Annotated in this window: 99 protein-coding genes (2 of these 99 only partly in view); 70 read left to right on the top strand and 29 right to left on the bottom strand. The window is 68.9% G+C overall.

Annotated features, from left to right (window positions below):
• Positions 1-188, bottom strand: partial view of a glycoside hydrolase family 20 zincin-like fold domain-containing protein gene (locus ACZ6ZD_RS20140; protein WP_465674223.1) — the start only. 2245 nt of this gene lie to the left of the window's left edge; 188 of the gene's 2433 nt are visible here — the first part of the coding sequence; the start codon lies at positions 186-188; the stop codon falls past the left edge of the window.
• A 160-nt stretch (positions 189-348) separates the two neighbouring features.
• On the opposite strand from ACZ6ZD_RS20140, the gene ACZ6ZD_RS20135 reads away from it, so the two are divergent.
• From ACZ6ZD_RS20135 to ACZ6ZD_RS20125, 3 genes are read left to right on the top strand one after another with little or no spacing between them, the layout of a single operon-like run.
• Positions 349-1245, top strand: a complete 897-nt coding sequence (locus ACZ6ZD_RS20135) for an LLM class flavin-dependent oxidoreductase (protein ID WP_465674221.1) — start codon at positions 349-351, stop codon at positions 1243-1245.
• Positions 1242-2219 carry an NADPH:quinone reductase gene (locus ACZ6ZD_RS20130; protein WP_465674219.1) on the top strand — a complete coding sequence of 326 codons (978 nt, stop codon included), beginning with the start codon at positions 1242-1244 and terminating at the stop codon, positions 2217-2219. The genes ACZ6ZD_RS20135 and ACZ6ZD_RS20130 overlap by 4 nt, the downstream gene beginning before the upstream one ends.
• 10 nt (positions 2220-2229) lie before the next feature.
• The gene (locus ACZ6ZD_RS20125) at positions 2230-3138 is read left to right on the top strand and encodes an SLAC1 family transporter (protein WP_465674217.1); all 909 of its coding nucleotides are present in this window, start codon (positions 2230-2232) and stop codon (positions 3136-3138) included.
• Here the strand turns inward: ACZ6ZD_RS20125 and ACZ6ZD_RS20120 are convergent.
• The gene (locus ACZ6ZD_RS20120) at positions 3131-3577 is read right to left on the bottom strand and encodes a MarR family winged helix-turn-helix transcriptional regulator (protein ID WP_465674215.1); all 447 of its coding nucleotides are present in this window, start codon (positions 3575-3577) and stop codon (positions 3131-3133) included. The genes ACZ6ZD_RS20125 and ACZ6ZD_RS20120 overlap by 8 nt on opposite strands.
• 36 nt (positions 3578-3613) lie before the next feature.
• On the bottom strand, positions 3614-4240 hold the full coding sequence (locus ACZ6ZD_RS20115; protein WP_465674213.1) for a hypothetical protein: 627 nt from the start codon (positions 4238-4240) through the stop codon (positions 3614-3616).
• A 267-nt stretch (positions 4241-4507) separates the two neighbouring features.
• Between ACZ6ZD_RS20115 and ACZ6ZD_RS20110 the strand changes: the two genes are divergently transcribed.
• From ACZ6ZD_RS20110 to ACZ6ZD_RS20085, 6 genes are all read left to right on the top strand, one after another.
• A complete protein-coding gene (locus tag ACZ6ZD_RS20110; protein WP_465674211.1) occupies positions 4508-5488 on the top strand; it encodes a TerC/Alx family metal homeostasis membrane protein in 981 nt (326 codons plus the stop codon).
• Between the two features lie 562 nt (positions 5489-6050).
• Entirely contained in the window at positions 6051-7049 is a 999-nt protein-coding gene (locus tag ACZ6ZD_RS20105; RefSeq protein WP_465674209.1) for an ABC transporter permease, read from the top strand.
• A complete protein-coding gene (locus tag ACZ6ZD_RS20100; protein ID WP_465674207.1) occupies positions 7046-7990 on the top strand; it encodes a carbohydrate ABC transporter permease in 945 nt (314 codons plus the stop codon). Before ACZ6ZD_RS20105 ends, ACZ6ZD_RS20100 begins: the two co-directional genes overlap by 4 nt.
• A gap of 31 nt (positions 7991-8021) precedes the next feature.
• Positions 8022-9683: a type 2 periplasmic-binding domain-containing protein gene (locus tag ACZ6ZD_RS20095; protein WP_465674205.1), complete on the top strand. Its 1662-nt coding sequence runs from the start codon at positions 8022-8024 to the stop codon at positions 9681-9683.
• Between the two features lie 6 nt (positions 9684-9689).
• On the top strand, positions 9690-11972 hold the full coding sequence (locus ACZ6ZD_RS20090) for a glycoside hydrolase family 95 protein (RefSeq protein WP_465674203.1): 2283 nt from the start codon (positions 9690-9692) through the stop codon (positions 11970-11972).
• Between the two features lie 32 nt (positions 11973-12004).
• Positions 12005-13012, top strand: coding sequence for an ABC transporter substrate-binding protein (locus tag ACZ6ZD_RS20085; RefSeq protein WP_465674201.1), 1008 nt, complete (start codon positions 12005-12007; stop codon positions 13010-13012).
• A 62-nt stretch (positions 13013-13074) separates the two neighbouring features.
• On the opposite strand, the gene ACZ6ZD_RS20080 is transcribed toward ACZ6ZD_RS20085, so the two are convergent.
• Positions 13075-13686: a hypothetical protein gene (locus ACZ6ZD_RS20080; RefSeq protein ID WP_465674199.1), complete on the bottom strand. Its 612-nt coding sequence runs from the start codon at positions 13684-13686 to the stop codon at positions 13075-13077.
• 153 nt (positions 13687-13839) lie between these two features.
• Between ACZ6ZD_RS20080 and ACZ6ZD_RS20075 the strand changes: the two genes are divergently transcribed.
• The 14 genes from ACZ6ZD_RS20075 to ACZ6ZD_RS20010 all read left to right on the top strand — a co-directional run bounded on the left by ACZ6ZD_RS20075 (position 13840) and on the right by ACZ6ZD_RS20010 (position 32550).
• On the top strand, positions 13840-14835 hold the full coding sequence (locus tag ACZ6ZD_RS20075) for an endonuclease/exonuclease/phosphatase family protein (RefSeq protein ID WP_465674197.1): 996 nt from the start codon (positions 13840-13842) through the stop codon (positions 14833-14835).
• A gap of 538 nt (positions 14836-15373) precedes the next feature.
• Positions 15374-17059 carry a sodium:solute symporter family protein gene (locus ACZ6ZD_RS20070; protein WP_465676069.1) on the top strand — a complete coding sequence of 562 codons (1686 nt, stop codon included), beginning with the start codon at positions 15374-15376 and terminating at the stop codon, positions 17057-17059.
• A 10-nt stretch (positions 17060-17069) separates the two neighbouring features.
• On the top strand, positions 17070-17312 hold the full coding sequence (locus tag ACZ6ZD_RS20065; RefSeq protein ID WP_465674195.1) for a hypothetical protein: 243 nt from the start codon (positions 17070-17072) through the stop codon (positions 17310-17312).
• A gap of 83 nt (positions 17313-17395) precedes the next feature.
• On the top strand, positions 17396-18271 hold the full coding sequence (locus tag ACZ6ZD_RS20060; RefSeq protein ID WP_465674193.1) for a hypothetical protein: 876 nt from the start codon (positions 17396-17398) through the stop codon (positions 18269-18271).
• A complete protein-coding gene (locus ACZ6ZD_RS20055) occupies positions 18271-20046 on the top strand; it encodes a GMC family oxidoreductase N-terminal domain-containing protein (protein ID WP_465674191.1) in 1776 nt (591 codons plus the stop codon). Before ACZ6ZD_RS20060 ends, ACZ6ZD_RS20055 begins: the two co-directional genes overlap by 1 nt.
• Positions 20047-20143: 97 nt before the next feature.
• A complete protein-coding gene (locus ACZ6ZD_RS20050; RefSeq protein ID WP_465674189.1) occupies positions 20144-20911 on the top strand; it encodes a phytanoyl-CoA dioxygenase family protein in 768 nt (255 codons plus the stop codon).
• On the top strand, positions 20908-21888 hold the full coding sequence (locus tag ACZ6ZD_RS20045; RefSeq protein WP_465674187.1) for a helix-turn-helix domain-containing protein: 981 nt from the start codon (positions 20908-20910) through the stop codon (positions 21886-21888). The genes ACZ6ZD_RS20050 and ACZ6ZD_RS20045 overlap by 4 nt, the downstream gene beginning before the upstream one ends.
• A gap of 153 nt (positions 21889-22041) precedes the next feature.
• A complete protein-coding gene (leuS, locus tag ACZ6ZD_RS20040) occupies positions 22042-24522 on the top strand; it encodes a leucine--tRNA ligase (RefSeq protein ID WP_465674185.1) in 2481 nt (826 codons plus the stop codon).
• Positions 24523-24526: 4 nt separating this feature from the next.
• On the top strand, positions 24527-24931 hold the full coding sequence (locus ACZ6ZD_RS20035) for a YjbQ family protein (RefSeq protein WP_465674183.1): 405 nt from the start codon (positions 24527-24529) through the stop codon (positions 24929-24931).
• Between the two features lie 72 nt (positions 24932-25003).
• Positions 25004-25192 (top strand): hypothetical protein, encoded by a 189-nt coding sequence (locus ACZ6ZD_RS20030; protein WP_465674181.1) that lies wholly within the window; start codon positions 25004-25006, stop codon positions 25190-25192.
• Between the two features lie 127 nt (positions 25193-25319).
• Complete coding sequence (locus ACZ6ZD_RS20025; RefSeq protein ID WP_465674179.1) at positions 25320-27878, top strand: ATP-binding protein; 2559 nt, start codon at positions 25320-25322, stop codon at positions 27876-27878.
• Between the two features lie 674 nt (positions 27879-28552).
• A complete protein-coding gene (locus ACZ6ZD_RS20020) occupies positions 28553-29395 on the top strand; it encodes a DegV family protein (RefSeq protein ID WP_465674177.1) in 843 nt (280 codons plus the stop codon).
• Between the two features lie 97 nt (positions 29396-29492).
• Positions 29493-30134 (top strand): ComEA family DNA-binding protein, encoded by a 642-nt coding sequence (locus ACZ6ZD_RS20015; protein WP_465674175.1) that lies wholly within the window; start codon positions 29493-29495, stop codon positions 30132-30134.
• Entirely contained in the window at positions 30121-32550 is a 2430-nt protein-coding gene (locus tag ACZ6ZD_RS20010) for a ComEC/Rec2 family competence protein (protein ID WP_465674173.1), read from the top strand. The genes ACZ6ZD_RS20015 and ACZ6ZD_RS20010 overlap by 14 nt, the downstream gene beginning before the upstream one ends.
• Here ACZ6ZD_RS20010 and ACZ6ZD_RS20005 read toward each other — a convergent pair.
• Positions 32547-32909 carry a UvrB/UvrC motif-containing protein gene (locus ACZ6ZD_RS20005; RefSeq protein ID WP_465674171.1) on the bottom strand — a complete coding sequence of 121 codons (363 nt, stop codon included), beginning with the start codon at positions 32907-32909 and terminating at the stop codon, positions 32547-32549. The two genes, ACZ6ZD_RS20010 and ACZ6ZD_RS20005, sit on opposite strands and share 4 nt — an antisense overlap.
• A gap of 411 nt (positions 32910-33320) precedes the next feature.
• On the bottom strand, positions 33321-33896 hold the full coding sequence (locus tag ACZ6ZD_RS20000; RefSeq protein WP_465674169.1) for an isochorismatase family protein: 576 nt from the start codon (positions 33894-33896) through the stop codon (positions 33321-33323).
• A 73-nt stretch (positions 33897-33969) separates the two neighbouring features.
• Here ACZ6ZD_RS20000 and holA point away from each other — a divergent pair, with 73 nt between their 5' ends.
• Positions 33970-34953 (top strand): DNA polymerase III subunit delta, encoded by a 984-nt coding sequence (gene holA / locus ACZ6ZD_RS19995; protein ID WP_465674167.1) that lies wholly within the window; start codon positions 33970-33972, stop codon positions 34951-34953.
• Between the two features lie 296 nt (positions 34954-35249).
• On the opposite strand, the gene rpsT is transcribed toward holA, so the two are convergent.
• Both rpsT and ACZ6ZD_RS19985 read right to left on the bottom strand, forming a co-directional pair.
• Positions 35250-35510 carry a 30S ribosomal protein S20 gene (gene rpsT / locus ACZ6ZD_RS19990; protein WP_465674165.1) on the bottom strand — a complete coding sequence of 87 codons (261 nt, stop codon included), beginning with the start codon at positions 35508-35510 and terminating at the stop codon, positions 35250-35252.
• 134 nt (positions 35511-35644) lie between these two features.
• Positions 35645-36109 carry an SRPBCC family protein gene (locus ACZ6ZD_RS19985; RefSeq protein ID WP_465674163.1) on the bottom strand — a complete coding sequence of 155 codons (465 nt, stop codon included), beginning with the start codon at positions 36107-36109 and terminating at the stop codon, positions 35645-35647.
• Positions 36110-36258: 149 nt separating this feature from the next.
• On the opposite strand from ACZ6ZD_RS19985, the gene ACZ6ZD_RS19980 reads away from it, so the two are divergent.
• The gene (locus tag ACZ6ZD_RS19980; RefSeq protein ID WP_465674161.1) at positions 36259-39240 is read left to right on the top strand and encodes a S8 family serine peptidase; all 2982 of its coding nucleotides are present in this window, start codon (positions 36259-36261) and stop codon (positions 39238-39240) included.
• A gap of 55 nt (positions 39241-39295) precedes the next feature.
• Here ACZ6ZD_RS19980 and ACZ6ZD_RS19975 read toward each other — a convergent pair whose 3' ends face one another.
• From ACZ6ZD_RS19975 to ACZ6ZD_RS19965, 3 genes are read right to left on the bottom strand one after another with little or no spacing between them, the layout of a single operon-like run.
• The gene (locus ACZ6ZD_RS19975; RefSeq protein ID WP_465674159.1) at positions 39296-40447 is read right to left on the bottom strand and encodes a PQQ-binding-like beta-propeller repeat protein; all 1152 of its coding nucleotides are present in this window, start codon (positions 40445-40447) and stop codon (positions 39296-39298) included.
• On the bottom strand, positions 40444-40971 hold the full coding sequence (locus ACZ6ZD_RS19970; RefSeq protein ID WP_465674157.1) for an RNA polymerase sigma factor: 528 nt from the start codon (positions 40969-40971) through the stop codon (positions 40444-40446). The genes ACZ6ZD_RS19975 and ACZ6ZD_RS19970 overlap by 4 nt, the downstream gene beginning before the upstream one ends.
• A gap of 45 nt (positions 40972-41016) precedes the next feature.
• Positions 41017-41919 (bottom strand): phosphotransferase family protein, encoded by a 903-nt coding sequence (locus ACZ6ZD_RS19965; protein ID WP_465674155.1) that lies wholly within the window; start codon positions 41917-41919, stop codon positions 41017-41019.
• A gap of 68 nt (positions 41920-41987) precedes the next feature.
• Between ACZ6ZD_RS19965 and lepA the strand changes: the two genes are divergently transcribed.
• Genes lepA through ACZ6ZD_RS19950 form a run of 3 tightly spaced genes read left to right on the top strand, consistent with a single transcriptional unit; the run spans position 41988 to position 45476 of the window.
• Entirely contained in the window at positions 41988-43925 is a 1938-nt protein-coding gene (gene lepA, locus ACZ6ZD_RS19960; RefSeq protein WP_465674153.1) for a translation elongation factor 4, read from the top strand.
• A complete protein-coding gene (locus tag ACZ6ZD_RS19955; protein WP_465674151.1) occupies positions 43925-44818 on the top strand; it encodes an aminoglycoside phosphotransferase family protein in 894 nt (297 codons plus the stop codon). Before lepA ends, ACZ6ZD_RS19955 begins: the two co-directional genes overlap by 1 nt.
• A 31-nt stretch (positions 44819-44849) precedes the next feature.
• Positions 44850-45476: an MOSC domain-containing protein gene (locus ACZ6ZD_RS19950; protein WP_465674149.1), complete on the top strand. Its 627-nt coding sequence runs from the start codon at positions 44850-44852 to the stop codon at positions 45474-45476.
• A gap of 36 nt (positions 45477-45512) precedes the next feature.
• Here ACZ6ZD_RS19950 and ACZ6ZD_RS19945 read toward each other — a convergent pair whose 3' ends face one another.
• Genes ACZ6ZD_RS19945 through kduI form a run of 4 tightly spaced genes read right to left on the bottom strand, consistent with a single transcriptional unit; the run spans position 45513 to position 50948 of the window.
• Complete coding sequence (locus ACZ6ZD_RS19945; RefSeq protein WP_465674147.1) at positions 45513-48530, bottom strand: glycosyl hydrolase 2 galactose-binding domain-containing protein; 3018 nt, start codon at positions 48528-48530, stop codon at positions 45513-45515.
• Between the two features lie 53 nt (positions 48531-48583).
• Entirely contained in the window at positions 48584-49333 is a 750-nt protein-coding gene (locus ACZ6ZD_RS19940) for an IclR family transcriptional regulator (RefSeq protein ID WP_465674145.1), read from the bottom strand.
• Positions 49334-49353: 20 nt separating this feature from the next.
• On the bottom strand, positions 49354-50115 hold the full coding sequence (locus tag ACZ6ZD_RS19935; protein ID WP_465674143.1) for an SDR family oxidoreductase: 762 nt from the start codon (positions 50113-50115) through the stop codon (positions 49354-49356).
• Positions 50112-50948, bottom strand: a complete 837-nt coding sequence (gene kduI / locus ACZ6ZD_RS19930) for a 5-dehydro-4-deoxy-D-glucuronate isomerase (protein WP_465674141.1) — start codon at positions 50946-50948, stop codon at positions 50112-50114. The genes ACZ6ZD_RS19935 and kduI overlap by 4 nt, the downstream gene beginning before the upstream one ends.
• 162 nt (positions 50949-51110) lie before the next feature.
• Here kduI and ACZ6ZD_RS19925 point away from each other — a divergent pair, with 162 nt between their 5' ends.
• The 4 genes from ACZ6ZD_RS19925 to ACZ6ZD_RS19910 all read left to right on the top strand — a co-directional run bounded on the left by ACZ6ZD_RS19925 (position 51111) and on the right by ACZ6ZD_RS19910 (position 55995).
• Entirely contained in the window at positions 51111-52622 is a 1512-nt protein-coding gene (locus ACZ6ZD_RS19925; protein ID WP_465674139.1) for a sodium:solute symporter family protein, read from the top strand.
• Positions 52623-52644: 22 nt separating this feature from the next.
• Positions 52645-52833 (top strand): tautomerase family protein, encoded by a 189-nt coding sequence (locus ACZ6ZD_RS19920; RefSeq protein WP_465674137.1) that lies wholly within the window; start codon positions 52645-52647, stop codon positions 52831-52833.
• Positions 52834-52975: 142 nt separating this feature from the next.
• The gene (locus ACZ6ZD_RS19915; RefSeq protein WP_465674120.1) at positions 52976-54001 is read left to right on the top strand and encodes an aspartate-semialdehyde dehydrogenase; all 1026 of its coding nucleotides are present in this window, start codon (positions 52976-52978) and stop codon (positions 53999-54001) included.
• Positions 54002-54174: 173 nt separating this feature from the next.
• The gene (locus ACZ6ZD_RS19910; RefSeq protein ID WP_465674118.1) at positions 54175-55995 is read left to right on the top strand and encodes an AMP-dependent synthetase/ligase; all 1821 of its coding nucleotides are present in this window, start codon (positions 54175-54177) and stop codon (positions 55993-55995) included.
• Between the two features lie 65 nt (positions 55996-56060).
• On the opposite strand, the gene ACZ6ZD_RS19905 is transcribed toward ACZ6ZD_RS19910, so the two are convergent.
• From ACZ6ZD_RS19905 to ACZ6ZD_RS19895, 3 genes are read right to left on the bottom strand one after another with little or no spacing between them, the layout of a single operon-like run.
• Positions 56061-56771 (bottom strand): hypothetical protein, encoded by a 711-nt coding sequence (locus ACZ6ZD_RS19905; RefSeq protein ID WP_465674117.1) that lies wholly within the window; start codon positions 56769-56771, stop codon positions 56061-56063.
• Positions 56772-56831: 60 nt separating this feature from the next.
• Positions 56832-57281, bottom strand: a complete 450-nt coding sequence (locus tag ACZ6ZD_RS19900) for a vitamin K epoxide reductase family protein (RefSeq protein WP_465674115.1) — start codon at positions 57279-57281, stop codon at positions 56832-56834.
• Positions 57281-58183: a DUF929 family protein gene (locus ACZ6ZD_RS19895; RefSeq protein ID WP_465674113.1), complete on the bottom strand. Its 903-nt coding sequence runs from the start codon at positions 58181-58183 to the stop codon at positions 57281-57283. The genes ACZ6ZD_RS19900 and ACZ6ZD_RS19895 overlap by 1 nt, the downstream gene beginning before the upstream one ends.
• 143 nt (positions 58184-58326) lie before the next feature.
• Between ACZ6ZD_RS19895 and ACZ6ZD_RS19890 the strand changes: the two genes are divergently transcribed.
• From ACZ6ZD_RS19890 to ACZ6ZD_RS19880, 3 genes are all read left to right on the top strand, one after another.
• Positions 58327-59556 (top strand): MFS transporter, encoded by a 1230-nt coding sequence (locus tag ACZ6ZD_RS19890; RefSeq protein ID WP_465674111.1) that lies wholly within the window; start codon positions 58327-58329, stop codon positions 59554-59556.
• A 115-nt stretch (positions 59557-59671) separates the two neighbouring features.
• A complete protein-coding gene (locus ACZ6ZD_RS19885) occupies positions 59672-66268 on the top strand; it encodes an RHS repeat-associated core domain-containing protein (RefSeq protein ID WP_465674109.1) in 6597 nt (2198 codons plus the stop codon).
• A 9-nt stretch (positions 66269-66277) separates the two neighbouring features.
• Positions 66278-66553, top strand: a complete 276-nt coding sequence (locus ACZ6ZD_RS19880) for a hypothetical protein (protein ID WP_465674107.1) — start codon at positions 66278-66280, stop codon at positions 66551-66553.
• Between the two features lie 81 nt (positions 66554-66634).
• Here ACZ6ZD_RS19880 and ACZ6ZD_RS19875 read toward each other — a convergent pair whose 3' ends face one another.
• Positions 66635-68647 carry an MDR family MFS transporter gene (locus ACZ6ZD_RS19875; protein ID WP_465674105.1) on the bottom strand — a complete coding sequence of 671 codons (2013 nt, stop codon included), beginning with the start codon at positions 68645-68647 and terminating at the stop codon, positions 66635-66637.
• 172 nt (positions 68648-68819) lie between these two features.
• Here ACZ6ZD_RS19875 and hemW point away from each other — a divergent pair, with 172 nt between their 5' ends.
• From hemW to ACZ6ZD_RS19850, 5 genes are all read left to right on the top strand, one after another.
• Positions 68820-70031 carry a radical SAM family heme chaperone HemW gene (gene hemW, locus ACZ6ZD_RS19870; RefSeq protein WP_465674103.1) on the top strand — a complete coding sequence of 404 codons (1212 nt, stop codon included), beginning with the start codon at positions 68820-68822 and terminating at the stop codon, positions 70029-70031.
• A gap of 94 nt (positions 70032-70125) precedes the next feature.
• On the top strand, positions 70126-72459 hold the full coding sequence (locus ACZ6ZD_RS19865) for a polysaccharide lyase 8 family protein (protein ID WP_465674101.1): 2334 nt from the start codon (positions 70126-70128) through the stop codon (positions 72457-72459).
• A gap of 212 nt (positions 72460-72671) precedes the next feature.
• Complete coding sequence (locus ACZ6ZD_RS19860) at positions 72672-73979, top strand: ABC transporter substrate-binding protein (protein WP_465674100.1); 1308 nt, start codon at positions 72672-72674, stop codon at positions 73977-73979.
• A gap of 99 nt (positions 73980-74078) precedes the next feature.
• Complete coding sequence (locus ACZ6ZD_RS19855) at positions 74079-75086, top strand: LacI family DNA-binding transcriptional regulator (protein ID WP_465674098.1); 1008 nt, start codon at positions 74079-74081, stop codon at positions 75084-75086.
• Positions 75087-75150: 64 nt separating this feature from the next.
• Positions 75151-77715 carry a DUF3376 domain-containing protein gene (locus ACZ6ZD_RS19850; protein ID WP_465674093.1) on the top strand — a complete coding sequence of 855 codons (2565 nt, stop codon included), beginning with the start codon at positions 75151-75153 and terminating at the stop codon, positions 77713-77715.
• On the opposite strand, the gene ACZ6ZD_RS19845 is transcribed toward ACZ6ZD_RS19850, so the two are convergent.
• The 4 genes from ACZ6ZD_RS19845 to ACZ6ZD_RS19830 form a co-directional block, all read right to left on the bottom strand.
• Positions 77690-78514: a DUF3097 domain-containing protein gene (locus ACZ6ZD_RS19845; RefSeq protein WP_465674091.1), complete on the bottom strand. Its 825-nt coding sequence runs from the start codon at positions 78512-78514 to the stop codon at positions 77690-77692. The two genes, ACZ6ZD_RS19850 and ACZ6ZD_RS19845, sit on opposite strands and share 26 nt — an antisense overlap.
• Positions 78507-80015 carry an NCS1 family nucleobase:cation symporter-1 gene (locus tag ACZ6ZD_RS19840; protein WP_465674089.1) on the bottom strand — a complete coding sequence of 503 codons (1509 nt, stop codon included), beginning with the start codon at positions 80013-80015 and terminating at the stop codon, positions 78507-78509. Before ACZ6ZD_RS19840 ends, ACZ6ZD_RS19845 begins: the two co-directional genes overlap by 8 nt.
• 45 nt (positions 80016-80060) lie before the next feature.
• Positions 80061-80432, bottom strand: coding sequence for a DUF4870 domain-containing protein (locus ACZ6ZD_RS19835; protein WP_465674087.1), 372 nt, complete (start codon positions 80430-80432; stop codon positions 80061-80063).
• 73 nt (positions 80433-80505) lie between these two features.
• Positions 80506-81279: an MBL fold metallo-hydrolase gene (locus tag ACZ6ZD_RS19830; RefSeq protein ID WP_465674085.1), complete on the bottom strand. Its 774-nt coding sequence runs from the start codon at positions 81277-81279 to the stop codon at positions 80506-80508.
• Between the two features lie 85 nt (positions 81280-81364).
• Here ACZ6ZD_RS19830 and ACZ6ZD_RS19825 point away from each other — a divergent pair, with 85 nt between their 5' ends.
• From ACZ6ZD_RS19825 to ACZ6ZD_RS19805, 5 genes are read left to right on the top strand one after another with little or no spacing between them, the layout of a single operon-like run.
• Complete coding sequence (locus ACZ6ZD_RS19825; RefSeq protein WP_465674083.1) at positions 81365-82006, top strand: ThuA domain-containing protein; 642 nt, start codon at positions 81365-81367, stop codon at positions 82004-82006.
• Positions 81991-83088, top strand: coding sequence for a Gfo/Idh/MocA family protein (locus ACZ6ZD_RS19820; protein ID WP_465674081.1), 1098 nt, complete (start codon positions 81991-81993; stop codon positions 83086-83088). The genes ACZ6ZD_RS19825 and ACZ6ZD_RS19820 overlap by 16 nt, the downstream gene beginning before the upstream one ends.
• Positions 83089-83138: 50 nt before the next feature.
• Positions 83139-84161: a heat-inducible transcriptional repressor HrcA gene (gene hrcA, locus ACZ6ZD_RS19815; protein WP_465674079.1), complete on the top strand. Its 1023-nt coding sequence runs from the start codon at positions 83139-83141 to the stop codon at positions 84159-84161.
• Positions 84162-84189: 28 nt separating this feature from the next.
• On the top strand, positions 84190-85332 hold the full coding sequence (gene dnaJ, locus ACZ6ZD_RS19810; RefSeq protein WP_465674077.1) for a molecular chaperone DnaJ: 1143 nt from the start codon (positions 84190-84192) through the stop codon (positions 85330-85332).
• 17 nt (positions 85333-85349) lie between these two features.
• The gene (locus ACZ6ZD_RS19805) at positions 85350-86066 is read left to right on the top strand and encodes a 16S rRNA (uracil(1498)-N(3))-methyltransferase (protein ID WP_465674075.1); all 717 of its coding nucleotides are present in this window, start codon (positions 85350-85352) and stop codon (positions 86064-86066) included.
• On the opposite strand, the gene ACZ6ZD_RS19800 is transcribed toward ACZ6ZD_RS19805, so the two are convergent.
• Both ACZ6ZD_RS19800 and ACZ6ZD_RS19795 read right to left on the bottom strand, forming a co-directional pair.
• Positions 86063-87205 carry a Gmad2 immunoglobulin-like domain-containing protein gene (locus ACZ6ZD_RS19800; protein ID WP_465674073.1) on the bottom strand — a complete coding sequence of 381 codons (1143 nt, stop codon included), beginning with the start codon at positions 87203-87205 and terminating at the stop codon, positions 86063-86065. The two genes, ACZ6ZD_RS19805 and ACZ6ZD_RS19800, sit on opposite strands and share 4 nt — an antisense overlap.
• Positions 87202-87711 carry a SigE family RNA polymerase sigma factor gene (locus tag ACZ6ZD_RS19795; protein WP_465674071.1) on the bottom strand — a complete coding sequence of 170 codons (510 nt, stop codon included), beginning with the start codon at positions 87709-87711 and terminating at the stop codon, positions 87202-87204. Before ACZ6ZD_RS19795 ends, ACZ6ZD_RS19800 begins: the two co-directional genes overlap by 4 nt.
• Positions 87712-87819: 108 nt before the next feature.
• Between ACZ6ZD_RS19795 and ACZ6ZD_RS19790 the strand changes: the two genes are divergently transcribed.
• The 7 genes from ACZ6ZD_RS19790 to ACZ6ZD_RS19760 all read left to right on the top strand — a co-directional run bounded on the left by ACZ6ZD_RS19790 (position 87820) and on the right by ACZ6ZD_RS19760 (position 93638).
• A complete protein-coding gene (locus ACZ6ZD_RS19790; RefSeq protein WP_465674069.1) occupies positions 87820-88785 on the top strand; it encodes a hypothetical protein in 966 nt (321 codons plus the stop codon).
• A 138-nt stretch (positions 88786-88923) separates the two neighbouring features.
• On the top strand, positions 88924-89853 hold the full coding sequence (locus ACZ6ZD_RS19785; protein WP_465676067.1) for a PhoH family protein: 930 nt from the start codon (positions 88924-88926) through the stop codon (positions 89851-89853).
• On the top strand, positions 89850-90326 hold the full coding sequence (ybeY, locus tag ACZ6ZD_RS19780; protein WP_465674067.1) for an rRNA maturation RNase YbeY: 477 nt from the start codon (positions 89850-89852) through the stop codon (positions 90324-90326). Before ACZ6ZD_RS19785 ends, ybeY begins: the two co-directional genes overlap by 4 nt.
• Before the next feature lie 7 nt (positions 90327-90333).
• Positions 90334-91638: a hemolysin family protein gene (locus tag ACZ6ZD_RS19775; RefSeq protein WP_465674065.1), complete on the top strand. Its 1305-nt coding sequence runs from the start codon at positions 90334-90336 to the stop codon at positions 91636-91638.
• 11 nt (positions 91639-91649) lie between these two features.
• On the top strand, positions 91650-91982 hold the full coding sequence (locus ACZ6ZD_RS19770; RefSeq protein WP_465674064.1) for a cytidine deaminase: 333 nt from the start codon (positions 91650-91652) through the stop codon (positions 91980-91982).
• Complete coding sequence (gene era, locus ACZ6ZD_RS19765; RefSeq protein WP_465674062.1) at positions 91966-92970, top strand: GTPase Era; 1005 nt, start codon at positions 91966-91968, stop codon at positions 92968-92970. The genes ACZ6ZD_RS19770 and era overlap by 17 nt, the downstream gene beginning before the upstream one ends.
• Positions 92970-93638 carry a GNAT family N-acetyltransferase gene (locus tag ACZ6ZD_RS19760; RefSeq protein ID WP_465674060.1) on the top strand — a complete coding sequence of 223 codons (669 nt, stop codon included), beginning with the start codon at positions 92970-92972 and terminating at the stop codon, positions 93636-93638. Before era ends, ACZ6ZD_RS19760 begins: the two co-directional genes overlap by 1 nt.
• Here ACZ6ZD_RS19760 and ACZ6ZD_RS19755 read toward each other — a convergent pair.
• Complete coding sequence (locus ACZ6ZD_RS19755) at positions 93635-94624, bottom strand: GNAT family N-acetyltransferase (RefSeq protein ID WP_465674058.1); 990 nt, start codon at positions 94622-94624, stop codon at positions 93635-93637. The two genes, ACZ6ZD_RS19760 and ACZ6ZD_RS19755, sit on opposite strands and share 4 nt — an antisense overlap.
• Before the next feature lie 41 nt (positions 94625-94665).
• Complete coding sequence (locus ACZ6ZD_RS19750) at positions 94666-95085, bottom strand: PPOX class F420-dependent oxidoreductase (protein WP_465674056.1); 420 nt, start codon at positions 95083-95085, stop codon at positions 94666-94668.
• An 85-nt stretch (positions 95086-95170) separates the two neighbouring features.
• Between ACZ6ZD_RS19750 and ACZ6ZD_RS19745 the strand changes: the two genes are divergently transcribed.
• From ACZ6ZD_RS19745 to recO, 16 genes are all read left to right on the top strand, one after another.
• Entirely contained in the window at positions 95171-96439 is a 1269-nt protein-coding gene (locus ACZ6ZD_RS19745; RefSeq protein ID WP_465674054.1) for a DUF1800 domain-containing protein, read from the top strand.
• Positions 96440-96450: 11 nt separating this feature from the next.
• A complete protein-coding gene (locus ACZ6ZD_RS19740) occupies positions 96451-97698 on the top strand; it encodes a DUF1501 domain-containing protein (protein WP_465674052.1) in 1248 nt (415 codons plus the stop codon).
• 10 nt (positions 97699-97708) lie between these two features.
• Complete coding sequence (locus tag ACZ6ZD_RS19735; protein WP_465674050.1) at positions 97709-98371, top strand: response regulator transcription factor; 663 nt, start codon at positions 97709-97711, stop codon at positions 98369-98371.
• Positions 98368-99690 carry a sensor histidine kinase gene (locus ACZ6ZD_RS19730; protein WP_465674048.1) on the top strand — a complete coding sequence of 441 codons (1323 nt, stop codon included), beginning with the start codon at positions 98368-98370 and terminating at the stop codon, positions 99688-99690. The genes ACZ6ZD_RS19735 and ACZ6ZD_RS19730 overlap by 4 nt, the downstream gene beginning before the upstream one ends.
• Positions 99691-99877: 187 nt before the next feature.
• On the top strand, positions 99878-101551 hold the full coding sequence (gene leuA, locus ACZ6ZD_RS19725; protein ID WP_465674047.1) for a 2-isopropylmalate synthase: 1674 nt from the start codon (positions 99878-99880) through the stop codon (positions 101549-101551).
• A gap of 270 nt (positions 101552-101821) precedes the next feature.
• Positions 101822-102922 (top strand): ABC transporter permease, encoded by a 1101-nt coding sequence (locus ACZ6ZD_RS19720; protein ID WP_465674045.1) that lies wholly within the window; start codon positions 101822-101824, stop codon positions 102920-102922.
• Between the two features lie 4 nt (positions 102923-102926).
• Positions 102927-103832, top strand: coding sequence for an ABC transporter permease (locus ACZ6ZD_RS19715; RefSeq protein WP_465674043.1), 906 nt, complete (start codon positions 102927-102929; stop codon positions 103830-103832).
• Between the two features lie 5 nt (positions 103833-103837).
• Complete coding sequence (locus ACZ6ZD_RS19710; RefSeq protein WP_465674041.1) at positions 103838-104899, top strand: ABC transporter ATP-binding protein; 1062 nt, start codon at positions 103838-103840, stop codon at positions 104897-104899.
• The gene (locus ACZ6ZD_RS19705) at positions 104896-105924 is read left to right on the top strand and encodes an ABC transporter ATP-binding protein (protein WP_465674039.1); all 1029 of its coding nucleotides are present in this window, start codon (positions 104896-104898) and stop codon (positions 105922-105924) included. Before ACZ6ZD_RS19710 ends, ACZ6ZD_RS19705 begins: the two co-directional genes overlap by 4 nt.
• Positions 105924-106130 carry a hypothetical protein gene (locus ACZ6ZD_RS19700; RefSeq protein WP_465674037.1) on the top strand — a complete coding sequence of 69 codons (207 nt, stop codon included), beginning with the start codon at positions 105924-105926 and terminating at the stop codon, positions 106128-106130. Before ACZ6ZD_RS19705 ends, ACZ6ZD_RS19700 begins: the two co-directional genes overlap by 1 nt.
• 57 nt (positions 106131-106187) lie before the next feature.
• The gene (locus ACZ6ZD_RS19695) at positions 106188-108026 is read left to right on the top strand and encodes an ABC transporter substrate-binding protein (RefSeq protein WP_465674035.1); all 1839 of its coding nucleotides are present in this window, start codon (positions 106188-106190) and stop codon (positions 108024-108026) included.
• Between the two features lie 64 nt (positions 108027-108090).
• A complete protein-coding gene (locus tag ACZ6ZD_RS19690) occupies positions 108091-109548 on the top strand; it encodes a GNAT family N-acetyltransferase (protein WP_465674033.1) in 1458 nt (485 codons plus the stop codon).
• Positions 109549-109601: 53 nt separating this feature from the next.
• On the top strand, positions 109602-109850 hold the full coding sequence (locus tag ACZ6ZD_RS19685; protein ID WP_465674031.1) for an SAV_915 family protein: 249 nt from the start codon (positions 109602-109604) through the stop codon (positions 109848-109850).
• 38 nt (positions 109851-109888) lie between these two features.
• Complete coding sequence (locus ACZ6ZD_RS19680) at positions 109889-110881, top strand: aldo/keto reductase (RefSeq protein WP_465674029.1); 993 nt, start codon at positions 109889-109891, stop codon at positions 110879-110881.
• Positions 110878-111729, top strand: coding sequence for an NmrA family NAD(P)-binding protein (locus ACZ6ZD_RS19675; protein ID WP_465674027.1), 852 nt, complete (start codon positions 110878-110880; stop codon positions 111727-111729). Before ACZ6ZD_RS19680 ends, ACZ6ZD_RS19675 begins: the two co-directional genes overlap by 4 nt.
• A gap of 12 nt (positions 111730-111741) precedes the next feature.
• Entirely contained in the window at positions 111742-112476 is a 735-nt protein-coding gene (recO, locus tag ACZ6ZD_RS19670) for a DNA repair protein RecO (RefSeq protein WP_465674025.1), read from the top strand.
• A gap of 29 nt (positions 112477-112505) precedes the next feature.
• Here the strand turns inward: recO and ACZ6ZD_RS19665 are convergent, their stop codons facing one another.
• Both ACZ6ZD_RS19665 and ACZ6ZD_RS19660 read right to left on the bottom strand, forming a co-directional pair.
• The gene (locus tag ACZ6ZD_RS19665) at positions 112506-113243 is read right to left on the bottom strand and encodes a PKD domain-containing protein (protein ID WP_465674024.1); all 738 of its coding nucleotides are present in this window, start codon (positions 113241-113243) and stop codon (positions 112506-112508) included.
• 173 nt (positions 113244-113416) lie between these two features.
• Positions 113417-113998, bottom strand: coding sequence for a DUF6318 family protein (locus ACZ6ZD_RS19660; RefSeq protein ID WP_465674022.1), 582 nt, complete (start codon positions 113996-113998; stop codon positions 113417-113419).
• Positions 113999-114257: 259 nt separating this feature from the next.
• Between ACZ6ZD_RS19660 and ACZ6ZD_RS19655 the strand changes: the two genes are divergently transcribed.
• Positions 114258-114818 (top strand): hypothetical protein, encoded by a 561-nt coding sequence (locus ACZ6ZD_RS19655; RefSeq protein ID WP_465674020.1) that lies wholly within the window; start codon positions 114258-114260, stop codon positions 114816-114818.
• A protein-coding gene (locus tag ACZ6ZD_RS19650; RefSeq protein WP_465674019.1) for a hypothetical protein crosses the window boundary here: on the top strand, positions 114812-115343 show its 5' portion. It continues 464 nt past the right edge of the window; only the first 532 of its 996 coding nucleotides appear in the window; it begins with the start codon at positions 114812-114814; the stop codon falls past the right edge of the window. Before ACZ6ZD_RS19655 ends, ACZ6ZD_RS19650 begins: the two co-directional genes overlap by 7 nt.

The following is a 115343-nucleotide window of genomic DNA, read 5'->3' as shown; positions in this document are numbered from 1 at the left end:
GCCGAGTCGGTCACCAGCCGGGTGTTCGCGGCGTACTGGTAGGCGCCATTACCTCCCACCCACTCCCGGACCTGCGGGATCGTCACCGGTGGACCGGTGACCGCGGCCGCGGCCGCGCTGTTCGGCCAGAGGTGAAACGCTGCCCCGGCTCCGACGACTCCACCCAGCACCGCACGGCGAGAAATCATGGATTCAGCGTCGGCGGCACGCGCGACCCGAACCAACCGTTCAGGCCTGGTCGAAACCCGCTTCGACGGTAGTGGAAGAGCCTGACAACTGACGATCCGGACCCCTCGATTGAATTAGTCACAGTCGATGACTATCATCATCGGTGACTAAAGGAGTGTCATGACCGTTCTCGGTGTCTCGATCGCGCCGACGCTGGATATCGAGCAGGACCGCGCGCTCGCGCTGACCGCCGAGCGGGCGGGCCTCGACCTGATCGGCGTCCAGGATCATCCGTACGTTGCCGGCTACCTCGACGCGTTCACGCTGATCGCCGACCTGCTCGCGCGGACCGAACGCATCCACGTCTTCCCGGACGTCGCCAACCTCCCGCTGCGACCCGCGCCCGGCCTGGCCCGGGTGGCCGGTTCGCTGAGCCGCCTCTCCGGCGGCCGGTTCCAGCTCGGCCTCGGCGCCGGCGGCTACTGGGACGCGATCACCTCGATGGGCGTCGAGCGGCTGAGTCCGCGGCAGGCGCTCGCGGCCCAGGAAGAGGCGATCACCTTGATCCGCCGGCTCTGGCAGCCGAATACCAAGGTCACCTCGGCGGGGGAGTGGTACGCCGTCACCGGCCTCGCCGGTCAAGCGCCCGACCCGGCCGGCGTGGAGATCTGGCTGGGCTCGCAAGGCCCGCGCAGCCTCGCGCTGACCGGGCGCGTCGCCGACGGCTGGGCCGCGCCGATCCCGTCGTACCTCCCGTACGAGCGGTGGGGTGAGAGCAACCGGATCATCGACCGCGCGGCCGTTGAGGCGGGTCGCGAGCCGACCGCGATCCGTCGCCTTGCGCAGCTCGTCGGCACCATCACCACGGCGCCCGGCAGCACCGAGCTGCGGGGCGCCGAACCCATCCGCACCGACGCGAAGGGCTGGATCGAGATCCTCACCCGGCTCGCCGAGCGGGACGGCTTCACCGGCTTCGTGCTCTGGCCCGAGCACGCGGACGACGACCAGATTCGCCGCTTCGGCGAACAGATCGCCCCAGCGATTCGGGGGCTCAACTCAGAAGGAGAACGGCGATGAGAGCCGCCTGGTACGACCAGCAGGGTGCCGCCCGGGATGTGTTGCAGACCGGCGAGCTGCCGGCGCCGGAGCCGGCGTCCGGTGAGGTGCGGGTCCGGATCGAGCTGTCCGGTATTCACGTCGGCGACATCGGCAAACGCCAGGGCTACTGGGGTTCGGTGATGACGTATCCGCGGGTGATCCCGCACGGGGACGGCGTCGGCGTCATCGATGCCGTGGGCAACGGAGTCGGCAAGGAGCGGATCGGCGAGCGGGTCTGGGTGTACCTCGCGCAGTCCTACCGCCCGGGTGGGACGGCGGCGGAGTACACGGTCGTCCCGGCCGATCGCGCCGTCGTCCTGCCGGGGCAGGTCGATGCCGCCCAGGCAGCCGGTCTCGGGATCCCGGGGATCACCGGGCATCGCGCGATCATGGCCGGCGGCAGCGTTGCCGGTAGCAACGTCCTGGTCACCGGCGCCACCGGCGCGGTCGGGCGCGCGGCGCTGGCGACCGCGAGGCGCGGCGGTGCGACCGTCCTGGCCACGGTACGCCGCGCGGCCGAGCGCGACGCGGCCCTGAAACTCGGCGCCCAGCACGCATTCATCGCCGGGCCGGACCTGCGCGACCAGATCGTCGACGCGATCGGCGCGGAGTCGATCGACCTGGTCGCCGATCTCGCCTTCGACAAGAACGTCGGGCTCGCGACCGATCTGCTCCGGTACGGCGGCTCGATCGCGACTTACGCGACCGGCGAAACCGAACCCGCCGTTCCGTTCTGGCAGCTCGCGTTCAAGAATGTCACCGTGCGTTTCCTCAGCAACGACGACTTCCCCGAGGCCGCGAACCAGGAGGCGGCCCGCGACCTGACCGCCGCGCTCGCGGCCGGTGACCTGCACTACGACATCCGTGCGACCTACCCGCTCGAGCAGATCGCGGCGGCGCACGAGGATGTCGAGCAGGGCTCCGGTACGTCGCGCGTCCTCGTCGAGATCTGAGGCGGATCCGATGCCCAAGATCCCGCCCAACACGTTCGGCGCGGCGTTCGGTCTGAGTGGTCTGGCCGGTGTCTGGACGACGGCCGCGAACGACGGCCTCGTGCCGGGCGGGATCGGCCGGGCCCTGCTCGTCGTTGCCGCGGTCACCTGGCTGGCGACGGTCGTCGCCTATCTGGCCGGCGGCTCCGTCCGCACCGACTTCACGCATCCGGTCTTCGCGCCGTTCGTCTCGCTCGCGGTGATCACGCCGATGATCCTGTCCGCCGGGCTGCATCCCTACGCGCCGTCGCTCAGCGCCGTCCTGACCGACGTCTTCATCGGGCTCAGCGCTCTGCATGGAGCCTGGTTCACCGGCCAGCTGATCTACGCCGAGTTCGCGATTGATCAACTGCACCCGGGGTACTTCCTGCCGACGGTCGCCGGGGGACTGGTCGCCGCGACCAGCGCCGCGCAGATCGGTCAGCACGCTCTCGGCCGGGTGATGTTCGGCTACGGCATGATCTGCTGGCTCGTTCTCGGCTCGATCATCCTGGCCCGGCTCATCTTCCGGCCCGCGCTGCCGACCCCGCTGATCCCGACCCTCGCGATCGAGGTCGCGCCGGCCGCGGTCGCGAGCCTGGCCTGGTTCGCGCTGAACGGCGGCTTGATCGACACGATGGCGCAGATCCTGGCCGGGTACGGCGTCCTGATGGCGCTGGCCCAGCTGCGGCTGCTGCCGATGTTCGCCCGGCTGAACTTCTCCCTCGGCTTCTGGGCCTTCACCTTCGCCTGGGCCGCGGTCGCGTCGGCGCTGCTGCACTGGATCACGAACGACGTCCTCGCGTGGGCCGTGCTGGTCGCGATCACCGGCCTGATCGGGACGATCGCCGTCCGCTCGCTGATCGGGATCGCGAAAGGGACGCTCTTCCCGGCTAAGTAGTACTGCGCTGGGCCTCGACGACGAAGCGGAAGTCGGCGATGAACCGGTCGTAGGCGGCCGGGCCGAGGGACTCCCGGTGCCGTTCGCCGATCTCGGCCATGATTGCGTCGGCGGCCTGCATCTCGGCCTGCCCGCGCTCGGTCGGTACGACGAGCTTCGCGCGCCGATCGGCCGGGTCGGGACGGCGTTCGACGTACCCGAGGGCTTCGAGCTCGTCGAGGTTCTTGCCGACCACCTGCTTGTGCTGACCGGACAGCCGGGCCAGCTCGGTGGCCCGGATCCCGTCGGCGCGCAGGTAGGCGAGCACCGCGCCGTGCCGCGGCGAGATGTCGTCGAAACCCGCGCGATGCAGGCGCCGGAAGAGCTCGCCCTGGACCGAGAAGAGCAGCCGGCCGGCCAGCACGCCCAAGTCGGACGACGCGTCCCTGCGCTCGGTCATGGCTGCCTCCTCGCGTCTGCCGGATGGGGTGAAACCCTACAAGACCGGTCGTCTGACAACCTGCAACCCGAGCACCTCGCGCAGGTGGACCTCGACGAACACCCGCAGGTACGGGTCCTTGGCCAGTCCCTCGAACGCGGCCGCGAGGGCGGCGTCGTACTCCTCGGTCAGCAGCACGATGCGCCACAGGTTCAGCGGGTCGTCCTCGTCACCCGCGACCGAGTGCTCGACGTGGAAGAGCGGCTGCCCGGCGCCGGCTGTCACGACGCGGCCGTCCGGGGTCTCGAAGCGCTCGGCGCCGAGGAAGAAGGCCCGCCGGTGCTCGTGGTCGAGCCGGACGTGCTCGATGATCGTCGCGTACTTGTCCGGGTCGGCCCACAGTCGCTGATCGGAGATCCGGGTGAAGTCCTCGACCTGGTTGGTCAGCACACTCGGGAACTTCTCCGCGCTGCCTGCCTTCACCACGGTCGGGATGTAGACGTCCGGCGCCGCGGCTTTGCGCGCCTCCATGTCCCACAGCCGGACGCCGGTGTAGCGGAACGGCGGCGTCACGTCGTACCGGTCCCGCAGGACGTCGTTCACCCGGACCGGCGGCAGGTCGACCGACGTCGTCCCCGGCGCGTTCCAGGCCTGCTCGAAGACTGCTTCATGGTCAATGTTCATGACAGTCATTATAGGTGACTAATTCCATTGGCGGTTGATCTAGTCAGGAAGGTTGTATGCGGTATACGATCCCGGAAGGCGTGGCAGATGTATCGGAGTCGGATACACTTGCGGCGTTTGTGGAGGGGAGTATTCCCTGACGGCAGTGTCGTCATCACGGGAGGCCTGGGCGGCCGAACCGGTGCTGCCGGCCCGGAGCGATCCGGGTGGAAGAGACCTCCGGACCAGGCTTTTCAACGCGTCCGGAGGTTCGTCATGGTCTCTGTCATGTCCCCGCTCGTCTGGGTGCTCACGATCGCCGGCCTGCTCGCGATCGTCGCGTTCGACCTGATCGTGATCGCGCGCCGCAAACACACCGTGACGATCAAGGACGCGACCCGGTGGGTGTTGTTCTACGTCGGGCTGGCGGCGCTGTTCGCGGTCGGGTTGTTCCTGTTCAGCCCGAGCCGGACCGGTGGCGAGTTCGTCGCGGGCTACATCACCGAGTACAGCCTGAGCGTCGACAACCTGTTCGTCTTCGTGATCATCATGGCCCGCTTCGGCGTCCCGGCGCTGGCGCAGGACAAGGTGCTCTACATCGGCATCGTGGTCTCGATGCTGCTCCGCGCGGTCTTCATCCTGGCCGGCGCGGCCGCGATCTCGGCGGCCAGCTGGGTCTTCTACATCTTCGGCGCCTTCCTGGTCTACACCGCCGTCCGGCTGGCGATCGAGGGTGAGAACGACGACGAAGATTTCCAGGAGAACGCCGTCCTGCGCGGGATGCGCCGGGTGCTGCCGCTGGCGCACGACTACGACGGCGCCAAGCTGACGACCCGGGTCGACGGCAAGCGGCTGCTGACGCCGCTGGTGATCGTGATCTCCGCGATCGGGATGGCGAACGTGATCTTCGCGCTGGACTCGATCCCCGCGATCTTCGGCCTCACCCAGGACGCCTACGTCGTGCTCACCGCGAACGCGTTCGCGCTGATGGGCCTGCGCCAGCTCTACTTCCTGATCGGCGGCCTGCTCGAGCGGATCGTCTACCTGAACGTCGGCCTCTCGGTCATCCTCGCCTTCATCGGGGTCAAGCTGATCGTCGAGGCCCTGCACGGTTCGCACATCGACGACATCGGCTCGATCCATCTCCCGCACATCGGCATCGTCACCTCGCTGGCCTTCATCGCCGGCACCCTCTTCGTCACCACGATCGCCAGCCTGATCAAGACCTCGTACGACCGCCGCCGCGTCCCCGTCGAGCTCGACGACTAGGCGCCGCACGGGTCCGCGAAACTCCGCGCGTCCGGCGCCGATTTACCCGCCCGCGCACTCCGAACCGGAGTAGTATCGAAACAGCCTGGCCCGGCCGTTCCCCCGTGATGGTCGGGTCAGGTCCTGTCTCGAACGCTTCCGTTCGACGACCCCGCGGACGTCGTCCGCGCCGCTCCCCATCCTGCCGATCGGCAGCTCGCGTGGTTCAAGTCTTGACATAGTCCGGCGGGGGCGGTTGACTGCGACATAGTTCACAGAATGAATAAATTGTGGTGTGGTCCGGTGTCGGTGGCTCAGAGCGACCTCGGACTGCCCTGTGGTGTGGTGTCCAGGTCCGCCGGTGCAGCCGTCGGGCCATTCGGCGTTTTCGCCGTTAGTTGCTGAGGGCAACGCAGGATTTCCCTTGTGGGCCAGGGAAATCGATGACTGGGTCAAGGTCGGGTATCGACACCGCCGGGGACTCTTCCGCTGTCTCGCGTTCTGTGTCATCCTCCCGGTGAGTGAGGTCCGAGATCCTATCGGATATCGGTTTCGCTCCGATCGGTGACGGAAAGGATGCGGAGTGAGTGCAACGTACGAGGTGAAACCGGCGCCGCCCGCGCCGGCCGCGGCGAAGGCGGTGACCCGGGCGCCGGTGCCCCGGCCCAGCCGCTGGACCCAGGCGCGACGCAGCCTGCGCAGGCACTGGCAGCTCTACCTGCTGGTGATCGTGCCGCTCGCGTACTTCGTGATCTTCAAGTACATCCCGATCAGCAACGCCGTCATCGCGTTCAAGAACTACTCGCCGATCAAGGGCCCGTGGGGCAGCGACTGGGTCGGTTTCAAGAACTTCGAGCTGTTCTTCGCCAACCCGGTCTTCTGGACCCTGGTCAAGAACACCTTCATCCTCGCCGCCTACACCGTCCTGGCCAGCTTCCCGATCCCGATCATCCTGGCCATCGCCCTGAACGAGATCCGCAACGGCCGGTTCAAGAAGCTCGTCCAGCTGGTGACGTACGCGCCGTACTTCATCTCCACGGTCGTGGTCGTCTCGATGACGATCCTGGTGCTGTCGCCGCGGCTCGGGTTCGTGAACGACGCGATCGGGTTGTTCGGCGTCCCGGCGGTCGACTTCCTCGGTAATCCGGACTACTTCCGGCACATCTACGTCTGGTCCGACGTCTGGCAGACCACGGGCTACTCGGCCGTCATCTACCTGGCCGCGCTGGCCGGCATCGACCCCGCGCTGCACGAGTCGGCCCGGATCGACGGCGCCAGCCGCTTGCAGCGGATCTGGAACGTCGACCTGCCCGGCATCATGCCGACCGCGGTGATCATCCTGGTCCTCGGCGTCGGCAACATCATGTCGATCGGGTTCGAGAAGGCCTTCCTGCTGCAGAACCCGCTGAACCAGGCGCAGTCCGAGATCATCGCGACCTACGTCTACAAGACCGGCCTGCTGAACGCCGACTTCAGCATGGCGACCGCAGTCGGGCTGTTCAACTCCGTCATCAATCTCGTCCTGCTGGTCGTCGTGAACTTCGTCGCCAAGCGGATCACCGGAAACGGACTCTGGTCATGACGATTACCCTGCCCACCCTCCGCCGGACGCCGAAACCGGACAGCTCGCGGCGGCTGGCGATCGAGGAGACCCGGACCGACAAGATCTTCCTGGTCGGCGTCCGGATCATGCTCTGGATCGCGCTGATCGTGGTCGCCGTCCCGATCATCTACATCGTCGCGAACTCGTTCAGCAGCGCGTCGGCGGTCAGCGCCGGCCGGGTGCTGCTGTGGCCGGTCGAGCCCAGTCTGAAGGCGTACCAGTCGGCGTTCGCCGATCCGCAGATCATGCAGGGCTACCTGAACTCGTTCATCTACGCGATCGGCGGCACGCTGATCAGCGTCACGCTGACGATCGCGATCGCCTACCCGCTGTCCCGGAAGACCTTCTTCGGCCGCAACGTGATCATGAGCCTGCTGGTCTTCACGATGCTGTTCTCCGGCGGCCTGATCCCGACCTACCTGGTGGTCCAGGACATGGGCCTGCTGAACACCCGGTGGGCGATGGTGATCCCGAGCGCGATCGGGGTGTGGCAGGTGATCATCGCGCGCACGTTCTTCCGCTCGACCATCCCGGACGAGCTCTACGAGGCGGCCACCATCGACGGCGCGAGCGACCTGCGCTTCCTCTGGTCGATCGTGCTCCCGCTGTCCAAACCGGTGATCGCGGTGATCGCACTGATGTACGCGATCTTCCAGTGGAACACCTACTTCGACGCCCTGATCTACCTCAAGGACCCCAGTCTCTACCCGCTGCAGATCGTGCTCCGGAACATCCTGATCCTGAACCAGGGCAGCGCCACGACCACCCAGAACCTGGCCCAGCAGCTCGACCAGCAGCAGATGGCCAGTGTCCTCAAGTACGCGCTCATCGTCATCTCGAGCCTGCCCGTACTGATCATCTACCCCTTCGTCGCCCGCCACTTCACCAAGGGCGTGATGGTCGGCGCGGTCAAGGGCTGAGAAAACAGCCCACCTCAGAAAGGAACCAGCAATGCGCTCATCCGTGCGCAAGGTCGTCGCGCTCAGCGCGGCCGGCCTGCTCGCCTCCGTGGCTGCCTGCAGCTCGGACAAGTCCGACGGGGCGGCGAACGAGACGTCGGCCGACGGCAAGGTCATCATCGACACGTTCACCCCGGCCGACCAGAACACCAACATGGAGACCAACGCGGTCACCAAGGTCATGAGCGACAAGTTCAAGATCCAGTTCCGCTGGCAGACCACCACCATGGACGCCGGGCCGGCCAAGGAGAAGCGGCAGATCTCGCTGGCCAGCGGCGACTACCCGGACCTGTTCTTCCTGATCCCGTGGGTGGACGGCTTCACCCAGGCCGAGGTGCTCAAACTCGGCCAGCAGGGCGTCGCGCTGCCGCTGGAGAACCTGATCAAGGAGAACGCGCCGAACATCCAGAAGTTCCTGGACGAGAACAAGGACTACAAGCAGGAGTCGACCGCGCCGGACGGGCACATCTACGCGCTGCCGCAGTGGGCCGACTGCTTCCACTGCAAGTACCCGGACAAACTGTGGATCAACTCGGCCTGGCTGAAGAAGCTCAACCTGCCGATGCCGAAGACCACCGAGGACCTGCGCAAGGTGCTGACGGCCTTCAAGACCCAGGACCCGAACGGGAACGGCAAGGCCGACGAGGTCCCGATGACCGCGGACATCCAGAACACCGCGCTGATCCCGTACTTGATGAACGCGTTCGCCTACAACCCGGTCGGCGCCAACAACGGCGTCCGCTCGCTGCTCACGCTGAACGGCGACAAGGTCGTCACACCGGTGAACACGCCGGAGTGGAAGGAGGGCCTGAAGTACATCGCGTCGCTGTACAAGGAGGGCCTGATCGACCAGGCCGCGTTCACCCAGAACGCGCAGGCGCTGCAGGCCCTGGGCAACGACCCGAAGGCCGTCCGGATCGGCTCCGGCCCGATGCTGCACCCGTACATCTTCGTCCAGTCCGACTCCAAGGACGGCCGGGACAAGCAGTACGACGCCGCGCCGCCGCTGACCGGCCCGGCTGGGAAGAGCTACACCGGCGAGCAGTACCTGACCTCGGTCAACTACACGTTCCTGCTGACCAACAAGGCCAGCAAGGAGGCGCAGGTCGCGGCGATCAAGATGCTCGACTACATCTTCAGCGACGAGGGTCAGATGATCGGCGGCATGGGGCCGGAGGGTGTCGGCTGGACCAAGCCCGGTGCTGGTGACATCGCGCTGGACAAGGACACCAAGCCGCTCTACAAGCCGAAGCCGGACAGCCCGAAGAACAGCAGCTGGGGCGCGCTGACGCAGTACCACAATGTCCTGGCGTACCGGAACGCGCAGGTCGTCCCGCTGGACATCTACTCCGGCGCGGGCTACGAGCGGCGGCTGTTCCAGGCGACCAAGCTGTACGAAGGCCACGAGGACCGGGGGCAGCTGTACCCGCAGGCCATCGTCTGGCCGGACCCGAACCTGGGTGGCGAGACCGCGACGCTGCAGACGAACCTGAACAACTACGTGAACCAGAACCAGCTGGCGTTCATCACCGGGTCGAAGAACATCGACGCCGAGTGGGATGCGTATGTGAAGGGGCTCGACAGCACGGGGATGACCCGATACCTGGAGATCAACCAGCAGGCGTACGACAAGTACAAGTCGGGGAGCAAGTAACACCTCATGTCCCATGAACTGTGGTTTCGCACTCCCGCGCCGGACTGGTTCGAGGCGTTGCCGGTGGGTAACGGGCATCTCGGAGCGAAGGTGTTCGGGTGGGTCGGTGCGGAGCGGATCGCGCTGAATCTCGACGACGTGTGGTCCGGTGACGGGCCGCGCGAGTTGGGGGTCGCGGATGGTCCGGCGACGTTGGCCGACGTACGGCGGTTGTTGCTGGACGACGGCGATCAGCTGGCGGCGACCGAGCGGACGCGAGCCCTGCAAGGGCCGTTGGTCGAGTCGTATCAGCCGCTGGCCGATCTGCTGATCCGCACGGACGGGGAGGCCGGCGACTACCGTCGGCGCCTCGACCTGCGGACCGGGATCGTCAGCGTCGATCACACAGTGGACGGGACGCGGTTCCGGCGCGAGACGTATGTCTCCGCGCCGGACCAGGTGCTGGTGTGGACCCTCACGGCCGACCGGCCGGGTGCGGTGAATCTCTCGGTGTCGTTGGATTCTCAGCACCCGGTTCGGCCGGTGGTGGACGGCGGGACGTACGGCGTGGTCGGACACGCGCCGTCCGACCTGACGATCGAGTACCGGGAGAGCCCGGACCCGATCCGGTACGTCGATGGGCGCGGGATCGGCTTCGGGATCGCGCTGCGCGTGCTGAACCACGGGGGCACCGCAGACGTCTCGACGGACGGTGTCGTCGTCCGGGGCGCCGACAGTGTGACGGTGGTGCTGGCCGCGGCGAGCACGTTCGCCGGGTGGTCGGTGCCACCCGGCCGGGATCCGCTGATCGCACTGCGGGACGCCGTCGCGATCTTGGACGCCGTTGCCGTGGACAAGCTTCGCGACCGCCATCTCGAGGACCATCGGCGGCTCTACGACCGTGCGGAGCTGCGGCTCGGGACGTCGTCCGAGCTGCCGACCGATGAACGGATCAAGGCGGTCGGTGCCGGTGGCAACGATCCCGACCTGGTCGCGCTCACCTTCAACTTCGGCCGTTACCTGCTGATCGCGTCGTCGCGGCCGGGGACGCAGGCGGCCAATCTGCAGGGCATCTGGAACGAGGACCGCCGGCCGATGTGGGCCAGCGACTGGACCAACAACATCAACACCCAGATGAACTACTGGCCCGCGGATCTCACCGGGCTGGGCGAATGCTTCGAACCGCTGACCGATCTGCTCGAGAACCTGGCGGCGTCCGGCGCGAACACCGCGCGAGCCCTGTACGACGCGCCGGGCTGGGTTTCGCACCACAACTCCGATCTCTGGGCGGCGACCTGGCCGGTCGGGGCGGGTGGGGACGATCCCGTCTGGGCGATGTGCGCGACCTGCGGCGTCTGGCTCACTGCGCATCTGATGGAGCACTACCGGTTCGAGCTGGATCTCGACTTCCTGCGCGACCGCGCGTACCCCGTGATCGCAGGGGCGGCCGAGTTCGTGCTGGCGATGCTGGTCGCGGACGACGCTGGGCGGTTGCAGTTCATCCCGTCGACCGCCCCGGAGCACCACTTCGTGCTGCCGTCGGGGGAGAAGGCTTCGGTCGACCTGACCTCGACGTACGACATCTGGCTGATCCGGGAGCTGTTCGCGAACCTGGGCGAGGCGGAGGCCGCGCTGGGCCTGTCGTCGGAGCTCGCCGAGCGGGCCCGGACGGCGCGCGAGCGCCTGCCCGAGATCGGGATCACCGCGGACGGCCGGTTGCAGGAGTGGCCGCACGACTGGACGCCGTCCGAGATCAACCATCGGCATCAGTCACATCTGTACGGCCTGCATCCAGGTGCGGAGATCGATCCGGTGCGGACGCCGGAATGGGCGGAGGCGGCGCGGACGTCGTTGCTCGTGCGGACCGATGGCGCCACGAACGGCGGGTGGACTGCGGCCTGGCTGGTCGCGCTGTGGGCGCGGTTGTTCGAGGGGGAGCGGGCGGCGGCGGTGATCCAGGACTACCTGGCGCGGCTGGTGTCCGACAACCTGTTGCATCGCGACGGGGACATCTTCCAGATCGACGCGAACCTCGGGATGACGGGGTGCGTTCCGGAGTTGCTGCTCCAGAGCCACACGGACGTCGTCCGGTTGCTGCCCGCGTTGCCGGCGTCCTGGCCGGACGGCGCGTTCCGCGGCCTGCGGGCGCGTGGCGGGCTGGTCTTCGACGTCGCGTGGGCGGACGGGAAGCTGACGGCGGCGTCCGTCGTTGCCTCGCGCACCGGAGTGCGGCGAATCGCTTTGCCGGGTAGGGAGGTCGTGGTGGAGCTGATCGAGGGGCAGCCGGTCGACTTGGTTAGGTATGCCTAGCCAAAGTTGTTGTAAAGTCAGTCTCCGTGAAGATGCGTAGCTCAATCGCTGTCGTGGCCGCCCTGCTGGTGCTTGCCGCGTGTGGTGGGAAGGACACCGGCAGTGCCGATACCGGCGTCGGTGACAAAGAGGTCGCGACCGGCGGGCGGTTGTTCAAGACCGCGGACGCCGAGACCGCCAAACTCGGGTCGGACGCGCAGCCGGGGGTGTTCCCGCGGACGGTGAAACACGCGCTCGGCGAGGCGAAGCTGGACAAGAAGCCCGAGAAGATCGTGGTGCTGGACAGCGGTGAGCTGGACGACGTGCTCGCGCTCGGCATCACCCCGGTCGGGATGGCGACCAACACCGGCCAGAACGGCGTCCCGTCGTACCTGGCGGACAAGGCGCAGGGGATCAAGACCGTCGGCGGGGTCAGCGACCTGAACCTGGAGGCGATCGCGAACCTCAAGCCGGATCTGATCCTGGGCAGCAAGCTGCGCGCGAACGACCTGTTCGACAAGCTGAACGAGATCGCACCGACGGTGATGAGCATCCGGCCCGGGTTCCCCTGGAAGGAGAACTTCCTGCTGGTCGCGGACGCGGTCGGCGAGGAGGACAAGGCCACCCAGATCCTGAACGACTACCAGAAGCGCGCCGACGAGGTGAAGGGCAAGGTCGAGGGCTCCCCGACCATCTCGCTGGTCCGCTTCCGCCCGGCCGAGATCCGTCTCTACGGCAACCTCTCGTTCATCGGCGTCATCCTCGAGGACGTCGGCCTGCCCCGGCCGAAGATCCAGGACGTCCAGGAACTCGCCGTCGAGGTCTCCGAGGAGAACATCGGCCAGGCCGACGGCGACTGGATCTTCTACTCCAGCTTCGGCCCCCTCACCGGCACCGCCGAGTCCAAAGTTGTCAACGGCAACCTCTGGAAAGCCCTCCCCGCCGTCAAAGCCGGCCAGGCCGAACGCGTCAACGACGAGGTCTGGTTCCTCGGCCTCGGCCCCCTAGGCGCCATGGACACCCTCACCGACCTGGAAAAACTCCTCAGCAAGAAGAACTAGTAAGAGCTGTTCTGCGGCGGCGCTTCCCAGGTCCGGGAAGCGCCGCTTTGTCTTGGCCGGGGTCAGTCGGGGACGTGGCCTCGGTCGGTGACGGGGATGTGGGGGGCGTAGCGGGCTACGGCGGTGACTAGGTCTTGGTAGGGGAGGGGGCGGGTGAGGATCTGGTGGGCGCCGGGCCAGGGGCGGGAGGGGCCCCAGGCTTTGGAGCTGTGGGGGAGGGCGTCGTCGTCGTGGAGGAGGACGACCAGGTAGGGCTCCCACCATTCGCTGTCGCCGGTTGGGCCGTGTCGTTCGACGCGGCAGATGCCGCGGACGTCGGACCAGGGGACGGTGCGGGCGTGGTCGCCGCCGAGGTGGATCCCGCGGGCGTCGATGGACAGGAGGACGTCGTCCAGGTCGGTCTCTTGCCGTTCTTCCAGCGCGGTGATCGCGCCGATCAGCAGCAGGAACGGCATGCCGAGCGCGAAGATCAGCGGACTGCCGCCCCAGGACAGCCAGATCGTCTCGAGCGGCTCGCGGATCGGCACGCCCCGGCTGAGCGCGACGGCGACGCCGATCAGCGTGACGAGCACTTCCGCCGCGACCAGCAGCGCGCACACGTACAGCAAGGTCCTGGTGCTGCCGAGCCCGCGGCGCCTCACGACGAACGGCTCGGCCTGGGGTTCAGGCGGCATACCCCGCATTGTCAGCGCTATCCGCCGAACGCACCAGGGCCTCTCGCGAACATCTAATCCGTTCGGCCGGATCGCTCGTCCCATCGGATGAAATCGCCGCCAAGACCCCCTTGCGGGCTTTGGCGCGACACGCATCTCCGCAACAATCGGGACATGTCCAGCCATACCGCCGTACGCACTCCGCCGAGGCCGCCGCAACGGTCCGGGGCCCGTCGCGCCCGTTCGGGCGGCAGATGGCGGCGCGGCCGGTTCATCGCGGTGCTGGCGATTCTCGCGGCCTGCTTGATGGTTTTCCACCGCTGGGTGCCGAACGAGTTCGGCAACATGGGCAGCCTGCTGGACACGTTCCTCCCGTGGGTGGGCCTCGCCGTACCGGTGCTGGGTCTGTTCGCGCTGCTGCGGCGGTCGGCGGTGGCCGGGGTCGCGCTGCTGGCGCCCGCGCTGGTGTGGAGCTTGATGTTCGCCGACCAGATCATCCCGAGCCGCAGCGGCGGCGCGCACGATCTCCGGGTCCTCTCGCAGAACGTGAACGCCGGCAACACGGACCCCGCGGGCACCGCGCGGCGGCTGCTGACGATGAAGGCCGACGTGATGGCGCTCGAGGAGATCACCGCGGCGGACCTGAAGATCTACAAGGCGGCGTTCGCCGACGAGTACCCGTACCAGGTCACCCGCGACACCGTGGCGCTCTGGTCGAAGTTCCCCGTCGAGGAGAGCAAATCGATCGACGTCGGATTCGCCTGGACCCGCGCGCTGCGCGCCGAGGTGGACACCCCCGAGGGCAAGGTCGCGGTGTACGTCGCGCACCTGGCCTCGGTCCGGATCGACACCAGCGGCTTCACCTCCGACCAGCGGAACCGGACGATCAAGTCACTCGGCCGCCAGATCGCCGACGAGAAGCTGCTCGGCGTGATCGTGATGGGCGACTTCAACGGGACGGCGAACGATCGCAGCCTGGCCCCGCTGACCGTCGGCCTGCGCTCGGCACAAGGTGCCTCCGGCAACGGATTCGGCTTCACCTGGCCGGCCGCCTTCCCGATGGCCCGGATCGACCACATCCTGGTGCGAGGCGTCACGCCGACCAAGGCCTGGGTCGGCGAGTCGACCGGCAGCGACCACCTCCCGGTCGTGGCCGAGCTACGCATCTGACGCCGCGATCCCGTGCCGGTAGGCGCACCGGACCGCCTCCGCGCGGTGCCGGGCGCCGATGAACAACCGCGCCGCGATCTCCGGGTTGCTGAGCCCTGCGCGATCAGCCGCAGGACTTCGGTCTCGCGCACGGTGAGACCGCCGGACGCCGGCGCCTCGGCAACCAGCCCGGCGACCAGCCGCCGCGTCACCTCCGGATCGAACGCCGACTGCCCGGCCACCGTCGACCGCAGGGCCGCGCCGATCTCGGCCCGGCCGGCGTCCTCGGTCAGGTAGCCGCGCTCCTCCAGCCGCGCTGCCCGATCCTGCTCGCGCTGCGCATCAGTACGGGTGACGGTCGACTGGGTCAGCAGGTTCGCGCCCAGGGCTCCGAAGGACATGGGTTTGACGCTAGGTGGGCACTGCCCTTTCGCGGGACCGCCTCAGGGTGGAGATCCGGGTGGAGAACGCGGGTCGCTCTTCTGGGTGGTTGAAACCAGGAGTAACGTTCCAGAGCGGTACCACCACGCTGCGTCATACCGAAACCGGAGGGCCGATGCTGCCACAAGACTCCGTCCTGAGACTCGACGCCCAGGCGATCGACTACATCATCATCGCGACGTACTTCGTCTTCGTGCTCGGAATCGGGTACCTGGCCAAACGCGCCGTCTCCAACAGCCTGGACTTCTTCCTGTCCGGCCGCTCACTGCCCGCCTGGGTGACCGGGCTGGCGTTCATCTCGGCCAACCTCGGCGCGATCGAGATCATGGGGATGTCCGCGAACGGCGCCCAGTACGGGATGCCGACCGTGCACTACTTCTGGATCGGCGCCGTCCCCGCGATGCTGTTCCTCGGCGTCGTGATGATGCCGTTCTACTACGGCTCCAAGGTCCGCAGCGTGCCGGAGTTCATGTTGCGCCGGTTCGGTAAACCCGCGCACCTGGTGAACGCGATCAGCTTCGCCGTCGCGCAGGTGCTGATCGCGGGCGTGAACCTGTTCCTGCTCGCGACGATCGTGAACGTGCTGCTCGGCTGGCCGATCTGGGTCTCGGTGATCGTCGCGGCCGTGATCGTGCTCAGCTACATCACGCTCGGCGGCCTGTCCGCGGCGATCTACAACGAGGTGCTGCAGTTCTTCGTGATCGTCGCCGCGCTGCTGCCGCTGACGCTGGTCGGCCTGCACAAGGTCGGCGGCTGGCAGGGCCTGGTCGACAAGATCAGCGCCGGCACCGGCGGTCCCGAGCAGCTGAGCGCCTGGCCGGGGCAGGAGCTGAGCGGCTTCACGAGCAGCAGTTTCCTGTCGGTGATCGGGCTCGTCTTCGGCCTCGGTTTCGTGCTCTCGTTCGGCTACTGGACGACGAACTTCGTCGAGGTCCAGCGCGCGATGGCGTCGAAGAACATGTCGGCGGCCCGGCGGACGCCGATCATCGGCTCGTTCCCGAAGATGTTCATCCCGTTCATCGTGATCATCCCGGGCATGATCGCGGCGGTCGCCGTCCCGGAGCTGCAGCAGTTCAAGGCCAACGGCGGCAGCGGCGGCGAGGTGACCTACAACGACGCGTTGCTGCTGCTGATGCGCGACCTGCTGCCGAACGGCATGCTCGGCCTGGCGATCACCGGTCTGCTGGCCTCGTTCATGGCCGGTATGGCGGCGAACCTGAGCTCGTTCAACACGGTGATGACCTACGACCTGCTCGAGCGGTACGTGATCAAGGACCGCAGCGACGACTTCTACCTGCGGACCGGTCGCTGGGTGACCGTCGGCGGCACGATCATCGCGATCGGCACAGCCGCGATCGCCTCCGGCTACAGCAACCTGATGGACTACCTGCAGCAGCTGTTCTCGTTCTTCAACGCGCCGCTGTTCGCGACGTTCATCCTCGGTATGTTCTGGAAGCGGATGACGGCCGCGGCCGGCTGGATCGGTCTCGTCAGCGGTACGGCGACCGCCGTCCTCGTGTTCGTCCTCTCGGAGACCGGCGTGATCGACCTGCCGGGGCAGGGCGCGAGCTTCGTCGGCGCGGGCGCGGCGTTCGTCGTGGACATCCTGGTCAGCGTGCTGGTGAGTTCGATGACGCGGGCGAAACAGGAGTCCGAGCTGGTCGGGCTGGTGTACTCGCTGACGCCGAAGGAGCAGCGCACCGAGGCAGCCGGCGAAGGCGACCACGGCTGGTACCGCAAGCCGGTGCTGCTGGCCGGGATCTCGCTCGGGCTGGTCGTCGTCCTGAACATCGTCTTCGGCTGAGGGGATCGTCATGGCAGAGAAGAAGTCCGGAGCCTTCGACATCCGGGTCGTGATCGCGGCGCTGATCGGGATCTACGGCGTGATCCTGACCGTCCTCGGGCTGGTCGAGAAGCAGGCCGAGATCGACAAGGCGGCCGGGATCAACATCAATCTGTACGGCGGGATCGGGATGCTCGTGTTCGCGGCGCTGTTCGTGCTGTGGGCGCGGTTGCGGCCGATCGCCGTCCCGGCTGATTCGGCGTCCGGGGAGTAACGCGGGTCACATCCGTCTCGTTGTGGGACCAGTAGCTCCACTGGTCCCACAACGGAGGGTGTTTCGTGGCCGAACCCCGAAATTTGTCCAGACGGGTGTTCCTTGCCCGGATCGGCGTACTAGGCGCGGCGCTGGGCGGGGGTGGGCTGCTGGCGCGCGGCCTGCTGAACCCGGCCGCGGGTGCGACCAATCCGCTCCTGCCGCCGGCCGTCGACGTCGTCCGGCCGGTCCTCGCGGCGCTCGCCCGCGACACCCTCAACGGGCTGACGACGTTCGCGCTGCCGGGGCCCGATCAGTACTCGCGGACGCAGCGCGCGACCAGCCGGACGCCGGGTGCGCTCGAGGCCGGCGCGACCGACTTCATGATCAGCGCGCTGGACAACTTCGTCCCGTTCCCGGATGCGCTCGCGCAGCCGATCAGCGCCGCGCTGGTGACCGGCCTGGCCGACTCCGGCGTCGCGCTGCCGGGTCTGGAGGTGCTGCCGGCCGAGCTGCGCGGTCTGGACCAGGCGTTCACGGCCCTGCTGCAGAGCGATGAGGCGATTCCGCTGTCGTTCCCGATCGCGGGCCTGCTGAACCTGATGGCGACCCAGGTGAACCCGGCCGCCGTGAACGGTCTGCATCTGTCGCCGTTCGCGCGGCTGACGTACGCCGAGAAGGCGCGGGCGTTCGAGCTGATCGAGAAGACCGACTCGGATCTGGTCGCGCTGCTCGACGTCCAGTTCCCGGAGCCGTTGAAGGCCTCGGTGTCCGGGCTGCTGAAGTTCGTCGGCGGCGCGTTGATCGAGTTCGCGACCTTCGGGGCGTACAGCGAGTACGACGTCCTCGATCGGGAGACGAAGACATTGCGCCGGCGGCCGGTCGGCTGGACGCTGACCGGCTATCAGCCCGACGGCCCGGTGGAGGGCTGGGACGACTTCATCGGCTACTACCAAGGGCGCCAGGAGGTGCGCGACTGATGCGCGACGTGATCGTGATCGGAGCCGGCGGCGGTGGGCCGGTGGTCGCCAAGGAGCTGGCGGCGAAGGGGCTCGACGTCCTGCTGCTCGAGGCGGGGCCGCGGCACGCGAAGCCGCGCGAGGAGTGGTCGACCTTCGAGGAGGACGCGAACAACCCGCTGACCGGGTACTTCCGGCTCGGGCCAACGGATCGCTCGAAACCCGCCTGGTACCGGGAGTGGCCGCAGAACTCGTTCGTCTGGCAGCTGTCCGGCGTCGGCGGGACGACGCAGCACTTCTACGGCAACTACCCGCGCGCGTACCCGGGCGTCTTCAAGGGGTACGACGGCGCCGACCGCAACGAGTACGACGTGAACCACCGGTTCCCGTTCACCTACTCGGAGATGGTCCCGTACTTCGAATGGGTCGAGGCGCTGATGCCCGTCCAGACGGCCGCGATGGGGCACAAGGAGCAGCTGTTCTTCCAGGGCGCCGAGACGATGGGGCTCCCGGTGCAGACGACCAAGACGACGTACGGGCCGTCGTACCGGCCGCAGGAGAACGCGATCCTGCAGCCGGGCGGGACGGCGGGGAAGACGTCGTCGTCCGAGCTGCTCGTCTATCCGAAGGCGACCGGGTGCACCTTCTGCGGGTACTGCTTCCAGGGTTGCATGCGGCCGAAAGGGGCCCCGCGCAACCAGTATGCGAAGCGCTCGACGGACAACAGTTATGTGCCGATGGCGTTGACGGCCGAGGTCTGGTCGCGTGGCGGCAAGCCGGCGGAGCTGATCGCGGACGCGTATGTGACGCGGGTGCACACCGAGAACCGGCGCGGCGTCCTGACAGCGTCCGGGGTGACGTGGCGGGACAACGTGACCGGTGACGAGCATCGCGAGGAGGCGCGGGTCGTCGTCATGTCGGGTGGGTGTACGGAGAACCCGCGGCTGTGGTTCAACAGCGGCCTGCCGAACCCGAACGGCTGGGTCGGGCGCGGGTACACCGACCACTTCTTCGACTGGATGATCGGGTCGTTCGACGACTACACCGGGAACCCGAAGGGGGTCGGGTCGAGTGCGCGGCTCGACTACCCGCCGTACGGCGGCCTGGAGAACGTCGGCCTGCCGCCGGCGCTGAATGCCTTCGCCGGGACGCTATCGGACAGCGGGATCCGGGGTCAGTACAAGAACGGCCGCGGTATGACCGGGCCGTGGGACGGGCCGGCCGGGCGGGTGATGGGTCCGGAGCTGAAGGAGCTGGTTGCCGGCGGCATCGACAAGCTGCTGACCCTGCTGGTGATCACCGACGACGACGTCGAGGCGCAGAACCGGGTGACGCCGTCCGCGCTGCCGGCCGACGAGAACGGGCCGATCCCGAAGGTCACCTTCAACCAGCGGAAGCGGACCAAGCGGACGCTGCGGAACCGTGAGTTCATGGCGCGGAAGGCGGCCGAGCTGCTGCGCGGCGCGGGGGCCCGCAAGGTCTACCGGATCGACTGGGCGCCGCTGATCCTGCATGTCCAGTCGTCGATGCGGATGGGGTCGTCGGAGACGAACTCGGTCCTCGACGGCACCGGCGAGACCCGCGCGGTGAAGCGGCTGTTCGTCGCGGACAACTCGGCGCTGTCGAACGGGCTGGGCGGGCCGAACCCGACGCTCACCGCGCAGGCGCTGGCGACGCGGACGGCCGAGAACATCTTCCAGACCTACTTCGGCGGCGATCCGTGGGTGCGTTCGGAGGCTCCGGTGATCTCCACCGACCCGCGGATCAGCGTGCGGCTGGGGGAGCTCGGGTTGTGATCGTGTCCGTTTGAGAAACATCGGCGTCCGGCCGGATCCTGCTGCCGGACGCCGATGTTTCCTACGCTCGAAGGACCCGAACAGGAGGAGCTTCGAGATGACGATCACCTCGGCCAGGCCCGAGCTGTCGAGCTATGCGCAGCAGTACGCGGACGAGGGCTTCGTGCTGGTGAAAGGCCTGCTCAGCAAGGAGGAGGCGGCGTACTACCGCGGTCGCAGCCACGACCTGCTGGCGCAGCTGAACCGTAAGGACGACCCGACCTGGCAGTCCGCGATGGGGCTGGCCGACGGGGCGACCCGGCTGCAGCACCTGCACGACGCGCAGTTCTACGACGCGGAGTTCGCGAAGCTGCTGGTGGACCCGCGATTCACCGACGTGGCCGCTGCGGTGATGGGCGTGGAGAACGTCCAGCTGCATCACACGAAGCTGTTCGTGAAGCCGCCGGAGAACGGGTCGCCGTTCCCGGTGCACCAGGACCACCCGTTCTTCCCGCACCAGTACCACCGGGTCGGCGCGGCGATCTTCCACTTCGACGACGCTCCGGTCGAGAAGGGCTGTGTCCGGGTCATCCCGGGCAGCCACCTCGGCGGGCCGCGGGAACACGACCCGGAGGGGTCGTTCCACCTGACCGACGTCCCGTTCGACGCGGCGACGCCGCAGCCGGCCGAGGCGGGCGACGTCCTGTTCTTCACCTACCTGACCGTGCACGGCTCCGGTGTGAACACCAGCGACGAGGCGCGGACCACCTGGCTGATCCAGTACCGCGACCCGGCCGACCCGCCCACGGTCAAGACGCACGAGTGGTCGCTCGGCCAGGGCATGATGTTGCGTGGAGTCGACCCCACGGGCAGGAGCGCTGTTTGACCCTCGCGGACGTCGCTGACGCGGACCGCTTCGTCGACCTCGCCGGGCTCCTGGAGTCCTGCGAGGTCGACGGTTTCCGCGCGGACTTCCTCTCCTGGGGGCACTACCGCCCGGAGTACTGGCGCAACTACTGGCACACGCACTCCTTCCACGAGGTCTGCCTCGCCTACAGCGGCAGCGGCCGCTTCAACAACGGCACAGCGGAGTACGACGTCCGCCCCGGCTCTGTTTTCCTGGCCCGGCCCGGCGACGTCCACGAAATCGAATCCAGCCGCGGCGAACCGCTGGGGATCGCCTTCTGGGGCTTTACCTTCAGACCTGTCGGCCTCGCCTCCGGCATCGGCCGTGAGGAAGAGCGGGGAAGGATGCCGGGCGTTGCCCACGGTGGTGTAGCTGGACGGCCTGCGGCCGGGTCCGATGAGCCCGGCTGGTGGTCCGGGCTCACCCGGCGAGACGGGCCAGTTGTCTCGGGGCGGAGCGGCACGCTGCCTGCTCTGATCACCGCTCTCGCAGCTGAGGCCGCCGCGCCTGTCTCCGGCTACGCGACCACCCTGCGCGCCCTTGGCGCGACGCTAGTGGTTGAGACGGCTCGGGCGTTTGCGCTGGATGACGATCTCGCTGTGGAGCCGGTGCGACGCGACCGTGGGTTGCTGGTCGTGGAGGCGATGCAACGGCACCTGCGGGACAACTTGTCGCGGCCGATCACAGTGCGGGACGTGGCGGCCGTCGTACACCTGTCCGAGCGCCATGCGGAGCGGCTGTTCACACAGCAGACCGGTGCATCGATCATGTCGACGCTGCGGCGGCTGCGGTTGGAGCTGGCCGCGCAGCTGCTGCTGGACCACGGCGTGACGATCACCGAGGTCGCGCGCCACTGCGGCTACTCCGACGTCCGCCCGTTCTCCACCGCCTTCAAACGCCACTACGGCCGCACACCGGGCGACCACCGCCGCTCGGGCGGAACAGAGTTCGTCTAGTGCTATCGTGGGCCCATGCGAGTGAGCCTGCTCCTTAGTTAGCCGTACTGGCATTCAGGCGCTTCGAGCGCCGGCCCGTACGGCGTCCCCTCCTGAGCGAGGGGCTTTTTCATTTCAGGGCTCATCTACAGACACGAGCGGGAGAGTAGGACCGTGAGCGAGCAGGTGGACGACACTCCGATCGACCGGGGTGGCTACGACTTCAACGCCATGCAGGCCAAGTGGCGTCCGGTGTGGGAGAAGCTGGACCCCTTCAAGGCGAAGGACGACGGCTCGGCCGAGCGGCGCTACGCGCTCACGATGTTCTCCTACCCCTCCGGCGACCTGCACATGGGCCACGCCGAGGTGTTCGCGCTGCACGACGTGCTGTCGCGCTACTGGTTCCAGCAGGGCTACGACGTCCTGAACCCGATCGGCTGGGACAGCTTCGGCCTGCCCGCCGAGAACGCGGCCATCAAGCGCAACGAGCACCCGGCGACGTTCACCTACGCCAACATCGAGACGCAGGCGGAGTCCATCCGGCGGTACGCGATCAGCTTCGACTGGTCCCGCCGGCTGCACACGTCCGACCCGGAGTACTACCGCTGGACGCAGTGGCTGTTCACGCGGTTCTACGAGCGCGGTCTGGCCTACCGGAAGGCGTCGTTCGTCAACTGGTGCCCGAACGACCAGACCGTCCTGGCCAACGAGCAGGTCGTGCAGGGGCGTTGCGAGCGGTGCGGGTTCGAGGTGACCAAGCGTGAGCTGACGCAGTGGTACTTCAAGACCACCGCGTACGCGCAGCAGCTGCTGGACGACATGGACCAGCTGCAGTGGCCCGAAGAGATCCTGCTGCAGCAGCGCAACTGGATCGGCCGCTCCGAGGGCGCGTTCGCCGACTTCCAGGTGGAGGGCCGCGAGGAGCCGATCCGCGTCTTCACCACCCGCCCGGACACGCTGTTCGGCGCCACCTTCCTGGTGGTCGCTCCGGACGCGAAGCTGGCCGCCGAGCTGGTCACACCGGACCAGCAGGCCGCGTTCGACGAGTACCTGCGCGCCGTCAAGGCGACCACCGAGATCGAGCGGCTGAGCACCGACCGCGAGAAGACCGGCGTCTTCCTGGGTTCGTACGCCGTCAACCCGGTCACCGGGCAGCGGATCCCGATCTGGGCCGCTGACTACGTGCTGGCCGACTACGGCACCGGTGCGATCATGGCCGTCCCCGGCCAGGACTCCCGGGACTGGGAGTTCGCGGAGAAGTTCGGTCTGCCGATCGTGCGCACCGTCCAGCCCGAGGAGGGTTTCGACGGTAAGGCGTACACCGGCGACGGTCCGGCCATCAACAGCGCGAACGACGAGATCAGCCTGGACGGGCTGGGCGTCACCGAGGCCAAGGCGCGGATCAGCGACTGGCTGGAGACCAAGCAGCTGGGCGAGCGGACGATCAACTACCGCCTGCGGGACTGGCTGCTGAGCCGGCAGCGCTTCTGGGGTGCGCCGATCCCGATCATCCACTGCCCGGCCTGTGGCGAGGTCCCCGTGCCGGACGACCAGCTGCCGGTGGAGCTGCCGGATCTGCGCGGTGCGGACCTGTCGCCCAAGGGCGTCTCTCCGCTGGCCGCTGCGCGCGACTGGGTCGAGGTGGCCTGTCCTCGCTGTGGTGGTGCGGCCGAGCGGGACACCGACACCATGGACACGTTCGTCGACTCGTCCTGGTACTTCCTGCGCTACCTGTCGCCGGAGTACACCGACGGTCCGTTCGACCCGGCTGTGGCCGACCGCTGGATGTCCGTGTACCAGTACGTCGGCGGCAAGGAGCACGCCGTACTGCACCTGCTGTACGCGCGGTTCTTCGTCAAGGCGCTGCACGACATGGGTCTGCTGCAGGCGACCGAGCCGTTCACCCGGCTGCTGAACCAGGGCCAGGTCATCAACCAGGGCAAAGCGATGAGCAAGTCGCTGGGCAACGGTGTGAACCTGGGCGACCAGCTGGACGAGTTCGGCGTGGACGCCGTCCGCCTTACGATGGTGTTCGCCGGTCCGCCGGCGGATGACATCGACTGGGCGGACATGTCCCCGGGCGGCGCTCTGAAGTTCCTGCAGCGCGCCTGGCGGCTGGCCGGAGCTGTGGAGTCCCCGGCCGGTGCTGACCCGGCGGCGGGTGATGTCGAGCTGCGGAAGCTGACGCACAAGACGATCGCGGATGCGGCCGAGCTGATCGAGTCGCAGCGGTTCAACGTCATGGTCGCCAAGATCATGGAGCTGGTGAACGCGACCCGGAAGGCGATCGACTCCGGCCCCGGCGGCGCGGACCCGGCGGTGCGTGAGTCCGTCGAGACGGTGGCGGTCCTGCTGAGCCTGGTCGCGCCGTACACGGCCGAGGAGATGTGGGAGGAGCTGGGCCACGAGCCGACCGTCGCGAAGGCGGGCTGGCCGAAGGTGGACCCGGCGCTGCTGGTCCAGGACACCGTGACCTGCGTCGTCCAGATCGCCGGCAAGGTGAAGGACCGGCTGGAGGTCTCGCCGGACATCACCGACGCCGAGCTGGAGCAGCTGGCGCTGGCGTCGGAGGCGGTTCAGAAGGCGCTGGACGGGCGCGGAACCCGCAAGGTGATCGTGCGGGCGCCGAAGCTGGTCAACATCGTTCCGGCCTGACTCCATGGATTCGGAGCTCATCGATCTGCGGACCGGATCTCGTGAGGTCGTACTCGACCTCACGAGCCGGTGCGCGGATTTCGTGGCCGGCCGCGGCGACGGGCTGCTGAATGTCTTCGTGCCGCACGCCACCGCCGGGGTGGCGATTCTGGAGACGGGGGCGGGCAGCGACACCGATCTGCTCGCCGTCCTGGAGGAGCTGCTGCCGCGCGACTTCGGCTGGCGGCATCGGCACGGGACGCCGGGCCACGGCCGCGACCACGTGCTGCCGGCGCTGATCCCGCCGTACGCGACGGTTCCGGTGCTGGACGGGCGGCTGACGCTGGGGACGTGGCAGTCGATCTGCTTCGTCGATACCAACGTCGACAACCCGGACCGGGAGGTCCGGTTGTCTTTCCTCGCAGGTTAACTTCTCGTGACGTGTCCCGGCGTTCGCTGTGACGTTACGTAGGCGAAACACGACTCCGCTTCAATGGTCGGCATGGCAGCCATCGACACCCTGCGTGATCACTGCACCGAGCTCCTGGTCCGGGCGACGCAGGGGATCTGCGACGGCAGCCGGCTGAACGCGGAGGCCGGCCACGCGGACGCGCTGGCCCGGCTCGACGACTGGAACGGCGTCCTCGACCTCTACAGCACCCCCGAGGCGCCGGTCCGCGCGACCGCCTGACGACCCTTTTGGTTGCCGTCAACAACTACCTGGTGTGACGCGGGACGCATCCCGCGCGCCGGTACGACCCGCCGCGAAGCGTCTGCCCACGCTATGTTGTGTCGGGAACGTTTGGGGGTGACGGGCGGTGCCGGACGTGGATGGCCGGGCGGAGGGGCGTTTCGCCGATCTCCTGCTCGACTGGAGGGTTCAGGCAGGCCTGTCCCAGGAGGAGCTCGCCGAGCGCGCTGGTCTGAGTGTGCGGACCATCCGCGAGCTCGAGGCCGGTCGGGTGGCCCGCCCCCGTAAGGACTCCGTCCGTCTGCTCGCCGAAGGCCTCGGTCTGAGCGCTACGGATGCCGAAACCTTCCTGGCCGCGGCTGGGCACGGAACGGCTCCCCGGCCGGTGGTGTCCGTGGCCGACCCCGCACCGACGGGGCTGCGCTGGCGTGGCACGCGGCCGATTCCGGACGGTCTGGTCGGTCGTGAGCAAGAGCTGTTGGAGATCGAAGGGCTGCTGCGGCAGAACCGGCTGGTCACGCTGGTCGGCCCCGGTGGGGTCGGTAAGACCGAGCTGGCGCTGGCCGCGGCGGACCGGTTCTCCGGTGTGGACACCACGGTCGTGGTCGTCGATCTGACCACAGTGCAGCGCGACGCCGCCGTACCGTCGGCCATTCTGGATGCGTTTGGGACTGCACCGGGGACTTCTGATCTGGACACTGTTCTGTCCGGGCGTCAGCCGGGGGACCTGGTGATCGTCGAGGACAACGCCGAGCATGTGCTCGACGGGGTGGCGACGGTGGCGAACCGGATGGTGCGGAGCTTCCCGGGCATCGGCGTACTGGTGACGTCGCGGATCCCGCTGGGGCTGCCGGATGAGGTGGTCCGGCGGGTGCAGGTGCTCGGCGTACCGGCTAATGATCGGGACTTTGCGGAGATCGCGTCCAGCCCAGCGGTGGAGATGTTCTGCCGGCGAGTGGCTCGGGTGCGGCCGGACTTCAAGCTCACCCCGGAGAACGCCAAAACGGTCGCGCGGCTCTGCCGACGGCTGGACGGGTTGCCGCTGGCTCTGGAGCTGGCTGCGGCGCGAGCAGGCTCGCTGTCGGTGGAGACGATACTGGCCGCCCTGGATGATCGTTTCCGGCTGCTGTCGGGGCCGCGGCGGTTCGGTGCGCCGCACCAGCGGACGCTGGCCGACACCATCGCCTGGAGCGTCGATGCCCTGTCCGACGCGGCTCGACAGCTGCTGTACCGGGCGTCGGTGCTCGGGTCGCCGTTCACGCTGGACGCCGTGGTTGGCGTCTGCACCGGGAGCCCGATCGCGGCGTCCGACGTGCCGATGCTGCTTGCTGAGCTGGTCGAGAAGTCGCTGCTGCAGCCGGTACATGAGTTCGAGGCGCTGTACGGCGCTCGGTACAAGATGCTGGAGACGATCCGGGAGCACGCCTACGCCGGGCTGTCCTCGCAGGGCGACGATCTGAGCAAGTTCCAGGACCGGGCGGTTGACTGGTGTACGACGTATGTTGCGGGGCTCGAGGGCGCGTGGTCGTCGCCGGACCGGGACCGGCGCTACCGGGCCGCCAACGCGAACTCGGCAGTGTTCGAGGCGGCGCTGGAGCGCGCGGCGGCGCTCGGCCAGTGGGACGTCGCGGCGCGGATCGTGCTGGGCTTCCGGATCGCGTGGCAGTACCAGGCGAGTGTGGCCGAGAGCGGCATCCGCTGGGCCACGGTGTGCGCGGACAACGTCACCGACAAGGAGCTCGGTGGCATGCTGCGCGCCATTGCCGGGCGCCTGTCGAACCTGACTGGTGACGTGCGCAGTGCGCGGCGGCACTACGAGGAGGCGCGGCAGCTGATTCCGGGCGAGTCCGAAATGGGGCTCGTGGCGCGCGGCGGCTGGGTGTCCTCCGGGTCGCACCTGCTCGATACGCAGAGCCTGGCGGAGATCCCGACGCTGGTGGCGGACGCGCGCAAGCACGGCGACGTCCAGCGGTCCGCGACTGTCCAGGCGATCTGCGGGCTGGCGCTCTTGCGCTGGGGTCGGCTGCCCGAGGCCAAGGAGCTGCTGCTCGCCTGGGAGGCCGCCCTGGTCAACCCGGGCGTCTACCCGGACGAGATCGCCTATATGGCGCTCAGCCGCGTCGAGCTCGAGTTGGGCAACCTGCCCGCGGCGCGGCGCTGGGCCGAGCTGGCCCGCGACAACCAGGCCTCCGACGACCCGGAGCGGACGAAGGTGGCCGGCTCGCTCGCCATGGTCGAGTACCACGAGGGCCGGTACGACGAGGCGCGCAGACTGCTCGACGAGGCCGACGCGGACATCCGCGGTCACCGGGGGTACTTCGACTACCTGGTCGTGCTCTACCGCAGCCGGCTGGCGCGGGACGCCGGCGACGTCGAGCAGGCCCGGATCGGCATCCGCGACGCCACCAGCCGTCTGCTGGCCGAGGGGCGCGTCGTTTACCTCCTGCAGGTCCTGCCGGAGGCTGTGGCGGTCCTGCACGCTCTGGGCCGTTCTGAGGCGGGCGATGAGCTCTGTGGGCAGCTGCTGTCCTGGCAGCGCACGATGGACCCGCCGATGCTGCCCACCGCCTGGGAGGTCCTCCAGGAGTCCTGCCACCGCGCCTCCGCGGCGCCCGGCTGGCCGCTCGCCGACCCGGCGTCCGCCGTCCAGCAGCTGGCCAACGACGTACTCGCGGCTCTTTCCTGACGCTGAACCGCTAAAGCTGCCGGGCAACTGCCGGTCGTTCTGCCTCGTCCGGACATGGCGTCCCGAACGAGGATTACAGCCGTAGGACAGGTTCCACGCGGCAGAGACCGACAACCGGGCAGCACAGGGCAGTGAAAGGGCGGGTGATCCGTGTGAGGCCACGGACGAACGCTGCATTGCCGTCGAGCCCGGTCAAGGCGACGCGGAGGGCATCCGGCGGCCGGACGGTGGGGGCGCCGACCGGCTGTCGAGAGCTCCGGAGTGCTGCGACGTGCGGATCTGTCCTGCCTGAACCGGTTGCCGTGCACCGTCAGGGCACCGCACCCGGGGCGAGGTCCCAGCAATGGGTCAGGCACACGACACAGGGGACGAGTGCCGGTCCAGCTGACGCACACTGGCGGTGGGTCTGGTCACCCGCCGACAGGTCAGCCGCTGGGGCCTCCCGGAACCTCGACGAGCTCGCGGTCGAACCGGTTCGCAGCGCGAACCGGCACGGGGAGTAGCTCGGCGAGGCACGGACGTGGCTGACAACCAGGGGGAGTCAGCACAGCCAGTGAGGTGAAGGCCCCGGAGGGGTGGCCTTCGCCTCACCGGCCGTCCGGGAGCGGATTTCCGGCCGCCTTTCTTACCGCTGACACCGCGCGTGTTCATAAACTCTCCGGTAACCTCGCTGCATGTCAGCCCGCGTGCATGTCGTCACCGACTCCACGGCCGGTCTGTCCACGCACGAGGTGCTCCGGCACTCGCTGACCGTCGTCCCGCTCCAGGTCGTGATCGGCGGTACGTCGTACGACGACGGCGCCACCTCGGCCGACGCGGTCGCCGAAGCGCTCCGCACCTTCACCCCGGTCTCCACCAGCCGCCCGGCGCCCCAGACCTTCGCCGACACCTACGCCGCCTGCGCCGCCGCGGGCGCCGACTCGATCGTCTCGATCCACCTCTCCGGCGACATGTCCGGCACCTTCGAGGCCGCCATGATCGGCGCCAAGGAGTCACCCGTCCCGGTCCGCGTCCTCGACTCCCGCTCCCTCGGCATGGGCCTCGGCTTCCCCGTCCTGGCCGCCGCGGCCGCCGCCTCCGCCGGCGAGGACCAAGCCGCCGTCGAAGCCGCCGCCCGCGCCCGCATGAACTCCATCTCCGCCTACTTCTACGTCGACACCCTCGAATACCTCCGCCGCGGCGGCCGCATCGGCGCCGCCCAAGCCCTCCTCGGCACCGCCCTGGCCGTCAAACCCCTCCTCACCATCTCCGGCGGCCGCATCGTCCCCCTCGAAAAAGTAAGAACCTCCTCCCGAGCCATCGCCCGCCTGGCCGACATAGCCGTCCAAAAAGCCGGCACCACCCCCATCCAACTAGCCGTCCACCACCTAGCCGCCCCCGAAAAAGCCCAAGCCCTAGCCGACACCCTCACCCCCCGCCTAAACCTCACCACCGAAGTAGTCCTCCGCGAAGTAGGCGCCGTAATAGGCGCCCACGTAGGCCCCGGCCTCCTAGCCCTAGTCACCTCGCCGGTCTGAGCTGTGGGTTTTCCACAGGGTTGAGGTTTTCGGGGGAGAGCGGGCAGAAACTCGTACCTTCTCTGGCGACAGATTTCGTTCGCCCAGAGGAGGCCGCATGCCCGGCTGGATCCCCGACACGACCCGCCTGCGCGAGACGCGCTGGAAACTGTCCGGCCGCCATGTCCTCGTGCTGGTCGCGATGCTCGCCCTCGGCCTGATCTGGGCCGGCTGCGAAGTGATCCGCTCCCGCCCCGAGCCGATCCCGGACGCCCGCCCACCCACCGCCATCACCTCCGGCACCCCGATCGCCGGCCCGCCCACGACACCCCGCCCAACGGCCCTCGTCGTCCACGTAGCCGGCAAAGTCCACCGCCCCGGCCTGATCCGCGCTCAATCCGGCGCCCGGGTAGCCGACGTCCTCACCCTCGCCGGCGGTCCGCTCCGCGGCGTCGACCTCAGCGCCCTCAACCTCGCCCGCCAAGTAGCCGACGGCGAGCAGATCATCGTCGGCGCGCCACCCCCACCAACAACCCCGTCCAATGCCGCCAACACCCCAACCGCCACCGGCCCGATCAACCTCAACACCGCCACCGCGCCCCAACTCGACGCCCTCCCCGGCGTCGGCCCCGTCCTGGCCCAACGCATCCTCGACTACCGCACCCAGAACGGCCCCTTCAGCACCGTCGACCAACTCCAAGAAGTCCCCGGCGTAGGCCCCAAGAAGTTCGACTCCCTGAAACCCCATGTTCGCCTCTGACCCGCCCACCCCTCACGACCCCCGCGCCGACCTCCGCCTCCTCGCCCCCGCCGCCACCGGCTGGCTGACCGCCGTCCTCCTCATAGCCCAAACCCCCCGAACCGCCATCCTCACCGCCGCCACCGCCGCGCCCCTCGCCCTCCTAATTACCTATCTAGTACGCCGTTCCTCCCACCCACACCCCACGGCTGCACCCAACGGCGATGACCTCTCAGACCACCCACCCCCGTCTCATCGAGCCGGCTGGGCCCTCGTCGGCGTCCTCGTAGTCGTGGCGGGCATGGCGCTGGCAGCCGCGTTCCAGGTCCAGTCCCTCCGTTCCGGCCCCGTCCAAGCCCTAGCCGCCGACGCGAGCACCGTCGACGTCCACCTCAAGATCGCCGCCGACCCGGTGGTTCGCCGCAGCCCAGGAACCCACCGCCCGCCGTACGTCGTCCTCAAAGCCACCGTCGAACAGATCCGCTCCAAGTCCACCCACCCCGTCCGCGTCCGGACGCCGGTGCTCGTCGTCGCGACCGAACGCTGGCGCGACGTCCGCTACGGCGAACGCCTCGCCGCAACCGGCCGCCTCGACGCCGTGAACGACGGCGACGACGTAGCCGCCACCCTCACCGTCCGAACCGCACCCACCAGCCTCAGCGCCCCAGCCTGGTGGCTCCGCGCCGCCGAGCAAGTCCGAGCCGGCCTCCGCGCCGCCGTCGCCGACGAACCACCCGACGTCCGCGGCCTCGTCCCAGCCCTGGTGATGGGCGACGAATCCGCCTTCCCCGAGGAGCTCACCGAAGACTTCCAAACAACCGGCCTGACGCACCTCTCGGCCGTCTCCGGCACCAACCTGACCCTGCTCCTCGTCTTCATCGTCCCGCTCGCCCGCCTGATCGGCGTCCGCGCCTGGGGCCTGACCGCGGTCGGCCTACTGACCGTCGTGGTCTTCGTCATCCTCGCCCGCCCTCAACCCAGCGTCCTCCGCGCCGCGGCGATGGGTCTGATCGCCCTGATCGCGCTCACCGCCGCCGATGGCGGACGCCGAGCCGTCCGCAGCCTCTCGGTCGCAGTCATCGTCCTGCTCCTCATCGACACTTCCCTCGCCCGCTCAGCCGGTTTCGCACTCTCCGTCCTCGCCACCGCCGGCATCGTCCTCCTCGGCCCCGGCTGGCGCGACGCTCTCGCCAACTGGCTGCCGACCTGGCTCGCCGAAGCCATCTCCTGCCCATTAGCCGCCCAACTAGCCTGTACGCCGATCGTCGCCTGGCTCTCCGGCGAGGTCTCCCTCGTCGCCGTAGCCGCCAACCTCCTCGCCGGCCCAGCAGTCGCCCCGGCCACCATCCTCGGTTTCACCGCCGCCGGCGTAGCCCTCATCAGCGTCGAAGCAGCCCAACTCGTCGGTTGGGCCGCGGGCTGGCCGGCCCGCTGGATCATCCTCATCGCCCGCGAAGGCGCCGACCTCCCCGGCGCCGCCAACCCCTGGCCCGCAACCGCCGTCGGCATCGCCGTACTCACAGTCCTCTGCCTAGTTGCCGTCCTAGGCCTACATCGCCTACTGGCCAGACCGCTGGCCATGCTCCTAGCAGTAGTTGTCCTGGCCCTCGCAATACTTCGCCCAATCGGCTCCGTCGGCTGGCCACCCCGAGACTGGCTGCTCGTCATGTGCGACGTCGGCCAAGGCGACGGCATCGTCCTCCGCGCGGGCGAAGGCAGCGCGGTCGTCGTCGACACCGGCCCAGATCCAACCGCGATGGACCGCTGCCTGCGTGACCTCCGCGTCGATCACATCCCAGTCGTCGTTCTCACGCATTTCCACGCGGATCATGTCGGCGGCCTGGCCGGAGTCCTCAGCAACCGCCGTGTGGATGAGCTGGCCGTCACTCCGTACTTCTCGCCACCAGCCGAACACCGCCGCGTGTCCGCGCTAGCCGCCCAACACGACATCCCGCTGAAACCCGTTACCTATCAGGAGAAACGCACCATCGGCCCGCTCAGTTGGACGACGCTTTGGCCGGCCCGAGTACCCGCCTTGCCACCGCCAGGCACGACGTCCCCCGACAGCTCACCCGAGAACAACGCCAGCGTCACCATGATGGTCACCCTCGCCGGCCTGCGCATTCTCCTGACCGGCGACCTCGAACCCGAATCCCAACGAGCCATCCTCGCCACCGGCGCCGATCTCCGCGCCGACATCCTCAAAGTCCCTCACCACGGATCAGCCCGCCAAGACCCAGCCTTCATCACCGCCACCCAAGCCCGCCTAGCCCTCATCTCCGCCGGCGCCGACAACGACTACGGCCACCCCGCGCCCCGAACCCTCGACCTCCTCTCTCACCAAACCACCCGCACCGCCACCACCAACATCACCGGCCCCCTAACCATCACCAACCCCCACAACCGCCTCTCCCTAACCACCCACCGACCGCCCTAATTACCCTGCCCCCGCAGCCGATCCACCGCGTCCCGCAGCGCCTCAAGCTCGTCCACCACCGCAGGCAGATCAACCGACAACGCCCATTCACGAACCAGATCCGCGCGCTCAGCCCGCAACACCTGTTCGCCATCCCGGATCGATCCGGCCGCCTCGAAGTCCTCAGCGTCGACAGCAGCCTCCTTCAGCCGTTCGGCCGCGGCGATCCGCGCGTCCAGCTCCGCAATCTCTCCAGGCAAGGTGATCCGTGCAACCCCGATCAATTCATCCGCAGCCTCCGGCGGCAGTACTTCCGGCCGCCCTCGATGAAACGCCGCCAACTGTTCCGCCACCCCACGCCGGACGGCGTCCTCCGTCACCCCCAGCTCTGCACCTTGCCGCATCAACCCGAGCAACAAATGCTCAGTGCCAACGTGCCCACTCCCAGCCTCATCCCAAGCCCCGGCAAGCACCGCCCGAACCTCGGCCGACAGCCGCCCACCATCCAACTCCGCAAGCTCATCCGCCGCACCCCACCTCTCGTTCTTGCGATACCCGAGCACCCCCCGACTCGGCGCGGGCAGATCAACCCGCAGCGCCACCAGAACCTGAACCGCAACGCCAGGCAACCAACAACCCGTTCAACAAATCATCAACAGTCACCACCAAGCGCCCACCCGCTTCCGCATACCGACTCGCGTAAACAACCGCAGCAGCCGCCCGATCGGTAAACCGCTCAGCGCCGTCCATACCTCAGCTCCTGTCGTTCGATCGCCAGGGGACGGCGTTCGTCATGGGTGGGTGAAGGTGACTGCGGTGGTTGGGGTGGTGCTTTCGGGGTCGTCGCCGAGGGCCCAGGCGGCGACGCGGGAGACTACGTGGGCTGGGACGGCGGCGCTCACGCCGGGGACGGCGGGGATGTCGTAGGTGCTGTGGGCGTCGTGGGGGAGGACGACGTCGTAGCCGCGGGCGAGGGCGGTGCGTGCCGTGGCTTGTACGCACATCTCCGACATGACGCCGCAGATGGCGATCGAGCGGACGCCGGCCGCGACGAGGATCGGGCCGAGGTCGGTGCTGTCGAAGCCGTCGTCGCGGGGTTTGCGGAGGACGTGTTCTCGCGGGCCGGGTTTGATGGGGAGGTGCAGCTGCCAGCCTGGTGTGCCGGGTTCGTCGTCCGCGCCGGGCGGTCCGTCGTTCTGCAGGTGGACGACGATGGCGTCGGCTGAGCGGGCCTTGTCGAGCAGTTGGGTGATGCGGTCCAGCAGGCCCGAGGCGTCGGGGACGGCGTCCGCTCCGGAGACGAACGCGGTCTGTACGTCCACCACGATCAGTGCGTCGACGGGTTCGAGGGCAGGGAGGTCGGGCATGGGGACCATCTTGGCCGATGTGGGTGCCGGGCCTCGATCGGGTTTTGTCGGGCGGACGTGGGATGCTGGCGCCGTGGCTGCTCGTAGGGGTTCTGCGCCGAAGCTCGGCGATGTACTGCTGGTGACCGGGTCCGAAGGGTTCCTGGCGGACCGGGCAGTGCGGTCGGCGATCGCGGCGGTGTCGAAGGAGCATGCGGACGTCGAGGTGACCGAGCTCGATGCGTCGACGCTCGATCTCGGCGTGTTCGCGGAGCTGACCGGGCCGTCGTTGTTCGCGAGTGAGCGGGTCCTCGTCCTGCGGATGCTGGAGAATCTGCCGGCCGAGATGGCGCCGCACCTGATCGAGTACGCGGGTGCCGCTGCGTCCGACGTACTGGCGGTGCTCGTGCATTCGGGTGGGCAGAAGGGCAAGGGCGTCCTCGACAAGCTGCGGAAGGCGTCCGTCACCGAGGTGGTGGCGACGGCGCCGAAGGCGTGGGAGCTGCCGCAGTTCGTGGCGGGGGAGGTTCGGCTGCTCGGCGGGAGTATCGATGAGGGCGCGGCGTCCGCGCTGGTGGACGCCGTCGGGCACGACCTGCGGGCGCTCGCGGGCGCCTGTTCGCAGTTGGTGTCGGACTCAGGCGGTCAAGCGGTAACAACCGACCTCATCGGCCAGTACTTTGGGGGCCGCGCGGAGGTCACGAGCTTCGCGGTCGCCGACGCGGCGATGGCCGGCCGGACGGAGCCCGCCCTCGAGCAGCTGCGCTGGGCGCTGGACTGCGGAGTCGCGCCGGTCCTGGTTACCAGCGCAATGGCCGGCGGCCTACGCGGTCTTGCGAAGTTCGCCAGCGCGCCAAGCGGCATGCGCGAGGCGGACCTGGCCCGCGAGGTCGGCGTCCCACCCTGGAAACTGAAGCAGCTCCGCCAGCAAGTCCGCGGCTGGACACCAGGCGGCCTGGCCACCGCCATCAAAGCCGTAGCCCAGGCCGACGCCGACGTCAAAGGCGCCTCCGGCGACGCCGGCTACGCCCTGGAACGCATGGTCATCACCGTAAGCCGCTCCCACGGCCGCCGCTGACCCCGCGCGACCCTCAGGCCGCTGACCCCGCGCGCCCCCTAGGCCGCTGACCCCGCGCGCCCCCTAGGCCGCTGACCCGCGTGACCCTCAGGCTGCTAACCCGCGCGACCCCCAGGCGGTGGCTGGCTCCGCAGCGCGCTTGTACGGCTTGGAGTACCCGCCGGCGGCCGCGACGTCGGCCAGCGCGAGGCCGCTGTTGGGGGAGTAGGCAAAACCACCCCGGGTGAGATTGGGGGTGGTTGGGCATACGAAAACGATCGGCCGGTCCTGGGGACTGGCCGATCGTTGGGGTTACCTCAGAGCGAGGCGGCCTTCTTGAAGATGGCCGACTTGCGGTTGGCAGCCTGGTTGGCGTGGATGACGCCCTTGCTGGCGGCCTTGTCGAGCAGGCGGCCGGCCTTGCGCGCGGTGTCGGCGGCCTTGTCGGCCTCGCCGGCGTCGACGGCCTCGTGGAAGCGGCGAACAGCCGTCTTGAGGGTCGACTTCACCGACTTGTTGCGAAGTCGCGCAGCCTCGTTCTGGCGGTTGCGCTTGATCTGGGACTTGATGTTCGCCACGGAGCAGAGCCTCGATCGAGTGTGTGCGGTCATTACAGGAAAGTTGTCGCGCGCAGGGCTGAACGCCACCCGTAGGCACGCGAAGGAACAGATTACCAACAAGCCGCCCCCAGCTCCAAACCAGCCTCGGCGGCTCAGGACGGGGCGTGGGCCGACTCGGCGGTGGATCGGAGGCGTTCGAGGGTGGTGTGCATGCCGCGGCGGTTGAGGTCGGCGCGGTCGCCGAAGGCGGCGTTCATGGCCAGGCGGAGGGGAGCGGGACGGCGGTCGGTCCAGGACTCGGTGACGAGGGTGCCGCCGTCGGCCGGGGCGAAGGTGTAGGACCAGAGGGCCACGGGGACGGGGCCGAAGTGGATGGCGAAGGTGAATTCGCGGGCAGGAACGGCTTCGAGGACGCGGCCCTGGGTGAGCCAGCGGGCGGCGCCGGCGCGGTTGCGGCCGACGAAGCGGGCGCCGACGGCGGGGCCCGGGGTGCGGGCGGACCAGGTGACGCCGGTGCACTCGGGGGACCATTCGCCCATCCGGGGCAGGTCGCTGACCAGGGCGTAGAGGGCCTCGGGGGAGGCGGCGGCGGTGATGGTCTCCGTCACATCGGGCATCGGGTTTTCCCTTGCTGTCGGATCACAGGAGTGCGCCGAGCGTGACACCTGGAGAGGTCCCCCGGCATACTCGGGGCCCCGTGACGCTGATCACCACCAGCGCCGGGTCAGTCGCGAGCCCTGGCTCCCCACCGTCCTGGAGGATCTTCGTGCCCCGCCGTACCCCGATCGTTCTGGCCACCGCGCTCGTCGCGTCGCTGGCCGGGCTGCCGCTGGTTCAGGCCGCGGCTGCCGACACGCCGCAGCAAGCGGATCCGCAGGTGAAGGAGTCGGTCACCGGCTCGTACGTCGTCCAGCTGGACGACGCCCCCGTCGCGGAGTACGACGGCGACATCGCCGGTCTGCCCGCCACTCGCGCCGCCGCCGGCGGCAAGCTGGAGCGGGGCTCCACCCAGGTCACCGGCTACGTCAACCACCTGGCCCGGGAGCGCGCCGAGGTCCTGCAGAAGGTCCCGCAGGCGAAGAAGCTGTACGACTACAGCTACACCTACGCCGGTTTCTCCGCGCAGATGTCGCACGACGAGGCCGTGAAGCTGGCCAAGCAGTCCGGCGTGAAGAGCGTCGAGCCGAGTGAGCTGCAGCACCAGGACACCGTCGACACCCCGCGCTACCTCGGTATGTCGGGCAAGGGCGGCGCCTGGCAGCAGGCCGGTGGGATCGACAAGTCCGGGGACGGCGTGATCGTCGGCGTCCTGGACACCGGTTTCGTGCCGGAGCGGCCGAGCTTCGCGCCGATCAAGACCACGAAGAAGTCCGACGCGCTGATCGCGAAGAAGTGGAAGGGCGTCTGCCAGGCCGGTGAAGAGGCCCCGGCGGTGACCTGTAACAACAAGGTCATCGGCGCCCGCTACTTCGACAAGGGCATCGGCACCCGCCCGATTCCCGAGGAGTTCAAGTCCCCGCGCGACTACGGCGGCCACGGCACGCACACCGCCAGCACTGCCGCCGGTAACTACGGCGTGGACATGAAGGTCATGGGCCGCGACTACGGCAAGGGTTCCGGCATGGCGCCGCACGCCCGGCTGGCGATCTACAAGGTGCTGTGGACGGTCGACCAGGCCGGCGGCGGCAGCGGTACGGACGCCGACATCGTGGCCGCGATCGACGCCGCCGTCGCCGATGGCGTCGACGTGATCAACTACTCGATCTCCGGCTCCGGCTCGACGTACGTGAACGCGACCGGCCTGGCCTTCCTGCGCGCCGCGAAGGCGGGCGTCTTCGTCGCCGTCAGCGCCGGTAACACCGGCCCGGGCGCCGCGACGGTCGGCAAGACCTACCCGTGGGTGACGACCGTTGCCAACGGCACCCATGACCGCGACATCCAGACCACCGTCACCCTCGGCGACGGGCAGAAGTTCACCGGCGCCGGTATCGGCTCGGGTGTCCCGAAGGCCCCGGTCGTCCTGGCCAAGGACGCCGGTCTGCCCGGCGCGAACCCGACGAACCTGGTGCTCTGCCAGGCCGGCACGCTCGACCCGGCCAAGGTGGCCGGCAAGATCGTCGTCTGCGACCGCGGCGGGAACGCCCGCGTCGACAAGAGCGCCCAGGTCAAGGCCGTCGGCGGCGTCGGCATGATCCTGGTCAACATCACCCCCGGCACGCTGGACTCCGACCTGCACACGGTCCCGTCGGTGCACCTGGACGACAAGGCTGCCCCGGCCGTCAAGGCGTACGCCGCCACCGCCGGTGCGACCGCCGAGATCAGCGCCGGTACGGCGGTCCGCGTCACGGGGCCGAAGGTCGCCTCCTCCTCCAGCCGGGGCCCGTCCCCGGCCGGTAACGGCGACCTGCTGAAGCCGGACTTCATGGCTCCGGGCACGAACGTCCTGGCCGCGACCACCGCCTTCAGCGCGGCCGGCGGCGAGTACGCCTTCATGAGCGGTACGTCGATGTCGACGCCGCACGTTGCCGGGATGGCGGCCGTCCTGAAGAGCAAGAACCCGACCTGGTCGCCGATGGCGATCAAGTCCGCCCTGGCCACCACGGCGACCACCAAGGACACCGCGGGCAAGCCGATCCAGAACGACAGCGGCACCCCGGCCACCCCGTTCGGGTACGGCGCGGGCCAGGTGCAGCCGAAGAAGGCGATGGACCCGGGCCTGGTCTACGACTCGGGCTACACCGACTGGGCGAAGTTCGTCTGCGGATCGGGTGAGGTGGCCGGCACGCACGAGCTCTGCGCGGGCGGCAAGATCGACCCGAGCGACCTGAACTACCCGACCATCGCGATCGGCGACCTGGCCGGTAAGCAGACCGTCACCCGGACGGTGAAGAACGTCGGCAAGCTGCCCGAGGTCTACTTCCCGAAGGTCGAGGGCCTGACCGGTTTCAAGGTCACCGTCTCGCCGAAGCTCCTGGTCACGCTGCCCGGTAAGACGGCGACGTTCAAGGTCACGTTCGAGCACAACGGCGCGCCGCTGGAGCAGTACTCCTACGGCTCGCTGACCTGGAAGTCGGCGTTCCACACCGTCTCCAGCACGCTGGTGGTCAAGCCGCTGACCGTGAAGGCGCCCGTCCAGGTCAAGGGCACCGGGGTGAGCGGTTCCGTGCCGGTGCCGGTCACCGCGGGCTACACCGGCTCGCTGCAGAGCACCGCGGTCGGTCTGACCGCGGCGACCGTGGCCGACACGCAGATCAAGAAGGCCGGCGCGGTCTCGTTCCCGACCGCCAACCCGCAGGTCAACGACCACGTGGCGAAGGTGACCGTGACGGTCCCGGCCGGTACGAAGTACGCCCGCTTCTCCACCTTCGACGCCGACTACCCGGCCGGCACCGATGTCGACGTCTACGTCTACAAGGCCGGTACGACGACGCTGCTCGCGAACAGCGGCGGCGGCTCGGCCGAGGAGGAGGCCAACCTCCAGGCGCCGGCCGCGGGCACGTACGACGTCTACCTCGACCTGTTCGCCGGCGCTGACAACTCGACGGTGAAGCTCAACCACTGGGCGCTGAACACGGCCGAGTCGAACCTGACGATCACCCCGGCCACTCAGGCGGTCCAAACCGCCGGCCAGGTGAACATCACCGCCGCTTGGTCGGGCCTCAACCCGGGCGGCCGCTACCTCGGCCAGCTCCAGTTCACCGACGGCGGGCCCGGCTCGGGCTTCACCGTGCTCCGCGTGGACAGCTGAACCACACGCACACGAAAGGGCGGCTCCGGAGTCCGGAGCCGCCCTTTCGGCCTGTTCAGGGCTGGAGCAGCTTGATCTGGGCGTCGTCCTTCTCGGTCCGGATCAGTTTGCAGTCGCCCGTCGTCACGTCACAGCGGTAGAGCCGCTGCGGCGTCTTCTTCGAGCTCCTCCAGTCCTGAGTGACGACGAGCAGCTTGGTCGCGTCTTCGAACACCGGCTTGGGGTAGCTGACGATCGGCTCCGGTACCCGCAGCTCGGTGGCCTTTCCGGAGGCGACGTCAATGGCGAGCTTGCTCTCGCTGAACACGATCGTGCGTCCGTCGATGGAACCGACCGGGTAGACGGCCCGCTCCACTCCCTGCTCGCAGTGCGTCCGCTGGATCTCGAGCTTCCCGTTCCGCAGTTCCGCGGCGTTCAGGCACTTGTCCTTCCCGGCCTGCGTGGCGAAGACGACGGTGTCCGACTCGGAGCTGGTGGCGAAGGAGCCGGTGAGCCCGGGCGCCGACACCGGCTGGAAGGTTTGCGCACCGGCCGGCAGTACGAACAGCTCTTCCTTGCCGGAGACGTCCGACATGATCCAGATCCCGGCCCGGTTCCACCCCACCACCAGGGACAGTTTCCGCGGCATCGCGAGGTTCTGCACCTGTTTGCCAGTGCCGGCGTCCAGGACGACGAGGCGGTCACCGGTCTCGTTCCGGTTCGGCCGGTGTGCGATGGCGACCTGCTTCCGGTCCGGCGAGGCAGTCGGCATGTCGGCCCGCATCGGCGCGAGCTGACGGACGCTGCCGCTCGCAGCCAGGATCCCGGCGCTGAAGTTCGTCTTCTTCAGGGTCCAGGCCAGCCAGCCGTCCCCCATCCGAGGCCCCGTGACGCGCACGTCGTCCGGGAGGCGGACCGTGCGGGTGCCGTCGTACAGCGTGGACGGCCCCATGTTCGGGAGGTCCGTGTCCTCGGTGATGACGTACGGAACTCGCGGCGGTCCACCGGCCGTGGGGGAGGCCGCCGGGGCCGGCTTGTCGGAATCGCTGGTGATGAAGGTGACGGTCAGGGCCAGGACGACGGCCACCGCGGCCGCGGCCAGGACGGCGGGCCACGCTGCACGCCGGCGGGTCAGCTCGGCGTCCAGGCCGGGCCCGTGCGCGGTCGGCGGGACGGACGCCGCCTTGGTGTCGAGGTAGTCGCGGAGACGGGATTCGGTGTCGTTCATCGCAGTTCCTTCAGACGGTCGGTCAGCGTCGCGAGGCCGCGGGTGGCGCTCGAGCGGGCGCTGGACTCGCCGATGCCCAGGAGCTGGGCGATCTCGGCGAACGGGAGATCGAGGTAGAAGCGGAGGACCAGGACCTGACGCGTCCGGGTCGGGAGCGCCTGCAGCGCCCGCTGCACTTGGAGCCGCTCGTCGCCGAGGACGACGTCGCTCTCGGCGGAGGCGTTCGGCGCCTCGTGCGGCGGGATGTAGAGGCGAGCGATCCGGCGCCGCCGAAGCACCGAGCGGCTGCGGTTCAGTACGGCGGTCCGCAGGTAGCCCAGCGCCGCTTCGGACTCCCGCAACGGCCAGTGCCGGTACAGGTTCGCAAACGCCTCCTGGACGACGTCCTCCGCCGCCTGCCGGTCGTCCATCACCAGCACGGCCAGGCGGACGAGGCCCGCCCAGTGTTGCTCGTACAGCGCCGACACCGCGGTCTGTGCTTGATCACGCGCCAGCGCCCGGTGCGGGCCGCTGAGGCTCACCATTTGATTCGTCACACCCCCAGAGACGCCCGACCCAGCAAAACGCTGCTACCCCATTCGCTCCCGCAGCCAATCCAGGTGGACGAGCGCCTGCTCCCGCTGCCAGCCCCTCATCGTGGGCAGGTTCAGCGGAGCCGGCTGGGCCGCGCCCCACCACAGTCCGCCCGCCACGGCGGCGATGAAGCCGGTGATCGCGGGGTCGTCCGGTAGCGCGGGCAGCCGGACCGGGCTGGCCCGCATGTCCGCCTGCAGGATCACAGTGTCGGTCCAGCGAGGGGCAAGCGCCGGGTGCGCCCAGTCGATGAAGTAGACCCGGTCCTCGGTCAGGATCAGGTTGTCGGCCCGCAGGTCCCAGTGCGACAGCGCCGTCCCTTCCGCCATCGCCGCCACAGCCGCCCTGGACAGCTCGGCCAGCTCGTCGACCCGCCCGACCAGCCAGTCCGGTACGGCGAGGTCGTCCTCGAGCACCTTGTCCCACCGGTTCAGAAACTCGATGCTCCGGACGACGGCCACCGGCGCATCCGGCCACGGTGACGGGTCGAGCGCCTCGGTCAACGCCGCCAGCGCGTCCAGAACGCGGTCAGCGTCGTACTGGCGCCACGGATGAGCCGGGAGCCGGCCGGAGATGTCCTCGAAGAGCAGACCGACCCAGTCGCCGTCGTCGTACACGTCGAGCAGCCGCGGCGCCGCCGGGAGCGGGCCGATCGCCTGGACCGCGGTGATCTCGTTCCGGAACAGCGACGGGGTCTTGGGGTTCAGCTCCGGGCCGACCGCCTTGACGAAGGCCCGGCGTCCGGACGCCGTGACGAGGCGAGCGGCGACTCCGGGCGAGAAGCCGCCACGCTGAGTGGTCGCGGCGACGACGGCCGATCCGAGGGCGCGCTCCACCCACGCCCGCACGGCGGCGGGGACTTTTTCGAAGGGCAACCGGACCCCTGCAGCGTGTGCCATGCGTCACCACGGTAGAGACCGGGAGCGCCGTCCGCCCGGATTTTTCTAATCCGCTGGTCCCGCATGGGATGATTGACCAGTTCACCAGGTATCACCTCGAGACGAACTGGATCCTCTCCGTGCCCGTTGGCTCCCCGAATGTTCCGCAGCCGGGTCAGACTGACCCGTCGCTGATCCGGAACTTCTGCATCATCGCTCACATCGACCACGGCAAATCGACGCTGGCCGACCGGATGCTGCAGATCACCGGCGTGGTCGACCCACGGCAGATGCGCGCCCAGTACCTCGACCGGATGGACATCGAGCGGGAGCGCGGGATCACGATCAAGTCCCAGGCGGTCCGGCTGCCGTTCACCCCGAAGCCGGACACCCCGGGCGGCCTGCTCGCCGCGGACGGGACGACGTACATCCTGAACATGATCGACACCCCCGGCCACGTCGACTTCACCTACGAGGTGTCGCGGTCGCTGGAGGCGTGTGAGGGCGCCGTCCTGCTGGTGGACGCCGCGCAGGGCATCGAGGCGCAGACGCTGGCCAACCTCTACCTCGCGCTGAACGCCGACCTGCACATCATCCCGGTGCTGAACAAGATCGACCTGCCCGGCGCCATGCCGGACAAGTACGCCGCCGAGCTGGCGCACATCATCGGCTGCCGGCCGGACGAGGTGCTCCGCGTCTCGGCCAAGACCGGCGTCGGCGTCGAGGACCTGCTGAGCGAGATCGTCGCCCAGATCGAGCCGCCGAAGGGCGTCAAGGACGCACCGCCGCGGGCGCTGATCTTCGACTCGGTCTACGACACCTACCGCGGCGTGGTCACCTACGTCCGGGTCGTCGACGGCGAGCTGAACCACCGCGACAAGATCAAGATGATGTCGACCGGCGCCGTCCACGAGATGCTCGAGGTCGGGGTCATCTCGCCGGAGCCGATCAAGGCCGGCAGTATCAGCGTCGGCGAGGTCGGCTACCTGATCACCGGCGTGAAGGACGTCCGCCAGTCCCGGGTCGGTGACACCGTGACGGCGTCCGTGAACGGCGCGACCGAGGCGCTCGGGGGCTACAAGCACCCGCAGCCGATGGTGTACTCCGGCCTGTTCCCGATCGACGGCGACGACTACCCGACGCTGCGCGACGCGCTCGACAAGCTCCAGCTGAACGACGCCGCCCTGCAGTACGAGCCGGAGAGCTCGGGCGCGCTCGGCTTCGGCTTCCGCTGCGGGTTCCTCGGCCTGCTGCACATGGAGATCGTCCGCGAGCGGCTCGAGCGCGAGTTCGACCTGGATCTGATCTCCACCGCGCCGAACGTCGTCTACCGGGTCGAGATGGAGGACGGCAAGGAGCACGTCGTCACCAACCCGAGCGAGTTCCCCGAGGGCAAGATCGCCGATATCTACGAGCCGGTGGTCCGGGCCACGATCCTGTCCCCGAAGGATTTCATCGGCACGATCATGGACCTGTGCCAGACCAAACGCGGCAACCTGCTCGGGATGGACTACCTGTCCGAGGACCGCGTCGAGCTGCGCTACACGCTGCCGCTGGCCGAGATCGTCTTCGACTTCTTCGACCAGCTGAAGTCGAAGACCAAGGGCTACGCCTCCCTGGACTACGAGCCGACCGGCGAGCAGGCGGCGAACCTGGTCAAGGTCGACATCCTGCTCCAGGGCGAGACGGTGGACGCGTTCTCCGCGATCGTGCACCGTGACAACGCCTACTCGTACGGCGTCGCGCTGGCCGGCAAGCTCAAGGAGCTGATCCCGCGGCAGCAGTTCGAGGTGCCGATCCAGGCCGCGATCGGGTCCCGGATCATCGCCCGCGAGTCGATCCGCGCCATCCGCAAGGACGTCCTGGCCAAGTGCTACGGCGGTGACATCAGCCGGAAGCGCAAGCTGCTCGAGAAGCAGAAAGAGGGCAAGAAGCGGATGAAGATGGTCGGCCGGGTCGAGGTCCCGCAGGAGGCCTTCATCGCCGCCCTCAAGACCAACGAGCCCGCGGAGAAGGCCAAGAAGTAGTGGAGATCCCCGCCGGGCTGCAGGCAGTTGCTTCCCGCGGGCCGGAGTGGGCCGGCTGGCTGGATCGCCTGCCGCGGCTGACCCGCGAGCTGCTGGAGGAGTGGCGGCTGCGGGTGGACGGCGGCTCCCAGCACGGCGAGTGCGCGCTCGTCGTCCCCGTCGTCACCGTGGACGGGCAGCGCGCCGTCCTGAAGGTCCAGTTCCCGCACTGGGAAGCCGAGACCGAGCATCTCGCCCTGCGGGACTGGGCGGGGAACGGCGCCGTCCAGCTGCTGCGGGCCGATCCGCGGCGGTTCGCGTTACTGCTGGAGCGGTTGGAGCCGGGCGACCTCACCTCGGTCGACATCTACGAGGCCTGCGAAATCGTCGGTACGGCGTACGCGCGGCTGCACGTGGCCGCAGGCCCGCAGTACCGGACGCTGTCGGGTGAGCTGAAGCGCTGGCTGGAGCGGCTCCGGCAGCTGCCCGCCTCGGCGCCCGTCCCGCACCGGTACGTCGAGCAGGCGATTTCGCTCGCCGAGGACTTCGTCACCGACCCGGCGACCGACGGCCGTCTCATCCACACCGACCTGCACTACGAGAACATGCTGGCCGGCGCCCGCGAGCCCTGGCTCGTCATCGACCCCAAACCCCTGTCCGGCGACCCCCACTACGAGGTCGCCCCGCTGATCTGGAACCGCTGGGACGAGATCACCGGCGACCTCCGCTTCGCCGTCCAGCAACGCTTCTTCACCACGATCGACGCCGCCGGCCTGGACGAGCAACGCGCGCGCAACTGGGTCGTCGTCCGCCAGATGCTCAACGTCCTCTGGACGCTCGACAGCGCCGACACCCTCCTCCCGCGCGACTGGCTCACTCGCAACATCGCGATCGTGAAGGCCATCCAGGACTAATCGGGTTGACCGCCGGGAGAGCATGGAAGGTATGCGGCTGCTGACGGTGAACGTGGTGGAGGAGCTCATTCCGGGGCCCAAGAACACGGGGTTCACGGCGATCGACAAGCGGCCGCAGTCCGGGCGGGTCGCGGTGGGGGAGCGTGGGCTGGTCGGCGATCGGGTCTGTGACACGAAGAACCACGGGCGGCCGGAGCAGGCGTTGTACGTGTACGCCGAGGAGGACGCCGACTGGTGGGCCGGTGAGCTCGGGCGGGAGATTCCGAGCGGTCTGTTCGGGGAGAACCTGCGGACCGAGGGGCTGGATGTGACCGGCGCGCTGATCGGCGAGGTGTGGCGGCTCGGCGCCGAGGTCGAGGTGCTGGTGACGGCGCCGCGGATCCCCTGCATCACGTTCCAGGAGCGGATGGGGGAGCAGCGCTGGGCGAAGATCTTCCATCAGGCCGGGCGGCCGGGCGCCTATCTGCGGGTCCTGCGGACCGGGTCGATCGCCGCCGGGGACCGGGTCGAGATCCTCAGCCGGCCGGACCACGAGGTCAGCATCGGCCACTTCTTCGGCGATCAGGATCCGGCCAAGATGCAGGTCATGCTCGACTCCGGCGCCGACCTCTGGGACGAGATCCGCGCGATCGCGCAGCGGGTCGCGAACCGGGAGTGACCGGGCTGCCGCCTGGTGAACGGCAGCCCGGCCGGTTCAGGAGACGGTGATCTTGTCCACGTTCGGACCACCGTTGGACGTCGTCGCGACCGTCCTGATCTTGTTGCTACCAGCAACCAGGTTGACCGTCACGGTCTTGCTCTGCCAGTTCGTCCAGGCGCCCGTCCCAGGGAACGCGAGGGCGGGGGAGACGACCGTGCCGTTCACCGACACGTTCATCGCCCGGTTGGCCGTCGTACCGTTCGCGTAGCGCAGCTCGACCGTCGCCGGCCCGGCCTTGGCGGCCGTCACCGTCCACTCGACCGCGCTGCCGGCCTTGTTGTCGTAGTTGACGAAGCCGCGCCCGGTGAAACCGGCGTGGTTCGACTCGACGACCCCAGCGGTGATGGCGGCGTCCTCAGCTTCGTAGACCGCCGAGACCGGCCCACCGTTGCCCGGAACGGTCTGCGTGGCCGTGTTCCAGCCGGTGATCCGAACGGACGGCGTACCGCCCTTCAGGTCAGACGTTCGGTACGTCGCACGCAGTGTCGTCGACTCACCCGGCCACAGCGAGACGGCGTTGTCGTTCCACTGAATCGGCAGCACCGGCCTGCCGTTCGTCACCACATGCGCATCCAGGTAGAACGCCGGCGTCTTGGCGGTGGACGTGTTCTTCAGCGTCACTGTCGTCGTAGTGGTCTCACCGGACGACGTCGTCGTGGCGGACGCCGAAACCGGCGCCTGCGCCAGACTCGACAGGCCCTTCAAGTCGCCGTAGCTGGTCGTCGGTGTGGTGTACCAGGTCGTATCGGCCCAGTTCAACGTGTCCGGCTTCGTGGACAGCCAGTACACGTTCCGGCTCACCTCGACCCCGGCCGCGTTCGTCAGTACCAGCTTGGCCAGGTACGTCGTCGACAGTCCGCTCACCGAGGGGATTGTCAGCGCCGTCGCCTTACCGCCGTCACCGGGCACCGACACCGGCGCCGTCCGGGAGAACTTCTCCGTGCCGTCGATGTTGAACAGCTTGACCGACGCCGTCAGCCCGGACGCCGTTCCGCGGTTCTGGTTGACGACCACGACCGACTTGTTGTCGTAGGAGTACTGGATGTGCAGCGGCTCGTTCGCCTTCTTGGCGCCGTAGTACGCGCCGTTCTGGTCGAAGTACGCGTCGAACAGCTGCCAGTGCAGCGACGTCCAGCCGCTGTTCAGCATCCAGTAGATCAGCCCGGTCGACGGGTTCGTGCTGTCGGTGAAGTTCCGGTTGTGCGACTCGAACTCGGCCCGGACGTTCTCGTACGCCGCCAGCTGGGCCTTCTTCACGTAGTCGTTCAGACTCGTCGGAGCGCCGTACCGGCCGGCCAGCGCGTCGCCGAACAGCTTGAGGTTGCCGAAGGTCGTCGACTCGGACCGGTGGTACTGGTTGGCCGACGGGTTCTTCCAGAGCACCTCCAGCTCGGCCGGCGTCATCATCCGGTTCAGCGTGTCCAGGGTCGGGATGTCCGGCCCGGCCGAGGTCTCGGAGTTGAAGTTCCACGCGCCGCCGGCGTCGTCGTGCGCCTTGTCGTACCAGTAGTTCGGCGGGATCCAGTCGTACGGCCCGTTCATCTTCATCCCAGAGGCGCCGAGCTGCGGCGAGGACCGCTTGGCCGCGGCCGGGACGACGGGGGTCGGCCAGTCGGCGGCGGTCAGCGCGTCCAGGTAGCCCTTCTCGATCCGCGCGTCCGGCGCGTAGTCGCTGCCGATCAGGAACGTGAACACGCTCGGGTGGTTGCGCAGCCGCTCGGCCTCACCGGTCATCGAGCGCTTGGCGGTCTCGTAGTCCTCGGCCGTCCACGGGAACTTCCCGTTGACCTGGCCCTCCCACTTGTCGCAGCATTCCCAACCGGGCATGGTCAGGACGCCGAGCTCATCGGCCAGGTCGAAGAACTCGTCCGGCTCGATGTGGCCTTCCAGGCGGACCGTGTTCAGGCCCAGATCCTTGACGTACTTGAGCTTGTCGGCCGCGGCCGTCGCGTCCCAGCGCAGGAACAGGTCGGGTGAGTAGCCGCCGCCCTTGATCAGCAACGGCCGGCCGTTGATCGAGTAGATCCGGCCGCCGCTGCTGTTCAGCGGCGCCTTCACGTCCCGGACGCCGAACTTGTCCGACGTGCTGTCGGACGCCGTACCGCCCACCGAAGCGGTCAGGTCGATCGAGTAGAGCGGCTGCCCGCCCATCCCGGCCGGCCACCAGACGTTCGGGTTGTCCAGCCCGATCGTCGCGAAGGTGACCGTCTTCTTCTCCTTGGCCGCCAGCGTCAGCGTCTGGCTGACCGGTACGCCGGCCACCGTGCCGCTCACCGTCGTCGTCACCGCGGCGGCCGAGTCGTTGCGGACGTCGACCTTCGGCGTCAGATCCACGTGGTTCAGCGACGGCACAGCCAGCTTGGTCAGCACGTGCGCGCCGCGCAGGGCGACCGCACCGCTGCGCCGGACGACGACGTCCCGCACGATGCCCATGTTCTTGTCCGGCGGGGTCTGCGCCCAGTCGATCCAGCCCATGGTCAGATCGCGGTTCGGGTCGTTCGGGTAGACCTTGAACGCGATCGAGTTGCTGCCCGGCTTCACCTGCGCGGTGATGTCCAGGTCATGCCGCGTGTAGGCGCCGACGACCTGGTTCTTGTCCGCGACCCGGACGCCGTTCACCCAGACGTCGGCCCGCGACATGACGCCGCTGAAGTCGAGGTAGGTGCGCTGGCTCGTGTCGGCCAGCTGCAGCTCGGTCCGGTACCACCACGGGACGTTGAACTGCGCCTTGTCGACGTTCTTCATATTCGTCGAGAAGAACGGGTCCGGGTACTTGTCGTTCTCCAGCAGACCGGCGAACACGGTGGACTTCGGCGACACCGGCAGCCAGCCGGTGGTCGGGAAGCCCGGCTTGGTGACGGCGGCGTCGTCCGCGACCTGTGCGGACGTCTGTAACAGGAAGCCGGGGATCGGGCTGGCCGAGGCGGCTGCGACGGCGACGCTGGAGGTCGTCGGGGTGAGGGCCCCGACGATCAGCGCGCCGGCCAGCAGCCAGCGGAGGGAAGGTTTCATGGGGCGGTCCTTCACGCTTAATGGTTAGGAAGGTTTCCTAACTATAAGCAGATTCACGGCTCCCGGTAACCCAGTGCGGCCGAGATCTTACGGGCTGCTTCGATCGCGGCCGGCGCCATCAGCGCCACCTGGGCGATCGATTGTTCAAGGGACAACGTGGAAATACTGACCGCGGCGATGGCCAGGCCGGTGTGGTCGTGAATGACGGACGCCACACAGCGGATCCCCGGTTCGTTCTCCTCGTCGTCCAGCGCGTAGCCGCGGGCGCGGACCTGGGCGAGGTCGGATTTCAGCGACGACGCGGTGGTGTGCGTGAGCGGCGTCCGCGCCGGCAGGCCCGTCCGGGTGATGTGCGCGTCGAGGGCGTCGTCGTCCTTCTCGGCGAGCAGGGCCTTACCGATGCCGGTGCAGTGCAGCCAGAACGCCTTACCGACCCGGGACGGCATCCGGTACGGCTTGGGACCGTCCAGGCGGGCGACGTAGATCGCCTCGTCGCCGTTGAGCAGGCCGACATGGACCGTGCAGCGCGTCTGCGCGACCAGGTCGGCCAGCACCGGCCGGGCGACCGTCGCCAGATCGACGTTGGTCAGGGCGTGACCGGCCAGCCGCAGGGCCTTCGGCCCCGGGTGGTACGAGCCGTCGTCGGACTGCGTGACGAACTCATGCTCCACCAGGGACGCCATGATCCGGTGCACGGTCGATTTCGCCAGACCGGTCGCGTTCACCACGTCGGTGAACCGCGAGTGTTCCAGGACGGCATCCAACACCATCAACGTCTTGTCGATGGCCGAGGGCGAACTCATGTCGGACATCCTGCCACTCCTTATCTGGCCAGCCAGCCACCGTCGACCGCGAGCACGTGGCCGTTGACGTAGTCGGACGCCGTCGAGGCGAGGAAGACCGCGGCGCCGACCAGGTCCTCCGACCGGCCCCAGCGGCCGGCCGGGATCCGGCTCCGGATCGCGGTCTCGCGCTCCGGGTCGGCTCGCAGCTCGGTCGTGTTGTCGGTACTGATATAACCGGGAGCGATCGCGTTCACCTGGACCCCGACCGGGCCCCACTCGTTGGCCAGCGCGCGGGTCAGCCCCGCGACCGCGTGCTTGCTGGCAGTGTAGGCCGGAACCGTGATCCCGCCCTGGAAGCTGAGCAGCGACGCGATCGTCACGATCTTGCCCGCGCCGCGTTCGGCCATCGCCGCGCCGACCGGGCGGGTGACCGCCCAGGTCGAGTTCAGGTTGACGTCGATCACGTGCCGCCAGTCCGCCGTACTGGTCGCGGCCGCCGGGGCGCGCCGGATGGTGCCGGCGTTGTTGACCAGGATGTCGACCTGCCGGTCGCGGACCAGCTCGATCGTCGTCTGCTCGACCGCCTCCGGATCGGCGAAATCCGCCAGGACGACGGTCGCCTCACCGCCGCCGGCCTGTTTGATCGCCTCCAGCGTGTCCTCGAGCGCGGCGTCCCGGGCCATCAGGATCAGCTCGGCGCCGGCCGCGGCGTACCCGGCCGCGATGGTCGCGCCGATGCCCCGGCGGGCTCCGGTGACGAGCGCCGTCCGGCCGCGCAGGCTGAACAGCTCAGCCGTCACCGCAGGTCCCGGACGTCGACGCCGTCCATGTCCGTGAAGGCCTGGTTCTCGCCGGCCATCGCCCAGACGAAGCTGTAGGACGCCGTGCCGACACCGGAGTGGATCGACCAGCTCGGCGAGATGATCGCCTGCCGGTCGGCCACCAGCAGGTGCCGGGTCTCGTCGGGCTCGCCGAGCAGGTGCACGATCCGCTCGGTCTCCGGGAGGCCGAAGTACAGGTAGCACTCCGTCCGCCGGTCGTGGGTGTGCGCGGGCATGGTGTTCCAGGTGCTGCCGGCGTGCAGCGTGGTGACGCCGAGCACGACCTGGCAGCTCTGGACGCCGCCGGCGTGGATGTACTGGTCGATCGTGCGCCGGTTCGCGGTCTGCTGGTCGCCGAGCTCGAGCCGGTTCCCCTCGCCGGGGTTGACCAGCGCGGTCGGGAACTCGGTGTGCGCGTTCGCCGAGAAGAGGTAGAACGCCGACTCGGCGCCTTCGAAGACGACCTCGCGGACGCCGCGGCCGACGTACAGGCAGGCGCCGGTGGTGAGCTCGTACTTCGTGCCGTCCGCGGTCACCGTGCCCGGTCCGCCGACGTTGACGATGCCGGCCTCACGCCGTTCGAGGAAGAACTCGCTGCGCAGCTCGGGCCAGGTGCCGAGCGTCAGCGGGCCGGACGCCGGGACGGCGCCCGCGAGCACGATCCGGTCGTGGTGGGTGAGCACCGCGGTGATCGCGTCCGGCGTGAACAGGTCGTCGACCAGGTACTGCGCGCGCAGCGCGGCGGTGTCGAAGCCGGGCACCTGGGCGGGGTGGGTGGCGTGGCGGATCTGGAGCGGCGAGTCAGCAGTCACAGAACAAGGTTCTACTCCACGGAACCGTCTGTCAAACACTCCAGAGCGCGCTCGGCGGTCTGGAACTAGGCGAGGATTTGTTCCGGGTTCCGTCTCTTGACACTGGGTTCTGTTCAGTGGAACCTTCCACTCACTCGCCCGTTGTCCCTGGGAGGTATCCCCATGACCGCACTGGACTGGTCAGTCCTGGTCGGCTATTTCGTGCTGATGGTGGTGATCGGACTCTGGTCGCGCACCAAGATCAAGACGGTCGTCGACTACTTCACGACCGGCGGCCGGATTCCCTGGTGGCTGTCCGGTATCTCGCATCACATGTCCGGCTACAGCGCGGTCATGTTCGTCGCGTTCGCCGCCGTCGCCTACAACTACGGCATCACCGTCTACGTCTGGTGGGCGATGTCGATCGGCGTCGGCGTCGGGATCGGCGCCTTCGTCTTCGCCGCCCGCTGGAACCGGTTGCGCGCCAAACACGGCGTCGTCTCGCCGCTGGAGTACCTGGCCCGGCGCTACAACCTGCCCACCCAGCAGGCCCTCGCGTACTCCGGCGCCGCGCTCAAGGTCGTCGACATCGCGTCCAAGTGGGTCGCGATCGCCGTCCTGCTGAACGGTTTCACCGGCGTCCCGATCCGCTGGGGCATCCTGCTCACCGGCGTCGTGACGATGCTCTACGCGACCCTCGGCGGCCTGTGGGCCGACGTGCTCACCGACTTCGGCCAGTTCGTCATCCAGGCCGGCGCCGGGATCGCGATGTTCATCGGCGTCCTGGGTCACCTCGGTGGGATCTCGGGCCTGTGGACGATGTGGGACAAGCTGCCCGAAGGGCACGGGGACGCGCTGAACGGGCCGTACACGCCGATCTTCCTCATAGCGTTCCTGTTCATCAAGACGTTCGAGTACAACGGCGGCATGTGGAACCTGGCGCAGCGCTACATGGCCGCGCCGTCCGGTTCCGCGGCGAAGAAGTCCGCGCTGCTGTCCTCGGCGCTGTGGCTGGTCTGGCCGCTGATCCTGTTCATCCCGATGTGTGCCGCGCCGCTGCTGGTGCAGCCGGGCAAGGCCGAGCAGTCGTACGTCGCGCTGTCGCAGCTGCTGCTGCCGAGCGGCCTGATCGGGCTCGTGCTGGCCGGCTTCTTCTCGCACACGATGGCGATGGTCGCCTCCGACGCGAACGCGATCTCGTCCGTCATCACCCGCGACCTCGCGCCGGTGCTGGTCAAGAAGGTCCGGCAGCTGAGCGACGCGGCGTCCCTGAAGTTCGCCCGGATCACCACGTTCACGTTCGTCACGGTCAGCATGCTGATCGCGATCGCGACCAACGGCGAGGGCGTCGTCCTGAAGATCGTCGTCGACCTGGTGGCCGCGACGATGGGCCCGATCGCGATCCCGTTGATGCTCGGCCTGCTGCCCTGGTTCAAGCGGTCCGGACCGCGGGCGGCGCTCGCCTCCTGGGCGATCGGCCTGATCGCCTGGGCGATCGTGAAGTACGGCGTCGGATCCACCGACACCACCCTGGTCGTGGCGTTGCCGCTGGCAACGTCGATGGTCATCTACATCGGCCTCGGCCTGTTGCTCCCCGAGCGCAAGGACGACGTCGACGACCTGCTCGACTCACTCAACACCGACCCCGACGAGACCGCGGAGGTCGCCGCCCGGCGGACCGCCGCCCTCGGCTGAACAACTCTGGAGACCATCTCTCATGCCCAACATCAGTGTCGAACTCCTCTCCGGCCGGACCCTCGACCAGCGTCGTGAGTTCGTCACCGCGGTGACGGACGCAGCGATCGAGATCCTCAACGCCAAGCGCGAAGCGGTCCGGATCGTCTTCACCGAGATCGAGAAATCCGACGTCGCCAACGGCGGCGCCCTCGTCTCCGACGAGAAGTAGCCGAACCCGCAGCGCTCCACAATCGCCCTCGACGGCCGCCGCTCACGCTCGGCGGGGTCCGTCGGGGGCTCTTGTGTAGCGCCGGCGGTCCGCCGTTCGAAATCACACCTCGGCGGGCGTGGCCAGCGGTTAGGCTGCGCCCATGCGAGTAGGGGTTTTCGGAGCCACAGGTCAGGTCGGCGGCGTGATGCGCGAGTTGCTCGTCGAGCGCGCGTTCCCCGTCGACGAGATTCGGTACTTCGCTTCCGCGCGGTCCGCGGGCACGAAGCTGCCGTTCGGCGACACCGAGGTCACCGTCGAGGACTCCGCCACGGCGGACTTCTCCGGTCTCGACCTCGCGCTGTTCTCGAACGGGAAGACGGCGTCCAAGGAGCTCGCGCCGAAGGTGGCCGCGGCCGGCGCGATCGTCGTCGACAACTCCTCGGCCTGGCGGATGGACCCCGAGGTCCCGCTGGTGGTCTCCGAGGTGAACCCCGAGGATCTCGACCACCTGCCCAAGGGCATCGTCGCGAACCCGAACTGCACCACGATGGCCGCGATGCCGGTGCTCAAGCCGCTGCACGCGGCGGCGACGCTGACCCGGCTGATCGCCACCACCTACCAGGCCGTCTCCGGCTCCGGCGGCGCCGGCGTCAGCGAGCTCGAGGAGCAGGCCCGCGCGCTGGTCGAGGCCGGCGGCCGGCTGGCCCGCGGCGCCGAGGGCATCGTGCTCCCGGAGCCGAAGGTCTACGCCGGGCCGATCGCGTTCAACGTGCTCCCGCTGGCCGGCTCGATCGTTGCCGATGGCACCGGTGAGACCGACGAGGAGCAGAAGCTCCGCAACGAGAGCCGCAAGATCCTGCACCTGCCGGAGCTCCCCGTCGCCGGGACCTGCGTCCGCGTCCCGGTCTTCACCGGCCACTCGCTGAGCATCCACGCCGAGTTCGCCGAGCCGATCACGCCCGAGCAGGCGACCGAGCTGCTCGCCGCCGCGCCCGGCGTCGCCCTCGCCGATCTCCCGACGCCGCTGCTGGCCGCCGGGCAGGACCCGTCGTACGTCGGCCGGATCCGCCAGGACCAGTCGGTCCCGGGCGGGCGCGGTCTCGTCCTCTTCGTCTCCAACGACAACCTCCGCAAGGGCGCCGCGCTCAACGCCGTCCAGATCGCCGAGGTCCTCGCGGCCCGCTAGTCCGCGCCGTCGTCGGGTGCCCTTCCTCTCGGAGAGTGAGAGGGAGGGCACTTTCGGTGTGGGCACGTTGCGGAAACGTGATGGAGAACGGGGAAGTGGCCTAGCGAGTGCCATGGTCAGCGGGCGACCGGTGCACTACTCTCCAGTCACTTGACCCCCGACGGAGGCCAATTATGAAGCCTGTCACCGATTCCGGTCAGTCTGCGCTGCTCAGCGGCCGCAAAGACACCATGGCCCGTATGTTCCTCGACCGGGTGGCGGCGACGCCCCAGCGCGAGGCTTTCCGCTTTCCGTCCGGCGAGACCTGGAAAACGGTCACCTGGGCGGAGACCGACACCCTGGCCCGGCGCCGCGCGGCCGGCCTGATCGCGCTCGGCGTCGAGCCGCAGCAGCGGGTCGCGATCGCCTGCAGCACCCGGATCGAGTGGGTCGAGTGCTTCCTGGCGGGCATTCTCGCGGCCTCCGCGACGACCACGATCTACCCGACCACGATGGCCAGCGATGTCGCGTTCATCGTGTCGGACGCCGACGTCCAGGTCGTGTTCGCCGAGAACGACGAGCAGGTCGCCAAGCTGCGCGAGCACAAGGCCGACATCCCCTCGGTCCGCAAGGTCGTGCTGATCGACGGGACGCCGTCCGCCGCCGACGGCGACTGGGTGATCGCGCTGGCCGACCTGGACGCGCTCGGCGACGAGCACCTCGCGGCCGTCGACGAGCGGATCGCCCAGGTCACGCCTGAGGATCTCTGCACACTGATCTACACCTCCGGGACGACGGGCCGGCCCAAGGGCGTCCGGCTGCCGCACTCGGTGTGGACGTACGAGGGGGCCGCGGTCGAGGAGACCGGCGTCCTGACGCCGGACGACCTGCAGTTCCTCTGGCTGCCGCTGTCGCACGTCTTCGGGCAGGTGCTGCTCGCGGTCCAGTTCCAGATCGGGTTCGCGACCGCGATCGACGGGCGGATCGACAAGATCGTCGAGAACGCCGCGATCGTGCAGCCGACCTTCATGGCCGCCGCGCCGCGCATCTTCGAGAAGGCGCACGCCCGGATCAAGACCATGGTCGCCGGGGACGGCGGCGTCAAGGAGAAGCTCTTCCACTGGGCCTTCGGCGTCGGCGCGCGCGTTTCCGCGCTGCGCCAGCAAGGCGCTGAGCCGGGCGGCCTGCTCGCCGTCCAGTACGGCCTGGCCGACAAGATCGTGCTCTCGAAGATCCGGGCCCGCTTCGGCGGCCGCATCCGCTTCTTCGTCTCGGGTTCGGCGGCGCTCGACAAGCAGCTGGCCGAGTGGTTCCACGCCGCCGGCCTGCTGATCCTCGAGGGCTACGGCCTGTCTGAGACCGCCGCCGGCTCCACCCTGAACCGGCCCTCGTCGTACCGGCTCGGCAGCGTCGGCCTCCCGTTCGCCGGCACCGAGATCAAGATCGCCGAGGACGGCGAGATCCTGATCAAGGGCGACGGCGTGATGAGCGGCTACCACAACCAGCCCGAGCAGACCGCCGAGGTCCTCAGCGACGGCTGGCTGCACACCGGTGACATCGGCCACCTCGAGGACGGCTATGTCTACATCACCGACCGCAAGAAGGACCTCTTCAAGACCTCCGGCGGCAAGTACGTCGCCCCCCAGAACATCGAGGGCCGCTTCAAGACCCTCTGCCCCTACGCCAGCCAGTTCATCGTCCACGGCAACCAGCGCAACTTCGTCTCCGCCCTGGTCACCCTCGACCCTGACGCCATCGCCACCTGGGCCGCCTCGAACGGCCTGGCCGGCCAGCCCTACGCCGAGATCGTCACCTCCGACGCCGCCCGCGCCATGGTCCAGTCCTACGTCGACGAACTCAACGCCGGCCTCAACCGCTGGGAAACCGTCAAGAAATTCACCATCCTCGACCGCGACCTCACCGTCGAGTCCGGCGAAATGACCCCCAGCCTCAAACTCAAACGCAAACACGTAGAAACCGAATACGCCGACCTCCTCGACAAAATGTACGAATAGCCACCCACCACGCCGACGCGGAAACTTCTCGCCCCCACCGGGCCGGAAGTTTCCGCGTTCTGCGTTCAGCGGGGCCAGGGAGTGTGGGGGATGGCTTCGCTGGCGGCGCGGATGTGGAGTTCGGCGAGCACGGGTGGGGGAAGGTCGGTGACGTCGATCAGGACGGTGGGTTCGCCGGTGGCCAGGAGGCGGATGGCGCACTCGATGGTGACGGCGGCCCAGAGGAGGTCTTCGCGCGGGGTTGGGGTGTTGAGGAGTTGAGCCACCAGGTTGTCGATCGGGTGCAGGTCGAGCAGGTGGCCTGGTGGTGCGGGGGTGGAGCTGACCCAGATGATGCCTGCGGTCGACTCCGAAGCTGGGGCAGCGGGTTCGGTTGGGGTGGACGGCGGGGCGAGGGCTAGGCGTGGGGGATTGCGGCGGGAGCTGCCGGTGAGCTGGAGTCTGGACTCGGACTGGACGACGGGCGCCAGCGCCTCGAGCGCGTCGGCGACGTAGTAGCCGTCCGGGCCGCGGGCAACGATCCGGGAGAGCGGCCCTTCCAGGCTGATGCCGTGGCCGTCGTCGTGCAGTTCGGTGAACAGGATCCGCGCCTGCGGGAACATCGCGCGCAGCGAGCCGAGCAGTTGCCCACTCACCACCGGCGTCAGCAAGATATTGGCGGACGTCGGCGCCTCCTTGATGTCCACCACGACGTACCCGTCGCCAAGTGTCGCGCTCAGCTCAGCCCGCGCCGCCGCCGACAACGGCATCGCGGTCACCACCAGCACGGCATCCACGCCCTCGAACCTACCTGGACGACGCCGTGCCGGTGGTCTGCACCAGCAGGGTGTTGCTGGTCAGTCCTCCAGCGGAGGGACGGCGATGCGGATGACGACGAGGGCGAAGAGGACGACGGTGAGGGCGTGGACGACGGTGCACCACAGGCAGATGGCGTTGATGCGGAAGAGCTCGGCCCAGACCAGGTAGACCACGAAGACGACGCCGGTGAGGACGCCGGCCAGGCGGAGGCGGCTGGGCCAGGGGGACGTCGTCCGCCACAAGGCTGGGACGGAGAGCGCGGTCATCCCGACGAAGAACAACAGGCCGAGGACGGCGACCGGGATGCCGAGGAGCTCGGAGTACTTCGACGACGTCACCTTGCCGCAGTCGACGACGCCGGTCTCGGGGCAGGCGAGCGTCGTACCGGCGGTGAAGTGTTCGTAGGTGAGGTACGCCGAGACGAGGACGCCGAGGACCGAGAGCGTGAGGACCAGCCAGGGGATCACGCCGAGGGGTTTGCCGCGCATCAGCTCTTGCCGAGTTTGCCGGCCGCGGCCTTGACGGCGTCGGTGCTGCAGACGTTGGCCGGCTGGTTGTTCGTCAGCTGGCAGAAGGCCGCGGTGTAGACGTTCGCCGAGCCGTCGACGGCCTTGGCAATCGGGTCCGACGGGTCTTTCAGCGCGTTGGCGATCTCGGACTGCGTCTTACCGGCCAGCAGCTCCGGGCTCAGCGACGCGCCGGACATCACGAACTTGCCGCCGAGGTCGACGAACGGGATCGACCCGCCGCTCTTCACGTACGGAGGCTGGTTGTAGGTGTCGAAGGTCTTCTGGTCCGCGGCGCTCGGGGTGTCGAGCGGCTCGTACTGCCCGTTCACCTTCTCGTTCGTCGTGGTCTCCAGACCGGTGAACGACAGGTACTGACTCGTGTACTTCGTGCCGTGGTACGACAGCGTCGGGGTGTTCGGGTAGACGTCGTCGGCCGCGGAGTGCGTCGTCCCGAGGCTGGTGAAGGTGCCGAAGCGGGACAGCGCGACGGAGACCGGCCAGCGCTCGGCCGCGCAGAACGGGCAGAACTCGGCGCCGACGTAGAGGACCTTCGGCTTGCCGTCGGCGGTCAGCGGGGGAGCGGTGATCGCGGACGGCGCCGCCTGCACCTCGTCGCTGCCGACCTTCGCGAAGGTCTCGGCCGGGATCGAGCTGAGCGCGCTGACGATCTGCGCGTCGGCCGCGCCGGAGGGGCCGGTCGCGGTCTTCGAATCGCCGCCCGCGAGCTTGATCACCACGAGCCCGCCGACCACCGCGACCACGGCCACGACCGCGCCGACCGCGATCAGCAACCGCTTCCGCCGCTCCGCCGCCTGCTGCTGCTTCCGCAACGCCGCTACCCGCTCACGCGCCTGAGCCTTCTGCTCGACCCGCCTGCTCATCGCCTGTCTCCTGACTCGTCACTGACCCCCGAATTCCCCCTAGAGCACAACTGTCGGTAACGACCGGAAGTTCCGCGTGACCGCGTTTCCACCAGGTCCGAATACTTTTCGGGACGGACCGCCGCCGACCTAAGGTCGCCTGCATGGCCGCCGGCGTGACGTACAGGGAAGTCTTCAAAATCCCGGAATTCCGGGCGATGTGGCTGGCGGAGCTGCAGTCGGTCGCGGGTGATCAGCTGGCCCGGGTCGCGCTCGCCGTCCTGGTCTTCGCCGACACCGGTTCGGCCGCGCTGACCGGCCTCACCTACGCGCTGACGTTCGTCCCGTCGCTGCTCGGCGGCCTGTTCCTCTCCGGTCTCGCGGACCGCTTCCCGCGCCGCGAGCTGATCGCGTGGATCGACGGCCTGCGCGGCTGCCTGATCCTGCTGGTCGCGATCCCCGGGATGCCGTTCTGGTCGCTCTGCGTCCTGGTCGGGATCGTGTCGCTGCTCCAGCCGGTCTTCAAATCCGCCCAGGTCGCGCTGCTGCCCGACGTCCTCGGCGAGCAGCGGTTCGGCACCGGGATGGCGATCCGCAGCATCACCATCCAGTCCGCCCAGATGGCTGGGTTCGCCGGCGGCGGTCTGCTGATCGCGGTCTTCAACCCGTACGCCGTCCTGTTCCTCGACGCGCTCACCTTCTTCGGCTCCGCGCTCCTGATCCGCCTGCGCCTCAAGGCCCGGCCCGCCGCGGCGGCGTCCCGAACGTCCGGCGGACGCCGAGGCAGTCGCGAAGTCTGGGCCCTGCTCTTCGCCGACCGCGGTATGCGCGCGCTCGTCCTGATGCTCTGGCTGATGGCTCTCGTCGCCGTCTACGAAGGGATGGCCGCCCCGTACGCCGCCCTGTTCGGCGGCAGCTCCGTCACCGTCGGCCTGATCCTCGCCGCCGACCCGCTCGGCAGCGTGATCGGCGCTTTCCTCTTCAGCAAGTACGTCCCCGAATCCCGCCGTCCCGCCCTCCTCGGCCCGCTCACCATCGCCGCCGCCGTCCCGGTCGCCCTCTGCCTGCTGCACCCCGGAATAGTTGCCTCCCTCATCCTTTTCACCCTCGCCGGCGCCTTCGGCACCATCGTCGTCATGCAGACCACCACCGCCATGACCCTGCGCCTCCCCGACGACCGCCGCGGCCAAGCCATCGGCATCTCCAACTCCGGCCTCACCACCGCCACCGGCATCAGCCCCCTGGCCGCCGGCCTCCTCTCCGACGCCACCAACCCCGCCACCGCCATCGGCGCCTTCGGCCTGGCCGGCACCGCTGCCGCCGTCCTCCTCGCCCTGACCTGGCACCGCGCCCACCGCGACGCCGTGACCACCGACCCAGGAATTGCAGCTTGATGCAAAATCGGTAACGCGACTTGGTCGCGCCCCGATGTCGCGAGTGCTGGCCGGCCCGGTGATCGTCCGTCACCGAGTGTCCCGTCTCTTGGCCGGCTCGACGTGAGGGTTGCCCATGTACGTGCTCGATCGATCTCAGCGTGCCCGCATCCAGCGCTTCCCCCGATTCGTGGCCGCCGCCGTCGCCTTCACGCTGGCCGTCACCGTCCTCGAGACGCAGCAGCCGGCCGAGGCCGCGCCGGCCGCTGATCCGACGCCGAGCGCGGCGAAGGTCGCCGTCCGCCCGGACGTCGTCTCCGCAGCGGTGACCGCGCGATCGCAGGGCTCCCGGGTCGAGGTCGAGTCGATGCGGTCCGAGACCGACACCACCTGGGCCAACCCCGACGGCACGATGACCACCGAGGCGCACGCCGTCCCGGTCCGCTTCAAGACCGCCGCCGGCCACTGGCGCGCGATCGACCTGAACCTCGCCAAGGGCGCCGACGGCACGGTCGTGCCCAAGGGCCACCGGCTCGGCCTGAAGCTCGGCAAGCGCACCCCGAAGTCCGGCGGCGTCTTCGCCTCCTCCGACGGCGGCGCCGTCCAGTGGCTCGCGCCTTTCAAGCTCCCCGAGCCGACCGTCGACGGAACCAAGGCGACGTACGCCGACGTCCAGCCCGGCGTCGATCTCACAGTCGATGCCCGGCGCAACGGTTTCGAGACCGACTTCGTCGTCAAGACCCGGCCAGCCACCGCCCCGGTCTGGCGAATCCCCTTAAGGACCAAGGGGCTGACGGCGCGCACGCTCAAGGACGGCACGATCACCTTCGTCGACGCCAAGAACGCCGTCCGCGCCCGCATCCCGGTCAGCCTGATGTGGGACGCCGCCAAGGACCCCGCGACCGGCGACCCGCTCCACAAGACCGTCGTCAAGGTGACCGTCGAGCAGACCGCCCCCGGTACGGCGACCCTCGTGATCGCCCCCGACGCGAAGTGGTTCCTCGACCCCGCCCGCGTCTTCCCGATCACCGTCGACCCGACGTACGTCTCCGGCACCCTCAAGTCGACCTTCGACACCTGGGTCCAGTCCGGCGTGGTCAGCGACCAGTCCGACGCCGTCGACCTCCGCATCGGCAAGAACGGCACCGCCACCGCCCGCACCTTCATGAACTTCGCCACCTCCACCTTCGCCGGCAAAGACATCGTCTCGGCCAAGATCTCGCTGTGGCAGTACCACGCCGTCTCCTGTACGCCGACCGTCGTACAGCTCCGCTCCGCCACCCCGGCCACCACCGCCACCCGCTGGACCGCCCAACCCACCATCGGCCAGGTCTACGGCCAGGTCTCCGCCGCCAAGGGCGCCCCCGGCTGCGCCGGCGGCCGCATCGAAATCCCGATGACCGGCCTCGCCCAAGCCTGGTCGACGGCGTCCTACCCGACCGGCGGCATGGCGCTGACGGCCGCCAACGAGGCCGACGTCAACGGCTGGAAGCGCTTCTACTCCTTCCACGGCACCGCCGACCCCTACGTCACCATCACCTGGAACCGCCCACCCGCCAAGCCGGCCGCCCCGACGTACACCTCGGCCGTCTCCTACGCCGCCCCCGGCGGCCCGACGTACCTCTACTCGCCCTACCTGAACCCGTGGGTGTCGACCAAGGCGACCGATGCCGACGGCAACACCGTCAAGTACAGCTTCGAGTTCCACACCTCCCCGGTCGGCCCCGACAGCCTCAAGGCGACCTGCACCGGCTCGGTCTACCCGTCCGGCACCACCGCGGGCTGTAAGCCGTCGACCAACCTGCCCGACAACACCGCCATCTACGTCCGCGCCAAGGCCAACGACGGCCGCCGCGACGGCCCCTGGTCAAGCTTCACCCGAGTCCTCGTCGGCGCGACCCCCGCGGCCGCACCGGTCATCTCCTGCCCGACGCCCTACGTGGCCAACTCCTGGCAGGACAACGCCCCCGCCGCCGACGTCATCTGCACGGTCACCGCAACCGGCACCGGCTTCTCCGCTCCCGGCTACCTCCGCCTCACCGTCGACGGCAAGCCCGTCCCGACCAACTTCACCGGCGGCGCCGCCGGCCAGATCAAGATCACCCCCTCCAGCGACCCGGCCGTCGCCAAGACGACCGTACGCCTGCCCAAGAACGTCCCGGGCCTGCACCGCATCGAGGCCAAGGCAGAAACCCCCGCCGGCCGCATCTCCAGCCCCGCCGCCTACAGCTTCGGCTGGGGAGGCTCCTCCCTCTCCGCCCCCACCGCCGACCCCCGCATCACCACCACCGGCACCCTCAAGATCGCCGCCGCCGGCCCGCCCAAGGGCCAGTCCGCCGTGCCGACCGCCAAGATCCGCTGGCGCCTCTCCGGCTACGCCAAAGGCACCCAGCACGACACCGTCGGTTGGAACACCGACGACGAGACCACCCTGACCGTGACCGACAACGGCGCCGCCGGCGTCACCGTCTCCGGCGTCTGGGACACCACCAAGGCCACCGAGGACAAGCACGTCGACTCCAACCCGGACACCCCGGCCATCGAGCCCACCAAGCTCAACGACCGCGTCCCGGTCAACCTCGACGTCCAGGTCTGCCTCACCTACGCCTCCTCGACCCAGTGCACCTGGTCGCAGACCCCGAACACCACCGTCCAGCGCGTCCCGCACGCCTTCGGCAACGGCTTCCCGACGGCAGACGCCGGCCCGGGCCAGGTCGCGTTGTGGACCGGTGAGTTCAACGCCGAGGCAACGGACCTGTCGGTCCCCGGCTACACCGGCAACCTCTCGATCTCCCGCTCGCATTCGACGTACGCCGGACCGCCGGCCAACCCTGCCAACGGCGTCTTCGGCCCCGGCTGGGTAGCCCACTTCGACGGCGCCGAAGCCGGTGCCGCCGGCTTCGAGGTCGTCGACTCGACCAACGTCGACGGCACGATCGCCCTGCTCGACGGCGATGGCACGGGCCTCGTCTTCGAGGCGCCGGACGGCCTGCGCCGGACGGCGGACAACCTCAAGGCGGGCACCTGGCTGCCGGTCGATGAGGACACCGAGCTCGACGGCTCGAAGCTCACCGTCACCGGCTCCGGCGCGACGACGATCCTCTCGTACACCGAGGACGACGGAACCGTCACCACCTGGTCGCCGGCCGCTGCACCGAAGGCCGGTACGCCGACGCAGTTCCGCGCGGTCGGCGTCGCGGAGCCGGGTGTCGCGTCGAAGACGACGTACTCGTACGACGGCGCCGGGCGGGTGGCACGCATCCTGGCCCCGGCTCCGCCCGGAGTCGTCTGCCCGGCCACCGGCGCGCTGAACCCGGGGTGTCGCGCGCTCCGCTTCACCTACACGACGATCAACGGCGAGAGCCGGCTGACCGACGCCTGGCTCGACATCTACAACCCGGACAAGGCCGGCGGCGCGGCGATGGACTCGACCCGCGTGGCGTCGTACACCTACGACGCCACCGGGCTGCTGACCAAGATCACCGACCCGCGGTCGAACCTGGCGACGGAGTACGGCTACAACGCCGCGAAGGACCTGACCTCGGTGAAGCCGGCCGGCCAGCTGCCGTACCAGCTCAACTACGTCACCGTCGGCACCCGCGCCAAGCTGGACTCGGTCAAGCGCGACCGTCCGGCCGGTGACCCCGCGGGTGGTACGGCGACGCTCGCGAAGTACGTGTACGACGTCCCGCTGTCGGGCGCCGGTCTGCCGGACCTGACGGCCGCGTCGGTGGGGCGCTGGAACCAGAAAGCCCTTCCCAGTAACGGATTCGCGGTCTTCGGCCCGGACCGCCCGATCGCCGGGACGCCGACGTCCGACGACTGGCAGTACGCCGACCTGCAGTTCACCGACGCCTCCGGATACACCGTCAACACGGCGAAGTACGGCGCGGGGGACTGGCAGTACACGTCGAGCGACTACAACGAGCAGGGCAACGTCGTCCGGACGCTGGACGAACGCGCGCTGCGCCAGGTCATCGACGACGCGATGCCGTCCGGTGCGACCGTCGACCAGGTCGCCTCGGTGACGATCTACAACAAGAACGCCGAAGGCGCCACCGTCGTCACCCCTGACGGCACGCTCGTCACCGACACCTACGGCCCGGCCCGATTCGCGACCCTGAAGGACGGCTCGGTCCGCTGGCTGCGTGAGCACACGCGGACGTCGTACGACGAAGGCGCCCCGAACAACGGCATCAACCCGGACACCACCCTCCCGTACCGCCTGGCCACGAAGGAAACCTCGTGGGCCCACGACCCCGGCACCGGTGAAGACCTCGAGCTGACCTCGCAGTCGCTCACCGACTACGGCCCGCCGGTCTCTGGCGACGCCGACGGCTGGGCACTCGGCCAGGTCGGTAAGTCCGTCACCGACGTCGACCTCGACGGCACGATCAGCGCCGGCGACATCGTGAAGCTCACTCGGTACGACGCCGAGGGCCGCACGATCGAGACTCGGCAGCCCGCGTCCAACGGCGCGGACGCTGGGACGACGAAGACCGTCTACTACACGACCGCAGCCAACGCGTCGTTCGCCGAGTGCGGCGGAAAGCCCGCCTGGGCCGGCCTGGTCTGCAAGACCTACCCGGCCGCCGCACCGACGTCCGGCCCCACCCTGCCCTCGACCGCCACCAGCGACTTCACCTGGCTCCTGGCCCCGAAAACCGTCGTCGAAACCTCCGGCGCCGTCAAGCGCACCACCACCACGACCTACCTCCTCGACGGACGCACGTCGTCCACCAAAACCGTAGTCACCGGCCTCCCCGGCTCCACACCGAACACCGAAAAGCTCACCACCTACGACCCGACCACCGGCCAGGCAACCGTCATCACCGCCAAGAACGCCGACGGCACGACAGCCGGCACCATCACCACCGGCTACGACACCTGGGCCCGCCAGACCACCTACCAGCCCTCCGGCGAACAACCGACGACAACGGCGTACGACGCGTTCGGCCAGGTCGCCTCGGTCACTGATGCCAACGGCTCGACCCGGTACACCTACGACGGCACCGACGCGGCCGGCAAGACCGAACGCCGCGGCATGGCCACCAAGGTCGAGGTAACCACGGCCGGCTCCACCTGGTCCTCAACCGGCGCCTACGACGCCGACGGCGCAATGACCATCCAGAAACTCCCCGGCGGCATCACGCAGTACAACGAACTCGACAACGCCGGCGAACCCACCAGCCTGCGCTACTCCGGCCAGGTCACCACCGTGAACGAGGACGGCAGCACCACAGTCGACCCCGACGGCCCCTGGCTCTCCTGGTCTCTCGACAACGACATCAACGGCCGCATCACCCACGAGTGGACCCCCGACGGCTCCGCCTTCACCGGCGACTCGATCGGCAACGCCCTCGGCTACGACCGCGCCTACTCCTACGACGCCGCCGGGCGCCTCACCCAAGTCAACGACCGCACCGCCACCACCCCCGGCACCGACATCACCGAACAACCTCCCGCCTGCACCACCCGCACCTACGGCTTCGACCGCAACGACAACCGCCTCACCAAGTCCGTAGCCGGCCCCGCCCCCGACGGCACCTGCACCATCTCCGGAGCCACCACAACCACCCGCACCTTCGACACCGCCGACCGTCCCACCACCGGCGCCAACGGCTCCGGCACCTACACCTACGACCCCCTCGGCCGCACAACAACACTCCCCGCCGCCGACGCACCACATCCCGCGGACGGCGACATCACCCTCGCCTACTACGACAACGACCTCGCCCGCACCATCACCCAAGGCAACACCGCCACGACCTACACCCTCGACCCCCTCGACCGCCGCGCCACCGAATCCGTAACCACCGGCCCCACCACCACCACCCAAACCACCCGCCACTACACCGACACCTCCGACAACCCCACCTGGGTAACCCAAGGCACCACCACCCAGCGCTACGCCGAACTAATCGGCGGCGACCTCTCCCTCACCACAACCGACAACACCGCCGCCCTCACTCTGGCCAACCCCCACGGCGACGTGGTCACCACAGTCGACCTGCCCACGCCGTCCGCCCCCGCCACCGCCATCACCGGCTGGAGCAGCTACGACGAGTACGGCAATCCCACCGCCACCGCCGCAATCACCGGCCTCCTCAACTACGCCTGGCTAGGCGCCAAACAACGAGCCACCACCGCCGCCGGCCTCACCCTCATGGGCGTCCGCCTCTACAACTCGGTCACCGGCCTCTTCACCTCCGTCGACCCGGTCGACGGAGGGAACCCGAACGCGTACACCTACCCGACAGATCCGATCAACAGTCATGATCTCGACGGCCGATTCGGTTGGCGCAAATTCTTCAGGCGCGCGGCGACGATTACCGCGGCAGTCGCAGTCGGCGCCTGCATCGTCGCCAGCGCGGGTCTCTGCGGAGTTGCGACGGCGGTCGCGATCGGAGCAAGCGCAGGCTGGAATGCCTACCAGTGGCGTCGCGGCGACGACAAGGGCCGCAAGGTGAGTCTGTGGAAGGCAAGCCGCTCGTTCGCGATCGACGCGGTCGGCATGCGGTTCAAGGCTGTGCGCAATTACAAGCACGTGGCCCGGCACGCGAGGTCCGCCCGGAAGTACTGGCGCTTTACCGCCGGCCGGGCCCGGCACCGCAAGTGGATCACCCAGAGCCGGTCGCTCCGGTATTCCGTGCGGCACCACCCGTACCGCAGCGCGTTTCGGGTTGGTGTCCAGGGCTTCTACGGTTACCGTGCGTACCGAAACGGCTGGTAGGAGGCTGCGATGTCGGTGACGGACTGGTTGTGGGCGGTGGGCGGGGGCGCCCTGACCGTCTGGATGCTCGTCAGTGCCTGGCGATGGCGTCGGCAACCGTTCGGCAGCGCGATCGTGCGACCCGCCGGCTGGATCGTCTTGCTGATCGGCATCTTCACCGATCATGAGGTCGTTGGAGGGGTCGGGCTGGGGCTGTTCGCCGTCGGCGCGATCATCGACGGCCTCTGGCGGTCGCGGCACTCGTTGGACGAGACGCGCGTGCCGCAACGTCCACGCCACCGCTGATCCGGCGCAGGAGTCCGATGCACATCAGCACAGTTCGCTGTCCACGGTCAGATGAAGCCTGAACGCGGGCCCTGCGGGCCGTCAGGCCGGGGTCTTGGGGGCGGCGTGTTTGCCGGTGGTTAGGGCGTTGCCTTGGGTGAGCATTTGTTCGGTGATGCGGTTTACGGCGGTGGTGAAGGGTTCGGGGTTGGTGGGGGACCAGTCGGCGAGGTGGGTCAGGAACCAGCGGCGGTAGGCGCCGATGAAGGATTGGAAGAGTTCCAGGCCGGTGGGGGTGAAGCGGTAGTGGCCGAGGGTTTCGGAGAGGTGGCCTAGGGCAACTAGTTGGGCGGCCAGGGGTTCGAGGGCGCCGGGTGGGATGTTGAGGTCGCCGGTGATCTCGGCGAGGGTGGCGGAGCCGGATTCGGCGCCGCCGCGGAAGACGCGCATGATCAGCCAGGCCTGGGCGAGGGTGAGCGGGATGCCGGACTCGGCGAGGACTTCGGGGGCGGGGTTGCGTTTGTGGTGCTGGACGACGAGGGCGGCCAGTTTCTGGAGTTCGCGTTCGGAGTCGAAGGAGGCGGGGGCGGCGAAGTTGTCGCCGACGTCGCGGGCCGCCATGCGGGCGGTGTCGCGGAGGGGGACCTCCTTGAGCAGGAGGGCAGTGAGGAAGCCGAGGGCGGCGACCGGGACGGCCCAGCGGAAGACGACGTGCAGGGAGTCGGCGTACGCGGCGGTGATGACCGAGCGGGCGGCGTCCGGTAGTCCTCGGACGCCTTCGACGGTTGCCGCGAGGCGTGGGTCGACCTGGGCGGCCTGGACGGCGGTGCCGAGTCTCTCGGGGAGCTGGTGGGCGTCGATGGAGCCGAAGACGGCGACGCCGAACGAGCTGCCCATCGTGCGGAGGAAGCTGACGCCGGAGGTGGCGACGCCGAGGTCGGCGTAGTCGACGGTGCTCTGGACGACGACGGTCGGTACCGGCATGCAGAGGCCGACGCCGATGCCGAGGACGACCATGAAGCCGGCGGTCTCGAGGTACGACGTGTTGTTGCTGAGCAGGGAGAGCAGGAAGAGGCCGAGCGCGATCAGGACGGTGCCGACGATCGGGAAGATCCGGTAGCGCCCGGTCTTGCTGATCACCTGGCCGACGCCGACGGACGCGATCAGCAACCCGCCGACCAGCGGCAGCATCTGCAGGCCGGACTCCGTCGCCGAGGCGCCGTGCACGAACTGCAGGTACGTCGGCAGATAGGTCACCCCGCCGAGCATCGCGAACCCGATGATGAAGCTCATGATCGAGCAGACCGTGAACACGCCGGACCGGAACAACCGCAATGGCAGCAGGGGTTCGGCCGCGCGTTTCTCGGCGACGACGAAGAGGCCCAGGGCAACCACCGAGCCGACCGTCATCGCGATGATCACCGTCGAGGTCCAGGCGTACTCGTTCCCGCCCCAGGTGGTGACGAGGGTCAGCCCGGTCGCGGCGAGGCCGATGAACAGGATGCCGAGATAGTCGATCCGTGGACTGACCGGCGCCTTCACCGATGGCAGCGTGAGGGCGGCGACGATCAGCACGACGATCCCCAGCGGGATGTTCACGTAGAACGCCCAGCGCCAGCTCAGGTGATCGACGAACAACCCGCCGAGCAGCGGCCCGGCGACCGTGGAGACGCCGAAGACCGAGCCCATCACGCCTTGGTAGCGGCCGCGTTCGCTGAGTGGGACGACGTCCGCGATCACGGCCATCGCCGTCACCATCAGGCCGCCGGCGCCGAGGCCCTGGATCGCGCGGGAGCCGACCAGCCAGAGCATCGAGTCCGCCATCCCGCACAGGGCCGAGCCGGCCAGGAACAGCACGACGCTGAGCAGGAACATCCGTTTGCGCCCGTACAGGTCGCCGAACTTGCCGATCAGCGCGGTCATGATGGTCTCGGCCAGCAGGTACGACGTGACCACCCAGGACAGGTGGTTGGCGCCGCCCAGGTCGCTGACGATCGTCGGCAGCGCGGTCGCCACGATCGTCTGATCGAGGGCTGCGAGCAACATTCCGAGCATGATCGCGACGACGACCGCGTTCCGGGTGCCGCGTCCTACCGGCTGCGCCTCGGTGTCCATGAGCCGAATGTAATCAGTGCAGCACGGAGCGCTACTACAGAACGACGGCGATCCGATGACGATGACACGAAGGACAGGAGGTGGTCGCGCGGACGCGCGCTCAGCGGACCGCCTCGGAGGGCGAGGGTGGGCGTGTACCTCCTGTCGTTCGTGCCGTCCGTACGATGGGGGCGTGCCGTCAACGTTGCCCGAGGGGGAGGTTGCGCCCCAGGACGGGGCGTTACCCGCTGCCGCCGTTCGTGAGGCGGCCGAGCGGCCGTTCGGCTTCTACCTGCATGTCCCGTTCTGCGCCTCGCGCTGCGGGTACTGCGATTTCAACACCTACACCGCCAAGGAGCTCGGCGGTGGCGGCTCCCAGGCGTCGTACGCCGAGACCGCGGTCGGCGAGATCCGGCTGGCCCGCCGCGTCCTCGAAAGCCTTGACCGACCGGTCGAGACGATCTTCTTCGGCGGCGGTACGCCGACGCTCCTGCCGGCCGCCGATCTCGGCAAGATGCTCAAGGCCGTCCGGGACGAGTTCGGCCTCGCGCCGGACGCCGAGGTGACCACCGAGGCGAACCCGGAGTCCGTCGATCCGGCGTATCTCGAAGCCCTGCTGGACGCCGGCTTCACCCGCGTCAGCTTCGGCATGCAGAGCGCCTCGAACCACGTGCTCAAGATCCTCGATCGCCAGCACACGCCGGGCCGCGCGCTCCAGGCCGTCAAAGAGGCAACCGCCGCCGGCTTCGAACACGTGAACCTCGACCTGATCTACGGCACACCGGGGGAGTCGCTCGACGACTGGCGAGCTTCCCTCGAGTCCGCCCTCTCCGCCGATCCGGACCACGTCAGCGCCTACGCACTGATCGTCGAGGACGGCACCCAGCTGGCCCGGCGCGTCCGCCGCGGCGAGCTCCCGATGCCGGACGACGACGACCTCGCCGACAAATACATCCTGGCCGACACGCTGCTCAGCCAGGCCGGCCTCAACTGGTACGAAGTCTCGAACTGGGCGCGGACGGACGACGCCCACTGCCGCCACAACGAGCTCTACTGGCGCGGCCACACCTGGTGGGGGATCGGCCCCGGCGCGCACAGCCACGTCGGCGGCGTCCGCTGGTGGAACGTCAAGCACCCCTCCGCGTACGCCGAGCGCCTCACCGCCGGCCACAGCCCGGCCCACGCGCGCGAACTTCTGGACGCCGAGACGCGCCGGATCGAGCGCGTCCTGCTGGAGGTCCGCCTCGCCGCGGGTTTGCCGCTCGACGTCCTGGACGTCGAGGGCCGCGCCGCCGCCGAGATCGTCCGCGCCGACGGTCTCGCAACCCTGATCGACGACCGCCTCGTCCTCACCGACCGGGGCCGCCTGCTCGCGGACGCCGTCGTCCGCAATCTCCTCCCGTAAGAACTGCTCACAACTGATCGGTTCCGACCTGTTGACGACCCTTGCGGACACCTGCTGAGGTAAGGCAAGCGCTTACCCAGCCCAAGGAGTCGCGATGTCCATCAGCCGTCGCCTGCTGTTGCAGACCGGCCTCGCCGCCGGAGCCCTCTCGATGACGATCAGCTCCAGCTCGGCCGCCGCCGTCGACGAGTTCGCCACCCTGCGCGCCCGCTGGGCCGACCTCGCGACCGGCGGTGCGATCGACCCCGCGGACCCGGCGTACGCCGAGGCGCTCGCGAAGCTCACCCGCCAGGCGCAGGGCTTCCTCGACACCCTGACCCCGGGCGCCGACGCGTTGTGGCCCGACCTCCCGCTCAGCCCGACGTCCGGCAACTTCTCCCTGAGCTACAACCGGCTCAAGTCGATCGCCCTGGCCCGCGCGACTCCCGGGACCACGCTGACTCACGACCCCGCCGCCGTCCTCGCGAGCGCGCTCGACTTCCTCAACCAGCGCGCCTACAACGAGTCCCTGCCCGAGACCGGCAACTGGTGGTTCTGGGAGATCGGCGCGCCGCGCGCCCTGCTCGACATCTGCGTGCTCGCGTACGACGTCCTGTCCGACACTCAGCGCGCCGCGTACCTCAAGGCCGTCGACCGCTTCGTCCCCGATCCGAATCGCCGGACCAACTCGCCGTCCGTCCGTGAGACCGGCGCGAACCGCGTCGACAAGGCCCTGATCGTCGCCCTTCGCGGTCTGGTCGGCTCCAACGCCGCCAAGGTCGCGGCGGCTCGCGACGCGCTCAGCGATGTCGCCGAGTCCGGCAAGAACAGCGTCTTCACCTACGTCACCAGCGGTGACGGCTTCTACCGCGACGGCTCATTCGTCCAGCACGGAAACCTCGCGTACGTCGGCACGTACGGCAACGTCGCCCTCGGCGGGATCGCCAACCTGTTCGCGCTGCTCGGCGGATCCACCTGGGAGATCACCGACCCGAATCGCACGGTCGTCCTCGACGCGGTCGCCGCGAGTTTCGCGCCGTTCATGGTCAACGGCCTGATGATGGACGCCGTCTCCGGCCGCGCGATCTCCCGCGAGAAGGCCGGCGACCACCGCAACGGGCACGCGACCACCTCGACCGTTCTGCTCCTCGCGAGCGGCGCCGCCGAGCCGTACGCCACCGGCTATCGCGCGCTCGCCAAGGGCTGGCTGACCCGCGACCGCCTGAACGATTACTTGCCCTCAGCATCGATCCCGGACCTGGCCCGGGCCAAGGCGGTGCTCGCCGATCCCGCCGTGCCGCCCGCCCCGGCGTCCCCCGGGCACTTCCAGTTCCACAACCAGGATCGCGTCGTGCATCGCCGTCCCGGCTGGACGTTCGCGATCGCGATGTCGTCGAAACGGATGGCCCGCTACGAGTGGGGTAACGGCGAGAACCTGCGCGGCTGGTACGTCGGCGACGGGATGACGTACCTCTACATCGACGACCACTCCCAGTACTTCGACGCCTTCTGGCCGACTGTCGACGCCCAGCGCCTCCCCGGGACGACGGTCAGCGCCAAACCCCGGCAACCACACGCCGGGACGTCGGGCACCGGCACCATCGCCGCGTACGCCGAATGGGTCGGCGGCGCGTCGTACCAGAACACACTCGGCGCCGTCGGTATGCACCTGATCAACCACGACAAGTCCTTACAGGCAAGGAAATCCTGGTTCTGCCTGCCTGATGCGATCGTCGCCCTCGGCGCCGGAGTCGTCGGCACCGACGGCTTCCCGGTCGAGACCATCGTCGAGAACCGCAACCTGCACGCGGACGGCGCTGCCCGCCTGCTCGTCGACGGCCGCACCGGCGCGAATACGCAGTACGCCGATCCGCGCTGGGCGCACCTCGAGGGCGTCGGCGGCTACGTCTTCCCGGACGGCGGCCGGCTCCGGGCGCAGCGCGAGGATCGGACCGGCTCCTGGTCGGAGATCAACGTCGGCAACGACACCGGCGGCTCGACCACGCCGTACACCCGGCGCTACCAATCGCTCGTCCTCGAACACGACCGGGACACCTACGCCTACATCCTGCTCCCCGGCGCCACTCCCGCCCAGACCGCGCGGCATCGCGGCGTCACGATCGTGGCGAATACCGCGACCGTCCAGGCGATCCGCGCCGGCCACGTGACGATGGCCAACTTCTGGACGCCGGGCGCCGCCGCCGGAATCACCTCCGACGGCCCGGCCTCGGTCGTCATCGGCTGTGCGAACCGAACGCTGACGGTCGCGGTCGCCGAGCCATCGCGAACGGCGACCACGGTAAGGATCACGATCGACCGCCGGGCCGGGGCCGCGATCACCGCCGATCCGTCCGTCACCGTCGTCGAGACCGGCCGCCGGCTCGTCCTCGAGATCGCGGTCGGCGGCAGCCGGGGCGCGACCCACACCGCATCCTTCCGAGACCGATGATTCTCACAGCCCGTGATCACCACACCGTAATCGGTGTGGTTCGCAGCGTGACAACGGTGCACAGTATGTACTGACTTGTACCGCTCGGTATCTCAGAGTGATCGCCGAGTGCTTGACATACCCGGTGGAGAGCCAAGAAACTCGGCACACTTTCGCGATCCGAGAGCGCTCTCAACCCGTCCAGAGCAAGGCAAGTCCCAGGGAGCCATTCCATGCGGCGCAGAAACGGTGCCGGCAACCGCCCCATAGCAATCCTCCTCGCCTGCAGCCTCACCCTGCTGGCGAGCGCCTGTGGTTCGTCCGGCGGCGCCGGCGACCGGCCGAAGGTCGAGCTGACCATCGCGACGTTCAACGAGTTCGGCTACACCGACCTGTACGACGAGTACATGGCCGCGCACCCGAATGTCCGGATCGTCGAGCGCAAGGCGGAGACCGTCGACGCGCACATCAAGAACCTCGACACCAACCTGGCCAGTGGGTCCGGGATGGCCGATATCGAGGCGATGGAGATCGGCTGGATCTACAAGTACCTGGCCAAGGCCGACCAGTTCGTCGACCTGCGCGAGTACGGCGCGGCCGAGCTGAAGGACCGCTGGCTGGACTGGAAGGTCGCCGGCGCCACCACGCAGGACGGCCGTGTGATCGGCTACGGCACCGATATCGGCCCGGAGGCGATCTGCTACCGGCGCGACCTGTTCGCCAAGGCCGGGTTGCCGACCGATCGGGCCGAGGTGGCCCAGCTGTTCGCGGACTGGCCGGCGTACTTCGCGGCCGGCCGGCAGTTCAAGCAGAAGGTGCCGGGCTCGGCCTGGTACGACTCCGCCGTCCTGACCTGGGAGGCGATGCGCAACCAGCTGATCCAGGCCTACTACTCCAACCAGGATCGCTTCCTGGGCGGGGAGAACCAGCTGCTCAAGTCGACCTGGGACCAGGTCGTCCAGGGCAGCGCGGACGGTCTGTCGGCTCGCCTCCCGGCCTGGACGCCCGCGTGGAACAAGGCGTTCAAGACCGACGCGTTCGCGACGATGGCCTGCCCCGGCTGGCTGCTCGGCGTCATCCAGGACAACGCGGGCAACTGGGGCAAAGGCAAGTGGGACGTCGCGGACGTCTTCCCCGGCGGCGGCGGGAACTGGGGCGGCTCGTACCTGACCGTCCCGAAGCAGTCGGCACAGGCTGCCGAGGCGGCCCGGCTCGCCGCCTGGCTGACCGCGCCGGAGCAGCAGGTCAAGGTCTTCAAGAAGGTCGGCTCGTTCCCGTCCACGCTGGACGCCTACGACGACGCGCAGGTGAAGTCGCAGGTGAACCCGTACTTCAACAACGCGCCGGTCGGTCAGATCTTCGTGAACCGCGCCCGGGCGGTGATCCTCAAACAGCACAAGGGCCCGCGCGAGGGGGAGATCAACCAGATCTTCAGCGCCGCGCTGACCAAGGTCGACGAGGGCAAACAGAACCCGGCCGCGGCCTGGAAACGAGCGCTCCAGGGCGCCGAGCAGGCGGCCAACACCCGGTCCAGCGGCTGACCAGGTTCCGGAGCGGAAGTTCCGGGACCGGTAACGCAAGAAAATAACCCCGGAAAGTAATACGGTGTGAAGCCACACCAGCCGACCGTGGGAGGACCGATGAGCGACTCTGGTTCGCCCACGCTCGAACAGGTGGCGGCGCTCGCCGGAGTCTCGCGGGCGACCGTCTCCCGAGTGGTGAACGGATCGCCGAAGGTGCTGCCGGAGACGGTGGCGCTGGTCGAGCGCGCGATCGGCACACTCGGCTACGTGCCGAACCGGGCCGCCCGCGCGCTGGTCACCCGCCGGACGGATTCGGTCGCCATGGTCGTCCCGGAGTCCGACAGCCGCGTCTTCTCGGATCCGTTCTTCGCCGGCATGCTGCGCGGCGTCAGCCGGACGCTCGCGCCGACGTCGTCCCAGCTGGTGCTGCTGCTCGAGCCCGCCGAGGGCGACGACCGGCGGCTGCTGCGCTACCTGCGCGGCGGCCACGTGGACGGCGCGATCGTGATCAGCCACCACGGCCGCGACAACGTCCTGCAGGAGCTGGCCCAGTTGCCGCTCCCGATCGTCTTCAGCGCCCGTCCGCTGGGTGTCGACGTCCCGGTCGCGAGTGTGGACGTCGACAACGTCGTCGGCGCGCAGACGGCCGTAGAGCATCTGCTGAGCATCGGGCGCCGCAAACTCGGCACGGTCGCCGGCCCCCTCGACATGACCGCCGGCCTGGACCGGCTGACCGGCTACCAGCGCGCGATGGCGACCGCCGGTCTGCCGGAGGCCGTCGCGTACGGCGATTTCACAGCCGACGGCGGCGAGCAGGCCGCCGTGCGGCTGCTCGACGAGCACCCTGACCTGGACGGCATCTTCGTCGCGAACGATCTGATGGCGACCGCCGTCCTCCGGGTGCTGTCCGAGCGTGGCCGCCGGGTGCCCACGGACGTCGCGGTGGTCGGTTTCGACGACTCCGTGCTCGCGACCACGACGACGCCCAAACTCACGACGGTCCGGCAGCCGGTCGAGCTGCTCGGTACGCGGCTGGCCGAGATCCTGCTCGCGAAGATCGGCGGCGCCGACCTGACCAGCTCCGAGGTCTACGGGACCGAGCTGATCGTCCGCGACTCTGCCTGAGCGACTGTCCGCCAGCGGTTGCTCTGGCCCGCTTCAGTAACTCATCGTAGTAGTGGTGAGGCAAATGAGTGACCATGAGATCCGGATCGCCCTGGTCCTGAACGGCGGCGTCAGCCTGGCCGTCTGGATGGGCGGCGTGACGCACGAGCTCGACCTGATCCGGCGCGCGTCCGGCCCGGGCGTCGCGCCGGGCCCGCGGCCGTACGACGAGATCCTGGCCGAGCGCTGGCGCGAGCTCTGCCACCGCGGGGACGAGCGCCGTCGCGTCGTCGTCGATGTGATCGCCGGGACGAGCGCGGGCGGCCTGAACGGCTCGCTGCTCGCGACCGCGATCTCGAACGGCTCGACCCTCGATCCCGAGGGCGTCGACGGGCCGTGGCTGCGGGAGAAGTGGATCGGGCTGGGGTCGTTGGAGGTCGGCAAACTCGTCCCGGCGGCCGGTGTGAAGTCGACCTCGGTGCTGGACGGCAACTACTTCCTGCACGAGCTCGACAACTTGTTGAAGGACGTCGTGGCCGCCGGAGAGCCAGCCGCCGAGGAGCCGGTGACGCTGTTCGTGACCGCGTCCGGGCTCGGCGTCCAGCAGTTCGAGGCGAAGGACGCGGCCGGTCAGTGTTTCGTCGTCCCCGATCATCGGTATCTGTTCGCGTTCACGAGTGAGAAGACGGCGAAGTACGACGGGACCCGGTTCACCGACCAGGAGACGAACGGGCTCACCGACACGAAGCTGCTGGCCCGGGCCGCGCGCGCTTCGGCGTCCTTCCCGGCGGCCTTCGGGCCGGTGCTGGAGACGCCGCGGCTGGCCGCTTCGCCGCCGCGAATGCACCCGAACAACGATGCGTCCGGCGCCTGGCTGGTCGACGGCGGCGTCCTCGACAACGCGCCGTTTGGGCCGGTGCTGGACGTGGTCGCGCGGCGTCCGATCACCGGTCGCGCGAGCCGCTACGTGCTGTACGTCGTCCCGTCGGCGGGGATCGGGAGCGCCGAGACGGCCCTGCCCGAGGCGAAGGAGCCGAGCTGGCAGGTGGCCGCGCTGTCGGCGATCCAGTTCCCCCGCGAGGTGGACTTCCGGTCGGATGTCGAGCAGCTCGAACGGCTGCTGCTGGAAGCGGACGCGTCCTGGTCGGACACCCAGCGGCTCTTTGATCGTTGCATCGAGCAACCACTGGAACGAGAGCGATTGCGGACGGCGGCGACCGCGTTACAACCGGTCTACGCGCGCGGCCGGGCCGCCGGTGGCGTGTGGGAGGCCGTAACGATCGCGAGCCACGACCAGTCGACCGTCCTGGACGCCGCGAGCGCGCTCTCCGAGCCGGAGATCGACGAGATCCTCGCGACCGAGCATCCCTGGGTGCCCGATCCGGACGGCGTGACCGACCCGCTGCGCAAGGATGCCGACGGCAACCCGTTGTGGTTGTGGGGGAGCGGGGCCGCCGAGCGGATCACCCGGCTGATCCTGCGCTCGCTCCGGACCCGGATCGATGCCGCGCCGGACGATTCTCGCGCCGTCCTGGAATACCGATTGAAGGCCGCCAGTGACTGTTTGCTGCGTGTGCAGGCCGTCCGGGACGCGCTGACCGATCGGCTACTGACGGCGGATCTCGACCTGCGGCCGGCCGGTGGTGCCGAAGCGGTCGCGGTCGGGCTGACCGACATCTTCGAGGACCTCCAGATCCAGGCGGCGCTCGGGACGGCGTTCGCCGACCTGATCGAGGGGATCGGCGCCGAGCTCGTCGACGCGGCGCTCGAAGTGGAGATCGTTTCGCGCTGTACGTCGGCGCGGACGCCGCAGCAGCGCAGCGCGCCGTTCCAGTTCCTCCGGCTCGGGCCGGATATCCCGCTGACCCTGCTGGACGATCTGCCCGCCGGGTCGATCGCCGACAACCTCAAGGACCGCATCCTCTACGGCAGCCAGGTCGGGCACTTCGGCGCGTTCGGCGCCGCGGACTGGCGGCGCTGGGACTGGCTGATGGGCCGGCTGCACTGCGTCGCACACCTGGGCGCGATGCTCGGCGCCGACGCGGACTGGATCCGCGAGACCCAGCGCCAGGTGCTGAAAGCCGAGGACTGGAAGCCGGCGGCGGTCGCGGAGCGGATCCAGCGCCTGGCTGAGGACTTCCCGGCGGACGCCGGTCTGGCCGCCTTGACGACGATGCGCGACGAGCTCAACCAGTCGCCCGAGGGCCGTGCGACCACCAAGGGGCTGGCTGACCGGATGGTTGATGTGTCCGGTGGTCTCGGTCTGCAGGTCGGTAGCGCGATCAAGGCGATGGCTGGGCGCAAGGAGCGGCCGGAGTCCTGGCTGTTGCGGACGGCGCGCTGGTTCACCGCGCCCGCTCGGGAGACCGTCTGGGGCCGGATCGTGCGCGGTGCGAAGCTGACGCCGGCCAAGCGGCCGCTGCTGTTCGAGCCGTGGCTGCCGTTGGCTGTGCTCGGCGTCGGCGTCCTGCTGCTCGTTGCTGCGGCGGTGGCCGGCAGCGTGCTGGTCGGCGTCCTGGCTGGGGTGTTCTTGGCCGTCGGCGTCGTGCTGGCTGCGGTGACGGTGTTCGTCCGCCGCGCGCGGCAGCTGGTCCGGGTCTGGATCGAGCGCCGCGTCCCGGAGATCAGTCCAGCGTCACGAAATCGATGAGCTCCTCGACCCGGCCGAGCAGCGACGGGTCGAGATCGGCGAAGCTGGTCACCTTGGACAGGATGTGCTTCCAGGCGGCGGCGACGTCCGCCTGATCGGTGGCCGGCCAGCCGAAGGACTGCAGCACGCCCTTCTTCCAGTCCTGCCCGTGCGGGATCCGCGGCCAGGCGGCGATCCCGACCGAGGCGGGTTTGATCGCCTCCCAGACGTCGATGAACGGGTGCCCGACGACCTTCACGTACCGGTTGTCGATCTGCGCGGCGATCTTGGACTCCTTCGAGCCCTCGACCAGGTGGTCGACCAGGACGCCGAGGCGGCGGCCGGGGCCGGGCTGGAACCGGTTCACGATCCCGAGCAGGTCGTCGATCCCTTCCAGGTACTCGACGACGACGCCCTCGATCCGCAGGTCGTCACCCCAGACCTTCTCGACCAGCTCGGCGTCGTGCCGGCCCTCGACGTAGATCCGGCTCGCCCGGGCGACCTTGGCCCGGACGTTGTCGACGGCCACCGAGCCGGACGCCGTCCGCGTCTTCTTGGCCGGGCCGGCCTTCTTCGGCGCGACCAGGCTGACCGGCTTGCCGTCCAGCCAGAAGCCCGGGCCGAGTGGGTACGTGCGGACCTTGCCGTGCCGGTCCTCGAGGTCGACCACGCCGTGCTCCCAGCGCACGATCGCGCCGACGAACCCCGACGTCGGCTCCTCGACCACCATGCCCTTCTCGATCTCGACCTCGACGGTCCGCCCGTTCTTGGGCTTGCGCCAGTCCCCACTCAGTACGTCGTTCCCATACCGATCAGCCACGCGGCGACTTTACCGGCTTGGTCAGGGCGAAGTAGGCGACGAAACCCGCGACCAGGCCGACTGCCCACGAGTAGTCGTACAACGGCTTCAGGAACGGGATCAGACCGTCGGCCGGGAACGGACCGGCGCCGGGGTTGCTGTAGGCGCCGCCGACGGCCAGGACGGCGCCGAACAGCGTCGCGACCACGGCTCGCCAGTTCCAGCCCGAGGAATACCAGTACCGGCCGGACGAGCGATAGAGATCGGGGAGATCCAGCTGCGTACGGTCGAGGAACCAGTAGCCCGCGATCAGCACGCCCGCGACCGACGCGAGCAGACCGCCGTAGAACGACAGCCAGACGAAGATGTAGATCGACGGATCCGAGATCAGCCGCCAGGGCTGAATGACGATGCCGATCACGCCGGTGAGCAGACCGGCCGTCCGGAAGTTCAGCCAGCGCGGCAACGCGTTCGCGAAGTCGTACGACGGGCTGACCACGTTCGCCGCGACGTTGCAGGACATCGTCGCGAGGATCGCCATCACCAGCCCGATCGTGACGACCAGCGGGTTCTCGAAGCGGCGCGTCAGCTCGACCGGGTCCCAGATCGCGGAGCCGTAGAGGACGACCGTGCCGGAGGTGGTGATGATCGAGACCAGCGCGATGAACGACATCGTCGTCGGCAGGCCGATGATCTGGCCCCAGACCTGCTGACGCTGCCCCTTCCCGAACCGGGTGAAGTCGGGCATGTTCAGCGACAGCGTGGCCCAGAACGCGATCATGCCCATCAGCGACGGCGCGAAGATCTTCCAGAAGTCGGCGTCCCAGCCGAGCGCCGACGGCTGGGACAAGATCGGGCCGAACCCGCCGGCCTTCACCAGGACGGCGATCATCAGCGCCAGGAAGGCCACCGTCACCAGCGGGGCGGCCCAGTTCTCGAACCGGCGCAGCCCTTCGATCCCGCGCCAGATCAGCACCATCTGGAGCGCCCAGAAGAACGCGAAACTCAGCCACAGCGTCCACGGGTGCCCGCCGATCGCGCCGGCGTCCGTCCAGCTCTTGCCGAACAGCTCGCCGACGATCACGTAGATCGCCTGGCCGCCGATCCAGGTCTGGATGCCGAACCAGCCGCAGGCGATGAACGCCCGCAGCAGCGCCGGGAAGTTCGCCCCGCGGACGCCGTAGAAGGCGCGCGCGAAGACCGGGAACGGGATGCCGTACTTCGTCCCGGCATGGCTGTTCAGCAACAGCGGGATCAACACGATCAGGTTCCCCAGCGTGATCGTGATGAACGCCTGCAGCCAGTTCATCCCGAGCGCGACCAGCCCCGCGGCGAGCAGATAGCTGGGGATGTTGTGCGCCATCCCCATCCACAAGGCGGCGTAGTTGTACGTCGACCAGTTCCGCTCGGCCAGCCGGGTCGGCGCCAGTTCGGCGTTGCCGTACCTGCTGTCCGCGATCGCGGCCGGATCGGTCAGCTCGACCCGGCCGTCCGGGTGCGTGGTCTGCTCAGTGGTGGCCATGGAACAAGTTGCGCCCTTCCCCCAACTCGTGTCAACGAGTAACTACTACTTCACCAGGCGCAGCGCGAACGGGTAGGTGTACGGCTCGCCCTTGCTGGCCGCGATCGTCGCGATGATCGCGAACACGATGGCGGCGGCCCAGATCAGGAAGCCGGTGATGATGCCGATGAAGACGATCGACAGCACCGCGGAGGCGACGTACCCGATCGCGACGGTGATCTGGAAGTTCAGCGACTCGACGGAGTGCGCGCGCACCATCGCCGACTTCGGCCCCTGGACGAGCATCACGATCAGCGGCGCGAGGAAGCCGAGCACGATGGTGCCGATGTGGGCCAGCAGCGCCCAGGTGCGCTCCTCGTCGGGGCGCAGCGGCTGCGGCTGGTACGGCGGCTGGAAGTTGTTCTGCGGTTCGGTCATGACCAAACGGTAGGGCCGGGCGGGCCCCCGGGCGATCACTTGTCGAGAACGATCTCCGCGCGCCTCGGGGCGATCAGCTGGGGCCGAGCAGCGGGATGGTCGGCCGGCGGGGTGCGCCCAGGACGCCGTACGCGCGTTTGATCGCGTCTTGCAGACCGGCGACGTCCCAGGGCCAGCCCTCGGTGTGGGCGAGCGCCTTGTCCAGCGGCGTCCCGGCGTGGTGCAGGTCGGAGATCGTGTTCGCGACCTGGCCGAGGTCGGCGGACTGGTTGCGCGCGAAGTCGGCGTCCACGACGGCGCCGTGGCCCGGGACGACGATCGCGCCGGCGGGCATCGTGCCGATCACCCGCTCGAGGGTGTCCGGCCACTCCAGCGGGAACGAGTCATCGCCGTACTGCGGCGGCTGCGACTCCTCGACCAGGTCGCCGAGGAAGAAGACGTTCACATCCGGGACGACGGCGACCGCGTCACCCGCGGTGTGCGCGTTGCCGAGGTAGAGCAGCTCGACCCGGCGGTCGCCGAGGTCGATCACCTTCGCGACCGCGAAGGTCTCCGCGACCAGGCCTTCGACGGCGGCCACGGTGTTCTCGTGCGCGTACGCCGTCGCTTCGGTGAAGACGCTGTTGCCGTTCACGTGGTCGAAATGCGAGTGGGTGTTGACGATCCAGCGCACCGGCTGGTCGGTCACCTCACGGATGTGCTCCCGCAGCTCTTCGGCCTCTTCGGCCGTCGCTCGGGTGTCGATCACCAGCGCGCCGTCGCTGCCCACCACCAGACCGACGTTCAGATCCCACTCGTCGTACCGCCGGACCCAGCACCGATCGCCGATCTCATTCCACGCGCTCACGGCGTCGACAGTACTAGAGGGTCTCGCTTAAGGTCGTTTCCGAATCTTCCGACAGTGATTGCGAAACTTTCGAAGGGCGGTCGGTGTGACGACACGACGTGCGCTGGTGGTGCGGGGCGGCTGGGACGGGCATGTGCCGGTCGAGGCGACCGAGTTGTTCATCCCGTACCTGAAGGAGAACGGCTACGACGTCACGACCTCGGAGTCGACCGAGAGCTACCTCGACCTGGACGGCGTCGACCTGGTGCTGCAGTGCGTGTCGATGGGCGAGACGAAGCCGGAGCACATCCGGGCGCTGCTGGACGCCGTCCGCGGCGGCACCGGGTTCGCCGGGTGGCACGGCGGCATCGTGGACTCGTTCCGCGACAACACCGACTACCAGTTCCTCACCGGCGGGCAGTTCATCTCGCACCCGCACAACTTCACCGACTACCGCGTCGAGGTGGTCGCGGAGCACCCGATCGTCGAGGGCATCACGCACTTCGACGTCCACACCGAGCAGTACTACCTGCACGCGGACCCGACCAACAACGTGCTGGCCACGACCACCTTCGCCACGCACCCCGACGTCCCCTGGATCGAGGGCGCCGTGATGCCGGCCGTCTGGACGCGTACCTGGGGTGAGGGCCGCGTGTTCGTCTGCGCAGTCGGTCACAAGCTCGACGACTTCGACGTCCCCGAAGTCCGGACGATCATCGAGCGGGGGCTGCTGTGGGCGAGCAAGTGACCCGCGTCGGCATTGTCGGCACCGGCGTCATCTCCGGCACTTATCTGGACCATCTGGCCAAGCTGCCCGGTGTCGAGGTCGCTGCGGTCGCGGACCTCGACATCACCCGCGCCGAGGCCGTTGCCACCGACAGCATCCGCGCTCTGACGCCAGAGCAGCTGTACGCCGCTGACGACGTCGACATCGTCGTGAATCTGACCATCCCCGCCGCGCACGCCGCCGTCCACCAGGCTGCGTTGGAGGCGGGCAAGCATGTGTACGGCGAGAAGCCGCTGGCCCTGGATCGCGCCGAGGCCGCTCCGCTGCTCAAGTACGCCGCTGCGAACGACCTGCGGATCGGCTGCGCGCCCGACACTGTTCTGGGGACGGGGACGCAGACTGCTCGGGCAGTGATCGATCGTGGCGACATCGGCGTCCCGCATGCCGCTACCGCGTTCATGGTGACGCCCGGGCACGAGCTGTGGCACCCGGCGCCGGAGTTCTACTACCAGCGCGGTGGTGGGCCGGTGCTCGACATGGGGCCGTACTACGTGACCAGCCTGGTCACTCTGCTCGGTCCGGTCCGTCGGGTGACCGCAAGGGCCGGTACGGCGAAGCAGCAGCGGGAGATCCACACCGGGCCGCGGGCCGGGACGGTCTTCGACGTCCAGGTGCCTACGCACGTCACCGGCGTCCTGGAGCACGAGTCCGGTGCGCTGACGACCGTTCTGATGTCGTTCGACGTGTGGGCCGGCCGGCTGCCGCGGATCGAGGTCCACGGGACGGACGGCAGCCTGTCGGTGCCGGACCCGAACGGCTTCGACGGGACGGTCGAGATCGTCACTCCGGCGCAGCGGGAGTGGACGGAGGTGCCGGTCGGCGGCGGGTACGCCGGAGCGGGCCGAGGGGTCGGTGTCGCGGACATGGCACGCGCTTTGCGCAACGGCGAGCCGCACCGGGCGAACGGCGAGCTGGCCTACCACGTGCTCGACGTACTGGAGTCTTTTGTGGAGTCCGCCGTCCAGGATCAGCCGCTGGACGTGGCCAGTACCGTGACGCGCCCCGCAGCCGTTCCGTTGGGAGCCGCGCCCGACACCGCCTAGACTGGCACTCTGAACGATTGAGTGCCAAGAGTGTCGAGAGGGTGGTGCGCGTGCTGGACGAGCGCAAGCTGGATGTACTCCGCGCCATCGTCGAGGACTACGTCGCGACCCACGAGCCGGTCGGCTCGAAGACGCTGGTCGACCGGCACAACCTCGGTGTCTCCCCGGCCACGGTCCGTAACGACATGGCCGTGCTGGAGGAGGAGGGGTACATCACCCAGCCGCACACCAGCGCCGGCCGCATCCCGACCGACGCCGGGTACCGGCTGTTCGTCGACAAGCTGAGCACCGTCAAGACGCTGTCGGCCGCCGAGAAGAAGGCGATCACGTCCTTCCTCGGCGGCGCCGTCGACCTGGACGACGTCGTCCGGCGGACGGTCCGGCTGCTGGCGCAGATCACCCGCCAGGTCGCCATCGTGCAGTACCCCTCGCTGAACCGGTCGAGCGTCCGGCATGTCGAGGTGGTCACGATGACGCCGCGGCGGCTGCTGCTGGTGCTGATCACCAGCAACGGGCGCGTCGAGCAGCGGATCGTCGAGCTGCCGCACGACATCGAGGAGCAGCTGGTCGCGGACCTGCGGTCGCGGCTGAACACGGCCATGGTCGGCCAGCGGCTGACCGAGGCGACCACGACGCTGGCGAACGTGACCGAGACCTTCGCCCCGGCCGACCGGCCGCTGGTCGCGGCGATCGTGACCACGCTGCTGGAGGCGTTCACCGACGAGATGGGCGAGCAGCGGATCGCCGTCGGCGGCGCGGCCAACCTGACCCGGTACGGCGACGACTTCGAGCGGAACGTGAAGCCGGTGCTGGAGGCGCTGGAGGAGCACGTCATCCTGCTCAAGCTGCTCGGCGAGGCGACCCACCCGCAGACGCTGACGGTTCGCATCGGCCACGAGAACCCGTACGAGGAGCTGGCCACCACGTCGGTGGTCGCGACCGGGTACGGGTCGAAGTCGGAGGCGCTGGCCACACTCGGCATCGTCGGCCCGACCCACATGGACTACCCCAGCACGATGGGCGCGGTCCGCGCCGTCGCGCGTTACGTCAGCCAGATCCTGGCCGACTCCTGATGAACTCAACCAACCCCTGGTCTGGAGTATGAGCACCGATTACTACGCCGTCCTGGGCGTCAGCCGTGACGCCTCGCCGGACGAGATCAAGAAGGCGTACCGCAAGCTGGCGCGCCAGTACCACCCGGATGTGAACGACTCCGAGGACGCGCACCACAAGTTCCAGGAGATCGGGCGCGCGTTCCAGGTGCTCAGCGACCCGCAGAAGCGGCAGATGCACGATCTCGGCGGCGACCCGTTCGCCTCCGGCGGCGCCGGGCCCGGTGGGTTCGGCGGCGGTCAGGCGTTCACCTTCACCGACATCATGGACGCCTTCTTCGGCCAGACCGGCGGGGCGACCCGCGGGCCGCGGCCGCGGACGCGTCGCGGTCAGGACGCGCTGATCCCGCTGCGGATCGATCTGGCCGAGGCCGCGTTCGGTACGACGCGTGAGCTGAAGGTCGACACCGCCGTCCTGTGTCCGACCTGTTCCGGCTCCGGTGCGGCCGCCGGCTCCGAGCCGGTCACCTGCGACGTCTGCCACGGGCGTGGTGAGGTCACCCACACGCAGCGCTCGTTCCTCGGCGAGGTGCGCACGATGCGCCCCTGCCCGAACTGCCGCGGCTTCGGGACGACCATCCCGAACCCGTGTGTCGAGTGCGCCGGCGACGGCCGCGTCCGCTCCCGGCGTACGGTCACGGTGAAGATCCCCGGCGGCGTCGACTCCGGTACCCGCGTGCAGCTGTCCGGTCAGGGCGAGGTCGGCCCCGGCGGCGGCCCGGCCGGCGACCTGTACGTCGAGATCGAGGTCGAGCCGCACGACATCTTCACCCGGCACGGCGATGACCTGCACTGCACGGTCACGCTCCCGATGACGGCCGCCGCCCTCGGCACCACCATCGACCTGCCCACCCTCGAAGGCGAGACCACGCCCCTGGAGATCCGCCCCGGCACCCAGTCCGGCACCGCGCACACCCTCTCCGCCCGCGGCGTCCCCCGCCTCCGCCACGCCGGCCGCGGCGACCTCATCGTCCAGATCATCGTCGAGACCCCCACCAAACTCGACGACGCCCAGGCCGACCTCCTCCGCGCCCTCGCCACCGCCCGCAACGAAGAACGCCCCCAAGGCCAAGTCCAAGCCGCCCACAAAGGCGTCTTCGGCCGCCTCCGAGACGCCTTCGGCAACCACTAGCCGGTAGGAAGAACTTCATGGGTGTTGCGGTGTTTTTCTCGGGTGAGCTCGAGGGGGACGAAATCGTGCTCGAGGGTGCCGAGGGGCGGCATGCGGCGGTGGTTCGGCGGATTGGGGTGGGGGAGCGGGTTCGGCTGACGGATGGGCGGGGGGCTTGGGTTGAGGGGGCGGTTACGCGGGCGTCCAAGGCTGGGCTGACGGTTGGGGTGGAGGAGCGCGGGGTGGTGGCTGCGCGGGCGCCTCGGGTGGTGGTGGTGCAGGCGTTGCCTAAGGGGGAGCGGGCCGAGTCGGCGGTGGAGATGCTGACTGAGGTCGGGGTGGACGTGGTGGTGCCGTGGAACGCGGAGCGGAGTCAGTTCCGGAGTAATCCGGAGCGGGTGGCGAAGACGATGAGCAAGTGGCAGGCGTGGGCTTTCGAGGCGAGCAAGCAGTCGCGGCGGTCCTGGTTCGCCGAGGTGACGCCGATCGCGACGACGGCCGAGGTGGCGGCGCTGGTGCGGGGGGCCGCGCTGCCCGTCGTCCTGCACGAGGAGGCGACCGTGCCGCTGGCCGGGCTCGAGGTGCCGGACGCCGGGGACGTCGTGATCGTGATCGGCCCTGAGGGCGGTATCGCACCGGCCGAGCTGGCGGCGTTCGGCGTCGAGCCGGTCCGCCTCGGCGACACCGTGCTCCGGACGTCGACCGCCGGCGTCGCGGCCGCCGCCGCGCTGCTCGCCCGCTCGCGCTGGTCCTAGCGGACGACCTCGACCTGCTTGGTGTCGACGTCGCTGACCGAGCCGTCCTCGTTCGAGATCAGGTAGGCCTCGATCAGCCACGGCCCGGGCGCGAGGTCGAGCTGGAACTTGAAGCTGGACAGCTTGCTGCCGTCCTCCGACATCGCGTAGCTCTCGATGACCTTGCCGGTCTTCAGATTCGTCGCCCGGTAGTTCACATGCGCCTCGAACGCCGCCGCCGTCCCGCCGACCACGACGGGTGTCTTGAGCAGCGCCCCCTCGGCCGGCGCTGTGATCGAGACCAGCGCCTGGACGTCGAGGGCCTGCGCGCGCCCGATCGGCGTCCCGGTGTCGATCTGCCCGAAGAGCCGATGCCCAACCCGGCCGCCCTGGGTGATCTGGATCGGCCGTGAGGTGTCCTTCAGCACGCCCTGCACGGTGTAGACGAGCTGCTGAGCCGCTACCGTCGCGGTCGCCTTGTCCAGCCGGCCCTGCGGCAGCTGCTTGAAGTCGACCGTCACCACGTCGTCCGACCGCAGCACGCTGCTCACCTCAGCGCCCCGCCACAGCGACTGGTAGTCCGGGTCGCTGGCCTTACCGGAGGCCATCACCCGGACCGCCTCGACGGCCGGCCGGCCGGACACCCGCTGGAACGTACGGAACAGCCGAACGTCCGACCTGGTCTGTGCGGTCGGCTCGGTCGAGGCCTTGGCCGCCAGCCGGTGCGCCGTCCAGTAGACCGGCACGGACACCTCCTTGACCAGATCCTCCGGCACGCCCTTCTGCTTGACGTTCGGCACGACCGTGTCCTGCTCGGACGGCGCTTTCGTCGGGCCGGGCGTCGGCTTGGCCGACGTGACTCGCGGTGTGTCCGGCGAATTGGTCGCGGACGTCGTCGTCCCCGGACCGGCGACCATGTCACCGTCGTTGGCCGTGTTGTTGTTGCCGTTGAAGACCGTGAACGCACCGACCGCGGCAGCGGTACCGGCCGCGGCCAGCCCGGCAGTGATCACCCAGGGCCGCCGGTTCACCGGACGGCGTTGGGCGTGCGCGCGGGCGCGGATCTCCGGCAACGCGTCGGTCGGCTCGATCCGAGCCGCCTCCTCGGCCAGTGAGCGCCGCATCAGCTCGTCGAACGGGTCCTGCGGGTGGTCACTCATGCGCTCTGCTCCAGTACCTGGCGCAGCGACTTGGTCGCTCGCGCAGCGTGGCTCTTGACCGATCCCCGGCTGATGCCCATCGTGTCGGCGATCTCCGCCTCCGAAAGGTCACCGTAATAGCGCAACACCATCACCGTGCGTTGCTTCTCCGGCAGTGTCCGCATCGCCTCGATCACCCGGTCCGTCTCGGCGGTCCGCAGTGCGGCCTGCTCTGCGCTCGGCTCGTCCGGCAGCGAGCGTGGCATGTGCTTGTCGACCACCACAAGATGTCGCTGGCGGGAGCGGCAGCGGTTCACCACGGCGGTGCGGAGGTACGCCAGCGCCTTGTGCGGGTCACGCAGCCGGTGCCAGTGACCGTGCATCGCCACGAAGGCGTCCTGCACGATCTCCTCCGCCGATCCGCGGTCACGCAGCAGCAAGGCGGCGAGGCGGACCATCGACGTGTAGTGCGCCGTGTAGACAGCCGTCAGCGCCTCGTCGGCATTCCACGAGGACTCATGTGTCACGGACTCTTCGTACACCACCACCGGTTGTGCCACACAAAGGAGACGCGAAGACCACGTCCCAGGTTGACAACAGCTGCGGGTGAGCTGGTCCGGTGGCACCCTCTGAACATGAAGCAGCACGGAGACGGCCACTGGTGCGGGCACCGGGACATCACGTACGCCGCCACAGCGCGTCATTTCGACCGGATCGCGGACTCCGACGGCGCCGTCCGCGGGATGTCCCGCCGCGAGTACGCCGAAGCCCTCGACAAGGCCCAGGCGTACCAGGACCGCCCGCTCGGCGCCGGTGTGATCAAGAACTTCGCCGGCTCCGGAAAACCGTTCCCGTACGTCGGCCCCGGCCCGACCGCCCATTCGGCGTACGCGAACCCGGATGCGCAGGCAGCGCACTTCATGGCCGACCCCTACCGCGACGGCCCGAGCAACCTGCACACCAACACGGAGTACGTCTACACCCAGCTCGCAGCGGCCCAGACGGCGCAGAACGCGCAGCAGGAGTGGATGCACCTCGGTGCCGCCGTCCACGCGTTGCAGGACAGCTACTCCGGCGCCCACGCCTGGCGTGACCTGTCCGTGTACGACGGCGACCCGACAGCGAAGGTGGATTCGCTGCATGTGTTCACCCCGGGCCACGTCATCGGCCTGGACAAGGGCCGCAACACGCATGCGGACGAGTTCGACGCGCCGCCGGCCAAGTCCGGCTCGACGCTGGCCGCGATCGAGGCGACGTACCGGCTGCTGCGGGTGTACGAGCGGACCCGGGACATGCCGCCGCAGGAGGCCGAGCTCGCCCGCCGGGTCGGGATGGACGAGCTGTTCCGGCCAGGGGCGGACGTGGTCGTGAACACCGTCCCGGACAAGGAGTGGGCCGCCCAGCGCGACGACCGGCTGAAGCTCGAACACGCCGGGCCGGGCGCGCAGCGGTCGACCGAGCTCGGCCAGCTCCGCGACGTCCTCGGGGCCAGCCCGCAGCCCGGAAAGGTGTCCTCCGGCGGCCTGCAGGCGGCCTCCGATCGGCCCGCGCGGAGCGTGTCCCGCGAAATTGGCAGTGAGGCTGTCGGCCGGGACGGCTAGCATGGACGTAACACCAGCACCGGCATCAGGAGGAAGAGCCTGTCCAGGCCACGCAGTATCGAACCGGAGGCGCGCGGGACCGACGCGGCCGCCACTTCGCGGGCGTCACACAAGATCGTCGTGCCGAACAGCATCGACATGGTCGCCCTGCTCGGAGCCCGGGACGAGTTCCTCCGCATCATCGAGAAGGAGTTCGCCGCCGACATCCTGGTCCGCGGTAACGAGATCTCCCTGACCGGTGAACCCGCCGAGCTGGCGCTGACCGAGCGGCTCGTGGACGAGCTGATCGCCGTCATCCGCACCGGGCACGGGCTGACCGCCGACTCCGTCGAGCGCAGTATCGCGATGATCAAACAGGAGACCGCGGAGAGCCCGCGCGACGTCCTGACCCAGAACATCCTGTCCAGCCGCGGCCGCACCATCCGGCCGAAGACGCTGAACCAGAAGCGCTACGTCGACGCCATCGACAAGAACACGATCGTCTTCGGGATCGGCCCGGCCGGTACCGGCAAGACGTATCTCGCGGTGGCCAAGGCGGTCCAGGCGCTGCAGGCCAAGGAGGTCAACCGGATCATCCTGACCCGGCCGGCCGTCGAGGCCGGCGAGCGGCTGGGCTTCCTGCCCGGCACGCTGTCGGAGAAGATCGACCCCTACCTGCGGCCGCTGTACGACGCGCTGCACGACATGCTCGACCCCGACTCGATCCCGCGGCTGATGACGGCCGGGACGATCGAGATCGCGCCGCTGGCCTACATGCGCGGCCGGACGCTGAACGACGCCTACATCATCCTGGACGAGGCCCAGAACACCTCGCCGGAGCAGATGAAGATGTTCCTCACCCGGCTCGGGTTCGGCTCCAAGATGGTGGTCACCGGTGACGTGACGCAGGTCGACCTGCCGACCGGTACCAACTCGGGCCTGCGGGTCGTCCAGGAGATCCTGGACGGGGTCCAGGATCTGGCGTTCTGCCGGCTCACCTCGCACGATGTCGTCCGGCACAAGCTGGTCGGCCGGATCGTCTCGGCGTACGAGAACTTCGAAGGACAGCGGGCAGAACACCAACGATGAACGTCGAGGTCAACAACGAGTCCGGCGTCGAGATCGACGCGAACGGACTGATGCGGCTCAGCCGGTTCGTGCTGTCGTCCTTGCGGCTGCACCCGGAATGCGAGCTGTCGATCAAACTGGTCGACGAGGACACGATGGCCAGATATCACGTCGAGTTCCTGGACCTTCCCGGTCCGACCGACGTGATGTCGTGGCCGATGGACGAGCTGCGGCCGGGCGGTGACGGCGCCGACGAGTCCGAGCTTCCACTCGGTCACCTCGGCGACATCGCGCTCTGCCCGACCGTCGCGGCCGCGCAGGGCGCCAAGGCCGGCCACGGCACCTGGGCCGAGCTGGAGCTGCTGACCGTGCACGGCATCCTCCACCTGCTCGGCTACGACCACGCCGAACCGGCCGAGAAGGCCGAGATGTGGGAGATCCAGGGCCGCCTCCTCGAAGCCTGGCGGGCCCCCGGCAACAGGCTGGGGGAGTGACGCTCCAGTGAGCTCCCACGACCTCGTTCTGCTGGTTGTGGCCGCGGTGCTCGTCCTGCTCGCCGGGTTGTTCGCCGGTGCGGAGGCGGCGCTGTCGTCGTACTCGAAGGTGCGCGCGAACGAGCAGGTCGAGCAGGGCAACCTGCGGGCCGTCCGGTTGCGCGCCCTGCTCAGTGACGCCCCGCGCTACCTGAACTCGCTGCTGCTGCTCCGGCTGACCTGCGAGATCACCGCGATCGTGCTCGTCACCCAGGCGCTCTCGGAGGTCTTCGAGGTCACCTGGGAGCACATCCTGATCACCGCCGTGGTGATGGTGGTGATCTCGTTCGTGATCATCGGCGTCGCGCCGCGCACGCTCGGCCGCCAGCACTCGGACCGGTTCGCGATCCTGTCGGCCGGCCCGGTGATGGCCGTCACCCGGATCCTCGGCCCGCTGCCGAAGCTGCTGATCATGGTCGGTAACGCGCTCACCCCGGGCAAGGGGTACGCCGAGGGCCCGTTCGCGACCGAGGCCGAGCTGCGCGCGCTGGTCGACTACGCGGAGAAGTCCGCGGTGATCGAGTCCGGCGAGCGGCAGATGATCCACTCGGTCTTCGAGCTCGGCGACACGATCGTCCGCGAGGTGATGGTGCCGCGGACCGACACCGTCTACATCGAGCGGCACAAGAAGCTGCGCCAGCTCACCTCGCTCGCACTCCGCTCCGGCTACTCGCGGATCCCGGTGATCGGAGAGTCGCTGGACGACATCCTCGGCGTCGTCTACCTCAAGGACGTCATGCGCCGGGTCTACGACAACGCCTCGGCCGAGTCGACCGAGCGGGTCGAGTCGGTGATGCGCCCGTGTATGTACGTCCCGGACTCCAAACCCGTCGACGAGCTGCTCCGCGAGATGCAGGCCGCCCGGATGCACCTGGCGATCGTCGTCGACGAGTACGGCGGTACGGCGGGGCTCGTCACGATCGAGGACATCCTCGAGGAGATCGTCGGCGAGATCACCGACGAATACGACGAGGACCCGGATTCGGTCCAGGAGCTGTCGGACGGCGCCTACCGGGTCTCCAGCCGGCTCCCGATCGACGAGCTCGGTGAGCTGTTCGGCGTCCCGCTGGACGACGACGACGTCGACACCGTCGGCGGCCTGATGGCCAAACTGCTCGGCAAGGTGCCGATCCCCGGCGCCGAGGTCGAGATCGCCGGTCTGTCGCTGACCGCGGAGCGGCCGTCCGGCCGCCGCAACCAGGTCGGTACGGTTCTCGTACGCCGTGCGGAGCCCGTCCCCGGCGCACCGGACCAGAACCACCAGCACGCCTAGGAGCAGCCACCTTGTCAGACCTTTCGGCGGAGGACGCCAAACTCGTCACGCTCGCCCGCGCCGCGCGCGCCCGCACCCGGGCCGCCGAGGGCGCCGCCGTCCGTGACTCCGACGGCCGCACCTACTCCGCCTGCACGGTCGCCCTCGACACCGTCGCCCTCACCGCCCTCCAGCTCGCGGTCGCGATGGCGCTCTCCTCCGGCGTCAAAGGCCTCGAAGCCGCCGCCGTCGTCACCGACGCCACCACCACCGACATCAACGTCGTCCGCCACTTCGCCGGCGCCGCAATCCCCGTGGTCCTCGCCGACCCCACCGGAGAGGTCCGCAATGTCCAAAACACCTAAGCCCACCGGCTCCCCGGCCACCGGTCGCGAGGCCTCCGCCGCCTCCTCTTCTTTCCCTTCCGGCGCCGAAGGCGCCGGCTTCAAGTCCGGTTTCGCTTGTTTTGTAGGGCGACCGAACGCCGGCAAGTCCACCCTCACCAACGCCCTGGTGGGGAAGAAGATCGTGATCACGTCGTCGAAACCGCAGACGACGCGGCATGCGGTGCGCGGGATCGTGCACCGGGCGGACGCGCAGCTCGTGCTGGTCGACACCCCGGGGCTGCACAAGCCGCGGACGCTGCTCGGTGAGCGGCTGAACGACCTGGTGAAGACCACGTGGGCCGAGGTCGACGTGATCGCGGTCTGCCTGCCGGCCAGTGACAAGGTCGGTCCCGGCGACCGGTTCCTGGTCAGCGAGGCGGCGAAGGTCGCGAAGACGCCGAAGGTCGCGCTCGCCACGAAGGCCGACCTGGTCGAGCCGGAGCGGATGATCGAGCATCTGGCCGAGATCCAGGCTCTCGGCGAGTCCGCCGGGATCGAGTGGGCCGCGATCATCCCGGTCTCGGCGACGTCCGGTTTCCAGGTCGAGCTGGTCGCCGACGAGCTGGTGAAACTGCTGCCCGAGGGGTTCGCCCTCTACCCGGACGGCGACATCACCGACGAGCCCGAGGAGACCCTGGTCGCGGAGCTGATCCGCGAGGCCGCGCTGGAGGGCGTCCGCGACGAGCTGCCGCACTCGATCGCCGTCACCATCGACGAGATGGGCCTGCGCGAGGACCGGCCGAAGGACAAGCCGCTGCTCGACATCTACGCGAACATCTTCCTCGAGCGCGACAGCCAGAAGGGCATCGTGATCGGTCACAAGGGCGCCCGCCTGCGCGAGGTCGGCGCCGCCGCCCGCCGCCAGATCGAGGCCCTGCTCGGGACGCCGGTCTACCTCGACCTGCACGTGAAGATCGCCAAGAACTGGCAGACCGACGCGAAACACCTGCGCAAACTGGGCTTCTGATGCTCCGCAACCCGTCGTACGCCGCGCTGACCGGTCCGCACGCGGCGTTCGCCGAGGTCCGCGGCAACGCGGTCGCCTACCCGAGCGACGTCGCGCCGTTCTTCGGCGTCCCCGACGAGCCCACCGAGCAGGACTGGGCCGACCTCGCCGCGCTCCTCGGCCCCGGCCGGGCGGGCGCGACCATGCGCCCGGCCCCCGTGCTCCCGGCGTCCGTCAAGCTGGTCAACCAGTTCGACCTGGTCCAGTTCGTCGCCCCCGACGGGATCGCCGCGCCGGACGCCGAAGCGGTCGTCCTGACGGCGGACGACGTCCCCGACATGATCGCCCTGGTCGCGCTCACCGACCCGGGCCCGTTCCGCCCCCGCACGATCGAGCTCGGCCCCTACCTGGGCATCCGCGAAGGCGGTGAGCTCATCGCGATGGCTGGCGTCCGCAAGACCCTGCCGGCGTACGCCGAGATCAGCGCCGTCTGCACCCACCCCGACCACCGCGGCCGCGGCCTGGCCCGCCGCCTGGTCGGCGCGGTCGCCGCGGAAATCACCGCCACCGGGCGGACGCCGTTCCTGCACACCGGCGGCACCAACACCACCGCCCAGCGCCTCTACGCGGCGCTGGGCTTCACCATCACCAACCGCATGCACGTCACCGTCGTCGAGCCCGCGGCCTAGAGCTTCCTCTGGTAGTCCAGGAAGCGGCCGACGATCTCGTAGTTGAGCTGCTCGTTGATGCCGATCATGTGGTTGTTGGACTCGGCGTTCCAGGTGTCGACCCGGGCCAGCTGCGGCTCGGTCTCACGCAGCCAGAGCAGCATGCCGGCCTTGAGCAGCGCGCCGAGCCGGTGCCCGCGGTGGTCCCGCGAGACGGCCGTGTCGTGCTGCCAGCCCTGCTCCGGCCGGTCGCCCTCGATCCCGATGATGGTGTGGCCGGCCAGCGCGCCGGTCTCCTTGTTCCGGGCGATCAGCCGATACAGGCGCGTCCCGCTCTTGGCCTGCGCCTCTTCGTACGCGCGCAGCCGCTCGGTGCTGTAGACGTCGTCCTCGATCTCGAGGTCGTCGGTCGGCGCGTCGTTGATCGATTCGGTGACCGCGATCATGTCCTCGATCATTTCCTCGGGCAGCGCGCCGAGCACCCGGACCAGCTCGTACTCGCCCGACTTCTCGACGGCGCCGTCGTACAGCTTCTGCACGACCTCCCAGTCGAGCCCGGCGATGTCCTGCTTCCGGTTCACCTCGACGGCCTTCTGCACGAACCCGTGCCCCGTGGCCAGCGCGATGTCGCGGGCGGTGTCGAAGCTGTTCAGCCCCAGCATCGTCCGCCCGGCGGCCTGCGCCTCCTGCTCCGCGAACGCGGCCAGCTGCTGCCAGACGTCCCCGTCGCGATGGTCGGGATGGACCCAGATCTCCACCCAGAGCTGGTCGGTGTTCTCGTACTTCGGGTAGTGCAGCCCGAGTAGACCGGCCACCTCTCCCTCGGCGTCCCGAGCCAGATACTGCCGGCCCGGATTCAGATCCCACCCGTAACGCAGCTGGTTCGCCTTACCGACCGGCGTCGCAATCACCAGTCCCGGGCAATCCACCTTCGCCACGGCGATCTCCAGCGCAACGGCCGCAGCGCAGCCGCTCTCGTCGTCAGGCGACAGCCTCGTGATCTCCATATCCCCAGACTGCCGCCCGTGACCCGATCCGCGCGAGCTATTTATTGCCCGGGCGCCGGCATCCCGTAAGAGTGGTCGACGGTCATCGAGAACAACAGACGTTTGTCCTGCACCATGACGTTGCGGTACTCGTCCCAATCGGGGTGCTCGCCGGAGCCCTTCCGGTAGTAGTCGACCAGCTCGTCGACCGTCGCGTCGTGCGGGTCGGCGGCGACCGGGCTGAGCTCGGCCTTGCCCTCCAGGACGATGTACGAGCGGCCGTTGTCGCCGTTGACGTACACGCTGGCCCGCGGGTCGCGACGGAGGTTCTTCGTCTTCGCACGGTCGTCGGTCAGCGAGATCCGGACGCGCTCGCCGTCGTACACGTAGGTGATGTTCGACAGTTGCGGGCGGCCGTCGCGCTTGAGCGTGACGAGGACGCCGAGGCCGGTGCTGCCGATCCGTTCGAGGAGGGAGGTCATGCCGAAAGCCTAGGCGGCTGTGGGTTGGCTGAAGATCGATCCCGGATCCTGGTCCCGCGCGGACCCGGCGGAAACCATCGGGAACATGACCGAGATCAGTGAGCAGGCCGCCGTTCGGCGGCTGAACGACTGCCTGGGGTTCGGCCCGGCGCCGGGGGAGCCGGCACTCGGGTTCGAGGAGACGGTACGGCGATTGCTCGGACCGGCCGCGGATGCCGCAGCCGCCGCGATCGCGCCACCGACCGGGCTGACCCCGCCGCCACGGGACAAGGAGAACAAGAAGGCTGACCGGCAGACCCGAACCGCCCAGGACCGGAAGCTGACCATCTGGTGGCTGGATCGGATGGTGGCCGGGCGGACGGCGTCCGAGCGGCTGACCTGGTTCTGGCACGGGCATTTCGCGACCAGCAACCAGAAGGTCCGCAACGCGGCCTGGATGCTCGTGCAGAACCAGACGCAGCGGCAGCATGCGCTCGGCCGGTTCGGCGACCTGGCGACCGCGATGATCGTGGACAGCGCGACGATCCGCTGGCTCGACGGGCAGCGCAACCGCAAGGGCTCGCCGAACGAGAACCTGGCCCGCGAGTTCCTGGAGCTGTTCACCCTCGGCATCGGGCACTACGAGGAGAAGGACGTCGCCGAGGGCGCGCGCTGCCTGACCGGCTGGGTGCTGGGCAAGGACGGCAAACCCGCGACCTTCCGGCGGCAGCGCTTCGATTCGGGTGCCAAGACCGTGCTCGGCCGGACCGGAAACTTCGATGCGAAGGGGTACGCCGGCCTTGCGCTGGCCCGGCCCGAGTCGGCGCCGTTCGTGATCGGGCGGTTGTGGTTCCGGCTGGTGTCGGCGACCCCGCCCGATGCGGCGACGCTCGCCCGGCTGCAGACGGCGTACGGCGCCGAGCGCAACCTGAAGTCGTTGCTGACCGCAATGGTCGGCGAAACGGCGTTCCGCGATCCGGCGTCGGCGCTGGTGAAACAGCCGGTCGAGTGGGCGGTCGGCTTGCTTCGAGCGCTGCGGCTGGCACCCGGCAAGCTGGAGCAGCAGGAGCAGACCAAGCTGCTGGCCGGGCTGCGAGGGATGGGGCAACTGCCGTTCCGCCCGCCGAGCGTCGGTGGCTGGCCGTCCGGTGCGAGCTGGCTGACGACGTCGGCCGGCGTCACCCGCCTGCAGCTGGCGCAACATCTGGCCGGGCTGAGCGACCTCGGCGCGATCAAGTCGGCAGACGCAGCGGCCGACCTGCTCGGCGTCGACGGCTGGTCGGCGCGGACGAAGGCCGCACTGGCCCAGGTGAAAGAGCCCGCGCAGCTGGTGGCGATCGCAGCCTGCGCCCCCGAGTACGTCGTGAGCGGATGAGTGGAGGACCGATGGACAACCTGACGAGACGACGCTTCCTGACCTTGAGCGGTGTCACCGCCGCCGGCGCGCTGGCCGCGGGTGCGACCCAGGTGCACTGGTCGGACCTGCTCGCCGCTGCAGTCGACGACCCGCTCCCGAGCGATGACTCGGTACTCGTGGTGATCACCTTGTACGGCGGCAACGACGGTCTGAACACCGTCGTCCCGGCCGCCGACCCGGCGTACCAGCAAGCCCGGCCGGAGCTGGCCTATCAGCCGGACGAGGTGCTCGACCTCGGCGAAGGTCTTGGGCTGAATCCCGGTCTCAAAGGCCTGAAGGGCTTGTGGGACGACAAGAAACTCGCAATCGTCCGTGGTGTCGGCTACCCGGAGCCGGATCGCAGTCACTTCCGATCGATGGCGATCTGGCAGACAGCCGCGCCGAAGTCACCGATCCCGACCGGCTGGCTCGGCCGCTGGCTGGACGCGACCGGGGCCGACCCACTGCGCGCGGTTTCGGTCGAGCCGACGCTGCCGCCGCTGCTGGCCGGTTCCACGACAGCTGCGGCGTCCTTGCCGTTACGAGGGCTGGCGTTGCCGAAAGGCGCCGTCGGGACGGCGTACGCGGCGCTCGGGAAAGCGAGCCCGGGAGAGGGACTGTGGCAGGCCAAGGCGGCCAAATCGGTGCTGGATCTGCAGGAGGTCACCCGCGTGCTGGGAACGGCGGTCAAGACCGGGCGTGAGCGTGCGGAGGACGAGGACGAGCAGCGGACGCAGGGCGCGTCGGCCGGCGGCGCCTCGCAGCTGGGCGCACAGCTCGACCTGATCGCCGGGCTGATCGAGGCCGGCGTGCCGACCCGGGCGTACTCGGCGTCCCTCGGCGGCTTCGACACGCACGCGGACGAGCGTGGCACGCAGCAGCGGTTGCTGACCGAACTGGATACGGCGCTGACGCCGTTCGCCCAGCGGCTGGCGAAGACCGATCGCGGCAAGAACACCGTGGTCCTGGTCTACTCGGAGTTCGGGCGCCGGGTCGAGGCGAACGGCAGCGACGGGACCGACCACGGAACCGCCGGACCGGTCTTCGTCCTGGGTGACAAGGTCAGCGGGGGATTCCACGGCGAGCAGCCGAGCCTGACCGACCTGAGCAACGGCGACCTGGTGGCCGGCACGGATTTCCGCGACGTCTACGCGACGGTTCTTCAGCAGGTTCTGGGTACCGACCCGGGAAAGGTGCTTGCCGGTCACAACGGCATGATCGACGGCCTGCTGGTGTAAGGATGGGTGGATGGCGCCACGAGTTCTGGTGGTCGAGGACGCGGAACCGATCCGGACCGCGGTCGGGATCGCGCTGGGCGAGGCCGGGCACGAGGTGTGCACCCGCGCCGACGGCGACGCGCTGGAGCGCGAGCTGGCCGCCTTCCGGCCGGACCTGGTGCTGCTGGACGTGATGCTGCCCGGCCGGGACGGGTTCGAGTTGCTGGCGGTGACGCGGGAGACGTCGAACGCGGGCGTCATCCTGCTCACCGCCCGCGACGGCGTCGAGGACCGGCTGCACGGCCTGCGGACCGGCGCCGACGACTATGTGGTGAAACCCTTCGTCCTCGCCGAGCTGATCGCCCGGGCCGAGGCGGTCCTGCGGCGGATGGGCCGGCTGCGGACGGTCCTCGAGATCGGGGACCTGCTGGTCGATGTCGAGGCCGGTTCGGCGGCGCGCGCCGGGGAGCCGCTCGAGCTGACCGCGACGGAGTACAAGCTGCTGGTCTTCCTGGCCGGCCGGGCCGGCAAGGTCGTCGGCAAGCTCCAGCTGCTGACCGCCGTCTGGGGGTACGACGACTACGCGCCGAACCTCGTGGAGGTCCACATCAGCGCGCTGCGGCGAAAGCTCGGCCCCGGCCTGCTGCACACCGTCCGCGGCGCGGGGTACGTCCTGAAGGCGGGCGACGGATGAGTCTTCGGGCGCGGGTGACGCTGACGGCGATCGCCGTCCTGCTCGTGGTGCTGCCCGTGACCGGGTTGGTGGTCAAGGCGGTCTTCGACGCGCAGGCCGAGCGCAGTCTCGACTCGTTGCTCACCGGACGTGCGCAGCTCGCGCAACAGCTCGCGCGACAGAACGTTGCTCCAGGCAACTTGGTTCGCCGGGTCGACGCCGACGGCGTCCGCGTCACGCTGATCCTGCGCACCGGCCAGCAGCTCGGCGCGCCACCGGTCGAGGCGGGCGCGACCGTTCGTCAGGTCAAGGCGACCCTGCAGGCCGGGCAGCGCACGCGGGGCGCCACCCTGCTGCTCTCCGCCGACACGGCCCTGGTCGCCGACGCCAGTAACCGTCTCCGTACCGTCTTGCTCGTCTCCGGGGCCGCGGCCGTCCTGATCACCGCCCTCGCGTTGGCCATCGGCATGCGGTTCGCTCTGTCGCCGCTGGACAAGATGACTGCCCTGGCGCGCTCGATCGCCACCGGCCGTCGTGGTGGCCGTCTCCACCCCGCCCGCACCACGACCGAACTGGGCCGCACCGCCGTCGCCTTCGACGAGATGCTCGACGCGCTCGAAGGCGCCGAGGACACGGCCCGCCGTTCCGAGGACCGGATGCGGGAGTTCGTCGCCGATGCCGCCCATGAACTCCGCACGCCGATCGCCGGCCTGCGGACCGCCGCCGAAACCCTGATCCACCTCGGGCCGCAAGCTCCGGCCGACCGCCGCGAAGAACTGGAGCTCCTGCTGGTCCGCGAATCCCAGCGCGCCACCCGCCTGGTCGCCGATCTCCTGGAACTCTCCCGGCTCGACTCCGGCCTGAACCTCCAGCTGACTCGGCTCGACCTGCAAGCCCTCGCCGAGGCCGAGGTCACCCGGTCCGCCCTGCTCGGCACCGCGGTCACCCTTTCCGCCGTACCCGCGGCCGCGGGTACGGTCGTCGGCGACGCCGAGCGGATCGGGCAGTTGCTCGCCGGGTTGGTGGACAACGCCCGGCAGGCCGGCGCGCGTACGGTGCAGATCCTCGTACGACCGGACGGATTCGTGGTCGCGGACGACGGTCCCGGGGTACCGCCCGAGCAGCGGGAGCGGATCTTCGAGCGGCTGGTCCACGGGCCGCACAGCAAGGGTGCCGGGCTGGGGCTGGCCATCGCCCGGGGCGTGGCCCGCGCACACGGCGGCGAACTCACGGTGGGTGACCGCGGGGACGGGCGCCGCGGCGCCGTGTTCACGCTCAGCCTGCCGCTCGTCTCGCCGGGTGAGACCCCCGGTTCGACGCCCGGGACGGGTTGTGCATAGACTCACAGTCACCATGCGGCACCAGCTTCTCCTCCTTCGCTGCCGCGGCGAGGCCTGATCAGGCCGGTTCCCTCGCCGCGGAGGTTCGTCGTTCACGCCGGTCGGCCAGCGACTTCCGCATATCTTCCGAGGAGAACCTCTCGTGGCACCGCAGAACCAGCCCCAGCCTGTACAGCAGCCGTCCGGTATGCCGATCCATCGTTACAGCGCGTTCCCGCCGATCGCCCTGCCGGACCGGACGTGGCCGGCCAAGTCGGTCGACAAGACGCCGCGCTGGCTGTCCACCGACCTCCGCGACGGGAACCAGGCGCTGGTCGAGCCGATGTCGCCGGCCCGCAAGCGGCGGATGTTCGATCTGCTGGTGAAGATGGGCTACAAGGAGATCGAGGTCGGTTTCCCGAGTGCCAGCCAGTACGACTTCGACTTCGTCCGCAGCCTGATCGAGGGCGACGCGATCCCGGACGACGTCACGATCTCGGTGCTGACGCAGGCCCGTGACGAGCTGATCGAGCGGACGGTGCAGTCGCTGCAGGGTTCGCCGAAGGCGACCATCCACCTCTACAACGCGACCGCGCCGCTGTTCCGCCGGGTCGTGTTCAACGTCGACAAGGCCGAGTGCCTGAACATCGCCGTCCGCGGGACCGAGACGGTGATGAAGTACGCCGACGACATGCTGGGCGACTGCGAGTTCGGCTACCAGTACAGCCCGGAGATCTTCACCGGCACCGAGCTGGAGTTCGCGCTCGAGGTCTGCGAGGCGGTCAGCGACCAGTGGCAGCCGGCGGCCGGTCGCGAGATCATCCTGAACCTGCCGGCCACCGTCGAGATGTCGACGCCGAACGTGTACGCCGACCAGATCGAGTGGTTCGGCCGCAATCTGACCCGGCGCGAGTTCAGCACGATCAGCCTGCACCCGCACAACGACCGCGGGACGGCGGTCGCCGCCACCGAGCTGGCCCTGATGGCCGGCGGCGACCGGGTCGAGGGCTGCCTGTTCGGCCACGGCGAGCGGACCGGCAACGTCGACCTGGTGACGCTGGGGATGAACCTGTTCAGCCAGGGCATCGACCCGCAGATCGACTTCTCCGACATCGACGAGATCCGCCGTACGGTCGAGTACTGCACGCAGATGCGCGTCCCGGAGCGCCAGCCGTACGCCGGTGACCTGGTCTACACCGCCTTCTCCGGCTCGCACCAGGACGCGATCAAGAAGGGCCTGGAGGCGCTGGACAAGCAGGCCGCGGCGGAGGGCCGTCCGGTCGGCGACATCGCCTGGGAGGCGCCGTACCTGCCGATCGACCCGAAGGACGTCGGCCGCTCGTACGAGGCGGTCATCCGGGTCAACTCGCAGTCCGGTAAGGGCGGCGTCGCCTACATCATGAAGTCCGAGCACCGGCTCGACCTGCCGCGCCGGCTGCAGATCGAGTTCAGCCGCGTGATCCAGCAGCACACCGACGCCGCGGGCGGCGAGGTCGGCCCGCAGCAGATGTGGGACATCTTCGCGACCGAGTACCTGGCCCCGGGCAAGCTGTCGCTGCTGACCGTGAACTCGTCGTCCGGTGAGGGCGTCAGCGACCAGCTCCGCGTTCAGGTCTATTCCAACGGCGTTCCGCACGAGCTGACCGGTGAGGGCAACGGCCCGGTCTCGGCGTTCGTCGACGCGATCAAGCCGCTGAAGTACGACGTCCGCGTGCTGGACTACCACGAGCACGCGCTCTCGGCCGGCGGCGACGCCCTGGCCGCGGCGTACGTCGAGTGCGAGGTCGGGGACGAGGTCTACTGGGGCGTCGGCCGCGACGCGAACATTCTGACCGCGTCGCTGAAGGCGGTCGTCTCGGCGATCAACCGCGCCATCCGCTAGACCACTCGGTTATCAAGCGTCGCCCGTCACCGGTAGGTGTGGCGGGCGACGTTTTTGTTGCGGTCCGACGTGATCCAGCACACACCGTGGCAAGATCACTGCACAGCGCGATCGTCTGCTCACAATTCGGTGTCTCTGACTTCCGAACCTCTGAAACCGTTGACTTGATGCCTGAGTCTGCGCAAACTAGCGCCACTGTGCGCAGATCAATGCAAGAGATCATGCATTAGGTGCACACGGCTCGTCGGCGGTCCTCGATGGAGGTGAGCAGTGAGCGGTGCGGTCGATCCCCCTGCCCAGCAGCTGATCGAAGGGCCCGCGGACGAACCGAGACCCTCGGCGGCGCGCCGCTTCCTGAGCGCCTGGCTGGTCCGCAGATTGGCCAAAGCCGTCCTGACCGTCTTCCTGGTCTCGACTCTGACGTTCTTCCTGGTCCGCCTGTTACCGGGCAACCCGGTCGACACCTACATCCAGACGCAGATCGCGCAGACCGGTATCTCGTACGCCGACGCCGCGGCCCAGGCCAAGAACCTGTTCTCGCTGGACCCGGACGAGCCGCTGATCCTGCAATACCTGCAGTACATGGCGAATCTGCTGCAGGGTGACTTCGGGACGTCGCTGCTGTCGCCGGGAACGACGGTCGCGCAGGTGATCCAGACCTACCTGCCCTGGACGCTGTTCTCGGTCGGGATCGCGCAGATCCTCAGCTTCGTCATCGGCATCGTCGCCGGCATGATCATGGCCTACCGCCGGGAGAGCTGGATCGACCATCTGCTCACGTCGGTCGGCTCGCTGCTGCACGCGATCCCGAACTACATCGTGGCGATCCTGATCGTGGTCTTCCTCGGCGTGAAACTGCAGGTCTTCAACCTGACCGAAGCGCGCGGCTCCTATACGCCCGGCGTCGAGCCGTCGTTCAGTCTCTACTTCCTGAACGACATCCTGTACCACGCGATGCTGCCGATCCTCGCCTACCTGCTGACCACGGTCGGCTCCTGGGCGCTGGTGATGAAGTCGTCGACGGTCGAGACCCTCGGCGAGGACTACGTGACGGTCGCCCGCGCCCGCGGTCTGACCGACAACCGGATCCGCGCCGGGTACGTCGGGCGGAACGCCGTGCTGCCGTTGTTCAGCCAGCTGGCCGTTTCCCTCGGGTTCGTCGTCGGCGGCTCCATCTTCGTCGAGAAGATCTTCGGCTATCAGGGCATCGGCTACAGCCTCTACAACGCGGTCTCAGGAAGAGACTATCCAGTCCTGCAAGGCATTTTCCTGGTCGTGACGATCTCGGTCGTGGTCGCGAACCTGCTCGCCGACGTCCTGTACAGCCGCCTGGATCCGCGGATCCGGGTCGGCGGGAAGGCCAAGGGGTAACGCGATGGCCACCGAGACCGTGACCTCTGGCGCCGTCGCCGCGATCGGTACGACGGGCGTCTCCCGGTTCGCCGGCATCCTGAGCGCGCTGCGCCGCAGCCCGGCCGGGTTCATCGGCTTCCTGATCGTGGCGTTCCTGGTCGTGGTGACCGCGATCGGCCCGTTCTTCACGCCGACCGTCGAGCCGAACGTCCAGGAGATCCTGCTGCCCTTCGGGTCGCCCGGGCATCTGCTCGGTACCGACAACGAGGGCAAGGACGTCCTGATCCAGATGATCGACGGCGGCCGGTCCGTCATCTTCATCGGGTTCCTGGCCGCGGCGATCTCGACCGCGCTGGCGATCGTGCTCGGCTCGCTGGCCGCCTACCTCGGCGGCTGGGTCGACTCGGCGGTGGTGACCGCGGCGGACGTCGTCCTGACCGTCCCGCAGATCGTGTTGCTCGCCGTCCTCGGCGCGTTGTTCAAGCTGGACTCGCCGTTCCTGCTGGCCGTGCTGGTCGGCGGGCTGTCCTGGCCGGTGCTGACCCGGGCGGTGCGCTCGCAGGTGCTGTCGCTGAAGGAACGCGAGTTCGTCGAAGCGGCCCGATTACTCGACCTCGGCACCGCGCGGGTGGTGTTCGTCGAGATCCTGCCGAATATGGCCAGCTTCATCCTGATGAACTTCATGATCGGCGTCACCAACGCGATCTACTCACTCGTCGGGCTCTACCTGCTCGGACTCGCGCCGCTGACCGGATCCAACTGGGGGATCATGCTCAACCGGGCCTGGATCGCCGGGGCGATCTTCAACGACGCCAGTCTGGGTTTCATCCTCAGCCCGGTGATCGCGATCGTCCTGTTGCTGCTCGGCCTGGTGATGATGACCCGGTCGCTCGAAGAGATCCTCAACCCGCGCCTCAGGGACCGGTGACCGGCATGACGACGACTTCCCCCGGCGCCGCGCGCGCCGTCCGCGGCGGCCAGGGCAAACCTCTGCTGTCCGTCCGCGACTTCAAGGTCGAGTACCGGACGGGTGCCGGCACCGTCGTCCAGGCCGTGCGAGGCGTCGACCTCGATCTGTACCCGGGCGAGAGTCTGGCCCTGGTCGGCGAGAGCGGCTGCGGTAAGACGACGTTCGGGCTCGGGCTGCTGCGGCTGCTGCCGCGGCTTGGGCACGCGAGCGGCAAGGTGATCTTCAACCGCGGCGACGGTACCGAGATCGACGTCCTCGGGCTGGACGGGCGCGATCTGCGCAAGTTCCGCTGGCGGGACGCCGCGATGGTGTTCCAGGGCGCGATGAACGCCTTCAACCCGGTGCTGAAGATCCGCGGCCACATGCACGACACGATGCGGGCGCACACCAAGGCGACCAAGCAGGAGATCGAGGAGCGCGCGGCCGAGCTGCTGCGGCTGGTCCGGCTCGAACCCGAGCGGGTGATGGACTCCTACCCGCACGAGCTGTCCGGCGGCATGCGGCAGCGGGTGCTGATCGCGATGAGCCTGCTCCTGGAGCCCGAGGTACTGATCCTGGACGAGCCGACCACCGCGCTCGACATCCTCACCCAGCGCTCGGTCGTCGACGTCCTGCACGAGGTGCGGGAGCGGCTCGGCTTCTCGATGATCTTCATCTCGCACGACCTGTCGCTGGCCGCCGAGCTGGCCGACCGGGTCGCCACCATGTACGCCGGTCGCATCATCGAGACCGGCGGCGTCCGGGACCTCTTCTACCGGCCGCGGCATCCGTACACGCTCGGCCTGATCAAGGCCGTTCCGCCGATCGTCGGCGATCTGCCCGACCTGGAGTCGATCCCGGGCGGTCCGCCGAGCCTGGCCGCGCTACCGGCCGGCTGCTCGTTCCATCCGCGCTGCAAGTTCGCGACCGACGAGTGTCAGGAGGCGGAGCCGCCGTTGATCCCGATCACCGACGAACCCGGCGACAATCACGACGTCGCCTGTATCCACTCCGCCGACGTCCACCTCGATCGGAGCGCGTCGTGAGCGCGGCCGCCGTCCCGGAGGAGACCGCGCGCCCGCTGATGACGCTGGACGGCGTCAGCCAGGTGTTCGACACCAAAGCCGGCCCGATCCGCGCAGTCGACCACGCCGACCTGACCGTCAACCCCGGCGAGGTGCTCTGCCTGGTGGGGGAGAGCGGCTCGGGGAAGACGACCGCGGCGCGGATGGCGGCCGGCCTGACGCGGCCGAGCGGCGGCCAGGTGAAGTACGACGGCACCGACATCTGGTCGCTGAAGAAGAACGACTTCAGCACCTTCCGGCGTTCCGTCCAGTACGTCCACCAGGACCCGTACGCCTCGCTGAACCCGACCCGGACCATCCAGCAGACGCTCACCGCGCCGCTGCTCAAACACGGTGTCGTGAAGGGCGCGAAGGCCGCGGCCGAACGCGCGGCCGAGCTGCTCGTCAAGGTCGATCTGACCCCGCCGGAGAACTACCTGGCCAAATACCCGCACCAGCTGTCTGGCGGCCAGCGGCAGCGCGTCGCGGTCGCGCGGGCGCTCACCCTGGACCCGAAGCTGATCATCGCCGACGAGTCGACCTCGATGCTCGACGTGTCGATCCGGATCAGCGTGCTGGCGATGCTCGGCCGGCTCCGCGACGAGCTCGGCGTCGGGTTCCTGTTCATCACCCACGACCTGGCGATCGCCAAGTACTTCGGCTGGCGCGGGAAGACCGCCGTCATGTACCTCGGCCGGATCGTCGAGTTCGGGCCGACGCCGAAGATCATCAACGCGCCGACCCATCCGTACACCCGCGCGCTGATCGAGGCGATCCCCGAGCCGGATCCGGACCTGACCCGGACGAAGTCCGCCGGATCGCTGCGCAGCCTGGAGATCCCGAGCCTGGCGCACTTGCCGTCCGGCTGCGCGTTCCATCCGCGCTGCGGGCGGTTCGAGCCCGGGCTGTGCGACGGCGCGGTGCCCGAGCTGGTCGGCGTCCGCGCCGGGCAGTCCGCGGCCTGTCACGTGGTCGCGCGGGACGGCGTCGAGGGGCCGGAGGGCTGATGCCGCCGGAGCTGGGACGGATGGCGTTCGGCTGGGCGGCCTTCTTGGTCCTGGCCAGCGGACTCCTGCTGCTCACGCTCACGCCGGGGACGCCGCAGTTCGTCGTCACCGTTTTCACGATGTGTTTGGGCCTGTTCCTGGGCCTGCTCGTCGTCGCCGGGGTGCTCTGGTCCCGGCGGCGGGCGAAGCGAGAAGAAGGTCAGTAGACACCCCGCAGGACTGACCTCGCGGAACCGCGTGGCCAGCTCAGGAAAGGACCGAGGATGAGTCCCACCGGTAACAACGAGTCCGGGGCACGGGCCCGGACCAACGCCGTCTCCCGCCGGCATGTGCTCCAGTTGTTCGGTATCGCCGGTATCGGCGCGACCAGCATCGGTGCGGCCGCTTGTTCACCCAGCAAACCCAATGCCCAGGGCAACGACGGCGGTGCGGCCAAGGAGTTCCACGGCGCCTACCCGTTCCAGCTGCCCCCAAAGGGACACTTCAACCTGGCCGCCGGCGTCCTCGACGGCGTCCAGCAGTCCAGCCCGTACCTCGACCTGATCTACCCGAGCGGCGGGTTGTACTACTGGGCGGACAAGAAGTGGGAATACATGATGGCCGAGTCCGGGACCCTGGACGAGAAGGCCAGTACGTACACGCTGAAGCTGAAGTCCGGCCTGACCTGGAGCGACGGCTCGCCGGTGACCAGCAAGGACGTCGTCGCGACCTTCAACCTGCACTGGCTGATGCGCCAGCAGTCGTGGACGTTCCTGTCCGACATGTCCGCGCCGGACGACACGACGGTCGTCTTCCAGATCGGGACGCCGTCCACCGTGCTGGAGCGCTACATCCTGCGCGCGCCGATCCTGCCGGCCGCCGTCTACGGCGAGTGGGCGACCAAGGCCGAGACCGTCCGGAAGGCCAAGGGCAGCCTGGACGAGGGCGAGGGCAAGACGATCAACGCGGACTTCCAGAAGTTCCGCCCGGAGAACCCGATCGTGTCCGGCCCGTTCAACTACGACCCCAAGTCGATGACGAACGCCCAGATGTCGCTGGTGCGCAACGACAAGGGCCTGTTCGCCGACAAGGTCGGCTTCACCAAGATCGTGCTCTACAACGGCGAGACCTCCGACATCACGCCGACGGTGATGAACAAGGACGTCGACTACGCGACCCACGGGTTCGCGGTGGCCAGTGAGAAGACCTTCGAGCAGAACGGCTTCCGGATCCTGCGGCCGCCGGTGTACTCCGGCCCGGCGCTGGTCTTCAACTACACGACCCGGCCGGAGTTCGCCGACGTCCGCGTCCGGCAGGCGATCGCCTACATCCTGGACCGCAACGAGAACGGCACGGTCGCGCTCGGCGAGTCCGGCAAGGCGTGCAAGTTCATGGCCGGGTTCTCCGACCAGGCCGTCCCGGACTGGATCTCCGACGCCGACCAGCAGAAGCTGCAGGCGTACGAGAAGAACTTCGACAAGGCCACCCAGCTGCTCACCGAGGCGGGCTGGAAGAAGTCCGGCGACAAGTGGCAGACGCCGGCCGGCAAGGCCGCGGCGTACGACATCAAGTTCCCGACCGAGTTCGCCGACTGGAACCCGGCCGCCACCAACGCGGCCGACCAGCTGACCAAGTTCGGGTTCAACATCACCAAGCGCGGTATCACCTTCACCCAGCTGAACCCCGACGTCCTGGCCGGCAAGTTCGACCTGGCGATCCAGAGCTGGGGCGCGTCGTCGCACCCGCACCCGTACTTCTCGTTCGTCCAGGACCTCTACACGTTCAACTACGTGACGGCGGCCAACCAGGGCGGCAAGGGGATGAACTTCCCGCTCAAGCAGAAGACGTCGGCCGGCGACATCGACCTGAAGGCCGTGGTGGACAAGTCCGCGCAGGGCCTGAACGTCGACGAGCAGAAGAAGAACGTGACCGCCGCGGCGCTGGCGTTCAACGAGCTGCTGCCGATCATCCCGCTGTGGGAGCGGTACGGGAACAACCCGGCGCTGGAGGGCAAGCGGGTGGCCAAGTTCCCGGCCGACAACGACCCGCTGCTGAAGAACGCGCCGTACGCCGACAACTTCGTGATCATGGGCATGTACCAGGGCAAGGTCGCGCCGGCCTGAGTTGTCGGGTCGGCCTGAGTTAATGGTTTGGCGGTTGACCTGATGTTTTGATTGGGTCGGCCGGGTGATCGAGATTCGTGAGATCGACCCGGCCGACCTCGTCCTGTTCGACCAGTGGTACGACGCGCTGTCGTCCGGCGCGGCGTCCGGGCGCGAGGCCGCGCTGCTCGAGACCCGGGAGTCGCTCGCGTACTCGCTGCGCAACCCGTCGCCGTTGAAGCGCCGGCTCGCGATCGCCGCCTTCGAGGACGAGCGGGTACTCGGCGCGCTGCTGTTCGAGTACCGGCTGAGCGACAACCTGGACACGGTCGAGGTCGAGATCGACGTCCCGCCGGAGCACCGGCGCCGGGGGATCGGGACGGCGTTGTGGCAGTGGGCCGTGACGCGGGCGGCGCAGCTCGGGCGGACGATCTTCCAGACCGAGCTCGGCGTCCCGTCGGAGCCGTGGCCGGGCGCGGTGTTCGCCGAGCGGCTCGGGTTCGCCGTCGAGCACGTCGAGGATCACCTCGTCGTCCCGCTGCCGTACGACGAGCTCCGGATGGAGGAGCTGCGGTCGACGGCGGGGCCGTTGAAGGGGTACACGCTGACGTCGTGGGCGGGGATCTGCCCGCCGGAGCACCAGCAGTCGTACGCCGATCTGCACACGGCGATGGACAACGACGTACCGATCGGCGGGATGACGCGCGAGCTGGTGCCGTGGACGATCGAGAAACTCGCGGCGGGGGAGCAGCGGATCGACCGCAACTACCTCGCGCTGGTGACGATGGCGCACACCGACGCGGGCGAGCCGGCCGGGTACACGCTGATCTACGTCCCGAAGTCGAATCCGGACCACGTCCAGCAGGACGACACGCTCGTCCTCCGCGACCACCGCGGGCACAACCTCGGCACACACCTCAAACTCGCCAACCTCGAACAGCTCGCCGCACACCGCGCCGGCCAGCGCTACCTGCACACCTGGACGGCGCTCTCCAACGGCCCGATGCAGAAGGTCAACGCCCGCTTCGGCTTCCGCTCGGTCGAACAGAGCCGCGAGCTCGAGCTCACCTACCCCAAACTCCGCCCCGCCGCCCGCGCCGTCGTCCTCGACCCCGCCGACCGCATCCTGCTGGTCCGCTTCGAGTTCGACTCCGGCCCGCTCTGGGCCACTCCCGGCGGCGGTCTGGAAGCGTCCGAAACGCTTCTGGACGGCCTGCGCCGCGAGCTCGCCGAGGAGATCGGCCTCGCCGTCCCGGACGGCGTCCCGCACCTCTGGCACCAGGAGGTGGTTGCCGAAGGCCACGCCACCGGTTACGACGGCGTCATCAACGACTACTTCCTCCTCCGCACCGACGCCTTCACCCCGGCCGGCACCCTCACCCCCGCCGAACTCGCCGCCGAGAACGTCCACGAACTCCGCTGGTGGACCCAGGACGAGCTCGCCGCCCACCAAGGCGACTTCGCCCCCCGCAACCTCCCGGCCCTCCTCGCCGACCTCCTCCGCACCGGCCCGCCCACCACCCCCACCCACCTCACCGTGTGAGAACCCCGCAAGAAACGCTGCCCCACAACCATTTCCGCCCTACCGTCGTAACCGTGACCCCCTCCTGGTACATCCCCGTCCACACCACCCGCGACGGCCTCGCCTGCACCCTCCAAACCGGCCACCTCCCCTCCGGCCACCCCGTAGGCATCGCCTTCACCACCGCCGCCCACCTCCAAGCCGCCACCCACCCCCACCACCCCTACCTCCGCATGACCGAACCAACCCTCCGCGAAGCCCTAACCCCCCAAGGCATAACCACAATCCAACTAAACCCCCACCACATAACCCCCACCACCTAGAACACCTTGAGGGACCCGCGCAGGGTAGGTTCGGGGGTATGCCTGAATCCCAGCTCGGTGACCTGACTGTCTCCCGCCTCGGCCTCGGCTGTATGGGAATGTCGCAGTCGTACGGCGTGACGTCGGACGAGGCGGAGTCGATCGCCACGATCCACGCCGCGATCGACGCCGGTTGCACGTTCCTCGACACCGCCGACGTGTACGGCTCGGGTGCGAACGAGGAGCTGCTCGGCCGCGCGCTGGCCGGGCGTCGTGACGAGGTGGTGCTGGCGACGAAGTTCGGGTTCCCGCTCGCGCAGCCGGGCTCGTCCGCGATGCCGACCGGGGTGAACGGGACGCCGGCGTACGCCGCCTCCGCCCTGGACGCCTCGCTGCGCCGCCTGAACACCGACCACGTCGACGTCTGGTACCTGCACCGGCGCGACCCGCAGGTGCCGATCGAGGAGACGGTCGGCGCGATGGCCGAGCAGGTCGCGGCCGGGAAGGTGCGCTACCTCGGGCTGTCCGAGGTGAACGGCGACACGGTCCGCGCGGCGCACGCCGTCCACCCGATCAGCGCCGTCCAGAGCGAGTGGTCGCTGTGGACCCGCGACCCCGAGACCGTCGTCCTGCCCACCCTGCGCGAGCTCGGCATCGGCTTCGTTCCGTTCAGCCCGCTCGGCCGCGGTTTCCTCACCGGCCAGCTGCAGTCGCCGGACGACTTCGAGCCGGACGACGCCCGCCGGGGCCTGCCGCGCTTCACCGGCGAGAACTTCCAGCGCAACCTCGACCTGGTCGCCAAGGTCAAGGAGCTCGCCGCAGCCCGCGGCATCACCCCCGGCCAGCTCGCCCTCGCCTGGTTGCTGGCCCAAGGCAACGACGTCGTCCCGATCCCCGGCACCAAACGCCGTACCTACCTGGCCGAGAACCTGGCCGCCCTCGACGTCACGCTCACCGCCGAAGAGCTCGCCACCCTGGACGCCGCCTTCCCGCCCGACTCGGTCGCCGGCGACCGCTACGCCCCCGGCGGCATGGACATGGTCGGCAAATGAGCGGCAACCTGATCGCCGTCACCGGGTCGACCGGCCAGCTCGGTTCCCGGATCGCCAACCTGCTGGCCGGCGACGGCGTCCACCAGCGCCTGATCGTCCGGGTCGCCGCCCGCGCGCCCGACCTCCCGAACGCCGAAGTCGCGACCGCGGCGTACGGCGAACACTCCGCCCTGCTCGACGCCCTCGACGGCGTCCACACCTTGATGTTGCTCAGCGCAACAGAATCCGCCGACCGGGTTTCCTTGCACAAGGCAACAGTGGACGCCGCCGTCGCGGCCGGCGTCCAGCGGATCGTCTACACCTCCTTCGCCGGCGCCGCCCCCGGTGCGACCTTCACCTTCGCCCGCGACCACTGGCACACCGAGCAGCACCTGCGCGCCGCCGGCGTCGACTTCACCTTCCTCCGCGACAACCTCTACCTCGACTTCGTCCCCGGCTTCGTCGCCGAGGACGGCGCGATCCGCGGCCCTGCCGGTGACGGCCGGGTCGCCGCCGTCGCCCGGGACGACGTCGCCGCGGTGGCCGCGCACGTCCTCACCACCGACGGCCACGCGGGCGCGACGTACGACCTCACCGGCCCGGCCGCGTTCACCCTCGCCGAAGCGGCCGCCGTCCTCTCCGCCGCCTGGGGCCGCCCCGTCCGCTACGAGCCCGAGACGCTCGACGAGGCCTACCGCTCCCGCGAGTCCTTCGACGCGCCCGCCTGGGAGGTGGCCGGCTGGGTGACGTCGTACGCCGCCATCGCCAGCGGCGAGCTCAGCCACACCTCGACCGCCGTCGCCGACCTCGCCGGCCGCCCGCCACTCAGCCTCGAACAACTCCTCACCGGGACTGTCGGCGCCGGGTGAGACACTGTCCCCGTGCCGCTCTACCGGGATCAGGCGATCGTCCTGCGCACCCACAAGCTGGGTGAAGCGGACCGCATCGCCACGCTCCTCACCCGCGCCAACGGCAAGGTCCGCGCGGTGGTCAAAGGCGTCCGCCGGACGTCGTCCCGCTTCGGCGCCCGCCTGGAGCCCTTCAGCCACGTCGATCTCCAGCTGGCCACCGGCCGCACCCTCGACGTCGTCACCCAAGCCGAATCAATCGCCGCCTACGGCGAAGGCATCGTCAACGACTACGCCCGCTACACCACCGGCACCGTCCTCCTCGAAACCTCCGACCGCCTGGTCGTCGAAGAAAAAGAGCCGGCCACCCAACACCACCTACTCCTCGCCGGAGCCCTCCGAGTCCTCTCCACCGGCGAACGCGAACCAGCCCTCGTCCTCGACTCCTTCCTCCTCCGCTCCCTCTCCATCTCCGGCTACGCCCCCTCCTTCGGCGACTGCGCCCGCTGCGGCGAACCAGGCCCCCACCGAGCCTTCAACCCCGCCGCCGGCGGCGTAGTCTGCACCTCCTGCCGCCCCCCAGCCTCCGCCATGCCCGCCCCCACCACAGTCGCCCACCTAGCCGCCCTCCTCACCGGCGACTGGCCCACCGCCCTCCGCGCCGACCCCCGAACCCGCCGCGAAGCCACCGGCCTAATAGCCGCCTTCTTCACCTACCACCAAGAAAACCAACTCCGCTCCCTCCCCCACCTAGACCTGACCCAATAGCGGCTAGGCCTGCCCAGGCATCAAGGAATTCAACGCGGCGGGTCGACAAGCACCGGCACGGCCTCACGAATGAGCAACGGCGTCGAGGGACCGGTGATCGGCACCGGGCCGACATACTGAGGCTCGAGCCCAGCAACCTGGAAGCTGGCGGCATACTCGACTGTGACGGACAAGCTCACATTCCCGCGCTTCGAGTACTTGTGAGTGATCTCCTTCGACGGGTGAGGCGCCCCCGGCGAGTAGGTGATCTTCGTCGTACCATCCCCGAAACTCCACAAGTACCGCGACGGAGTGGCTTCCACAGTGACGGGAAACCCAAGGACCTCCACCAGATAAGTCAGAACACCGGTCTTCTCCGTATAGACGATCGTGGCCATGTTGACCAGCGTCCGATCCTTAGGCTGAACCTGCACCCGCAGCTTCTTGAACAACACATTCTTGGACTCCCTGAACACCTGCTCCCACGTCACATCCTCCGGCCGCGGCAGCACCACCTGCGGCTCACTGGGCCGCCCCGGCGTAGGCCGCCGCCCTTCCTCGCGCACCACAGGCTGACACCAATCAGGGCCTGGGACCGTCCCATCCGGCTGCATCCGCCCACAGATCCCAATATTCAGCCGCACCCGTTCGTTGATGACCACGTTCTTGGGCTTCTTCTTGCGGGGCTGTGTGTGATTGGCAGAAGTTGTATTGGGCCTCTTCTTGGTCGGCCCGCTCGGGCCTTTGACGCGGAGCCGGTTCTTGCGCTCCTGTGAGCCGTTGATCACCGTTCCGAGGTGCGTCCTGCGGCCAGTCACTCTTGGGGGATCTGAGGACCGAGCTTGGGGTGGGACAGCTGCGTGACCGCTCGCGGATGCATCGTTCAACGCTACGACCAGGACGAGCGGACTGCAGAGGATGGCTGCCCCCGCAGTGACGGCAGTGGCGCGCCTCAGGGAAATCATTGTTCCGCCAGATCCATCTCGTACATCACCCAGTTCTGTCCACTGGCAGAAAGAGCGATCGTGCCGGTGAAGACCCCAGCCGGCGTGACCGTGGGCTTGGCTGAAGGAGACTCCTTCGTGGTGAACTTGCCGACGGACAGCGTTGCGTTACCACCGGCACGTCCCGTGGAGCCGAGAGTCAGTTGGTTGATGGACTTGATGTTGAACTGGTAGTCGCCACTGATTCCGCCGTTGGCGACATTGACCTTCGAGACAAAGTCCGCGTAGTCCTTGCAGGCACCGCACCCCGCTTCGCTTTCAGCCCGCAGCGAATCGGTATCACCGGTCGCCGCGGCGTAGTTCTGAAGGCCGATGTAGTACCTGAAGAACGCGTCGGCTGAGCTCAGCGTGAGCCCGGTCGCCTCTTTCGGACGTTCCGGCGCAACGGTCGGAGCGGCAGTCGGTGCGCTGCTGGCGCCGGAACCGGTCGGCGTATCAGAGGGCACCGGCACCTCCGTGTTCGGACGACCGGCCTCAGGACTCCCGGGGCCACAACCAGCCATGCCAAGCATCATCCCCAAACCCACCAGCACCGCCATCCGATTGCGCATTGTCACCAACTTCACCTCTCCGTAGTCACAAAATGATAGACCTCCACGAGTCACCCCAGCAGATCCACGCAACGCCCTGTGGATATCCCTCTCACCCACCCCACCAACGCCACAGCCGTCGACCCGGCGCCCTCGACCCGCTCCGCCCGAAGTGCAACAAGCTGCAACCCCTGTGGATAAACTCCCCGACCGGAACCGAGCGTGTGAAACACTGACACTCTCAGTAACTCACGGTCACGGAGGCACGATGTTCAGGCGGTTCACAGCGGCCCTGGCCGTGGTCCTACTGGCACCCGCCGTCGTGGCGTGCAGCGGCAGCAACAACCCCAAACCCCCGCCGTTCACCCCCAGCACCCCGCCCCCAACCACGGCCACCCCCACGTCCGACGCCGAAGCCGCCTCAGCAGCCGCCGTCGCGGCCTACCGCCAGTACGTCGAGGTGATTGGCGCGATGGTGCGGAGTGGCGGGAACGACGTCAAGGATCTGCCGAAGGTCACATCAGGTCTTGAGTTGAAGGTCTCCCAGAACCAGGCAGCCACGTACCGCGGCCGAAAGGTTCGGGTGACCGGCAGAGCCCAGTTGGTTTGGGTGAAAGCGGTCAAAATCGGGAATCCAGTTGGTGGACAGGTCGTGGACGTTTCAGTCCAGGCATGCAGCGACACCTCGAAGACCGACTTGCTCGACGACTCAGGAAAGAGCGTCAAACCGCCAGGTGCACCGACCCGTTGGCTGGACAATCGTGATCTCAAGTTGGTTGACGGCTCTTGGAAGGTCGTCAAAGGCAAGAATCAGGCCGCGAAATGCTGAGGGCGATCGTTGCGTCCTTGGTGTTGCTGCTCGGTGTTACCGCGCAGTTGCCGGCGGCGGCAGATCCGATTCCAGGTCGGCCCAGCTGCGACGAGGATCAGTACAGCGCGGACTGTCGACTGGAAGTCGGCGAAGAGCCGACGAAGCCGGGCCGAGACACCGGCAAGAAGCCGGTCAATGACGGCGCGACGGGTTGTGTTTTCGAAGGGCAGAAGGTGCCTTGCCGGACGGCGGATGGGTTCTTCGATGCGGCTTCGGGGTGTTACCTGACTCCGGTGGACAAGCCTGCGTCGCTTGTGAACCACGGTCCTTTCAAGCCCGGGACGAAGTTCTACAGTTGTTGGGTGATTTTGGGGGTCGTCGATGGGCGGCCGAATGGGATCGAGCGGTTTGAGTCGGTGATTCGGGAGCCGGGGGAGGCGGCGACTATGGATCCGGGGGAGGCTGCTCGGCAGGTGGTGGAGACGATGGTGTTTGTGGCTCCGCGGCTGGGGGTTTCGCCGTATGTTCAGAGTGCGACGCGGG

The organism is Kribbella sp. NPDC104218 (genome assembly GCF_055584105.1).
Note: the sequence above shows the minus strand (reverse complement) of the source record. Positions and strands in the feature narration are given on the sequence as shown.

Excerpts from the sequence above, each read along its gene's own strand:
- ACZ6ZD_RS19760 (WP_465674060.1), top strand. The coding sequence starts at position 92,970 with ATGCTCCGCAACCCGTCGTACGCCGCGCTGACCGGTCCGCACGCGGCG.
- ACZ6ZD_RS19895 (WP_465674113.1), bottom strand. The coding sequence starts at position 58,183 with ATGAGCAGGCGGGTCGAGCAGAAGGCTCAGGCGCGTGAGCGGGTAGCG.
- ybeY (WP_465674067.1), top strand. The coding sequence starts at position 89,850 with ATGAACGTCGAGGTCAACAACGAGTCCGGCGTCGAGATCGACGCGAAC.
- ACZ6ZD_RS20020 (WP_465674177.1), top strand. The coding sequence starts at position 28,553 with ATGTCAGCCCGCGTGCATGTCGTCACCGACTCCACGGCCGGTCTGTCC.
- ACZ6ZD_RS20125 (WP_465674217.1), top strand. The coding sequence starts at position 2,230 with ATGCCCAAGATCCCGCCCAACACGTTCGGCGCGGCGTTCGGTCTGAGT.
- ACZ6ZD_RS19655 (WP_465674020.1), top strand. The coding sequence starts at position 114,258 with ATGTTCAGGCGGTTCACAGCGGCCCTGGCCGTGGTCCTACTGGCACCC.
- ACZ6ZD_RS19710 (WP_465674041.1), top strand. The coding sequence starts at position 103,838 with ATGACGACGACTTCCCCCGGCGCCGCGCGCGCCGTCCGCGGCGGCCAG.
- ACZ6ZD_RS19950 (WP_465674149.1), top strand. The coding sequence starts at position 44,850 with ATGCGGCTGCTGACGGTGAACGTGGTGGAGGAGCTCATTCCGGGGCCC.
- ACZ6ZD_RS19785 (WP_465676067.1), top strand. The coding sequence starts at position 88,924 with ATGGTCGCCCTGCTCGGAGCCCGGGACGAGTTCCTCCGCATCATCGAG.
- ACZ6ZD_RS20035 (WP_465674183.1), top strand. The coding sequence starts at position 24,527 with ATGGATTCGGAGCTCATCGATCTGCGGACCGGATCTCGTGAGGTCGTA.
- ACZ6ZD_RS19750 (WP_465674056.1), bottom strand. The coding sequence starts at position 95,085 with ATGACCTCCCTCCTCGAACGGATCGGCAGCACCGGCCTCGGCGTCCTC.
- ACZ6ZD_RS19915 (WP_465674120.1), top strand. The coding sequence starts at position 52,976 with ATGCGAGTAGGGGTTTTCGGAGCCACAGGTCAGGTCGGCGGCGTGATG.
- ACZ6ZD_RS19805 (WP_465674075.1), top strand. The coding sequence starts at position 85,350 with ATGGGTGTTGCGGTGTTTTTCTCGGGTGAGCTCGAGGGGGACGAAATC.
- ACZ6ZD_RS19800 (WP_465674073.1), bottom strand. The coding sequence starts at position 87,205 with ATGAGTGACCACCCGCAGGACCCGTTCGACGAGCTGATGCGGCGCTCA.
- ACZ6ZD_RS20030 (WP_465674181.1), top strand. The coding sequence starts at position 25,004 with ATGGCAGCCATCGACACCCTGCGTGATCACTGCACCGAGCTCCTGGTC.
- ACZ6ZD_RS19880 (WP_465674107.1), top strand. The coding sequence starts at position 66,278 with ATGTCGGTGACGGACTGGTTGTGGGCGGTGGGCGGGGGCGCCCTGACC.
- ACZ6ZD_RS19715 (WP_465674043.1), top strand. The coding sequence starts at position 102,927 with ATGGCCACCGAGACCGTGACCTCTGGCGCCGTCGCCGCGATCGGTACG.
- ACZ6ZD_RS20065 (WP_465674195.1), top strand. The coding sequence starts at position 17,070 with ATGGCAGAGAAGAAGTCCGGAGCCTTCGACATCCGGGTCGTGATCGCG.
- ACZ6ZD_RS19755 (WP_465674058.1), bottom strand. The coding sequence starts at position 94,624 with ATGGAGATCACGAGGCTGTCGCCTGACGACGAGAGCGGCTGCGCTGCG.
- ACZ6ZD_RS19700 (WP_465674037.1), top strand. The coding sequence starts at position 105,924 with ATGCCGCCGGAGCTGGGACGGATGGCGTTCGGCTGGGCGGCCTTCTTG.
- leuA (WP_465674047.1), top strand. The coding sequence starts at position 99,878 with ATGCCGATCCATCGTTACAGCGCGTTCCCGCCGATCGCCCTGCCGGAC.
- ACZ6ZD_RS20010 (WP_465674173.1), top strand. The coding sequence starts at position 30,121 with ATGTTCGCCTCTGACCCGCCCACCCCTCACGACCCCCGCGCCGACCTC.
- ACZ6ZD_RS20080 (WP_465674199.1), bottom strand. The coding sequence starts at position 13,686 with ATGCCGCCTGAACCCCAGGCCGAGCCGTTCGTCGTGAGGCGCCGCGGG.
- ACZ6ZD_RS19675 (WP_465674027.1), top strand. The coding sequence starts at position 110,878 with ATGAGCGGCAACCTGATCGCCGTCACCGGGTCGACCGGCCAGCTCGGT.
- dnaJ (WP_465674077.1), top strand. The coding sequence starts at position 84,190 with ATGAGCACCGATTACTACGCCGTCCTGGGCGTCAGCCGTGACGCCTCG.
- ACZ6ZD_RS20095 (WP_465674205.1), top strand. The coding sequence starts at position 8,022 with ATGCGCTCATCCGTGCGCAAGGTCGTCGCGCTCAGCGCGGCCGGCCTG.
- ACZ6ZD_RS19865 (WP_465674101.1), top strand. The coding sequence starts at position 70,126 with ATGTCCATCAGCCGTCGCCTGCTGTTGCAGACCGGCCTCGCCGCCGGA.
- ACZ6ZD_RS19745 (WP_465674054.1), top strand. The coding sequence starts at position 95,171 with ATGACCGAGATCAGTGAGCAGGCCGCCGTTCGGCGGCTGAACGACTGC.
- ACZ6ZD_RS19940 (WP_465674145.1), bottom strand. The coding sequence starts at position 49,333 with ATGAGTTCGCCCTCGGCCATCGACAAGACGTTGATGGTGTTGGATGCC.
- ACZ6ZD_RS20130 (WP_465674219.1), top strand. The coding sequence starts at position 1,242 with ATGAGAGCCGCCTGGTACGACCAGCAGGGTGCCGCCCGGGATGTGTTG.
- ACZ6ZD_RS19875 (WP_465674105.1), bottom strand. The coding sequence starts at position 68,647 with ATGGACACCGAGGCGCAGCCGGTAGGACGCGGCACCCGGAACGCGGTC.
- ACZ6ZD_RS19835 (WP_465674087.1), bottom strand. The coding sequence starts at position 80,432 with ATGACCGAACCGCAGAACAACTTCCAGCCGCCGTACCAGCCGCAGCCG.
- ACZ6ZD_RS20090 (WP_465674203.1), top strand. The coding sequence starts at position 9,690 with ATGTCCCATGAACTGTGGTTTCGCACTCCCGCGCCGGACTGGTTCGAG.
- ACZ6ZD_RS20135 (WP_465674221.1), top strand. The coding sequence starts at position 349 with ATGACCGTTCTCGGTGTCTCGATCGCGCCGACGCTGGATATCGAGCAG.
- ACZ6ZD_RS19890 (WP_465674111.1), top strand. The coding sequence starts at position 58,327 with ATGGCCGCCGGCGTGACGTACAGGGAAGTCTTCAAAATCCCGGAATTC.
- ACZ6ZD_RS19925 (WP_465674139.1), top strand. The coding sequence starts at position 51,111 with ATGACCGCACTGGACTGGTCAGTCCTGGTCGGCTATTTCGTGCTGATG.
- ACZ6ZD_RS19730 (WP_465674048.1), top strand. The coding sequence starts at position 98,368 with ATGAGTCTTCGGGCGCGGGTGACGCTGACGGCGATCGCCGTCCTGCTC.
- ACZ6ZD_RS19680 (WP_465674029.1), top strand. The coding sequence starts at position 109,889 with ATGCCTGAATCCCAGCTCGGTGACCTGACTGTCTCCCGCCTCGGCCTC.
- ACZ6ZD_RS19985 (WP_465674163.1), bottom strand. The coding sequence starts at position 36,109 with ATGCCCGATGTGACGGAGACCATCACCGCCGCCGCCTCCCCCGAGGCC.
- ACZ6ZD_RS20075 (WP_465674197.1), top strand. The coding sequence starts at position 13,840 with ATGTCCAGCCATACCGCCGTACGCACTCCGCCGAGGCCGCCGCAACGG.
- ACZ6ZD_RS19660 (WP_465674022.1), bottom strand. The coding sequence starts at position 113,998 with ATGGCGGTGCTGGTGGGTTTGGGGATGATGCTTGGCATGGCTGGTTGT.
- ACZ6ZD_RS19855 (WP_465674098.1), top strand. The coding sequence starts at position 74,079 with ATGAGCGACTCTGGTTCGCCCACGCTCGAACAGGTGGCGGCGCTCGCC.
- ACZ6ZD_RS20115 (WP_465674213.1), bottom strand. The coding sequence starts at position 4,240 with ATGAACATTGACCATGAAGCAGTCTTCGAGCAGGCCTGGAACGCGCCG.
- ACZ6ZD_RS20055 (WP_465674191.1), top strand. The coding sequence starts at position 18,271 with ATGCGCGACGTGATCGTGATCGGAGCCGGCGGCGGTGGGCCGGTGGTC.
- ACZ6ZD_RS20085 (WP_465674201.1), top strand. The coding sequence starts at position 12,005 with ATGCGTAGCTCAATCGCTGTCGTGGCCGCCCTGCTGGTGCTTGCCGCG.
- ACZ6ZD_RS19965 (WP_465674155.1), bottom strand. The coding sequence starts at position 41,919 with ATGGCACACGCTGCAGGGGTCCGGTTGCCCTTCGAAAAAGTCCCCGCC.
- ACZ6ZD_RS19910 (WP_465674118.1), top strand. The coding sequence starts at position 54,175 with ATGAAGCCTGTCACCGATTCCGGTCAGTCTGCGCTGCTCAGCGGCCGC.
- ACZ6ZD_RS20000 (WP_465674169.1), bottom strand. The coding sequence starts at position 33,896 with ATGCCCGACCTCCCTGCCCTCGAACCCGTCGACGCACTGATCGTGGTG.
- ACZ6ZD_RS19790 (WP_465674069.1), top strand. The coding sequence starts at position 87,820 with ATGAAGCAGCACGGAGACGGCCACTGGTGCGGGCACCGGGACATCACG.
- ACZ6ZD_RS19920 (WP_465674137.1), top strand. The coding sequence starts at position 52,645 with ATGCCCAACATCAGTGTCGAACTCCTCTCCGGCCGGACCCTCGACCAG.
- ACZ6ZD_RS20100 (WP_465674207.1), top strand. The coding sequence starts at position 7,046 with ATGACGATTACCCTGCCCACCCTCCGCCGGACGCCGAAACCGGACAGC.
- ACZ6ZD_RS20050 (WP_465674189.1), top strand. The coding sequence starts at position 20,144 with ATGACGATCACCTCGGCCAGGCCCGAGCTGTCGAGCTATGCGCAGCAG.
- ACZ6ZD_RS19975 (WP_465674159.1), bottom strand. The coding sequence starts at position 40,447 with ATGAACGACACCGAATCCCGTCTCCGCGACTACCTCGACACCAAGGCG.
- ACZ6ZD_RS20120 (WP_465674215.1), bottom strand. The coding sequence starts at position 3,577 with ATGACCGAGCGCAGGGACGCGTCGTCCGACTTGGGCGTGCTGGCCGGC.
- ACZ6ZD_RS20110 (WP_465674211.1), top strand. The coding sequence starts at position 4,508 with ATGTCCCCGCTCGTCTGGGTGCTCACGATCGCCGGCCTGCTCGCGATC.
- ACZ6ZD_RS19945 (WP_465674147.1), bottom strand. The coding sequence starts at position 48,530 with ATGAAACCTTCCCTCCGCTGGCTGCTGGCCGGCGCGCTGATCGTCGGG.
- ACZ6ZD_RS19860 (WP_465674100.1), top strand. The coding sequence starts at position 72,672 with ATGCGGCGCAGAAACGGTGCCGGCAACCGCCCCATAGCAATCCTCCTC.
- ACZ6ZD_RS19850 (WP_465674093.1), top strand. The coding sequence starts at position 75,151 with ATGAGTGACCATGAGATCCGGATCGCCCTGGTCCTGAACGGCGGCGTC.
- ACZ6ZD_RS19970 (WP_465674157.1), bottom strand. The coding sequence starts at position 40,971 with ATGGTGAGCCTCAGCGGCCCGCACCGGGCGCTGGCGCGTGATCAAGCA.
- ACZ6ZD_RS19840 (WP_465674089.1), bottom strand. The coding sequence starts at position 80,015 with ATGGCCACCACTGAGCAGACCACGCACCCGGACGGCCGGGTCGAGCTG.
- ACZ6ZD_RS19885 (WP_465674109.1), top strand. The coding sequence starts at position 59,672 with ATGTACGTGCTCGATCGATCTCAGCGTGCCCGCATCCAGCGCTTCCCC.
- lepA (WP_465674153.1), top strand. The coding sequence starts at position 41,988 with ATGATTGACCAGTTCACCAGGTATCACCTCGAGACGAACTGGATCCTC.
- ACZ6ZD_RS19900 (WP_465674115.1), bottom strand. The coding sequence starts at position 57,281 with ATGCGCGGCAAACCCCTCGGCGTGATCCCCTGGCTGGTCCTCACGCTC.
- ACZ6ZD_RS20015 (WP_465674175.1), top strand. The coding sequence starts at position 29,493 with ATGCCCGGCTGGATCCCCGACACGACCCGCCTGCGCGAGACGCGCTGG.
- ACZ6ZD_RS19735 (WP_465674050.1), top strand. The coding sequence starts at position 97,709 with ATGGCGCCACGAGTTCTGGTGGTCGAGGACGCGGAACCGATCCGGACC.
- ACZ6ZD_RS19740 (WP_465674052.1), top strand. The coding sequence starts at position 96,451 with ATGGACAACCTGACGAGACGACGCTTCCTGACCTTGAGCGGTGTCACC.
- ACZ6ZD_RS19695 (WP_465674035.1), top strand. The coding sequence starts at position 106,188 with ATGAGTCCCACCGGTAACAACGAGTCCGGGGCACGGGCCCGGACCAAC.
- era (WP_465674062.1), top strand. The coding sequence starts at position 91,966 with ATGTCCAAAACACCTAAGCCCACCGGCTCCCCGGCCACCGGTCGCGAG.